The organism is Pseudomonas sp. GD03903 (genome assembly GCF_029840045.1).
GTDB classification, from domain to species: domain Bacteria; phylum Pseudomonadota; class Gammaproteobacteria; order Pseudomonadales; family Pseudomonadaceae; genus Pseudomonas; species Pseudomonas pseudonitroreducens.
In genome coordinates this window covers 1-111,812 of the sequence record NZ_JAOCBT010000011.1, presented here as the reverse complement: position 1 = coordinate 111,812, position 111,812 = coordinate 1, and the positions used below count along the sequence as shown (strand labels likewise).

Sequence of the window (111,812 nt, the reverse complement as noted above, 5' to 3'; positions counted from 1 at the left end):
GAGCGCGCCCGGGAGCATCGGGCTGCCTGGTGGCGTTGGTTGCTGCCGCGTGCTTTTCGCAGTATTTGAACAGGTGATCTATGCAACATGAGTTCTGGCAGTCGCGCTGGGCGCGCAATGAAATCGGCTTCCATCAGCAGGCGGTGAACCCCGGGCTGCAGCGGCACTGGCCGAGCCTTGGAGTGCCCGAAGAGTCGCAGGTTCTGGTGCCGTTGTGCGGCAAGAGCCTGGACATGCTCTGGCTGGCGCAATGGGGATATCGCGTGTTGGGGGTTGAGCTGGCCGAACGAGCAGCCATCGACTTCTTTGCCGAACTGGGTGTCACCCCGCAGGTCACCGAGGAGGGTTCGCTGCGCCGATACAGCTATGAGCGCCTGGAGATTCTTCAGGGTGACTTCTTTGCCGTCACGGCCGAGCAGGCAGCAGGCTGCTCGGCCCTGTATGACCGCGCCGCACTGATCGCCTTGCCCCCGGACCTGCGTGCCGACTATGCGCTGCATCTGCATCGCATCCTGCCGCAGCAGGCGCGTGGCTTGCTGGTCAGCCTGGAATACCCTCAGGCCGAAATGGATGGCCCGCCCTTTGCCGTGCTGGCGGATGAAGTGCACAGGCTGTTCGCCGAGGACTGGGACGTGGAGGAGGTGGAGCGTCTCGACGTGCTGGCGGAGAATCCGAAGTTCCTCAAGCGCGGGGTCAGCCATCTGGACGAGGTGGTGTTCGCGCTGCGCCGTGGCTGAATCTCAGGCATGAAAAAGGGCGACCCGAGGGTCGCCCTTTTTTGTCGCGCCGAAACTTAGCGGCCGGCGGCGCGCAGGGCTTCGATGCGGTCTTCCAGCGGCGGGTGGCTCATGAACAGGCCGGCGAGGCCGTGCTTGAGGTTGCCGTTGATGCCGAAGGCCTGCAGCGTGTCGGGCATCTGTACCGGCACGCCCTGTTCGGCGCGCAGGCGTTGCAGGGCGGCGATCATTGCGCCGGTGCTGGCCAGGCGAGCGCCGGCTTCGTCCGCACGGTACTCGCGTTTGCGCGAGAACCACATGACGATGATGCTGGCGAGCACCCCCAGTACCAGCTCGGCGAAGATGGTCGCGACGAAGTAGCCGATGCCGGGGCCGTCTTCGTTCTTCAGGATGGCCTTGTCGACGAAGTTGCCGAAGATACGTGCGAAGAACATCACGAAGGTGTTCACCACGCCCTGGATCAGCGCCAGGGTGACCATATCGCCGTTGGCTACGTGGCCGATCTCGTGGGCCAGCACGGCTTTCACTTCTTCAGGCGAGAAGCGCTCCAGCAGGCCCTGGCTGACCGCTACCAGTGCGTCGTTCTTGTTCCAGCCGGTGGCGAAGGCATTGGCCTCGTAGGCGGGGAAGATGCCGACTTCCGGCATCTTGATGCCGGCTTCGCGGGACAGCTCTTCCACGGTCTGCAGCAGCCACTGCTCGTGGCGGGTGCGCGGCTGGCTGATGATCTCGGTACCGGTGCTCATCTTCGCCATCCACTTGGAGATGAACAGCGAAACCAGGGAGCCGGCGAAGCCGAATACGGCACAGAAAATCAGAAGGCTACCGTAATTCTGGCCGGTGAAACGGTCCACGCCCAACAGTTTCAGGGTGATGCTGGCGATCACCAGAACTGCCAGGTTGGTGGCCAGGAACAACAGGATGCGCATCATGGCGTAAAGCTTCTCCTCACGGTGACAAGGGTGAAAACCGCATGGGAATGCGGCTTTCCGGATCGCCGGGCACAGTCGGGCACGGGATCGCTGAATAGTATGCGGGGTATATACGGTTGGCCCCCAGGCGATTCAACTCGGGGACTATTTCAACTTGTGTCGCCTGCCCGGGTTACGGGCGCCCCAGGTCGCTCTCGAAGAGTAGACGGGTCAGCCGCGCGATGCGTTCCCCGTGCCGGCTCGCCAGTGCTTCGCGCAACTGGTTGGCCAGCGTGGCCTGGTCGCGGCGCACGCTGGGCGGCAATTCTTCGCCGTCGCGCACGGGGTGGGGGACGATGCGGGTCAGGCGCATGAAGGCTTTTTCGCTGAGCACGGCCTGGTCCAGCGCTTCGTAACGAATGGTTGCCTCGAAGCGCAGGTAGCCTTCATCGGCCAGCCACAGCAGCGCGCCCAGGCAACTCTGGTGGCGGGTACTGGGCAGGCCGAATTCGTCGGGCTCTTCGCGTCCGATCAGGTCCTCGACGTAAAGGCCGATCTTGCGCGGGAAGGCCTGGTAGAGCGTCAGCAGGCCCGCCGCAGCGTCTTTGTAGAAGTCGTCGATCTGCAGATCCATTTATGCGCTGGGATTCACTGGCGATGATTTATTGGCGATAGGTTTTCAGGAAGCTACCAATGCGCCCGATGGCCTGTTCCAGATCATCGAGTCGGGGCAGGGTAACCACCCGGAAGTGATCCGGCCAGGGCCAGTTGAAGGCAGTGCCCTGAACGATGAGCAACTTCTCGGAAAGCAGCAGGTCGAGGACGAATTTCTCGTCGTTGTGGATCGGGCAGACCTTCGGGTCGATGCGCGGGAACGCATAGAGTGCGCCCATGGGCTTCACGCAACTGACGCCGGGAATGTCGTTGAGCAGTTCCCAGGCGCGGTTGCGCTGTTCCAGCAGGCGGCCGCCGGGCAGGACCAGGTCGTTGATGCTCTGGTAGCCGCCCAGTGCGGTCTGGATCGCGTGCTGGCTCGGCACGTTGGCGCACAGGCGCATGTTGGCGAGGATATCCAGGCCCTCGATGTAGCTCTGCGCCTTGTGCTTGGGGCCGGAAATGGCGATCCAGCCGGAGCGGAAGCCAGCCACGCGGTACGACTTGGACAGGCCGTTGAAGGTCAGGCAGAGCACGTCCGGCGCCAGCGATGCGGTGGAGATGTGCTGGGCCTCGTCGTAGAGGATCTTGTCGTAGATCTCGTCGGAGAAGATCACCAGGTTGTGCTGGCGCGCCAGTTCGACGATGTCCAGCAGCACTTCCTTCGAGTAGACCGCGCCGGTCGGGTTGTTCGGGTTGATCAGCACCAGGGCCTTGGTATTGCTGGTGATCTTCGCCTTCATGTCGGCGACGTCGGGGAACCAGCCGGCCTGCTCGTCGCACAGGTAATGCACCGGCTTGCCGCCGGAGAGGGCGACCGAGGCGGTCCACAGCGGATAGTCCGGCGCCGGGATCAGCACCTCGTCACCATTGTTGAGCAGCGCCTGCAGGGCCATGACGATCAGCTCGGACACGCCGTTGCCCAGGTAGATGTCCTCGATGCCGACGCCTTCCACCTGCTTCTGCTGGTAGTACTGCATCACTGCCTTGCGCGCGCTGAACAGGCCTTTCGAGTCGCTGTAGCCCTGGGCAGTGGGCAGGTTGCGGATGACGTCCTGGAGGATTTCGTCCGGCGCCTCGAAACCGAACGGCGCCGGGTTGCCGATGTTCAGCTTGAGGATGCGGTGGCCTTCCTCTTCCAGGCGCTTGGCGTGCTTGAGCACGGGCCCGCGAATGTCGTAGCAGACGTTGGCGAGCTTGTTCGATTTGGTGACCTGCATGTTCTGGATTCCGAAATAGTCCGCGGCCGGCGACTTGGCAGGCTGTAACGCGGGTGACAGACTGGCGTCAAATGATGGGTTCGGAAGTGCTTTTCCCTGGTATCGACCCTGAAAATCGACAGGAAAACAGTGGATTTCTCGAAAAAGTAGAGTTTTTAAGGCTTTTCTATCGCGAGAATGTCGCTGTGCGGCAGATTCTGAACCTGACGTTAACCACGCGCATCATACGTGCGGCCCGATTCCCGGAAAAGGAGGCATCGGGCATTTTTTCCATTAATGGAGGCAGATCGATGGAAAAGCTGGAAAAGCCCCTGGACTCCTGGCGTGACGAGCTCACCGACGAGCAGTTCCATGTTTGCCGGCTGGGCGGCACCGAGCGTGCCTTCACCGGCGAGTATCACGACACCAAGACCCCTGGCATCTACCACTGCGTGTGCTGCGGCACGGCGCTGTTCGACTCCGACGCCAAGTACGACTCCGGCAGTGGCTGGCCGAGCTACTTCCAGCCGGTGAACGCTGAGGTGGTCAAGGAACTGGAAGACTTCAGCCACGGCATGCACCGCATCGAAGTGCGCTGCGGCAAGTGCGACGCGCACCTGGGCCACGTCTTCCCCGACGGCCCGCGGCCGACCGGGCTGCGTTACTGCATCAATTCGGCGTCGTTGAAGCTGGTGCCCAAAGAGTGACCTCAAGGCCCGCCACCGAGCGGGCCTTTTTGTTTTTTGTATTTTTTGCTTTTTGTAGGAGCGAGCTTGCTCGCGAACGAGTTCTCCGGCGGCAACCGGGCTGGGCAGGTTCGCGAGCAAGCTCGCTCCTACAGGGGAATCCTGATGGTGGGGCATTCAAGCGGTGATTCGTGATCAATTGAATTGCACGCAATTTAATTGATCACTATTCTTTAATCTCCCACTTCCCCCGGAGCCATGTTCCATGAGCGACGCACTGCTGAATATTCCCGTGACCACCATCAAGGGTGAACAGAAGACCCTGGCCGATTTCGGTGGCAAGGCCCTGTTGGTAGTGAACACCGCCAGCCAGTGCGGCTTCACCCCGCAATACAAGGGGCTGGAAAAGCTCTGGCGCGAGTACAAGGACAAGGGCCTGGTGGTGCTCGGCTTCCCCTGCAACCAGTTCGGCAAGCAGGAGCCGGGCGGCGAGGGCGAAATCAGCCAGTTCTGCGAACTGAACTTCGGCGTGAGCTTCCCGCTGTTCAAGAAGATCGACGTCAACGGCGCGGACGCCCATCCGCTGTATGTGCAACTGAAGAAGCGTGCGCCGGGACTGCTGGGCAGCCAGGGCATCAAGTGGAATTTCACCAAGTTCCTGATCGGCCGGGACGGCCAACTGGTCAAGCGTTTCGCCCCGACCACCAAGCCCGAGCAACTGTCCGCCGAGATCGAAGCGCTGCTGTGATGAAAGACGCTGTATCCCTGCCGTCCGAGCTGCAACTGGACAACCAGCTGTGCTTCCGCCTGTACGCCGTGTCTCGCGCGGTGATCCGTGGTTATCGGCCGATGCTCGAGGCGCTCGGCCTGACCTACCCGCAGTACCTGGCCATGCTGGTGCTCTGGGAGTGGCAGGCCGAGCCGCCGGAGCAGCCTTCGGTGAAGGCGCTCGGCGAGCGTCTGATGCTCGATTCCGGCACCCTTACACCGCTGCTCAAGCGCCTGGAACAACTGGGCCTGGTGCAGCGCCGCCGTGCGCGGCATGACGAGCGTGAAGTGCACCTGGGGCTGACCGCGCAGGGGGCGGCGCTGCGCGAGAAGGTGCTGCCTTTGCGTGAAGAGCTGCTCTGCCGCAGCGGTATCGATCTGAGCGTGACTGACGGCCTGCGCGAGCAACTCGACAGCCTGCTGTTGCAGCTGTCGAAGCTGGACGCCTGAATCAGCCGCGCGGCTGGGGCCCGGCCCAGCGCTCGAGGATGGCCGCCAGCTCGTCGCGGTGGAAGGGCTTGGCCAGGTAATCGTCCATGCCGGCGGCGCGACAGCGTTCGCGCTCGTCCGGCAGGGCATTGGCGGTCAGGGCGATCACCGGCAGGCCCGGCCAGCGGCCGCTCTCGCGGATCTCGCGGGTGGCCTGGTAGCCGTCCATCACCGGCATGTTGCAGTCCATCAGCACCAGGTCGAATTCGGCGCTGGCGAGCTGCTGCAACGCCTCCTCGCCATTGTTGGCGATGCCCACCTGGCAACCCAGCTTCTGCAGCAGGCCCCGTGCGACCAACTGATTGACGGGGTTGTCCTCCACCAGCAGGACGCGGGCGGAGAATTGCTCCGGCGTCGTTTCCCCCGGGGTTTTCGATGAGGGCAGCGGCTGGTGCTCGAAGGCCTGTTTCAGGGCCTGGTAGAGCACCGCCCGTGACAGCGGGCGCGCCAGCTGGCGCAGGGGGGCGAGGCGCTGGGCCAGTTCGGGTTCGAGGAAGTTGCCGTAGGCCGTGACCAGCAGCACCGGTTTGGTGACGTTTTGGCGCAGGACGATCAGGCAATCCGGGCAGTCCGAGAGCAGCGCATCGAGCTCCACGCCGGCCAGGCTGTCGTCGATGTCCAGGCGCTGGAAGTCCACTCCCCATTCCGGCAGCCAGTTCTGCAGCAGGGCCGCGAGGCCGCTGCTGGCGGGACACTGGACGATCAGCTTGCCGTGCAGCCTGGCCGCTGGCGGCGCTGGCTCCAGCGCAGGCAAGGGCAGGGTGACGGTGAATTCACTGCCGCGGCCCGGCTCGGACGTCACGCTCAGTTCGCCCCGCATCGCTTCGCAAAGCTTGCGCGTCAGCGCCAGGCCCAGCCCGGTGCCGCCGTACTGGCGGGCGATGCCGGCGTCGGCCTGGGTGAAAGGCTGGAAGATCTTCTGCAGTGCGTCGGGAGCCACGCCGATACCGGTGTCGCGCACGCTGATGCGCACACCGTGGTGCAGTGGCTCGACGCGAACATCCACGCGGCCGAAGCGGGTGAACTTGAGGGCGTTGGACAGCAGGTTGCTGACCACCTGGCGCACCCGCGTCGGGTCGCCGGAGAGCTGCGCCGGTAGCTGCGGGCTGATCAGGCAGGTGAGTTCCACGGCTGGCCCGGCGTTCTGTGACAGCAGGCTGGCGGTGTCTTCCACCAGGGTGCCGAGGTCGAAGGGTATCTGCTCCAGTTCCAGCTGGCCGGCCTCGAACTTGGACAGGTCGAGCACGTCATTGAGCAGCTCCACCAGCACCTTGCCCGAGTCGTGGGCAATGGACAGTTGCTGGTGCTGCTCGGCGGTCAGCGGGCCGTCCAGGGCCAGCCCGAGCATGCCGAGCAGGCCGTTGAGCGGGGTGCGGATCTCGTGGCTCATGTTGGCCAGGAAGCTGCCGCGAGCCTGGGCCATGGCCAGGGCGGTCTGCCTTGCCTGCTCAAGCTCCTGGTTGGACAGGGTCAGGCGTGCGTTGGCCGCCTTCAGCTCGGCGGTGCGCGCAGCGACGATACTTTCCAGTTCTTCCAGGTACTGGGTCAGGCGGTCCTCAGCCTCGCGGCGCTGCTCCATTTCCACCGAAATGCGGTTGAGCTGGCGATTGGTGACTTCCACCAGCACGCCGATCTCGTCGCGCTCATGGCCGCGCGGGCAGGGCAGGCGCAGCCGCGAGGGGGAGCGCGGGTCGTGGCGGGAGAGGGCGTCGATCAGGCTCACCAGCGGCTTGGTCAGCAGTGCGTAGAAGAGCACCAGCAGGATCAGCGAGAGCATCAGGCTGCGCACGAAGCCCGAGATGAAGGTCATTCCGGCGCGGCGCAGGAAGTCGTTGCCGAAGACGAAGGTGTCGATTTCCAGGCGCAGCACGCCGAGGGACTCGGCAGGGGCATGCTCGACGAACAGTGGCTCCTCATAGGTGCGTTGCTGGCCGAAGAGGAAGTCGCTCAGGCCCCGCAGGTGGCTTTCCGCCGGCGGCCGGTCGGCGCTGGCCAGGGGAACGTTGGCGTTGTCGATGATCTCGGCGCGGATCACCGCGGGTGAGCGCAGCAGGCCCACCACCAGTTCCTGGGCCAGTTCGGCGTCGATGTTGTAGGCGATGCGTGCGGCGGGGTTGTGGCTGACGTCCAGCAGGGCGCGCACTTCGCGGTTGATGGAGGCGTCCTGGCTGGCATAATCGACGCCTACCTGGATGAGGCTCAGCAAGGTGCCCAGGATGAACGCCACCAGCACCGTCAGGCTGGCCTGCTTGAACGAGAGGCGATGTGTGAGCGCAATATCCATGGTTGCGGAGCGTCGCCTCGCAGAAGCTTTCCTGCGGCGTAGCATAGCCCATCAGAACCGTCTGTCGGGATAGGCCGAAGACGAAGAAATTGCCGGTTCTTGAGCCGAAGAGCCGCGCCGAAGAATATGGAGACCCGCGTGGATTCCCGTCTGAACGACTTTCTCGCCCGCGCCGAAGCGCTGATGGCGCGCCTGGAGCCTTTGCTGCCCGCCGTCCGTGAAACGCTGGACTGGCAGCACAGCCTGGCGGCGCGCTGGCATCGCGACGGCCGCAGCGGCTACCTGCAACCGCTGAAGGTCAGCCTCGACCTGCGCCTGGATGACCTGTTGGGGGTCGACAAGCAGCGCGAACAGCTGACGCGCAATACCCGCCAGTTCGTGGCTGGTCAGCCGGCCAACCATGCGTTGCTGTGGGGTGCCCGTGGCACCGGTAAATCTTCGCTGGTGCGTGCCCTGCTGGCGGAGCTGGCCGGCGAAGGGTTGCGCCTGATCGAGATCGAGCGCGACCACCTGGCCGACCTGCCGCGTGTGGTCGAGCAGATCCAGGGGCTGCCGCAGCGCTTCGTACTGTTCTGTGACGACCTGTCGTTCGACGCCGGCGAGGGCGATTTCCGCGTCCTCAAGAGCGTGCTCGATGGTTCGCTGGAACAAGCCCCGGACAACGTGCTGCTTTATGCCACCTCCAATCGTCGTCACCTGGTCTCGGAAAAACAGAGCGACAACGAGAACTGGAAGATGGTCGACGGCGAGTTGCACCCCAATGAAGCCGTCGAGGACAAGATCGCCCTGTCCGACCGTTTCGGCCTGTGGTTGTCCTTCTATCCCTTCACCCAGGAGCACTTCCTCAGCGTGGTGCGCCACTGGGTCGAGGTGCTCGCGCAGAAGTCCGCGCTTGCCGCCTGGACCTGGGACGAGGCCCTGGAGAAGGAAGCCATCCGCTGGGCGCTCGGGCGCGGCAACCGTAATGGCCGCTGTGCCTATCAATTCGCCCGCTACTGGGTGGGCAGACAATTGCTGGAAGGAGAGACCCCATGATCGATCTGCAACAGGCCGGCGCCGGCCTTGGCGGCTACGCGCTGCTGGCCGCCCAGGCAGAGTCGCTGTTCGCCGACGAGCGCGATTTCATTGCCAACGCTGCGCAGTTTTCCGCGTTCCTGTTCAACGAGCTGGCGGATCTGAACTGGGCCGGCTTCTATCTGAATCGCAACGAGGAGCTGGTGCTCGGCCCGTTCCAGGGCAAGGTCGCCTGCGTGCGCATTCCCTTCAGCAAGGGCGTGTGCGGCGCTGCGGCGCGTACTCGGGAAACCCAGCGTGTCGAAGATGTGCACGCCTTCCCCGGGCATATCGCCTGTGACAGCGCCTCCAACAGCGAACTGGTCGTACCGCTGGTGAAGGACGGCCGCCTGATCGGCGTGCTGGACCTGGATAGCCCGAAGGTCGGTCGCTTCAGTGAAGAAGATCAGGCCGGCATCGAACGCCTGGTGGAGATTTTCCTGCGCCTCTCCGACTGCTGATCCGCGCCTATGAAAAAGCCCCGCCTAGGCGGGGCTTTTTCGTTCCTGCGGGAAGATCAGCGCTTGGCCATGATCTTGGCGATGATCTGCAGCTCGCCCTGGACGATCTCGGCGAGGGCAGGGCGGGCCAGCGTGCGCTCGAAGTGCGCGGCCAGCCTGGGCCAGCGCTGCGCGTCCAGCTGTTCCTCGCCGTGGCGCAGGTTCACCAGTTGGCAGGCGATGGCGATGTCGGCGAGGCTGAAGTGGTCGTCGACGAACCATTGCTGCTCACCCAGGCATTTCTCCAGGTAGTCGAAGTGTTCGGGGAGCTTCTCCTGCATGGCGCCTTTCACTGCCATTTCGTCGCAGACCTTGCCCATCAGCGGCTTGAGCAGGCGATTGCGGAACACGGTGAAGGTGGTCAGCGGCGCCAACTCGTAGTCGGCGTACTTTTCCAGCCAGTTGATCCGCGCGCGGGCCTGGGCGCCTTTGCCACACAGCGGGGCACGCTGCGGGTCGCGGTCTTCCAGGTAGTGGCAGATGACGCTGGAGTCGGCGAGGGTGAAGTCGCCGTCACGGATTGCCGGCACGCGGCGCAGCGGGTTGAGTTCGCGGTACCAGTCCGGCTGGTTGAACGGGTTGACGTTCTCCAGTTGGTAGTCGAAGCCTTTCTCGGCCGCGAACAGGCGGACTTTGCGAACGAAGGGGGACAGCGGGGCGCCGAAGACGACGAGGCTCATGCAAGGCTCCTGGGGCGAAGGTGGCCGGGGTGATGATTCGACGATGGATCAGTCGTAAAGGTTCTTCTTCTTCCAGATATCGTCTTCATCCAGCGCCTTGAGGCCGTCGCCCAGTTCGCTCTGCTCATCCACGGCGGGCTGGGAGGTTTCCAGTACCAGGGCGTTGGCGTGGGCCAGCTGGGTTTCCATCTGCTTGAGCTGCGCCTGGTAGCGGCCGATTTCCGGTTGTTTCTGCAGGTACTGTGCGCCGCGCTCGAAAGCCAGGCGTGCCTGCCGCGGCTGGCCCTGCTGGAGCGCCTGCTGGCCGAGATTGCCGAAGAACTCTATATGGAGGAGGGTGAGCAGGTGGCGGATTTCCTTGACCCACTTCTGCGCTTCCACCCGCGGCAGCATGTTGTCCTGGGCGCAGCGGGTGAGCTGGGCGTGCAGCGCTTCGAAGAGGAAGCGCACGTCCTTGGCCTTGGCTTCGGTGAGGATCGGCTGCGGTGCATTCCTGACCGGAATGGACTCGCCCTTGGCCACCAGGCCGCGCAACTCTTCCAGACGCTGCTTGAGTGCGGCGTTGTGTTTGTCGACGGCCAGCAGGCGTTCGCTGAGGTTCAGCTCGAAGTTGCTGAGCAGCAGCTTGAGTGCCGGCGACATGAACTGGCCGGGTAGGGACTCGGAAACATCGCCGCAGCGCCGGCAGCGGTCTGACAGATCGGCCTTCAGGCGCGCCTGCTCCAGCTTGCGGTTTTCCACCAGATAGTTGATGTAGCCGATGGCGACCAGCAGGGCGATACCGACGAGAACCAGGACCGTAATGACGATTGGCGACACCGTGGAGTGCTCCGGATGTTTTCCGCGAGTGTAATGTCTTAGTGATACTGCTGATAGCGGCAGCTCGGTTTTTGCCCAGAAGTCTTTGATTTAAAAATAATTTCTCTGAAGGGTTGACGACCCTTCAAAGCCTCCCTAGAATGCGCGCCACTTCGACGCGAAACGCTGAATAAGCCGGAACGACGAAGTCGGAAAGATGTTAAGTTCCGGGCCGCGTCCCCTTCGTCTAGTGGCCTAGGACACCGCCCTTTCACGGCGGTAACAGGGGTTCGAGTCCCCTAGGGGACGCCATTGCGGGAATAGCTCAGTTGGTAGAGCACGACCTTGCCAAGGTCGGGGTCGCGAGTTCGAGTCTCGTTTCCCGCTCCAGATTCTCGATCATTGCCTCTGGCAGTGACCGAAAGATGAAATGGCGTTACCCTTCGGCGAAAGCTGAAGGTTGCAACAAGTTGCTGCGGGAATAGCTCAGTTGGTAGAGCACGACCTTGCCAAGGTCGGGGTCGCGAGTTCGAGTCTCGTTTCCCGCTCCAAAATCGAAACGCCGCCCATCAGGGCGGCGTTTTCGTTAACCTGCGGCGAAAGCTGAGGGTTACAGCAAGTTGATGCGGGAATAGCTCAGTTGGTAGAGCACGACCTTGCCAAGGTCGGGGTCGCGAGTTCGAGTCTCGTTTCCCGCTCCAGAATCGAAACGCCGCCCATCAGGGCGGCGTTTTCGTTTGTGCGGCGAAAAGTGCCATTCACCGGGCCTCATCCGGGCCGGATGCCGCGCAGCAAGCCCAGCACGCTCCCACCATTGATTTCCCCGTCGCCGCTGATTTCCGCCGAGCGGGCGCCTGCGGGCCCATTCGCGCGCCTGCATTGGAGAAGATTCTGACGCAGCCCTGAGGGGATTCCCGTTTGTCGGGCCAGGCTGGCACCCGAGAATGCCTGCGCTCGATCGCGCCGCGATGGAGCAGGGCCCGTTCGCCCCGCCTGTCGGTGAGGTGGCCGGGGATTGCTGGTCGTTCCGGTGAGGTGGTGGCGCGGATGGTGGAGTGGCTGGATCGCCGTGAGCATCTGCCGGGTGCCGGCAACGTGAACGTCCTGTCGGTGTTCGATTTCGACGGGACCCTGACGCGGCACGACAGCTTCCTGTCGTTCCTGTGGTTCGCCTTCGGCACGCTCGGATTCCTCCGTCGCCTGCCGGCCATGGTCCTGCCGGGCCTGGCTTTCCTTTGTCGGCGAATCAGCCGCGATGAGCTCAAGGCCTGTCTGATCCGGGTTTTTCTGCGGGGCATCGAGGCGAAATGGCTGTCGGCCCGCGCGCAGGCCTATTGCCAGTTCATCTGGGGCTATCTGTTGCGCCCCAGCGGTTTGCGCGGTGTCGCCGCAGAGTTGGATTCAGGCGCCGCAGTGACCCTGTGCTCGGCTTCGCCGGCGCTGGTGCTGCTTCCCTTTGCCGAGCGCCTGGGCGTGGGGTTGATCGGCACCGAGCTGGAAGTCGTTGATGGCCGGCTGACCGGCCGCATCCTCGGCGGCAACTGCCGGGCCGAGAACAAGGTGCTGCGCCTGCAGGCCAAGTACGGCCCCTTGAGCGCCTACCGGCTGCGCGCCTGGGGCGATACCCAGGGCGACCATGCCCTGCTGCGCGCCGCACAGGACCCGCATTGGCGGGTCTTCCATCCCCATTGGCGACGCACCTCCGGCCCGAGCCGTCCGTCCGCCTGACCTGATCGACATTCCTTTTCGAGTACTGCAATCGTGGAACAGACACACATAGGCTTTCCCCCGCTGACAATGGCGGTTTTCGTCGGGCTGGCCCTGGCCGCCCTGTTGCTGGACATGGTGACTCATCGGGACAACAAGCCCATTTCCCTGACCGGTGCAGTGGCCTGGTCGATCTTCTGGGTCGCGATTTCCCTGGGCTTCGCCGGCTTCCTCTACATCCAGCACGGCGCCCAGGTGGCCAGCCTGTTCCTGACCGGCTATGCGCTGGAGAAGGTTCTGAGCGTCGACAACCTGTTCGTCTTCATTGCCATCTTCGCCTGGTTCAAGATGCCGGATGGCCTGCGCCACCGGGTGCTCTACTGGGGCATCATCGGCGCCGTCGTGTTCCGCGCCATCTTCGTGGCCATCGGCACCGGCCTGCTGGCTTTCGGGCCGTGGGTGGAAATCCTCTTCGGCCTGATCGTCGCCTGGACCGGCGTGATGATGCTCAAGGGCGGTGGCGATGATGACGAAGAGGAAGACTATTCCCGGCACCTGGCCTACCGCTTCGCCAGCAAGCTGTTTCCGGTCTGGCCGAAGCTGCTCGGTGGGCGCTTCTTCGTAGCGCGCCAACAGGTGGAAGCAGAGGCGCGCAAGCCGGAGAACAGGGGCATCGGCCTGGCCGCCAAGGGCGCCATCTTCGCTACGCCGTTGTTCCTCTGCCTGGTGGTAGTCGAGGTCTCGGACGTGCTGTTCGCCTTCGATTCGGTGCCGGCGGTGATTGCCGTCAGCCGCGAGCCGCTGATCGTCTACTCCGCCATGCTGTTCGCCATCCTTGGCCTGCGTACGCTGTATTTCGTTCTCGAAGCGCTCAAGCGCTACCTGGTGCACCTGGAAAAGGCGGTCGTGGTGTTGCTGTTCTTCATCGCCGCCAAACTGGGGCTGAATGCCACGGACCAGTTGTTCCACCATGGATACAGCATCGATGCCAATACCAGCCTGATCGTGGTGCTGGTGGTGCTGGCGCTGGGCATATTGGCCAGTTTGTTGTTCCCGGCTCGGGAAGAGGTCGAAACCGGCGAAAGTTGACTCGACAGCCCCATGAAAAAGCCCGCGAATCGCGGGCTTTTTTGTCCGTTCGGCTCAGGCCGCTGCCGGCTCTTCACGGGGCACGAACAGCCGCCGGGTCGCCAGCAGGTGGATGACGAAGCCGATCAACGCCGCACCCAGCACGCCAACGCCCAGGCGGGTGAACAGGCCGCCGGTTTCGGACAGACCCTGCAGTCTTTCGAGGCGGTCGAAGTGCGCCGGGTTGGCGTTGGAGTAGGCGATCTGCAGCACGGTACCTTCGGGGTAGTTGTCGGCATTGCTGCCGGCGACGTCGAAACGGCCGATGTAGGGCTGGCCCTTCACCTGGAACTGATAGGTGAAGTGGTACATCTCCTTGGTGCGTCCGCGGCGGCCGCGCTCTTCGGTGACTTCGTCGAGTACCAGCGGTGCGCTGACCACCGAGTGGTCGGCCAGGATGCGCTTGGCGCGAAGGTGATCACCGATCGCGGTGAAGCACATCACCAGGACGAACCCGATGGCGAAGAGGGTGCAGATGATGCTGGAGACGCGGCGGACCTTTTCGTGGGCCCCTTGCGAGATCTTGAAGCTGAGCATGACGTTCCCTGCCTTTTGTGTTGAAAAAGTAACAAAAGGCTACGGGCGGGCGTCGGGGGTGTCCTTGTCAGTTTGTCAACCGGATGGGACGGGGCGCTGGACAGAACGTCCGTGGCGCGGTGCCAGGCACCGCGCCGGAGGGGCATCAGTGCTTGGACGCGTCGTCCGGCAGGGCGAGCACCTGCTTCTCGCGGTTCCAGTCGAAGGGCTCGCCGTTTTCTTCTGCTTCGAAGCGGCGCTCGTCGAGTTGCTGATACATCTGCAGCTCTTCGTCGGGCATGAAGTGCAGGCAGTCGCCACCGAAGAACCACAGCAGGTCGCGTGGCACCAGGTGGGCGATCTGCGGATAGCGGTGGAAGACCTGGCTGATCAGATCCTGGCCCAGGTACTGGGCGCCTTCCGGATCGCGCGGCAGTTCCACCAGCAGCTCGTCGAAGCGCTCGAGGAACAGGCCGTGGTTGTCCTCGGGAACCTGCTCGGCTTCGCCCAGGGCGCCAAGGATCATGCGCAGGTGGTTGAGCAGGGCGATGTGGTGGTCGAGATAGGCGCTGGCCATGGGATTCCTCTGGAGCTGTGTACAAACGGCCGGGGATTATATCGGGTTTCGCCGCTGCTGCAGCCGGGCGATCAGCGGAGCGGACGCATCTGGATCTGCCGGCGCTGGTTATCGATCTGCTGACGCTGCTGATCGAGGAGGCGTTGCTGCTGTTGCAGCTGGTCCTGCTGCAGCTCGTTTTTCTGCCGCTGGATCATCTGGTCGCTCTGCCGGCGTTGTTCGTTCCAGCGCCGCTGGTTGTCCTGCTGGCGCTGCAGGTCCTGCTGCTGCATCTGCAGGCGCTGGTCCTCGTAGTTCAGGCGCTGGCTGTCCAGCTGGTTCTGCCGCAGCTGCTGCTGGCGTCGCAGGCTGTCCTGTTGTTGCTGGATGGGGTCGATCACCGGACTGGGCGAGGCCGCCGGGCGTGGCCGGCTGGGGTAGAGCCACGGGTCGGCCTGGGCGGCTGCGACGAAGAAGATGGCCAGCAGTGGAAGGATCAAGCGGCGCATGGGAGGTTTCTCCATGACGGGTATGCTTCCAGTGTGCACCCGATCGGCGTTTCCGGCATTGCTCTGCGTCGGACAAGCAAAGGGCGCCCGAAGGCGCCCTCATGGGTGAAGCCCGCGGATCACTCCGCCGTGGCGGTCGGCTTGCCGGCTGGTTTCTCCTTGTCCGATTTCTCGCTGGCCGATGCCTTTCCGGCCAGCTCTTCCTTGGAGAAATCATCCACGTCGATCACCGCGCGGCGTGCGCGCTCGGCGGCATGCAGGGTTTGCGCTTCAGCGGCCTCCAGCACGCCTGCCTCGACGGCCGCATCGATCGGCGACTGCCCCGGCTTGGGATCGACGCCGTGCTCCTTGAGCGCCTTGTGCAGTTTCTTCTGCAAGGGGGCGGCGGCGCTGAGCTGGTCATAGGCGGAGGTCAGCTTGGCCACTGGGTCATCGGCGCCAGTGGGCAGGTGGGCGCCGGCCAGGATTGCCTGCAACGCCGGGTCGCTCAGCGGGCGGCCAAGAATGTCGGCGATCTCGGCGTCCAGTGCATCGCTCGGGCCGCGATGGCGGCGGCCCAGCGGCAGCACCAGCACGCGCAGCAGGCAGGCGAAGGCACGGTTGGGGAAGTTGTCGATCAGGTCGGCCAGCGCGGCTTCGGCCTTCTCGAGGTTCTCCTCCATGGCCCAGTGCAGCAGCGGGTGCAGGTAATCCGGGTTGTCCAGGTCGTGGTAGCGCTTGAGCGCGGCAGAGCCGAGGTACAGGTGGCTCAGCGCATCGCCCAGGCGCGCCGACAGGCGCTCGCGGCGCTTCAGTTCACCGCCGAGCATCATCATGCTGAAGTCGGCGAGCAGGGCGAAGGACGCGGCGAGACGGTTCAGGGCGCGGTAGTACGGGCGGCTGACGCGGTCGCCCGGCACCTGGTCGAAGCTGCCGAAGCCCAGGCCCAGCAACAGACTGCTGGCGGCGTTGCTGACGGCGAAGCCGATATGGTCGAGCAGCAGTTCGTCGAACTCGCGCTCGGCCTGGTCCTGATCCTCGCGGCGGGCCAGTTCCATTTCCTTCAGGACGTACGGATGGCAGCGGATGGCGCCCTGGCCGAAGATCATCAGGTTGCGCGAAAGGATATTGGCGCCCTCCACCGTGATGAAGATCGGCGCGGCTTGCCAGGAGCGTCCCAGATAGTTGTTCGGGCCGAGGATGATGCCCTTGCCGCCGTGGATGTCCATGGCGTGGGCGATGCACTCGCGGCCGCGTTCGGTCAGGTGGTACTTGAGGATGGCCGAGAGCACCGAGGGCTTCTCGCCCAGGTCCACGGCATTGGCGGTGAGGATGCGCGCGCTGTCCATCAGCCAGGCGTTGCCGCCGATGCGCGCCAGGGCCTCCTGGATGCCTTCGAAGGCCGACAGCGGCACGTTGAACTGCTCGCGCACCTGCGCGTAGCGACCGCTGACGTAGCTGCCGGCCTTGGCGGCGCTGGTGCCGACCGCCGGCAGGGAAATCGAGCGGCCCACCGACAGGCAGTTCATCAGCATCATCCAGCCTTTGCCGATCATTTCCTGGCCGCCGATGATGTAGTCCAGCGGCACGAAGACGTCCTTGCCGGAGTTGGGGCCGTTCATGAAGGCCGCGCCCAGCGGCACGTGGCGGCGGCCGATCTGCACGCCGTCGGTGTCGGTGGGGATCAGCGCCAGGGTGATGCCAAGGTCTTCTTCCTCGCCCAGCAGGTGGTCCGGGTCATGGCACTTGAAGGCCAGGCCGAGGAGGGTGGCGACCGGGCCGAGGGTGATATAGCGCTTTTCCCAGGTCAGGCGCAGGCCGAGGACTTCCTCGCCCTGCCACTGGCCCTTGCAGACCACGCCAACGTCGGTCATGCCGCCGGCATCGGAGCCGGCCTGCGGGCTGGTGAGGGCGAAGCAGGGGATTTCTGCGCCAGTGGCCAGGCGCGGCAGGTAGCGCTGGCGCTGGGCGTCGGTGCCGTAGTGCAGCAGCAGTTCGGCCGGGCCGAGGGAGTTGGGCACCATCACGGTGGAGGCGAGGTCGCCGCTGCGGGTGGCGAGTTTCATCACCACCTGGGAGTGGGCGAAGGCGGAGAAGCCCTTGCCGCCGTATTCCCTGGGAATGATCAGGCCGAAGAAGCCCTGGTCCTTGATGAAGGCCCAGGCCTCCGGCGGCAGGTCCATGTCCTTGCCGACCTGGTAGTCGTTGATCATCGCGCAGAGCTGTTCGGTGGGGCCGTCGACGAAGGCCTGCTCCTCCTCGGTCAGCTGTGCGCGGGGGTAGGCGAGCAGCGTCTGCCAGTCCGGGCGGCCGCTGAACAGCTGGCCATCCCACCAGACGGTGCCGGCCTCGATGGCCTCGCGTTCGGTCTCGGACATCGGCGGCAGGGTCTTCTTGAACCAGGCGAACAGCCGCGAGGTGAACAGGCTGCGACGCAGGTCGGTGGCGAGAATCGTCACCGCGACCACGGCCCAGATCAGCCAGAACAGCACCATCCAGCCGTGGGCGTGGCTGAACAGGCTCATCAGCACGAGGTACACGGCGACGATGCCGAGTGCCTTGAGCGGCGCGGTGCGGCGGTGCGCAAGCCAGGCGACGCCGAGAATCAGGACGAGTAACCAGAGCAACAGCATGCGGATTCCTCCATGACAGCCCGCAGGGGCGACAGCGGTCGCGGCGGGCCTGGTGACGAACAGTGCGCAAGCACCTGACGGGCTCCCGTCAGAATGCACCGGAAGCTTAGCTGGCCGAACGTGGGCCGATGGCCGCATGGCCGGACAGCTTGGCCGGATCGCCTTGTCGGGTAGCCGATCCGGCTGGTTAGACTGGTGGCGCCATCAAGGACGACCCGCCAGGGACCACGAGCCCGGAGAGAACGCCATGCAGCCCTACCTCAAGCCCAGCCGCTTCGTTGATAGTGACCACCCCGGGGTAATCGAGTTCGCTCTAAATCACCGCGGTGACGGCGGCACGCCGCTGGAGCAGGCGGTGGCCTTGTACTACGCGGTGCGCGACAAGGTTCGCTACAACCCCTACGTGTTCAGCCGTGACCCACAGACCCTCAAGGCCAGCCATGCGCTGGAGGCCGGGCAGTCCTACTGCGTGCCCAAGGCCACGCTACTGGCAGCCTGCGCCCGGCATTGCGGCATTCCCGCGCGCATCGGTCTGGCCGACGTGAAGAACCACCTGGCCACGCCGCGCCTGCTGCAACTGCTGCGCAGCGAAGTATTTGCCATGCACGGCTACACCGAACTGTTCCTCGAAGGTCGCTGGGTCAAGGCCACGCCGGCCTTCGATATCGGCCTGTGCGAGGCCTTCGGCGTGCTGCCGCTGGAGTTCGACGGACGCAATGACAGCGTTTTCCACCCGTTCAATCGCGACGGCGAGCGGCACATGGAGTACCTGCGCGACCACGGCCAGTTCCCCGATGTGCCCGAGGAGTTCTTCTTCGGCTACCTCAAGCAGTGTTATCCGCACCTGTTCCAGGGCGAGGACGCGCCGCTGGAAGGTGACATGCGCAGCGAAGCGGCCAGGCAAGAACACGCTCGCCCGCCTGAAAACAGTCATCCACACGAAAACAATCGGCCACATGAAAACAATCGATAGTCACCATCAGTGCTTGCGGCTTTTTTCCTGGCGTCGTTGCCGGTAGGGTGCCGTCATCCGAAGTCACGCCTGCGGGCTGTGCCTTCACCCGATGACGACAACAAGAGAGGCGCAGCATGCTCAAGATCTGGGGCCGGAAGAACTCCTCCAATGTGCGCAAGGCGCTCTGGTGCGCGGAGGAGGCGGGGGTTGCCTATGAGCAGATCGACGCCGGCGGTGCCTTCGGCCTGGTCAACGATGGCCCTTACCGCGCGCTGAACCCCAACGGTGTGGTACCGACGCTGGAGGACGACGGCTTCGTCCTCTGGGAGTCCAACAGCATCGTCCGCTACCTCGCCGCACGCTATGCCCCGGACCTGTATCCGCAGGACCTGCAAGCCCGCGCCAGCGCGGAGAAGTGGATGGACTGGACCACCTCGTCCTTCGCCGCGCCGTTCCGCACGGTATTCTGGGGTACCCTGCGCACCCCGCCGGAGCAACGCGATGCCGCCGCCATCCAGGCCGCCATCGATACCTGCGTGGCCCTGCTGGCGGTACCCGAGGCCACGCTGGCGAAGCAGGCGTACCTCACCGGTGAACAATTCGGCGTGGGTGACATTCCGCTCGGCAGCTTCATCTATGCTTGGTTCGAAATGCCCATCGAGCGCCCGGCTCAGCCGCATCTCGCGGCCTGGTACGAACGCCTGAAGGCGCGTCCGGCCTACCGTGCGGCAGTGATGACCGACCTGACCTGATTGCCTGCGCGTGCCCCGGAGGTTGCAATCCTTGCGGCGTACCCTTATCAAGCAGGCCTTTTCCAAAGACATGCGTCTTTCCACCGACTTGCAACGGGAAAACCCATGAGTTCCGCGCTGTCCATCCGTCAACTGACGAAGACCTACGGCAACGGCTTCCAGGCCCTCAAGGGCATTGATCTGGACGTCGCCGAAGGCGATTTCTTCGCCCTGCTGGGCCCCAATGGTGCCGGCAAATCCACCACCATCGGCATCCTCTCCACCCTGGTGAACAAGACCAGCGGCTCGGTCAATGTGTTCGGCCATGACCTGGACAAGGATCCCTACGGCCTGAAGCGCTGCCTGGGCGTAGTGCCCCAGGAGTTCAACTTCAACCAGTTCGAGAAGGTGTTCGACATCGTCGTGACCCAGGCCGGTTACTACGGTATCCCGATGAGCGTGGCCAAGGGCCGCGCCGAGAAGTACCTGACCCAGCTGGGCCTGTGGGACAAGCGCAATTCGGCTTCCCGCGAGCTGTCCGGCGGCATGAAGCGCCGCCTGATGATCGCCCGCGCGCTGGTCCACGAGCCGCGCCTGCTGATCCTCGACGAGCCCACCGCCGGCGTGGATATCGAACTGCGCCGCTCGATGTGGAACTTCCTCACCGAGCTCAACGGCGAAGGCATCAGCATCATCCTCACCACCCACTACCTGGAGGAGGCCGAGCAGCTGTGCCGCAACATCGCGATCATCGACCACGGCACCATCGTCGAGAACACCAGCATGCGCAAGCTGCTGAGCAAGCTGCACGTGGAGACCTTCTACCTCGACCTGCAGGGCACGCTCAGCGAACCGCCGAAGCTCGACGGCTACCCGGTACGCCTGGTGGATGACCACACCCTGGAGGTTCAGGTGGACAAGTCGCTGGGCATCAACGGCCTGTTCGTCCAGCTCAATGCCCAGGGCTTGCAGGTGCTGAGCCTGCGCAACAAGAGCAACCGCCTGGAGGAACTGTTCGTGTCGCTGGTGGAGAAGAATCTGTCGAAGGTGGCGGTATGAGCCACGAATTGCGCGCCAACTGGGTTGCCCTCAACACCATCGTCTACCGCGAAGTCCGCCGCTTCCTGCGGATCTGGCCGCAGACCCTGCTGCCGCCGGCGATCACCATGGTCCTGTACTTCGTCATCTTCGGTAACCTGATCGGCCGGCAGATCGGCGACATGGGTGGCTTCACCTACATGCAGTACATCGTGCCGGGGCTGATCATGATGTCGGTGATCACCAACTCCTACGGCAACGTGGTGTCGAGCTTCTTCGGCAGCAAGTTCCAGCGCAACATCGAGGAACTGCTGGTGTCGCCGGTGTCGCCGCACACCATCCTCCTCGGCTTCGTCTGCGGTGGCGTGCTGCGCGGGCTGGCAGTGGGTGTGATCGTCACCATCCTGTCGCTGTTCTTCACCGACCTGCAGATCCATCACATCGGCATTACCGTGCTGGTGGTGGTGCTGACGGCGGCGATCTTCTCCATGGGCGGCTTCGTCAACGCGGTGTTCGCGCGCAACTTCGACGACATCTCGATCATCCCGACCTTCGTGCTGACACCGCTGACCTACCTGGGCGGGGTGTTCTACTCGATCACGCTGCTGCCGCCGTTCTGGCAGACCGTGTCGCTGGCCAACCCGATCCTGCACATGGTCAACGCCTTCCGTTACGGCATCCTCGGCGTGTCCGACATTCGCATCGGTACCGCGGTGATCTTCATGCTGGTAGCGACTGTGCTGCTCTACGTGTTCTGCGTGCGCCTGCTGGTGAGCGGGCGCGGGATGCGCCAGTGAGTGACGCATTGCGTTGATGCGAGAAGGCCCCGATTGGGGCCTTTTTGTTTTTTGGGCCGGCTGGAACTTCGCTGCATTGGTTTGCCCTCACCCCAGCCCTCTCCCGGGGGGAGAGGGAGCCGCGCGTGCCGGCTGATGCCTTGGTTTCCGCCTATGCCGTACAGTCCCCTCTCCCTCTGGGAGAGGGTTAGGGTGAGGGGCTCCTAGCCCGGAAACTCGATAACAAACCGTGTCCACCCATCGGCCGATTCGCAGCGAATCTCCCCGCCGTGGGCGCGCACGATGGAACGGCAGATTGCCAGGCCGAGCCCGGCGTGTTCGCCCTGGCCTTCGCGGCGGGCCGGGTCGGCGCGGTAGAAACGGTCGAACAGGCGCGGCAGGCGCTCGGCTGGAATCTCCCGGCCGGGGTTTTCCACGCTCAGGCGGCCCGGCTCCAGGCGTACGCGAATCAGGCCAGCGTCGGGGGTGAAGCGCAGGGCGTTATCCAGCAGATTGGCCAGCACCCGGCGCAGCAGTGCGCGGTCTCCCTGCACGAGCAACTCGCCATCGCGCTCCAGGCGAATGGATTTTTCCTCGGCCAGCGGCCCGTAGAACTCCAGCAGCTCGTCCACCTCGCCGGCCAGCGCCAGCGGCTGGCTTCTGGGAGTGAGCAGGCCGTGGTCGGCCTTGGCCAGGAACAGCATGTCGTTGACCATCACGGTGAGCCGCTCCAGCTCCTCGAGGTTGCCGTGCAACGCCTCGCGGTAGTCCTCCAGGCTGCGCGAGCGCGACAGCACCACCTGGGTCTGGGTCAGCAGGCCGGTGAGCGGCGTGCGCAGCTCGTGGGCGATATCGGCGGAGAAGGCCGACAGGCGCTGGAAGGCCTCTTCCAGGCGCGCCAGCATGGCGTTCAGCTCGGCGGCCAGGCCGCGCAGTTCCTGCGGCATCTGCCCGGCGTCGAGGCGGGTGGTCAGCGAGTGTGCGCTGACCTGCGCCGCCACTTCGCTCATGCGCCGCAGTGGGCGCAGGCTGGCGCGCGCGGCCCAGGCGCCGAGCAGCGCAGTGGCCAGGGCGGAGAAGCCCATGGTCATCCAGATCAGCCGCTGCATGCGTTGCAGGAAATGCTGGTGATGGGTGATGTCGAGGATCAGCGTGAGCTGCGCGCCCTTCGGGTTCGCGGCATCCAGCGGCGCCTGCAGTTCGCGGTAGGCAGGGGCTTCGTCGCTGGCCATGTTCATGGTGGGCAGTTGCCAGAACCAGCGCTGCCCGTCCGGGCCCTGCAGGCGCAGGCCGAGGTCGGGGTGGCGTTCCAGCTCGCGGCGCAGCTCGGCGCTATGCGGCGCGAGTTGTTCGGCGCTGCTCACGCCATTCAGCACGTCGCGGAAGATCGCCAGCTTGCCGCTCAGCAACTGCTGGTCCAGCTCGATGAAGTGCGCCTCGCTGGCGCGGCTGAAAACGATGCCTGCCAGCAGCGAAACAGCCGCGGTGCAGGCGGCGAACAGCAGGCTCAGGCGCAGGCCGAGGGACAGGCGGGCACTCATGCTTCGCGCTCTTCCAGGACGTAGCCCATGCCGCGCACGGTATGGATCAGGCGCTGCGGAAAATCATCGTCGACCTTGGCGCGCAGGCGGCGGATGGCGACTTCGATGACGTTGGTGTCGCTGTCGAAGTTCATGTCCCACACCTGGGAGGCAATCAGCGACTTGGGCAGCACCTCGCCGCTGCGGCGCAGCAGCAATTCCAGCAGGGCGAACTCCTTGGCGGTCAGGTCGATGCGCTTGCCGGCGCGCTGCACGCGGCGGCGCAACAGGTCCAGTTCGAGGTCGGCCAGTTGCAGGGTGGTTTCCTGGATCTGCTGGCCGCCACGGCGCAGCAGCGTGCGGACGCGGGCGAGCAGTTCGACGAAGGCGAAGGGTTTCACCAGGTAGTCATCGGCGCCCAGTTCCAGGCCGCGCACGCGGTCCTCCACGGCGTCGCGGGCGGTGAGGAACAGCACCGGCACGGCACTGCCGGTCTGGCGCAGCGCCTGGAGGATCTGCCAGCCATCGCGGCCCGGCAGCATCACATCGAGGATCAGCAGGTCATGCTCGCCGGCCAGGGCCAGTTGCAGGCCTTCGTCGCCGTCGGCGCTGAGGTCGACGGCGAAGCCGGCTTCGCTCAGGCCTTGCTGCAGGTACTGGCCGATGCGCGGTTCGTCTTCGACGATGAGGAGTTTCATCCGGGTATCCATCCAGGCGCTCGGGGCGCAGCTGTCGTCAGGGTAATGGGGCGGTCAGCGGGCTGACAGCGTCGGCGTTGCAGAGTGGCGGCGTGTTCATTCTTCAGCGTCTTCGAGGAGTCCGCCATGCACCTGATCATCTCCACGCTGTTTGCCCTGCTGTTGTTCCCCGCCATGCCGGCGCTGGCCGATGGAGGAGGGGACATCACCTTCCAGCGCATGCAGGAACGGGCTGCCTCTGCGCGCCAGGTCTGTTGAATCCGCAGCATCGTGTTACCCCTTGCCCGCCCTTCGGCGGGCTTTTTTTCGCCCTCTTTATACCCCGCGCCGGGTGGTTCAGCGCCAAGCTGACAGAGTTGTAATCTTCCCGACAGGTAAGTCTCAGCGGCCGACAGCGACCATGGCCAGCATCCCAAGAAGGAGATTTGCCATGTCCCCGCGCCATCTGTTCCAAGCCGCTGTCATCAGTCTTGCCAGCGCTATCAGCCTGCCGGCCCTGGCCGATGCCGGGCACGCTTATGACTTCGGCAAGCCGGCCAAGGCCGCCCAGGCCACCCGCACCGTGGAGATCAAGCTGGGCGAGATGTTCTTCGAGCCGGAAAACATCGACGTGAAGCCCGGCGAGACCGTGCGCTTCGTCATCCACAACGGCGGCAGCCTGCTGCATGAGTTCAACCTGGGCAGCGCCGCCATGCACGCCGGCCACCAGAAGGAAATGCAGCAGATGATGGATGCCGGGATGCTCACGCCCACCGGTATGCAGCACGACATGAGCCAGATGGACCATTCGAAGATGGGCCACGGCCAGATGATGAAGCACGACGACCCCAACAGCGTGCTGGTGGAGCCGGGCAAGACCGCCGAGCTGACCTGGACCTTCAGCAAGGCCACCAGCCTGGAGTTTGCCTGCAACATTCCGGGGCACTACCAGGCCGGCATGGTCGGCAAACTGACCGTCAAGCCTTGAGCGCGCCGAGATGATTCGCGCAAGGGATTGGGCCCTGGGGGCGCTGCTGCTGGCACCGTGGGTGGCGCAGGCGGGCGTGTATGACCTGACGATTGGCGAGGGCGAGTTGAAGCTGTCCGATGGCGCGCGCAAGGCGCTGACGGTGAACGGCCAGACGCCCGCGCCGGAGTTGCGCTTCAAGGAGGGCGAGGACGTCGAATTGCGCGTCACCAATACCCTCGACCGTGACACCTCGCTGCACTGGCACGGGCTGATCCTGCCCTATACCCAGGACGGCGTGCCGGGCATCAGCTTCCCGGGGATCAAGCCCGGCGAGACCTTCACCTATCGCTTCACGGTGAAACAGTCCGGCACCTACTGGTACCACGCGCACAGCGACTTCCAGGAAATCGAGGGCTTGTACGGCCCGCTGGTGATCGAGCCGAAGGCGCGCGAGCCGTACCGCTATGACCGTGAATACACCCTGCTGCTGGCGGACTGGCACGACACCAAGCCGGAAACGGTGTTTGCCAACCTGAAGAAGCAGAGCGATTACTACAACCGCAATCAGCGCACCCTCGGCGATTTCATCGCCGATTCCAGCGCCAATGGCCTTATGGCAACCCTGCGCGATCGCCTGGACTGGGGCGGCATGCGCATGACGCCAACGGACATCGCCGACATTGCCGGCTTCCGCTTCCTGGTCAACGGCCAGGACTCCACGCAGAACTGGACCGGCCTGTTCAAGCCTGGCGAGCGGGTGCGCCTGCGCATCATCAACGGCTCGGGTATGAGCTACTTCGACCTGCGTATTCCCGGCCTGAAGATGACCGTGGTGCAGGCCGACGGCAACGACGTGCAGCCGGTGACGGTGGACGAGTTGCGCATCGCCGTGGCCGAGACCTACGACGTGATTGTCCAGCCGCAGGAGGACCGCGCCTACACCTTCTTCGCCGAAGCCATGGACCGCAGCGGCTATGCCCGTGCGACGCTGACGCCGCGCGCGGGCCTGGTGGCCGCGGTGCCGGCATTGCGCGAGCGGCCGCTACTGACCATGGCCGACATGGGCATGAGCCACGAGGGCATGGACCACGGCGGCATGGCGATGGGCGCGTCGAAGGATTCGGGCATGGCCGGTATGGATCACTCCGGCATGGCCGGCATGGACCATGCGCAGATGGCAGGCATGGATCACTCGGCCATGGCCGCGCCGAAGTCCGACTACGCGCCGGGCAGCGGGTTGACGCCGCAACCGGCCGAGCCGGGCAACCGCCTGCTGGTCTATGCGGACCTCAAGGCCATGCGCCCCTATGCCGACTACCGCGCGCCGGACCGCAGCATCGAGTTCCGCCTGACCGGCAACATGGAGCGCTACTTCTGGTCCATCGACGGCAAGAAGTACTCCGAAGCCGAGCCGATCCGCCTGACCTACGGCGAGCGGGTGCGCATCCGCTTCGTCAACGACACCATGATGACCCACCCCATGCACCTGCACGGCATGTGGATGCAACTGGACAAGGGCAACGGCCGCTTCAACCCGCTCAAGCACGTAGTCAGCGTGGCGCCGGGCAGCACCCTGGAGGTCGACGTGCCCGCCGACGCGCTGGGCGAATGGGCCTTCCACTGCCACCTGATCTACCACATGGCCGCCGGCATGATGCGCAAGGTCATCGTCGAGCCGGCACCCGCCAGCGCCAGCCTCTGAGGAATCGCCATGAAACGCATAGCAACGGTGGCCTGCGCGGCGACCCTGGGCCTGGCCTTGCCCGCTGAAAGCGCCGAGATGGACGACATGCCGATGGGATCACTGCTGATCCAGCGCCTGGAAAGCCGCTTCCACGGCAACGATCAGGCCCTGGGCTGGGAAGCCCAGGGCTGGTACGGCAGCGACTACCAGAAGCTGCGCCTGAAGCTGGAGGGCGAGCGCGACGCCGGCGGCCCGACCACCGATAACGAGGTTCAACTGCTCTACCAGCGCATGCTCGCGGATTTCTGGGACTGGCAGGTGGGCGTGCGCCATGACGACCAGCCGGGGCCGTCGCGCAGCTACGCAGTGCTGGGGTTCCAGGGGCTGGCGCCGCAGTGGTTCGAGGTGGACGCCAACCTGTTCCTCAGCGAGCGCGGCGACCCGTCGTTGCGCCTGGAGAGCGAGTACGAGCTGCTGCTGACCCAGCGGCTGATTCTTGAGCCCGCGCTGGAGTACAACCTGGCCTTGGCCGATGACCGCGATACCGGCGTTGGCGCGGGCGGCAGCGAGCTTGAGGTGGGCTTGCGCCTGCGCTACGAAGTGCGCCGGGAGTTCGCGCCTTACTTCGGCTACGTCTGGAACAAGACCTACGGCCGCAGTGGTGATATCGCCCGCGCCGAGGGCGAGGAGGACGAGGAGGGCTACTGGGTGGCGGGCGTGCGGATGTGGTTCTGACTGGCTCTGCGTAGGATGGTGTGGAGCGCAGCGATACCCATCGATTCGGTGCGCAGGCAGCATGGGTATCGCTGCGCTCCACCCATCCTACAAAGGCGCATGCTGGATACGTCGGGATATCCGGCTCGTCCGCCGGCTGCTGAAAGGGGCGGCGGATTTGTATACACTCGCCGCCTCGCGTCACCACCCGCATCGCCGATCCAGCAGGACCTCCCCATGCAGCATCCCGCCGAACACTCGCCCCTGGGCAAATCCAGCGAATACGTCTCCACCTACGCGCCGGAGCTGCTGTTCCCGATCTCCCGCACCACCAAGTGGGCGGAACTGGGCCTGACCGCGGATACCCTGCCGTACCAGGGCGTGGACCTGTGGAACTGCTACGAACTGTCCTGGCTGACCGCGTCGGGCAAGCCGGTGGTGGCCATCGGCGAGTTCTCGATCCCGGCGCAGTCGCCGAACATCATCGAGTCCAAGTCCTTCAAGCTCTACCTCAACTCGCTGAACCAGACCGCCTTCGACAATGCCGAAGCCGTGCGCGCGGTGATGGCGCGGGATCTGTCCGCCGCCGCTGGCGCGCCGGTAGGCGTACGTGTTCGCGGCCTGGACGAAGTGGCGGGCGAGGGCGTGGCAGTCATCCAGGGCACCTGTGTCGACGATCTGGACGTCGCGGTAGAAAGCTACGACCACCCGCGCCCGGAGCTGCTGCGTTGCGATGACACCCGTCGCGTTGACGAAGTGCTCTACAGCCACCTGCTCAAATCCAACTGCCCGGTCACTGGCCAGCCGGATTGGGGCACCCTGGTAGTCGAGTACGCCGGTCCGGCGCTGGATGCCGCGAGTCTGCTGGCCTACGTGGTTTCTTTCCGCCAGCACCAGGATTTCCACGAGCAATGCGTCGAGCGCATCTACCTCGACCTGCAGCGCCTGCTGCAGCCGGCTCGCCTGACCGTTTATGCGCGCTACGTGCGCCGTGGCGGGCTGGACATCAACCCGTACCGCAGCAGCGATGCCGTGCAGCCGGACAATCGCCGGCTGGTGCGTCAGTAATTCTCGGCGCGCCTGTCATTCGCGGATACAAAAAACCCGGCCATGGCCGGGTTTTTCATGTCTGGGAGCTTCAGATGCCCATGTTCGCCAGGCTCTGCACGATGGAGCGAAGCGTGCCGGCCAAGGTCGGATGGCTTGCCTCGAAGCGCTCGACGGCCAGGTTGACGTTATCCATCAGGGTCTCGTCGGCCAGCGCCTCTTCGTTGGCCAGCTGCAACTCGATGTCCTTGATCAGCGCTTGCAGCGATTCGCGCTCTTCCGCGTTCAGCGGCGGCTGACGCTCCAGCTGGTCGCGCAGGGCCTGGAGTTCTTCCTGGAGGCGTTGTGTCGGCATGGTGGTGTCCTTCTGCGGTACGTACCCAAAGATGGACCTCGCCCGGCAGGGAAAAGGTCCATCGCCATGCCTTTGAGCTTAACTCGCCGCGCGCACCCTTGCCTGATGCCGATCAACCCGCAGGAGGCGTTCGAGCAGCGGGAAGAAGTGCTCCAGCTCCGGCGTGCGCATGGCCGGGTCCTTGCCCAGGTCATCCAGCCGGCGCAGGGTCAGGGCGTCCTGGGAGAAGGGCGCGTTGAGGAAAGCGCTGGCGCCGCGCTCGTCGAAAGGGCCGCCCTGCAGCGCCAGGCTCTGCCGCGAAGCCCAGGACAGGCCGGCGTGGTAGGCAGGGTCCACCGCGCAGAGGTAGCGCTTGGCGGCGACATGCAGGCGGATCGGCTGCCAGACGGATTCGGGCAACAGCTCGCGTAGCAGGCTGGCGCCGAACTCTTCGTGGCGCAGGTCCTGTTCCTCGATCAGCTCAGGGTCCTCGTAGAGGTGGCCGATGTCGTGGAGCAGGGCGGCGATCACCAGGCTGTCGGAGCAGCCGGCGCGCTCGGCCAGGGTGGCGCACTGCAACGCGTGCTCGGCCTGGCTGACGGCTTCGCCGTAAGGCTCGGCGCCATGGCTGGCGAATCGCTCGGCCAGCTCGTCAAGGAAGCGGTGGCGCTCGTGCTTCATGGTTTTTCTCCTTTCAGGCGGCGGCCGGCGATGTCCTGCAGGCAGGAATCCAGCTCGCCCAGATGATCGATGACCGAGTGCACGCCGAGGCGGTACAGGCCGAGTGTGGCCTGGGCGCGCAGGCGGTCGCGGTCGAGACTGCCCAGAGCGTCCCAGTCGCCCGGCGCGTGGCCGCACAGGGGGCTGCTGGCGGCCAGGCCGATGGTCCACAGGCCGGCGTTGAGGCCGGCGTGGAGCAGGCGCGGCTGGCCGCTGACCAGCACGCAGCCGTCCAGCGCTGGCGTACCAAGCTGCATCAGCGCCTGCCAGCAGGAGTCCGGCGCTGGCCATTGACGGCCAGCGATTTCCAGCCCGGTAGCGAGGTGCTCGTCCACTACGGCAGCCAGGTGCAGCGTGGTGGCACTGGGCAATTCGTCGAGCCAGGCGCAGGGGACGCCGCGCTGGTGCAGTGCCTGCAAGGCGTCCAGGGCGCCGGGAGTGGCTTCGGCGTGGGCCTGGGCGGCGGCGTCCAGGGCGGACTGGAAGTGGCGGCGCTCCTGGCTGTCGGCGCATCGGCCCAGCGCCAGCTCCAGGGCCTCCTGCGGGGGCAGGGTGAGGGCGTTGCTCAGGCGTTCCGGCGGACAATCGGGGCAGGTGCGTTGCAGGGCTACCGGCAGCGTCCTTGCGCCGAAGTCCACCAGGTCGCCCGACAGTCCGAACAGCAGGGTAGTGAAGTGCGGAAGCTCGGCAGTCGCAGGCATGGTGGGCTTTTCTGATGATTGGTCTAGGCCAGATTAGCCGGCCATTGTGACGGTCCGATGAAGTCCGCCGTGGTGCCGTTATAATCGCCGCGCCTTTTTCGTGGATGATGCCCCATGCCGGTCGAACCCATCCCGCACTACCTGCGTATCCGCGACCAGCTTGCGCAGGACATTGCCAGTGCCGCCCTGACTGAACGCCTGCCCGCCGAGCGTGAGCTGGCCGAGCGCTTTGGCTGCACCCGAGTGACCCTGCGCGAGGCGCTGCAACAGCTGGAAACTGAGGGCGTGCTCTACCGTGAGAACCGTCGCGGCTGGTTCGTCTCGCCGCCGCGCATCCGCTACAACCCGACCCGCAGCACCGGTTTCATGGATTACGTCCAGGCCCAGGGGCGTGTACCGCGTACCGAGGTCCTGGCCGCCGAACGCCGCGCTGCCGGGCCGGCACTGGCGCGCCGCATGGGGCTGGATGAAGAGGCCGAGGTATTTCACATCCTGCGTCGCCGCTGGGTCGACGAGCGGCCGGTGATGCTGGAGGAACTCACCCTGGATGCCAGCTGGTGCCCAGGCCTGCTCGACCACGGGCTGGACACCTCGCTCACCCGCGTACTGCGCGAGGAGCTGGGGCTGAGCCTGTCGCGCTCCGAGCTGGCCATGCATTCCACGGCGCTGGTGGCTGCGCAGGCGACACCGCTGCAACTGACGCCGGGCGCGCCGGGCCTGCATGTGGAGCGCGCAAGCTTTGCCGACGGAGGCCGGCTGGTGGAGTGGGACCAGGAGTTCTGGCGCTCCGACGCTCTGGAAATTGTCATCGACGCACGGTATCCGGACTGAACTGGCACTATGCTTTGGGCTGGAGCAAGAGAAACGGTAGTGCGCGGCCACGAATCGAAATCCTGTGAGATCGGTTCGGGTCCGCAAAACCGTTTCGCCTCTATATAATCTGCCCGCATAGCGGGGCCGCCATGGCTGGCCCGAAAGACATTCACTGGAGAATTCCCGATGCGCCCACTTGGCGTCCAATGGACGAAACGCTGCTTCAGCCTGCTCGCCGCCGCCGGCCTGGCCATGATCCCGTTCCTGGCCCAGGCCGCCAGCGAAGACGACCCGTGGGAAAGCATCAACCGCCCGATCTTCACCTTCAACGACACCCTGGACACCTACGCGCTCAAGCCGCTGGCGCAGGGTTACCAGTACGTCACCCCGAACGTCGTGCAGGATGGCGTGCACAACTTCTTTGGCAACATCGGTGACGTGAAGAACCTGGTCAACGACCTGCTGCAGCTGAAATTCCGCGACGCCGGCGTCGATACCAGCCGCCTGCTGTTCAACACCACCTTCGGCCTGGCCGGCTTCATCGACGTGGCTACCCATATGGGACTGCGCCGCAACGACGAGGACTTCGGCCAGACCCTCGGCCATTACGGCGTGGGCAGTGGCCCCTACGTGATGCTGCCGCTGCTGGGCCCGAGCACCCTGCGCGATGCGCCGTCGCTGATCCCGGATGCCTACACCGGCCCGTATCCGTACATCGACAATGTATCGGTACGTAACAGCGTTCGCGGCGTCGACGTGGTCGATACCCGTGCCGACCTGCTCAAGTCCGAGAAGCTGATCAGCGGCGACAAGTACACCTTCATCCGCAACGCCTACTTGCAGAACCGCGAGTTCAAGGTGAAGGACGGCGAAGTCGAAGACGACTTCTGATCGGCCTTGCGCGCAGACCTTTCCTGTCCTCCAGCCCGCGCCATTGGTGGCGCGGGCGGCGCCTGCTTGAACCCTTGAGCGGATGGGAGTAGTGTCTGCGCCTTGTCGCGACCGACCCGCGCCGCTGTTCCCTAGAATGAGCGCCAAACCACAACCCCGGCGCCGTTTGCCTGGATGACCCATGCACAAAGCCAGTGCCTCGCTGCTGATTATCGATGACGACGACGTCGTCCGCGAAAGCCTCGCCGCCTACCTGGAAGACAGCGGATTCAAGGTCACACAGGCCACCAACGGCCTGGAAGGCCTGAAAGTCTTCGAGCACCAACTCCCCGACCTGGTGATCTGCGATCTGCGCATGCCGCAGATGGACGGCCTCGAGCTGATCCGTCGCGTCAGCGAGATGGCGGTGGAAACCCCGGTGATCGTGCTGTCCGGTGCCGGTGTCATGAGCGACGCCGTCGAGGCCCTGCGCCTGGGCGCCGCCGACTACCTGATCAAGCCGCTGGAAGACCTCGCCGTCCTGGAGCACTCGGTACGCCGTGCTCTGGACCGCGCTTTCCTGCGTTCGGAAAACCGCCGCTACCGCGAGAAGCTGGAAACCGCCAACCGCGAGTTGCAGGCCAGCCTGAACCTGCTCCAGGAGGACCAGAACGCCGGTCGCCAGGTGCAGATGAACATGCTGCCGGAAACGCCCTGGGAGTCCGAAGGCCTGGCCTTCTCCCACCAGATCATCCCGTCGCTGTACCTGTCGGGTGATTTCGTCGACTACTTCCGTGTGGATGCCCGGCGCATCGGCTTCTACCTGGCGGACGTCTCCGGCCACGGCGCTTCGTCCGCCTTCGTCACCGTGCTGTTGAAGTTCATGACCACGCGGCTGCTGTACGAGTCCAAGCGCAACGACATGCTGCCGGAGTTCAAGCCGTCGGACGTCCTCGGCCACATCAACCGCGGGTTGATCAACTGCAACCTGGGCAAGCACGTGACCATGCTCGGTGGCGTGATCGATCTGGATACCGATCGCCTGACCTACAGCATCGGCGGCCATCTGCCGCTGCCAGTGCTCTATGTCGATGGTGAAGCCCGCTACCTGGAAGGCCGTGGCCTGCCGGTGGGGCTGTTCGATGAAGCGACTTACGAGGATCATGTCCTCGATCTTCCCAAATCCTTCAGTCTTTCCCTGTTCTCGGACGGCATTCTCGACGTCCTTCCGGGAGCTACGCTGAAGGAAAAGGAGACGGCCCTGCCCGAGCAGGTCGTCGCCGCCGGCGGAACCCTGGATGGCCTGCGTCAAGTCTTCGGACTGGCCAAGTTGTCCGAGATGCCGGATGATATTGCCTTGCTGGTGTTGAGCAGGAACCTTGCATGAGTACCGGTAAAATCCAGTTCGCCGAGCAGGATGGCTCATTCGTCCTGAAGTTCGTGGGCGAAGTCCGACTGACCCTGTGTTCGGCGCTGGATGCCACCATTGAAAAAATCTTCGCCGCGTTGAATTTCTCGGCGATCATCATCGATCTCACGGAAACCCAGAGCATCGACAGCACCACGCTGGGCCTCCTGGCGAAGTTGTCGATTCTCTCGCGGCAGAAGGTCGGCCTGTTGCCCACGCTGGTCACCACCAACGCGGACATCACCCGGTTGCTGCAGTCGATGGGCTTCGATCAGGTGTTCAACATCGTTGACCGCCCGATTCCGTGCTCGGATTGCCTGACCGATCTGCCTCCCCAGGACCAGTCCGAGGAGGTGGTGCGCGGCAAGGTGCTCGAGGCCCACCGTATCCTGATGGGCCTGAACGAGACCAACCGCGAGGCCTTCCACGATCTGGTGAGCGCGCTCGAGCGCCACTGATTCGATGAGCTGAAATGCAAACCGGCGCCCTGGGGCGCCGGTTTGCTTTTGCTCGTCCGCAGTTTTCAGCGGTTGGCGAGCAGCGCCTCGAGCTTTTCCTGGTCGCGGGCGAACAGGCGGATGCCTTCGGCGAGCTTCTCGGTGCCCATGGCGTCTTCGTTCATCTGCCAGCGGAAGGTACTTTCGTCGAGCACCTGGCGCGCCTCGCCACCGCCGGGCTGCAGTGCGCGTGGCAGTTCGCCCTGGGCGTCGGCCAATTGCTGCAGCAGGTCCGGGCTGATGGTCAGGCGGTCGCAGCCGGCGAGCTGCTCGATCTGGCCGAGGTTGCGGAAGCTGGCGCCCATCACCACGGTTTCGTAGCCGTTGGCCTTGTAGTAGCGATAGATGCGCGAAACGGACTGCACGCCCGGATCTTCTGCACCCACGTAGTCGCGGTTGTTGGCCTTCTTGTACCAGTCGTAGATGCGCCCGACGAAGGGTGAGATCAGGAACACGCCGGCGTCGGCGCAGGCGGCGGCCTGGGCGAAGGAGAACAGCAGGGTGAGGTTGGTCTGGATGCCTTCGCGCTCCAGTTGCTCGGCCGCGCGAATGCCTTCCCAGGTGGAAGCGATCTTGATCAGCACGCGATCGCGGCCGATGCCCTGCTGGTCGTACAGGTCGATCAGGCGGTGGGCGCGTTGCAGGGTGGCTTCGGTATCGAAGGACAGGCGCGCGTCCACTTCGGTGGAGATGCGCCCCGGAATAACACCCAGGATGTCCTTGCCCACCGCGACGGCGAAGCGGTCGCAGGCCAGGCCGGCGTCGCCCTGTGCGCCTTCGGTGGCGCGCGCCAGGTGCTCGGTGTAGCGGGGCAGGGCGGCAGCCTTCAGCAGCAATGACGGGTTGGTGGTGGCATCCACTGGCTTCAGGCGGGCAATGGCGTCGAAATCGCCGGTATCGGCGACAACCGTGGTGTATTGCTTGAGTTGTTCCAGCTTGGAGGTCATGGCGCGTCTTCCGTAGAGAGTGCACCGACCTTACCCGAGGCCGATGCGCCACTCAACGGGACTCAATGACCGGCGAGAAGTTCTCCGGCCTGATCGAGCAGGCCAAGGGAGTCCTTGGTCTTGTGAACGTCCACCGAAAGCAGCTGGCGGAAGCGCCGCGCGCCCGGGAATCCTTGCGCAAGACCCAGGACGTGGCGGGTTACATGGTGCATCGCACCACCCTCGGCAATGTGCCGCTCGATGTACGGACGCATCCGCGCCAGGGCTTCTGCGCGGGTGATGGCGGGCTCTGGCGAGCCATACAGCGCGGCGTCCACCTGGGCCAGCAGGTAAGGGTTGTGGTACGCCTCGCGGCCAAGCATCACGCCGTCGAACACCTGCAGGTGCTCGCGGCATTCTTCCAGGGTCTTGATGCCGCCATTGAGGACGATCTCCAGTTCCGGGAAGTCGCGCTTTAGCTGCGCGGCGATGTCATAGCGCAGCGGCGGGATTTCGCGGTTTTCCTTGGGCGACAGGCCTTCGAGGATGGCGATGCGCGCGTGCACGGTGAAGCTGCGGCAGCCAGCGTCGCGCACCTGGCCGACGAAATCGCAGAGTTCTTCGTAGCTGTCGCGGCCGTTGATGCCGATGCGGTGCTTGACCGTCACCGGGATCGATACCGCATCGCGCATGGCCTTCACGCAGTCCGCCACCAGCGCCGGGTGGCCCATCAGGCAGGCTCCGATCATGTTGTTCTGCACACGGTCGCTGGGGCAGCCGACGTTCAGGTTCACTTCGTCGTAGCCGGCTTCCTCGGCCAGCTTCGCCGCCGCGGCCAGGTCCGCCGGGTTGCTGCCGCCCAGTTGCAGCGCCAGCGGGTGCTCGCACTCGTCGTGACGCAGGAAGCGCGCAGCATCGCCGTGCAGGATGGCGCCGGTCGTGACCATCTCCGTGTAGAGCAGTGCGTGCCTGGAAAGTTGGCGTAGGAAATACCGACAATGTCTGTCGGTCCAGTCCATCATCGGCGCCACGGAGAAGCGGCGGGAGGGCTCGGGGCGGGTAGTGGCGGTCGGAGCGGCAGTGGTCATCGGTGCTTCGTATCTGGCTTCGCTGGGGGGGCGCGAAATCGCTCGCACCGCGGAAAGGGCGGAGATTTTACCGGTCTTGCCGAGGATGCGCACGGAAACCGGCAGGCGGTCTGTCCTGGGCTTGACCTGGCCTGGCGGTCAGCATCGACGCAACTGCTACCCTCTGGTTTCCTGACAGAAGGATCTCACTCGATGAAACCCCTATTGCTGACGCTTCCGCTGATCCTGCTGGCCGCCTGCTCCTCGCCGGGCAAGCTGAAGGAGGATGCTCCGGCATTGCGGCTGGAGAGCGGTAAATCGCCCTCGGTCTACATGACCTGCCTGTTGCCGAAATGGCAGGCAATCCGCTCGTCTTCGGCGGTGAAGGAAATCCGCTTTGGCTACCGGCTGCTGGTGCCGGCCGCGCCGGGCGATGGCACCGAGGTGTTGCTGGAGACCACGGCGGCCGACAAGGGCAGTGATGTGGTGCTCTACCGCCGCAACGCACCGAGCCCGGATGATGCGATTACGCAGGCGGCGCGCAGCTGTCTGTAGCGACTCAAGCAGCGCCTCGTCTACCACTAAGGAACGATAGCCGCCGGGTGCAGCAGGCGGCCTAATGGCTCTGACAAGAATAATCAGGCTTCCCGCTAGCGTGCCTGCGCTGCGCAGCGGTCGAGGCCCAGTAGAAGAGAGCTGCCGCCATGGATATCGCGCGTCCGCGTATCATCCTCATCCTTACCTTGCAGACTTGCGGCCTGGTGCTGCTGTTCATCGCCCAGGCGCTGGGCGGCTGGCCGCTGTCGCTGTGCCTGCTGCTGGCCGCGGTGCTGCTCTGGGGGCCGTGGTTCGTTCCCGAGCGGACGGCCTCGGCCGGTGCGCTGGCGGTGCTGCCGGATGTCGCCGAGCTGACCCGCGAGCTGTCCCAGGGCACCAGTCGCAATGCGCTGTCCGCCGCCGGGGTGTCCTTCTCGGTGCAGCGCCTGGTGGAGAAGCTGGAGTCCCAGGTGGTGGCTGCCGAGCAGATCGTCGGCAGCGCCGAGGTGATGATCCACACCGAGCGCGCCACTTCGAATCTGGCGCGCCAGGCGAAGGAGGCGGCCACGCTCGCCCGTGCCGGCAGTGATGCCGGGCGCAGCGAATTGCACGCCGCCATCGATTGCATGCGCCTGCTGAGCCAGCGCGCCAGCGCCAGTCGCGTGCTGATCGAGACGCTGAATGCGCGCAGTGAGGACATCCAGCGCGTCACCCAGGTCATCCAGTCCATCGCCAGCCAGACCAACCTGCTGGCCCTTAACGCGGCCATCGAGGCGGCGCGGGCGGGCGAGCATGGCCGCGGCTTCGCCGTGGTCGCCGAGGAAGTTCGCGGTCTGGCCGGGCGTACCGCCGAGGCTACCGACGAAGTCGGGCAGATGATCGAGGACATCCAGCGCCAGACCGGTGAGGTGGTGGAGCAGATTCGCCAGCTCACCGATGACCTCGGCCTGGGGGTCAGCCAGGTGGAAAGCACCGGTCGGCAGTTGCAGGACATCGCCGGGCTGGCTGCCACGGTGGAAACCCAGATCACCGAGATCGCCGAAGGCGCCGAGATCAACCGTAACCAGCTGGACAGCCTGTTCGCCGCCGTCGAGCAGGTGCGCGGCGACCTGCGTGCGAGCGATGAGCAGACCCACCGCCTGGCGGATGCGGCGGTGCAGCTGGAAACCCAGGCGGAAATGATCAGCGAGCGCCTGGCCGAAGTGGCCCTGGACGATTATCACCAGCGCATCTACGACCTCGCGCGAGCGGGGGCGCAGGCCATCGGCGCGCGATTCGAGGCGGACATCGATACCGGCCGCATAGGTCCGGACGACCTGTTCGATCGCGATTACCAGCCGCTGCCCGGCACCCGCCCGCAGAAGTACCGCACGCGCTTCGACCGCTATACCGACGAGGTGTTGCCGCGTATCCAGGAAGACCTGCTGCAACGTCACGAAGGTCTGGTGTTCGCCATTGCCTGTACCGCCGAGGGCTATGTGCCGACGCACAACCAAGCTTTCAGCCATCCGCCGAGCGGCGACTTGCAGGTGGACATGCTCAAGAGCCGCAGCAAGCGCCTGTTCAACGACCGCACCGGGGTGCGCTGCGGAAGTCACAACCAGCCGATGCTGCTGCAGACCTACTGCCGTGATACCGGCGAGCTGATGCACGACCTTTCGGTGCCGATCTACGTGCGCGGACGCCAGTGGGGCGGCCTGCGCCTGGGCTACCGCCCGGAAGGCTAAATCCGACTACCCGTATGAAAGCCTTCCTGCAGGAGCGAGCTTGCTCGCGAACCAGACCCCGTTGCGGGGCTGTTCGCTAGCAAGGACTAGGCGGTTTAGAGCCGCAGAATTAAAAAAAGCCGCGAAGGAGTAGGACGCGGCTTGGTGCGGGCGTCCGGGAGACGCCCGCGAAAGGGTTTCAATGATGCCCGCAGAGGGCGTCGCGGCCTTGTTCGCCGAGGATGTTGAACAGAATGTTCAGCACCACGGCCCAGATCGCGGTCATCGCGATGCCGCTGTGGGTGATCGGCTCCATCCACTGGGGCAGGGCGGCGAAGAAGTCCGGACGCACCACCGGCACCATCCCCATGCCAATGCTCACCGCCACCAGCAACTGGTTGCGGCGGTCGACGATGTCCGCTTCGTGGAGGATGCGGATGCCACTGGCGGCGACCATGCCGAACATGGCGATGCCGGCGCCGCCGAGTACCGCTGGCGGAATCGAAGCGACCAGGAAGGCGGCCTTGGGCAGCAGCGACAGGGCGATCAGGAACAGCGCGGCGGCAGCGGTGACGTAGCGGCTGCGCACGCCGGTCATCTGCACCAGGCCGATGTTCTGGGCGAACGAGGAATGGGTGAAAGTGTTCATGAAGCCGGCTACGAACGAGGCGCTGGCATCGCACAGCAGGCCGCGGCGCAGGCGGTTGGGGCAGATTTCGGTCTCGGTGATCTTGCCCAGGGCGAGGAACATGCCGGTGGACTCGACGAAGATGATCACCACCACCAGGCACATCGAAAGCACCGGAGCCAGGTGGAATTCCGGCGCGCCGAAGTGCAGCGGGGTGACGATGTCGAACCACGGGCGCTGCTCGATGCCGTCGAGGCTGACCATGCCCATGCTGGCGCCGATGATGTAGCCCAGCAGCATGCCGATCAGCACCGAGACGTTGACCCAGAAACCCTTCAGGAAGCGGTTGATCAGCAGGATCACCGCCAGCACGAAGGACGACAGGGCGAGGTATTCGATGGCGCCGAAGTTGGCTGCCGCCTTGCCGCCGCCGGCCCAGTTGATCGCCACCGGGAACAGGCACATGCCGATGGAGGTGATCACGGTGCCGGTCACCAGCGGCGGGAAGAAGCGCACGATGCGGCTCATGAACGGCGCGATGAGCATGCCGAAGAAGCCGGCGGCGATGGTCGCGCCGAAGATGCCGGTCATGCCGACGCCGGGCATGCCGGCCATGGCGACCATGCTGCCGACGGCGGCGAAGCTGGCGCCCATCATTACCGGCATGCGGATGCCCACCGGGCCGATGCCGAGCGATTGCACCAGCGTGGCGATGCCGGCGACCAGCAGGTCGGCGTTGATCAGGAAGGCGATTTCTTCACGGGAGAGACCGGCGGCCTGGCCGACGATCAGCGGTACGGCGACGGCGCCACCGTACATCAGGAGAACGTGCTGGAAGCCGACCAGCAGCAGCTGCAGCAAGGGCAAACGCTGGTCGACGGGCGAGCCGGTATGGGAGCGCTCAGTTACCACGGACATGCAACACCTCGGTTTTTATTGTTGTCAGTCGCTGGTTGCCGGACGGGCACGACAACCGGGAAGTACTGGCCGATCTCACCCCCGGGGCCGAGCGGGTGAAGCGGTGCGGGACTTTATAAACGCGATGTGTATTAGGTTCAATCGATTTTTGTATACAACTCGTCGGTCACGTTTTGTCTCCATGGTGCTGCATGGCTCTAGGCCGCGTGTTTCCTGGCTTTGGTATTTCTGTAGCCTTTGGTCGAGTGGACTACATTTTTTGTTTCAGGGGCCGCTTTTCGTAGGAGCGAGCTTGCTCGCGAATGGACGCGCTCCCTGTTGTTTCGGTGTGTCGGGCTGTTCTGTTCGCGAGCAAGCTCGCTCCTACAAGGGGAGGGCGTGTCGGGCATTTTGCGGGCATAAAAAAACCGCACCCGAGGGTGCGGTTTTCCTGGCCGTGCCGCAGGCTCAATTCACCTGGGCGCCCTTGGCGATCCAGTCGCCGATGAGCTTGCGCTCTTCCGTGGTCATCTGCGTGATGTTGCCCAGCGGCATCACCTGCGAAGCCACGGCCTGCGCCTGGATGCGCGGGGCGAGCTGCTGGATCTGCTGCGGGGTGTCGAACATCACGCCGGCCGGCGCGGTGCTGAACAGGTTGCTGGTCGGCTTGGCCGAGTGGCAGACGGCGCAGCGCTCCTGGATGACGTGATGGACCTTGTCGAAGCCTTCGGTCGAACCGGCGGTGGAGGCCTGGGCCGGAGCGGCCTGAGCCTGCTGGGCAGCGGCAGCCTTGGCGGCTTCCTCGTCCTTGGCGCGTTCTGCCGGGGTCTTGCCGCCAACGGCGGTTTCTGGCAGCGGCTGGTACTCCACCTTCGCCGGCTGGGCGCTGGCAGTGTTGTCACTGCTGGGGAAGTTCGGGCCGGTGACGAACGCCAGGGCGATCATGCCGACGGCGCCGGCGGGCAGCGCCCAGGCCATGCCGTTGCCATTGTGGCGGGTGTTGAAGTAGTGACGCACGATCACTGCCAGCGCCGCGATGCAGGTCAGGATCAGCCAGTTGTAGTGGCTGCCGTAGGTGCTCGGGAAGTGGTTGCTGATCATGATGAACAGCACCGGCAGGGTGAAGTAGTTGTTGTGGCGCGAACGCAGCAGGCCCTTGGCCGGCAATACCGGATCAGGCTCGCGACCTTCCTCGATGGCCTTAACCAGCGCGCGCTGGGCCGGCATGATCACGCGGAACACGTTGCCCACCATGATGGTGCCGATAATGGCGCCCACGTGCAGGTAGGCACCGCGGCCGCTGAACACCTGGCTGAGCAGGTAGGCGGCGAGGACCAGCAGGCCGAACAGGATGGCGCCGAGCAGGGCGGGTTTCTTGCCCAGCGGGGAGTCGCACAGGGTGCTGTAGATGAACCAGCCGGCGATCAGCGAGCCGATGCCGATGGCGATGGCTGCGGCCGGGGCGAGGTCGCTGCCCGGGGCGATCAGGTACAGGGTCGGGTTCAGGTAGAACACGATGGTCAGCAGGCAGACGCCCGACATCCAGGTGGAGTAGGCCTCCCATTTGAACCAGTGCAGGTTGTCCGGCATTTTCGGCGGGGCGAGCTTGTACTTCTCCAGGTGGTAGATACCGCCACCATGGATCGCCCAGAGATCACCGGAGAGCCCCTCGCGCGGGTTGGCGCGGTTGAGGTTGTTCTCCAGCCAGACGAAGTAGAACGAGGCGCCGATCCAGGCGATGCCCACAATCATGTGGACCCAGCGGACCAGCAGGTTCAGCCATTCGATGAGATGTGCTTCCACAGTTTTTTACCTCTTGCCCGGGTGCCGCCGTCGCGGCAGGCGGGCCTCTCTTATTAGTTCGCTTGGGGGTCGAGGAGGAGCTGTTCGTCCTCGGTGAAGAAATGCTCGTCGCAGTTGTTGCCAGAACCGCTGCGATCGACCACCAGGAAGTCATCCCGCTTTTCGATCGTCAGCACCGGGTGGTGCCAGACGCCGCGGTGGTAATTGACGCCCTGCTTGCCGTTGGACAGGAAAGCGCGGACGAGGCCCGATACAGGTACATCGCCAAGGGGCGCGACCACGATCAGAAAGGGGTTGCCGAGCAGCGGAATGAACGCCTGGCTGCCCTGCGGATGACGCTCCAGCATGCGGATGCGCAAAGGCATCTCCAGTGATTCGGCGCTGAAGATGCTGATGATTGCCTTGTCATCGGGCTGCGCCGTTTCGACGGTGGCGAGCTTGTGATAACGGCGGGTGGAGCCGTTGTTGATCATGAAGAAATCGCTGCCTTCGGTTTCGATGACATCACCGAATGGGGCGAAGGCTTCCTTGGTCAACGGCTCGATCTTCAGGGTACGCATGGCTGGTCTTCTTATTTCGTTGTTCGCATGGGCCCCTTCCGGTGGAAGGGGAATGAATGTCCGCTGGCTCAGAGTTGCTGCAGGCGGAACATCGCGATCTTGTTGATCTCCGCCAGGGCGGTCTGGAATTCCTGCTCCGGCGTGTTGTGGATGCGTTCTTCGAACGCGGCCAGGATCTGGTGGCGGTTGCTGCCCTTCACCGCCTTGATGAAGGGGAAGCCAAACTTGGCCTTGTAGGCGTCGTTGAGTTCGGTGAAGCGGGCGAACTCCTCGGCGCTGCAGTCCTGGATGCCGGCGCCGGCCTGTTCGGCGGTGCTGGAGGCAGTCAACTCGCCACGGATCGCGGCCTTGCCAGCGAGGTCCGGGTGCGCGTTGATCAGCGCCAACTGAGCCTCGTGGCTGGCGGACAGGAGAATGTCGGCCATGCGCTGCTGCAGCAGTTCGATGTCGTTCAGGCTGTCGTCGACGCCCAGGTCATAGGCCTTCTCGGCGACCCACGGGGAGTGCTCGTAGATGTCGGCGAAGGTGGCAACGAAGGCGGCGCGGTCGAGGCTGGCCGGGGTCAGGGTCTGGAAGCGGCTCATGCCGGGTTCTCCTGCGCTTTGAACGGGTGGTTCTCGTGCCAGTGCTTGGCGATGTCGACGCGGCGGGTGATCCACACCTTCTCGTGACCCTTAACGTACTGGATGAAACGCTCCAGCGAGGCCATACGCGCCGGACGGCCCAGCAGGCGGCAGTGCATGCCGATGGAGAGCATCTTCGGCGCACCCTCGGCACCCTCGGCGTAGAGCACGTCGAAGGCGTCCTTGAGGTATTCGAAGAAGTCGTCGCCCTTGTTGAAGCCCTGCACCTGGGTGAAGCGCATGTCGTTGGTGTCCAGGGTGTAGGGGATCACCAGGTGCGGCTTCTCGGCGGTGCTTGCCGGGTCCCAGTAGGGCAGGTCGTCGTCGTAGGTATCGGAGTCGTAGAGGAAGTTGCCGTCCTCGCGGACGATGCGGCGGGTGTTCGGGCCCAGGCGGCCGGTGTACCAGCCCTGCGGGCGCTGGCCGGTCAGTTCGGTGAGGATGCGCACGGCCTCGAACATGTGTTCGCGTTCCTGTGCCTCGTCCATGTACTGGTAGTCGATCCAGCGGTAGCCGTGGCTGCAGATCTCGTGGCCGTCGGCGACCATCTGGCGGATCGCTTCCGGGTGGCGCTGGGCGGCCATGGCCACGGCGAATACGGTCAGCGGCAGGTCATATTTCCTGAACAGTTTGAGCAGGCGCCACACGCCGGCACGGCTGCCGTATTCGTAGAGCGATTCCATGCACATGTTGCGCTCGCCCTTGAGCGGCTGGGCGGCGACCATTTCGGAGAGGAAGGCTTCGGATTCGGCGTCGCCATGGAGGATGTTGCGCTCGCCGCCTTCCTCGTAGTTGAGGACGAAGGACAGGGCGATACGCGCATCGTTCGGCCAATGCGGATGGGGGATGTTGTTGCCGTAACCGATCAGGTCGCGTGGGTAATCAGCGCTCACTGCAGTGTTCCTTCTTGTGGTTGGCGGTCGGCGCCGGGTCGGTGGACTGTGCGCTGCCGTGATGGGTGCATTGTATACAAAATGTTGAGTGATCTGTAAATACAATCTGCGCAACGGTCGTTTCATCCCGTTCGTCAGCAATCGAGGGGTGCTGGATGGTGAGTAGGCCCCGTGCTGGCGCGGCTTGCGCTGGGTATTCGGGGGCTTCTGAAGCGGGCGGCCGAGCAGGGCGAGAGAGGGGTTTTGGCGGGATGAATTACTTTTTTGTATACAATCATTCGTGTCGCTGGGTATATTCACTGCACTCAAACACACCTGCGGGCTGTTCCGATGGCAGCTTGCTCAATCGCATCAACAAGACAGAGGAGGAAGGTGTCGGCCGGCTCTGCCGCAGGACACCGATAAGCCCATGGGACGCCTGACCACTCACGTACTGGATTCCGCCCACGGCTGCCCTGGCCACGGCATCAAGATCGAGCTGTATCGCGTCGAAGGTCAGCAGCTGGAACTGATCACCACCCGCGTGACCAACGACGATGGCCGCTGTGACGAACCGCTGCTGCAGGGCGAAGACTTCCGTGCCGGCGTCTACCAGCTGCTGTTCAATGCCGGCGACTACTACCGCGCCCGTGGCGTGGAGCTGCCCCAGCCGGCGTTCCTCGACCAGGTCGTGCTGCGCTTCGGCATCGCCTCGGAAAGCGACCACTACCATGTGCCGCTGCTGATTTCCCCCTACAGCTACTCCACCTATCGCGGCAGCTAGTCCCCGCCCATAGGTCTTCCCCCCGACTCTTCGTGGAGTCTTCCTCAGCCCGCCCACACTGCGGGCTTTTTTTTGCCCGTGATATTTCGCGCGCAGGCTTGGCGGCGCTGGTCTAGAACTACTGCAACCCTCCTGTCCGAGAATCCCATGAGCAGAATCATGATCGTCGAAGAACAGCCGGTAACGCGTCATGCCTTGCGGCTGATGATGGAGGCCGACCGACATGAGGTGGTGGGCGAGGCCGACAACGGCCCGGATGCACTGCATCAGGCGCGACTGTGCAAGCCCGATCTGATGATCCTGGAGCTTTCCATTCCACGCCTGGGCGGGCTGGAAGTGCTGCAACGCCTGGTGGCCCAGGACTCTCCGGTCAAGGTGCTGGTGCTCACCTCGCAGGATTCGGAGTACTTCGCCGGACGCTGCCTGACCGCCGGGGCTGCCGGCTTCGTCAGCAAGCAGGAGGACCCGCAGGCAGTGCGCGAAGCGGTGCGCGCGATCGCCCAGGGGCACAGTTACTTTCCCAGCCATGCCCTGGGCAGTGTCAGCGCTGCCGAGGAGGCCGGGCATGGCAACCTCCTGCGGGACCTCTCGGTGCGCGAGCTGAGCGTGCTGCAACTGTTGGCACAAGGGCTGAGCAACATCGCCATCGCCGACCAGTTGTCGATCAGCGACAAGACCGTGAGTACCTACAAGGTGCGGCTGATGCAGAAGCTCCACGCCAAGTCGCTGGTTGAGCTGATCGATATCGGCAGGCGCCACGGTCTGGTCAAAGGCGGCGATAGACAGGAATCCGAGGCGGTTCCGGCCGAGCTGAGTGATGAGCAACTTCAGGAGCTGGCGCTGATTCGCAGCATGCTCGATGCGCTGCCGCAGCCGATGTCCGTACGTGGATTGGATGGCCGAATCCTGTTCTGCAATCGCAGCATGCTGCAGATGTTCGGCCTGGAGCTGGATGAGATCGTCGGAAAGACGCTCGGCGAGCTGGGATTCTTCTCCAATCCCGTGGAGGCGGAAGTTTTCCGCAAGAAGCATCTGGAAGCCATCGTCAAGGGTGAGCCCTTTGATATCGACGTGGAGTTTCGCAGCCCCGCAGGGCGCAAGGTGTTTCACCACTGGGGGCGGCCTTATCGCGACAGCAAGGATGAATTGATCGGAGCGATCTGCGGCTCCATCGACATTACCGGGCGTGACGAACTGGTGCGCGCCTTGCGCAATGCCAATGCGCGTATCGACGCGATCAGCCGCGGCAAGAGCCAGTACCTGGCGGGTATTGGCGGGGAGCTGCAAGGGCCGTTGCAGAACATCCTGGTAATGCTCGATCTGGCCCAGGACCCGAGTGACCCTTCGCGGCGGCTGGAGCCGCTGTCCGTCGCGCGGGGGCTGGTCGGCAATCTCCTTCACCTGCTGGGTGATCTGCAGACACTGAGCCTCGCCAAGTCCGGGCGCCTGCAGTTGAATCCGGAGGTGGTCGATCTACGCGCCTTGCTCGACGGCCAGTTGCAGTTGCTGGCCGCAGACGCCGCCGCCAAAGGGCTGGAGTTGAAGACAGATTTCGACCTGGCGCTGGATTGCAATGTCTGGTGCGACCCGCAGCGTTTGCGCGAGACGGTCGGCAACTTGCTGAACAACGCGTTGAAGTTCACCGAAGAGGGCTCCATCCGCTTGCGTCTGGTGGCGCGCGGGCAGGGCAAGGGCATGGTCGGCGTGCGGATCGATGTGGCGGATACCGGCACAGGCATGACGCCCGATGTTCTCGACGGTCTCTTCGAGCCGTACTCGCATACCCTCGACGGCTACCGGGTCAGTCATGGCAGCACCGGTCTGGGCCTGGCCCTGTGCCGCAGTCTGCTGGAGCAGATGGGCGGACAGATCAGCGTGAAGAGCCGACTGGGAGAGGGGACTGAATTCAGCGTGTCGCTGGTCCTGCCGGACGCTTCGGTCTAGCGTCCAGGGGGGAGCGATCTGTTTCGTTCGAAATGTGCCGCGGGGCGACGCGAGCGCGCTTTTCGGGGCTTTTGAGCCGAATTCCAGCTGGCAGAAAATCCAAGGCCCCGGCTACCAATAGCCGGGGCCTTGTGCTGTATCGGGCGCCTTAGAGGAAGATGAACTTGGCCACGAAGATCGCGCACAGCGCGTACAGGCTGATGGTCACGTCCTTGTGGCGGCCGGTGAAGACCTTCATCGCCACGTAGGTCACGAAGCCCAGCGCGATGCCATCGGCAACCGAGAAGGTCAGCGGCATCATGATTACGGTGACGATGGCCGGGATGGTCTCGGTGTGCTCGTTCCAGTCGATGTGGGCCATGCCGCCCATCATCAGCATGGCGACGTAGATCAGCGCACCGGCGGTGGCGTAGGCGGGGATCATGCCGGCCAGCGGGGCGAAGAACATTGCCGCGACGAACAGCACGCCGACCACCACGGCGGTCAGGCCGGTGCGGCCACCGGCGGCGACGCCCGCCGCGCTCTCAACGTAGCTGGTCACCGGCGGTACGCCGAGCACCGCGCCGAAGGCGCTGGAGGTGCTGTCGGCCTTCATCGCTTTCGACAGGTTCTCGATCCGACCGTCCTCGCGCACCAGGTGCGCGCGCTGGGCAACGCCCATCAGGGTGCCGGCGGTGTCGAACATGTGCACGAAGAGGAAGGCCAGGATCACGCTGATCATGGTCACGTTGAACGCGCCGGAGATATCCATGGCCATGAAGGTCGGCGCCAGGCTCGGCGGCATGGAGAACACGCCGCCGAACTGGACGATGCCCAGGGCGATGCCGGCCACGGTGACGGTGAGGATGCTGATCAGGATGCCGCCGAACACGCGGCGGTACTCCAGCACTGCGATCATCAGGAAGCAGATGGCGGCGAGCAGCGGGCCGGGGCTGGTCAGGTCACCCAGGTGCACCAGGGTGGCGGGGCTGGCGACCACGATGCCGGCGGTCTTCAGGCCGATCAGCCCGAGGAACAGGCCGACGCCCGCGCCCATGGCGAAGCGCAGGCTGACCGGGATGCTGTTGAGCAGCCATTCGCGGATGCGCGAGAAGGTCAGGATCATGAAGGCGATGCCGGAGATGAACACCGCGCCCAGCGCGATCTCCCAGCTGTAGTTCATGGTCTTGACCACGGTGTAGGTGAAGAAAGCGTTGAGGCCCATGCCCGGTGCCAGGCCCACCGGCCAGTTGGCGTACAGGCCCATGAGGAAGCAGCCGAGCGCCGCGGCCAGGCAAGTGGCGACGAACGCGGCGCCGTGGTCGATGCCGGCGTCGGCCATGATGTTGGGGTTGACGAAGATGATGTACGCCATGGTGATGAAGGTCGTGAGACCCGCGGCGAGTTCGGTCTTCACGGTGGTGCCGTGCTGGCTCAGCTTGAACAGGCGTTCGAGCAGGCCGGTGGCGGGGGGACTGGATGCAAAGGCTTGTTGTTCTTGTTTGGTGCTTTCCACAGCGGTACTCCTCAACGCTCTTGTTGTTGGTCCCTTGCCGTCGGCTGGTTCACCTGCGTCCCTTGCGCTAACGGAAAGAGTTGTGAGGGTGTGAATGTTGACCTTTGGGTCAGGAAGTCACGCCGCGATTATGCAGTTGTGTACAAAAAGTTCAAATAATGTTTAGTGTCTTGCTGAAAGATTTTTACAAGCAAAGCGTCGGAATGGTCGCACGTCGATCTTCTCCAAGTTCCTGCGCCGCGCGGCCTGGGGCTTGCTAGCGAGTCACTCGCGACGGCTGCACGATAGTGGCCACTTTGTGTACACTGTGCCCCATGCCTGGCCCGCGGCCAGCTTCACTCCAGCCCCCACGGATTTCGCGCCGGTTCAACCCGGCTGAGCAGGGTTCGACTCCGATGACCGACCAGTTGCAACAGATCAGGAAGCAGCCGCGCAATGGCAAGGCGCGCAGCGGCACTCAGGACGAGATCGTCTACGCGCACATCTTCGATGCCATCCTCGAGCAGCGCCTGGCTCCCGGTACCAAGCTGAGCGAAGAGGCCCTCGGCGAGATCTTCGGCGTCAGCCGCACCATCATCCGCCGTGCCCTGTCGCGCCTGGCCCACGAGCAGGTCGTGCTGCTGCGCCCGAACCGTGGCGCCGTGGTGGCCAGCCCGAGCATCGACGAAGCCCGGCAGATCCTCTTCGCCCGCCGCACCGTCGAGCGCGCAATCACCGAACTGGCCGTGGACAACGCCAGCAGCGATACCCTCGCCGAACTGCGCGACATGGTGAAACAGGAGCAGTCCAGCTTCGCCCGCGGCGACCGCGGCGCTGGCATCCGTCTTTCCGGCGAGTTCCACCTCAAGCTTGCCGAGATGGCGAAGAACGCTCCCCTGGTGGTATTCCAGCGCAGCCTGGTGTCGCAGACCTCGCTGATCATCGCCCAGTACGAAAGCGGTGGCCGTTCGCACTGCTCGTTCGACGAGCACAACGAGATCCTCGACGCCATCGAAAAGGGCGACAAGGAAAAGGCCGTGACCCTGATGATGCACCACATGGCGCACATCGACGACAAGCTGAACCTGGACGTGGACGGCGCTTCCGGCGACCTGCACGCAGTGTTCTCGCACCTGCTGGCGGGCAAGAAGAAACCGCGCCGCAGCAAGGCTGACGCCGACTCGGCGGCCTGATCGCCGAGCCAGAAAAAAGCCCCGCCATTGCGGGGCTTTTTCGTTTCTGCACGGGGCGCTTTTGGTATTCGTCCTGGCGCGCAGTGCTTTTCGTAGGAGCGAGCTTGCTCGCGAATCTGCCGCACGCCGGAGACTCAAGGTGCGATGCGTTCGCGAGCAAGCTCGCTCCTACAGGTTCTGGGCGCTTTGCTCGGTCTGCTGCCAGCCGCCACCCAGTGACTTGTAGAGCAGCACGAGGGTAGTCGCCACGGCTTCGCGGCTGCGTACCTGCTGTTCCTCGGTGGCCAGCAGCTCGCGCTGCGCGCTGAGTACGTTGAGGAAGTCGACCGCACCGGCCTTGTACTGCTCACGGGCGTTGGCCAGGGCAGTGCGGCCATGTTCGGCGGCGCTGTCCAGACTGGCCAGACGGCGTTGCTCGGCGGCGTAGTCGGTGAGCGCATCGTCCACTTCGCGCCAGGCGTTGAGCACCGTGCGCCGGTAGGCGATAGCCGATTCCTGCTGCTGCGCCTCGCGCAGGGCGAGCATGCCCTTCAGTCGGCCGCCCTCGAAGATCGGCAGCGACAGGCTCGGGCCGATACCGAAGGTGTGGCTGTTCCAGTCACCGAAGTTGGACAGTTGCAGTGCCTGGAAGCCGAAGCTGCCGTTGAGGCTGATGCGCGGATAGAAGTCCGCCTTGGCCACGCCGATGCTGGCGGTGGCGGCATGCAGCGCGGCTTCGGCGCGGCGGATATCCGGGCGGCGCTGGGCCAGCTCCGAGGGCAGGCCGACCGGCACGCCACGGGGTGGCTGCGGCAGGGGCCTGGCCTGGGCGAGCTCGGCTTGCAGCGCCCCGGGTGCCTCGCCGAGCAGGTAGCCCAGGGCGTTGATCAGGCGCGCCTGGCGCTTCTGGCTGTCGGGCAGGCGCGCCTCGATGCTGGCCACCTGGGTCAGGGCTTCGGCAACGTCCAGTTCGGTAGCGACGCCATCGGCGCGACGCAGGCGGGTCAGCTCCAGGCTGCGCTGGGCGATCTCCAGGTTGCTGCGGATGATCGCTTCCAGGTCCTGTTCGGCGCGCAGTTGCAGGTAGTTGCGCGCAGTTTCGGCGAGCACCGAGACCAGCACGTCGCGGCGGCTTTCCTCTGTGGCCTGCACGTTGGCGTCGGCGGCTTCCAGTTGGCGGCGCACGCGCCCCCAGAAGTCCAGCTCCCAGGACAGGTCGAAGCCGCCATCGAGCTGGTTGAAGTTGTCCTTGCCGGCCTTGCCCGACGGGTCGCTCAGGCCGACTTCGCTGTTGCGCTTGCGCTGGTAGCCCAGGTCCGCACCGACATTGGGTACGGCGTCGCCGCCCAGCGCCTGGCGGATCGCCCGGCTTTGCTGCAGGCGTGCGTCGGCTTCGCGCAGGTCGAGGTTGGCGGCGGCCACGCGGTGTTGCAGGTCATTCAGCTGCGAGTCGCCCAGCAGTGTCCACCACTGCGCTTCCAGGGGCGCATCGAGCGCCTGGCTCGGCGTCTGGCCGCGCTGGGCGGACCAGTTCACCGCGTCGGCATCGCCCGGACGTTGGAAGTCCGGACCGACGCTGCAAGCGCTGAGCGCGAGCAGGGCAACGAACAGAGGCGTGCGGGCGGCGATCATTGCACGGCTACCTTCTGCTCATCCGGCGCGTGCTTGCCGGTGTCGATGCGAGCGATCACCGACATGCCCACGCGCAGCTTGTCACGCAGCGGCTGGTCAGCGTCGAGGACGATCTTCACCGGGATGCGCTGGACGATCTTGGTGAAGTTGCCGGTAGCGTTGTCCGGAGCTATGGGCGCAAAGCTCAGGCCGGTGGCCGGGGCGATGCTGTCGACATGACCGCGCAGCTTTTCGCCGGGGAAGGTGTCGATGCTGATCTCCACGCTCTGGCCGGGCTGCACGTCGGTCAGCTGGGTCTCCTGGAAGTTGCCGACGACATAGGCGTCCTGCAGGGGAACCACGGCCAGCAATGCATTGCCTGGCGTGGTGTAGGCGCCGACGCGCACGGCGCGGCGGCCGACCATGCCGTCGAACGGCGCACGAATTTCGGTGTACGACAGGTTCAGTTGTGCCTGCTGCAACTGCGCTTGCCCACGCTTCAATGCGCCGAGAGCTTCGGCCTGCTGCGCCAGCAGCACGTCGAGTTGCTTGCGAGCGGCGAGGGCGGCGGCCTTGTTCTTGTCCAGCACGGCCTTCGCCGAGTCGACATGCGAGCGCGCCTGCTGGGCGTTCTGCAGCGTACCGGCGCCTTGAGTGGCGAGGTGCTGGTAGCGATTGAGTTCCTGCGTGGCGAAGGTCAGCGCGGCCTGGTCGGCCTGTACTTGCGCGGCGGTCTGGGCGATCACCGCCTGCTGGCGCTCGAGGTCGGCGGCGACGTGGTGGTGACGTGCCTCGGCGGCCAGCACGTCGGCTTCGGCGGCATCCAGCGCGGCACGGTAGTCGCGGGCGTCGATGCGTGCCAGGACCTGACCGGCCTTCACCGACTGGTTGTCTTCCACCAGCACTTGCTCGATGAAGCCGGCGACTTTTGGCGCCACCAGGGTGAAGTCGGCATGGACGTAGGCGTCGTCGGTGCTCTGCTCGCGGCTCGGGGCGAGCAGGCGCAGCAGCAGGTAGACGACAAGGGCGAGCAGCAGCACGGCGACCAGGGCCAGACTGCCGCGACGGGAGCTGAGTTTCGACATGGGCAGACCTTTGAATCAGTTGTTGGGGATGACGGGACGCGGCGGATAGACCCGCAGCGGCATCAGCGGAATCAGTACGAGCAGGGCGGCGGCCAGCCAGGACATCGCCAGTAGCGTGTCGGACGCGGCGAGCACGCCGGCCTGGCCGCGCACCTGCCCGGCCAGGCGACCGATGTTCTCGGCGCCGCCCAGTTGCTCCAGGCGCAGGCCGAGGGCCTGCTGGGCATTGCCCAGGTGGTCGACCAGGCGGTTGGAGTGGTAGTGCTCGCGCCAGGTCATCAGGATCGACACCACCGCGCTGCCGAGCACCGCGGAGAAGCCGCGCACGCTGTTGAACCAGGCCGAGGCGAACGGCCCTTCGATGGGCGCCACCACGCTGGTGGCCGACATCAGTAGCGGTACCACGGCCATTGGCTGGCCGATGATCTGCAGTGCCAGCAGGGCGTAGAAGTTCTCCCGTGTCCACTCGCTGGTCAGCTGGCTCATGCCGAAGGCCGACAGGCCGCACAGGCTGATACCGATGGCCAGCACCCAGCGGCAATCCACGCGGGGGATGTTGCACAGCGCGGCGATCAGCGGCAGCGAGATCAACTGGGGCAGCGCCACCAGCAGCGCCATCGGTGCCGATTGCAGCGGGCGATAAGCGTGGGCCGAGGCGAGGTAGGAGGCCGGCACGCCAGCGCAGGCGCCGAGCACGACGAGCACACCGGCCAGGGTGATCAGCGAGTGGGTGAAGTTGCGTCGCTTGAGGATATCCAGGCGGAAGAACGGCAGCGGATGCGTCCACTCGTTGACGAAGAACGCCGCCAGCAGCCCGGCGCCACCGACCACCAGCAGGGTGATGAGGTCCGACTCGAACCAGTCCAGACGCTCGCCCTGCAAGAGGCCGATCACCAGCATCAGGATGCCCGGCAGGCCGAGGGAAAGGCCCACGTAGTCGAACTGGCGCAGGCGCTCCAGGCGCAGCGGGTCCTGCGGGATGCCCCAGGCGACGGCGACCAGCGCCACGGCGCAGAGTGGAATGACCTGCCAGAACACCCAGTGCCAGCCAACGAATTCGGTCCATAGCGCTGCCAGCGGCATGCCGAGATTCGGTGCGAAGGTGGCGGTCAGCGCATAGGCGCCCAGGCCATAGAGCTTGATCCCCGGCGGCAGGAAGCGCAGCGCCACGGTCATCAGCATCGGCGGCATGCAGCCCCCGGCGAACCCCTGCAGCAGGCGCAGCAGGTAGAGCGTCTCGACGTTCGGTGCAAAGGGGCAGAGCAGCGCGAGCAGGGCAAAGGTGGCGATGGCACCGAGGGTGAAGCGGCGCAGCGACACGGTGACCGAGAACCAGGGCGCGAAGGCCATGGCGGCGACCTGCGCCGCCGAATACAGGGCGAGCAGCCAGGTGCCTTCGTCGTGACCGATGGACAGCGCGCCGCGCACGTCGGTCATGGCCAGGTCGGTGACCTTCTCGTTGAGCCCGGCGCTGAGGGAGGCGATCAGCACGCCGAGCATGCCGACCACGATGCGCAGGCCGAATGGCTGGGCAGCGGGCTTGGCTGCGGCCGGTTGTGGTGCGGCGGCGGAAATCGGCGCGAGCGCGGTCATGGCCGGCCTCCACGGGGATGGCCGATGCCGCCGCCGGGAGGCGGTGATGTGCAAGGCATAGGAATCAACTCGGGTATTTGCGACCGAGTCTAGGGAAGGGTGTGAGTTGTGAAAATTGAAATGATTGCAGCTAATCAGTGCATCTGGCGCACTGATTGGCCGCAATCAGCTCAGCAGGCCGGAACTCTCGCGCAGTTCGATGCACACGCGCTTTACTGTCTGCCGCAGCCAGCTGTGCGCCGGGTCGTTGTCGAAGCGCGGGTGCCAGGCCTGGAGGATCACCACGGATTTCAGTGGCAGCGGGATGTCGAACTGGCGCAGGGCGAAGCCCAGGCGGTCGAGGCGCCACAGCGAATGCTCGGCAATGGGCAGTACCAGGTCGGATTCCAGCAGGGCGAAGATCGACGAGTGGAAGGTCGGCGCGGTCAGGCGGATTTCCCGACGCAGGCCGAGGTTCGCCAGTTCCTCGTCGATCGGCCCGATGGCACGGCCGCGACGGGATACGCTGATCTGCGGGAAAGAGGCGAAGCGCTCCGGGGTGATCTCGTCGTCGAAGATCGGATGGTCGCGCCGCGCCAGGCCGACGAAGTTGGTGGTGAACAGGGTCTGCGTGCGGATTTCCGGCTCCAGCGTCGAGGTGGCGCCGATGTAGAGGTCGATGCGGTTCTGCCGCAGGGCTTCGTCGTCGAAGTCGGCTTCCGGGGCGATGCGCAGGCTGCAGCGCGGTGCTTCTTCCTTCATCACCGCCAGCATGCGCGAGGCAAAGCCGCCCACCAGCACGTTGTTGGAGCGCAGCACGAAGCAGCGCTCGAGCTGGTCCATGCGCAGGTTTTCCTTGGCGTTGAACAGGCGCATGGCGTGTTCCACCAGGTCGCTGACTTCCTCGCGCAACTGCAGCGCGCGCGGTGTCGGCACCAGGTTGCGGCCGGCGCGAACCATGATCGGGTCGCCCACCGCCTCGCGAATGCGTGACAGGGTGCGGCTCATGGCCGGAGCGCTGAGGTGCATGCGCCGCGCGGCGCCAACCACGCTGCCTTCTTCGAGCAGGATGTTGAGGGCGACCAGCAGGTTGAGATCGGGCAGGGCCATGGTGACTCCGAAAGGGTTGCTGCATTGCCATTCATGTTCCATTGCGACGCGCTTGCTGGGCAAGCGTGCGTTTGACGCAATGGTCCATTACGTTTGGCGTGCCTTTACGCTCCGTGCGCAGGCCCGAAGAATGGCGGCGGATTCTGTTTCATGAAGGAGAAGGACATGTTCAAACGGATTCTGCTGGCCATCGACGGCGCGGCGCAGTCGGCGCGGATCGTTGCCACGACGGGAGAGCTGGCGCGTGACCACGGCGCCGAGGTGCATGTGGTCTGCGCTGTGGACCGCGCCTTCGCCATGCCGCGCCAGGATGCGCTGGAGTACCCGCCGGCCGAGCAGGAGCAGCATGAAGCGCAGGCGCTGGTGAATGAGGCGGTGACCCGGTTGCAGCCGTGCGTGGCCAGCGGAGCGGTGGTGGCCGGCGATCCGGCGCGCGCCATCCTGCGCGAGGCGGAGCGGCTGGAGTGCGACCTGATCGTGATCGGGCACCGGCATCTGGGGCGTATCGAACGGCTGCTGGACCCATCGGTGGGGCAACGGGTGATCGAGCGGGCGCCGTGCCCGGTGCTGGTCGAGGTGCGGGAGTAGCGTGCCGGTTGGTGCGGTGCGGTCCGGTGCCGTGCGGTTCACGAGCGAGCTCGCTCCTACAGGCCCAGACCGGCACGCTCTTCGTAGGAGCGAGCTTGCTCGCGAACCCGGGTTGGCACCGTCGCGTTGCCGGGAATCGATCGCGGACGGAGTCCGCTCCTACGAGATACCTCTGCGCCTGGGCCATTCCTCACCCTGGCCCTCTCCCAAGGGGAGAGGGGACTGTTCGGTGCAGGATGAAACGTCGGCAACAGCCGGCACGGACTGCTCCCTCTCCCCCAGGGAGAGGGCAGGGGTGAGGGGAAAGCATCGGCACGGGCGTCCCGAGAAAGACAGTTGCTCCTACGCACGCCAGGAAGCCTGGCGCCGAAATAGAGGCGCCACGCAGCGTGGAAAGAAAAGCGGCCCCGGCGCCGGGTTGGTCCTGAGCGAGGACCCGGCGCCGAAGCCGTAAGGGGTCAACCGCGGCGATGCACGTTGCGGCCGTGCGCGAAGGTTTCCTTCACGGTACGGTCGTCGCCGAGGATGACCAGTGCGAAGAGTTTCTCCTCCAGGGTCTTGGCCTGCTGCAGGCGGTAGTCCAGCAACGGGGTGGCCTTGTAGTCGAGGACCACGAAGTCGGCCTCGTTGCCCTGGGCGAAGCTGCCGACCTTGTCTTCGAGCTCCAGCGCGCGGGCGCCGCCGAGGGTGGCCAGGTACAGCGACTTGAACGGGTCGAGCTTGATGCCCTGCAACTGCATGACCTTGTAGGCCTCGTTCAGCGATTGCAGCTGGGAGAAGCTGGTGCCGGCGCCGACGTCGGTGCCCAGGCCAACTTTCACCTTGTGCTTCTCAAGCTTCGCCAGATCGAACAGGCCGCTGCCGAGGAACAGGTTGGAGGTCGGGCAGAAGGCCACCGCCGAGCCGGTTTCCGACAGGCGCTGGCATTCGCCGTCGCACAGGTGCACGCCGTGGGCGAACACCGAGCGCGGGCCGAGCAGGCCGTGGTGGTCGTAGACGTCCAGGTAGCCCTTGCGCTCCGGGAACAGCTCCTTGACCCACTCGATTTCCTTGAGGTTTTCCGACAGGTGCGTGTGCAGGTACACACCCGGGAATTCCTTGAGCAGGCGGCCGGCGGCGTCGAGCTGTTCCGGGGTGCTGGTGGGGGCGAAGCGCGGGGTGACTGCGTAGAGCAGGCGGCCCTTGCCGTGCCAGCGCTCGATCAGCGCCTTGCTGTCGGTGTAGCTGCTTTCGGCGGTATCGGTCAGGTAGTCCGGCGCGTTGCGGTCCATCATTACCTTGCCGGCGATCAGGCGCAGGTCGAGCTTTTCCGCAGCGCCGAACAGCGCGTCCACCGACTGCGGGTGCACGGTGCCGAACACCAGCGCGGTGGTGGTGCCGGCGCGCAGCAGTTCCTTGAGGAAGATGCCGGCCACATCGGCGGCGTGGGCCGGGTCGGCGAACTGCTTCTCGGTGGGGAAGGTGTAGGTGTTCAGCCAGTCCAGCAACTGCTCGCCGTAGGAGGCGATCATGCCGGTCTGCGGATAGTGGATGTGGGTGTCGATGAAGCCGGGGGTGATCAGCGCATCGCGGTACTCGACCACTTCCACGCCGCCCAGTTGCGGCAGCAGCTCGGCGGCGTGGCCGAGGCGGGCGACCTTGCCGTCTTCCACCAGCAGGATGCCGTCCTCGAAATACTGGTAGGACTGCTCCACGCCGACTTCGGCGGGGTCGGCGACGCTGTGCAGGATGCTGGCGCGGTAGGCTTTGGCTTGAGTGCTCATCAATCTCTCGCAAATCGAAAAATATCGCGTCTTTGGACGCTGTTCGATGGGTATCGCTTTGCTCCACCCATCCTACGGAACACTGGGTCTTTTTTTGTGGGATGGGTGGAGCGCAGCGATACCCATCACACGTGGCCGGCAATCGAACTATCAGGCTCCGCTTTCGGCGGTGCGCGCGCGGCGGCTGCTGGGTAACAGTTTGGCCACGCTGTGCTCGCCCTTGCCGGTCTCCTGACCGAAGGTGGCGTTGTAGGTGGCGATGACTTCGCCGGCGATGGACACGGCGATCTCCACCGGCAACTTGCCCTTCACCTCGCTGATGCCCATGGGGCAACGCATGCGCTGCACGGTATCGGCGGCGAAACCGCGGTCGCGCAGGCGGTGTTCGAACTTGGCGCGCTTGGTGTCCGAGCCGATCAGGCCGAAGTAGGTGAAGTCGTTGCGCTCGAGAATCTTCGCGGTCAACTCCAGGTCCAGCGCGTGGTTGTGCGTCATGACGATGTAGTAGCTGCCGGCGGGCATCTCGTCGATCTCGTCGATCACTTCCTCGTTGATCGCGCGGGTGACGCCCTCGGGGATATGGTCGGGGAATTCGGCTTCCCGCGAGTCGATCCAGCGCACCTTGCACGGCAGGCTGGCAAGCAACGGGACCAGTGCGCGGCCGACATGGCCGGCGCCGAACACGGCGATGTGCGCCTGGGGCTGGCCCATGGGTTCGAACAGCAGTACGGTGGCGCCGCCGCAGCACTGACCAAGGCTGGCGCCGAGGCTGAAGCGTTCCAGCTTCGGCTCGCGCTCGCGGTTCAGCAGCATCTCGCGGGCGATGGCCATGGCCTTGAATTCGAGATGGCCGCCGCCGATGGTGTCGTAGAGCTTGTCGGCGCTGACGACCATCTTCGAGCCGGCGTTGCGCGGGGTCGAGCCGCGTTCTTCGATGATGGTCACCAGCACGCTGGCTTCGGCGCGCTGTTGCAGGTCGGCGAGGGCACTGATCCAGTTCATCGTGACGAACCTCAAGGTTGGGCTTTGCGTAGGAGCGGACTTTGTCCGCGATGGCATCCAGCGCGATGCGGGCCTATCGCGGACAGAGTCCGCTCCTACGGCTCTCTATTGGGTGGGGTACCGCTGGCAGGGCGGAGGACGGAAGTGGGGACGTCTCTCCCTGCCAGCGGTGCCCCATGGTCAGATCACGCCGGCTCGACCTGAGCCGGTGCTTTCTCGGCTTGGGCCAGTTTCAGCTTGCGCATCTGCTCCACGCCCCAGAGCACGCGCTCGGGAGTGGCCGGAGCGTCGATCTGCGGCTGGGCGCGGTAGTCCGCCAGGCTCGCCACGGCGTCCTTGATCGCGCAGAACACCGAGATGCCCAGCATGAACGGCGGCTCGCCGACGGCCTTGGAGTGGAACACCGTCTGCTCCGGGTTCTTGCGGTTTTCCACCAGCTTCACCCGCAGGTCGATGGGCATGTCGGCGATGGCCGGGATCTTGTAGCTCGCCGGGCCGTTGGTCATCAGCTTGCCCTTGGCGTTCCAGACCAGCTCTTCCATGGTCAGCCAGCCCATGCCCTGGACGAAGCCGCCTTCCACCTGGCCGATGTCGATGGCCGGGTTCAGCGAGGCGCCGACGTCGTGAAGGATGTCGCTGCGCAGCATCTTGTACTCGCCGGTAAGGGTGTCGACGATCACCTCCGAGCAGGACACGCCATAGGCGAAGTAGTAGAACGGCCGGCCGCGGGCCTTGCTGCGGTCGTAGAAGATCTTCGGCGTACGGTAGAAACCGGTGGAGGAGAGCGACACCTGGCCGAAGTAGGCCTGCTGGATCAGTTCCTCGAACGGCAGGATCAGGTCGCGCACACGCACCTGGTTGTTGCGGAACTCGACGTCCTCCTCGGTCACCTTCCAGTGCCTGGCGGCGAATTCCACCAGGCGCTGGCGAATGATCTCGGCGGCGTTCTGCGCGGCCTTGCCATTCAGGTCGGCGCCGGAGGAGGCGGCGGTCGGCGAGGTGTTGGGCACCTTGTCGGTGTTGGTTGCGGTGATCTGCACACGATCGATATCGACCTGGAAGACCTCGGCCACCACCTGGGCGACCTTGGTGTTCAGGCCCTGGCCCATCTCGGTGCCGCCATGGTTCAGGTGGATGCTGCCGTCGGTGTAGATGTGGATCAGCGCGCCGGCCTGGTTGAGGAAGGTGGCGGTGAAGCTGATGCCGAATTTCACCGGGGTCAGCGACAGGCCCTTCTTCAGTACCGGGCTGCTGGCGTTGAAGGCGCGGATTTCGGCGCGGCGCTTGGCGTACTCGGCGCTGGCTTCCAGTTCCTCGGTCATTTCCTCCAGCAGGTTGTGTTCCACCTGCTGGTAGTAGTGGGTGACGTTGCGCTCGTCCTTGCCGTAGTAGTTGCGCTTGCGCACTTCCAGCGGGTCCTTGCCCAGATGGCGCGCGACGGCGTCCATGATTTCCTCGATGGCGACCATGCCCTGCGGGCCGCCGAAACCGCGGTAGGCGGTGTTCGATGCGGTGTTGGTCTTGCAGCGGTGACCGTTCACTGTGGCGTTGCCGAGGAAGTAGGCGTTGTCCGAGTGGAACATCGCGCGGTCGACGATGGAGCCGGAGAGGTCTGGCGAGTAGCCGCAGTTGCCGGCCAGTTCGATGTTGATGCCGTGCAGCAGGCCGTCATCCTCGAAGCCCACGTCGTATTCGACGTAGAAGGGGTGGCGCTTGCCGGTCATCTGCATGTCTTCGACGCGCGGCAGGCGCATCTTCGTCGGACGGCCGGTGAGGCGCGCGATCACCGCGCACAGGCAGGCCGGTGCAGCGGCCTGGGTTTCCTTGCCACCGAAGCCGCCGCCCATGCGGCGCATGTCGATGACCACCTTGTTGAAGGAGATGCCCAGCACTTCGGCCACCAGCTTCTGTACTTCGGTGGGGTTCTGCGTGGAGGTGTAGACGATCACGCCGCCGTCTTCGGTGGGCATCACCGAGGAAATCTGTGTCTCCAGGTAGAAGTGCTCCTGGCCGCCGATGTGCAGGGTGCCCTGGATGCGGTTCGGCGCGGTGGCCAGCTTGGCCTCGGAGTCGCCGATCTTGTGCTGGTGGCTGTCGAGCACGAAGTGCTTCTTGCGCAGCGCCTCGACGACGTCGAGCACCGGTTCCAGGTCCTCGTACTCGATGATCGCGGCCATGGCGGCCTTGCGCGCGGTTTCCAGGCTGTCGGCGGCGACGGCGATGACCATCTGGCCGACGTACTCGACCTTGCCGTCCGCCAGTAGCGGATCGCCGGCGACCACCGGGCCGATGTCCAGCTGGCCGGGCACGTCATCCTTGGTGATGGCGATGGCGACGCCGGGGAACTGGTAGCAGGGGCTGACGTCCAGCCGGGTGATGCGCGCGTGGGCGCGGTCGCTCATGCGGGCGTAGACGTGTAGCTGGTTGGGGAATTCCAGGCGGTCGTCGATGTACTGCGCTTCGCCACTGACGTGCTTTGGCGCGCTCTCGTGCTTGACGCTGCGGCCGACGCCGGTGGTCAGGTCGGCGCGGAACAGTGCGGCCAGTTCTTCCTGGCTTTTCTGGGGCTTATGCATAGTGGGTCACCCGGGTCACGGCCTGAGGGGCTTCCAGTTCCAGGAAGCACTTGCGCAGCAGGTTCTGCGCGGTGAGCAGGCGGTATTCCTTGCTCGCACGGAAGTCGGTGAGCGGCGCGAAATCTTCGCTCAGGGCCTGTGCGGCGCGTTCGAAGGTGGCGCTGTTGAAGGTCTGGCCGAGCAGCGCGGCCTCGCAGGCCTTGGCGCGCTTCGGAATCGCCGCCATGCCGCCGAAGCCGGTGCGCACGGCAGTGATCCTGCAGTTCTCGACGGTGACGCTGAAGGCCGCGCACACGGCGGAGATGTCGTCGTCCAGGCGCTTGGAGACCTTGTAGGCGCGGAACGCCTGGCTGGCCTGCGGGCGCGGAATGATCACCTGCTCGATGAACTCGCCTTCCTGGCGCGCGGTGACCTTGTAGTCGATGAAATATTCATCGATCGGCAGTTCGCGGCGCTCGGCGCCCTTGCGCAGCACCAGGCGGGCGCCGAGGGCGATCAGCAGCGGCGGCGAGTCGCCGATGGGGGAGGCGTTGCCGATGTTGCCGCCCAGGGTGCCCTGGTTGCGGATCTGCAGCGAGGCGAAGCGGTGCAGCAGCTCACCGAAGTCCGGGTAGTCGCGGGAAAGCGCTTCATAGCAGTCGGTCAGCGGAGTCGCCGCGCCGATCTCGATGCGGTCGTCGAAGACCTCGACGCGCTTCATTTCCTCGACGTGGCCGACGTAGATCATCACCGGCAGTTCGCGGTGGAACTGGGTGACTTCCAGGGCCAGGTCGGTGCCGCCGGCCAGCAGGCGCGCCTGCGGGTTGGCGGTGTAGATGTCGGCCAGGTCGGCGATGGTCAGCGGCAGCAGGCAGCGCTTGTCGCCGCTGTTCAGCTCGGCGGTTTCGCTGGGTGCGATGGCCTTGAGCTGGGCAATTATTTCCGGCTGGGTGACGTCGAACTGGTCGGGCTGCTTCTGGCAGCAGGACTGTTCGGCAGCGTCGAGGATCGGGCGGTAGCCGGTGCAGCGGCACAGGTTGCCGGCCAGCGCTTCATGGGCTTCGGCCTTGCGCTCCTCGGCGTTCTCGCCGGCGCTGTTCTTCTGCAGGGCAAACAGCGACATGACGAAGCCGGGGGTGCAGAAGCCGCACTGCGAGCCGTGGCAGTCGACCATGGCCTGCTGCACGCCGTGCAGTTCGCCACGGTGTTTCAGGTCGTCGACGCTGATCAGCTGCTTGCCGTGCAACGAGGAAACGAAGGTGAGACAGGAGTTGAGGGTGCGGTAGCGGATGCGCTCGGCACCTTCTTCACCGACCAGCTCGCCGACCACCACGGTGCAGGCGCCGCAGTCACCGGAGGCGCAACCCTCCTTGGTGCCGGTCTTGCCCAGGGTCTGGCGCAGGTAGTTGAGCACGGTGAGATTGGGATCGAGGCGGTCTTCGACGCGCAGCTCGCGATTGAGCAGGAACCTGATCAAGGCTTGCCTCCAGGCTGATTCTTGTTTTTGGTAGGGCACTGGATGGCGAATTTATGGAAAGCTGACTTTTGAGTCAATAAAATTTCTGTCCTAAAGGTCAGAAAGTTTTTCCGGGATGACAAGTGGTGGGGAGGGCGCCGCTTTTCGTAGGAGCGAGCTTGCTCGCGAACCGCCGCAATGACCGCTCTGCACCGCGTCAGATCGGTAGGATGGGTGGAGCCTGAGCGATACCCAAGCTGTCTTCGCGCGGTAATGATGGGTATCGCTGCGCTCCACGCCATCCTACGAAGAGCGGCCTGATGCAGGGCGGCGGAAAGAAAAAAGGCGGCAAGCCGGGGTAGGGCTTGCCGCCAAGGCGTGGAACTCGTCGATCAGGCTTGCTGGTTGGCGCTCAGCTGGTATTCCTCGCCGGCGTAGTAGGCGCGTACCCGGCGGTCCATCACTGCGCGCCAGAGCGGTGGGAACAGCGCCAGGACGATCATTCCGGCATAGCCATTGGGCAGTTGCGGGCTTTCATCGAAGTGCCGCAGCACCTGGTAGCGGCGCTTGGCATTGGCGTGGTGGTCGGAATGGCGCTGCAGGTGGAAGAGGAACAGGTTGGTCAGCAGGAAGTTGCTGTTCCAGGAGTGCTCGTGGGTGGTTCGCTCGTAGCGCCCGCTGTCCAGGCGGCGACGGTGCAGGCCGTAGTGCTCGACGTAGTTGACGATCTCCAGCAGGGTGAAGGCCATCACCGATTGACCGATGAAGTAGACCGCGCCGATCCAGCCGAAGGCGACGCTGAAACCGACCAGGAACAGGGCGCTGATCACGTACCACCAGATCAGTTCGTTGCGCCAGTGCATCGCTGGCAGGCCCTTGCGCTTGAGGCGCTCTTTCTCGAGCTTCCAGGCATTGAAGAAGTTGTGCTTGTAGGCGTGGGGCAGGAAGGCGTAGAGGCTCTGGCCGTAGCGCGAGGACGAAGCGTCTTCCGGCGTGGAAACATGCACATGGTGGCCGCGCACGTGCTCCACCTTGAAGCCCGCGTAGCACACCGCTGCCAGCAACAGGCCGCCGGCGTTCTGCTCCAGCTCCGGGTCCTTGTGGATCAGCTCGTGGGAGACGGTGATGCCGATGGCCCCCATCACCGTGCCGACCGAGAGAATCCAGCCCAACTGGCCGACCCAGTTCCAGGCGTCGTAGGTGGCCAATACCCAGCCGCCGTAGACCAGCATGCCCAGCAGTAGCGGCACGGTCATCAGGCTGAGGAAGCGGTAGTAGCCTTCGCGCTCCATGGGCGGGACCTCTTGCACTTCGTCGGGGTTGGCGGGATCGCGGCCAACCACGAAGTCCAGCAGCGGGATCACCCCGAACACCACGGTAATCACCAGCCAGGCCCAGGCATTGGGGTACTCGCTGCCGAACGACCACCAATAGCTGACGGGAATACCGAAGACCGGCACCAGCCAGATCCAGTAACCGGCTTTCTTGAGACGCAACATCCAGGCAGGGGAAAGGAACAAGGCGAACATGGACGACTCCCGATACGTCTCTTGTGTAGGATTGTCGGACAATCCTGCGCCAATTCCCCTCGATGGACGCACCAACCTTCGTTCTGTCGACCCTCCCGGGCGGGGGATGGCGAGGTAACACCCTGTGTTACACTTCGCCCCCGCAGCATCCCCCTCGAAAGCGCCCCGATTCTTAAGGACAACCATGACGTTCAAGGCCCCGGACAGCCTGGCTGAGCAGATCGCGCATCACCTTGCCGAGCGCATCATCCGGGGCGAACTCAAGGAGCGCGAACGTATCCAGGAGCAGAAGGTCACCCAGACCCTCAACGTCAGCCGCGGTTCGGTTCGCGAGGCGTTGCTGATCCTGGAGCGCCGTCACCTTGTGGTGATCCTGCCGCGCCGTGGAGCACAAGTCTCCGAGCTGTCCGCCGCGCATGTGGAAAGCCTCTATTCGCTGGTGATGGAGCTGTACATCATGCTCGCCAGCAGCGTGGCCCGGACCTGGCACGACGAAACCGACCTGGCGCCCTTCATGGCGATCCAGCAGCGCCTGCTGGAGAACCTCGAACGTGGCGACATCAACGCCTTCGTCGAGTCCAGCTTCGACATCATGCGTGCCGCCTTCCCGTTCGCCGCCAACCCCTACCTGCAGGAGACCGTGGAAAATCTCCTGCCGGCCATCAGCCGCACCTATCATCTGGCCCTGGAGCGCCGCAAAGGCGAGATGAGCCAGTTCATCGGCAGCTTCGAAAGCCTGCTTCGCGCGGTGGTGGGGCGCGACGAGGCGGGTATCCGTGAGGTCCTGCTCGACTACGGTCGGCACAACAGCCAATTGGTCCTGGCCGCACTGGCTGAACGACAAGCTCGCTAATCAGAAGAAAAGGGGGAAGACGGCGCATGCGGCTCAAGTGCATCAAGCTGGCGGGCTTCAAGTCCTTCGTCGACCCGACGACGGTCAATTTCCCGAGCAACATGGCGGCCGTGGTCGGTCCCAATGGTTGCGGCAAGTCCAACATCATCGACGCCGTTCGCTGGGTGATGGGTGAAAGCTCGGCGAAGAACCTCCGCGGCGAGTCGATGACCGACGTCATCTTCAACGGCTCCAATACACGCAAGCCGGTGACCCAGGCCTCCATCGAACTGGTGTTCGACAACTCCGACCAGACCTTGCTGGGCGAGTACGCCAGCTACGCCGAGATTTCCATTCGCCGCCGTGTGACCCGCGACGGCCAGAACACCTATTTCCTCAATGGCACCAAGTGCCGGCGTCGTGACATCACCGACATCTTCCTCGGCACGGGCCTTGGGCCGCGCAGCTACTCGATCATCGAGCAGGGCATGATCTCCAAGCTGATCGAAGCCAAGCCCGAGGACCTGCGCAACTTCATCGAGGAAGCCGCCGGCATCTCCAAGTACAAGGAGCGCCGCCGCGAAACCGAGAACCGCATCCGCCGCACCCAGGAAAACCTTGCGCGCCTGACCGACCTGCGCGAAGAGCTGGAGCGTCAGCTGGAGCGCCTGCACCGCCAGGCCCAGTCGGCGGAGAAGTACCAGGAATTCAAGGCCGAGGAACGCACCCTCAAGGCCCAGCTCGGCGCCCTGCGCTGGCGCGACCTGAACGAGCAGGTCGGGCAGAAGGAGAAGGTGATCGGCGACCAGGAGGTGGCCTTCGAGGCGCTGGTGGCCGAGCAGCGCAGCGCCGACGCGAGTATCGAACGGTTGCGTGACGGCCACCATGAGCTGTCGGAAACCTTCAACCTGGTGCAGGGCCGCTTCTATTCCGTGGGCGGTGATATCGCCCGCGTCGAGCAGAGCATTCAGCATGGCCAGCAGCGCCTGCGCCAGTTGCAGGATGACCTGCGCGAGGCGGAGAAAACCCGCCAGGAAACCGAATCCCACCTGGGCCACGACCGCACCCTGCTCGCCACCTTGGCAGAAGAGCTGGAGCGCCTGGCCCCGGAGCAGGAAATCAGCGCTGCCGCCGCCGAAGAGGCCACCGTTGGCCTGGAAGAGGCCGAGCAGCGCATGCACGACTGGCAGCAGCGCTGGGATGCCTTCAACCAGCAGAGCGCCGAACCGCGCCGCGAAGCCGAGGTGCAGCAGTCACGCATCCAGCACCTGGAGCAGAGCCTCGAACGCCAGGCCGAGCGCCAGCGCCGCCTGAGCGATGAGCGCACGCAACTGGCCGCTGACCCGGAAGATGCGGCGATCCTCGAACTGGGCGAGCAGGTTGCCGCCATCGAGTTGCTGCTGGAAGAGTCGCAGATCGAAGAGCAGGAGCTGGCCGAGCGCCTGGAGCGCGTGCGCCAGTCGCTGCAGGAAAGCACCGCCGCGCAGCACCAGGCGCAGGGCGAGTTGCAGCGGCTGAATGGCCGCATCGCCTCGCTGGAGGCGCTGCAGCAGGCCGCGCTCGATCCGGGCGACGGCACCGCGCAATGGCTGCGCCAGCAGGGCCTGGAGCAGCGCCCGCGCCTCGCAGAAGGCCTGCGCGTGCAGGCGGGCTGGGAACTGGCGGTAGAAACCGTGCTCGGCGCCGACCTGCACGGCGTACTGCTGGATGATGTGAAAGGGTTGCCGTTCGACGCACTGGAGAAGGGTGAGCTGCGCCTGCTCGATCTGGCTGTCGGCGCCGTTTCCCGTCCCGGCAGCCTGCTGGACAAGGTCGAAACCAATGTCGACCTGAGCTACTGGCTGGACCGCGTGCGCCCGGTCGAAAGCCTGGATCAGGCGCTGGCCCAGCGCGCTTCGCTGGGCGATGGCGAAAGCCTGGTCAGCCGTGATGGCTATTGGGTCGGTCGCAACTTCCTGCGCGTGCGCCGTGGCGAGTCCGCCGACGGCGGCGTGCTGGCGCGAGGCCAGGAACTGGAGCGGCTATACGCCGAGCGCGAGACGCTGGAGCAGCGCCTTGCCGAGATCGACGAACAGCTGGCGCGCTTGCGTGACGAGCAGCGTCAGGCCGAGGAAGGCCGCGACCAGGTGCGCCGCCGCCTGCAGGACGAAGGTCGCCGCCAGGGCGAGCTGAAAGCGCAACTGTCGGCGCAGCAGGCCAAGGTTGAGCAACTGACCCTGCGCCGCCGCCGTCTGGATGAAGAGCTGGCCGAACTCGCCGAGCAGCACGCCATCGAGCAGGAGCAACTGGGCGAAGCCCGGCTGAGCCTGCAGGAAGCGCTGGACGCCATGGCGGTGGATACCGAGCGTCGTGAGTCGCTGCTCGCCGAACGCGACGGCATGCGTGAGAAGCTCGACCGCATCCGCCAGGAATCCCGCCAGCACAAGGATCAAGCCCATCAGTTGGCTGTGCGCGTTGGTTCCCTGCGTGCCCAGCACGAATCCACTCGCCAGGCGCTGGAGCGCCTGGACAGCCAGGCCGTACGCCTGGTCGAGCGTTGCGAGCAGCTCAACCTCAACCTGGAGGAGGGCGCCGCGCCGCTGGAAGAGCTGCGCATGCGCCTGGAAGAACTGCTCGACCGGCGCATGGCTGTCGAGGATGAGCTCAAGCACGCGCGGCTGGCGCTGGAAGACGCCGACCGCCAACTGCGTGATGCCGAAAAGCGCCGCACCCAGGCCGAGCAGCAGTCGCAACTGCTGCGCGGTCAGCTGGAGCAGCAGCGCATGGACTGGCAGGCCTTGAACGTGCGTCGCAAGTCACTCCAGGAGCAGCTCCACGAGGACGGTTACGACCTGCATGGCGTGCTGGGCACCTTGCCCCATGATGCCGCCGAGAAAATCTGGGAAACCCGCCTGGAAGAGCTGGCTGCGCGCATCGGGCGCCTGGGGCCGATCAACCTCGCGGCGATCGAGGAATACCAGCAGCAATCCGAGCGCAAACGCTACCTCGACGACCAGAACGACGATCTGGTGGAAGCGCTGGATACCCTGGAAAACGTCATTCGCAAGATCGACAAGGAAACCCGCAACCGCTTCAAGGAAACCTTCGACCAGATCAATGCTGGCCTTCAGGCATTGTTCCCCAAGGTTTTCGGCGGCGGTCACGCCTATCTGGAACTTACCGGCGAGGATTTACTCGATACCGGGGTGGCGATCATGGCGCGGCCGCCGGGGAAGAAGAACAGCACCATCCATCTTCTGTCCGGTGGCGAGAAAGCCCTGACCGCTCTGGCGCTGGTGTTTGCAATCTTCCAGCTGAACCCGGCACCGTTCTGCATGCTCGACGAAGTCGACGCGCCGCTGGACGATGCCAACGTCGGCCGTTATGCGCGACTGGTGAAAGAGATGTCGGAGAAAGTGCAGTTCATCTATATCACCCACAACAAGATCGCCATGGAGATGGCCGACCAGTTGATGGGCGTGACCATGCACGAACCGGGTTGTTCGCGGTTGGTGGCGGTGGATGTGGAAGAGGCCGTTGCGCTGGCTGAAGCGTGATCGCCCAAGCGAACTTGCGCTATGCTGGCCAGATGCTTTGTTTCAAACCTAAAGCATTGATTTGATTGGGGTAGGCTGCACTTTCAATGCGCAAGCGGCAGCCGCTATGAAAAGTTGCAAAGAGTGCGGCTGAGTGTCGCCATAGACAGTGTAAAGTTATGTGAGAGCGTGTTAGCTTAACGTCCACTTCTGTATCGCGTGGAAAACATCAGTCAGAACATGAAGTTGGCTCCACGTTTTCAAGGGATAGGATGTCCTTTTCTTCATCATCATTTTTTGTTCAGGGGCTACGGGATTAGATGGATATCGGTCTGCGCGAATGGCTGATCGTCATTGGGCTTATCGTGATCGCCGGCATTCTGTTCGACGGCTGGCGTCGCATGCGGGGTGGCAAGGGCAAGTTGCGGTTCAAACTGGATCGCCAGTTTGCCAACCAGCCCGATGACGGGGATGAAAGCACTCCTGAACTGCTCGGGCCTTCCCGGGTGGTCGAACACCGCGAGCCGGAACTGGACGAGGAAGACCTGCCCAAGGTCAGCGCCAAGGAGTCGCGCGGCAAGCGCCGCGGCGAGCCGCGCCAGGGCGACCTGAATCTGGACGACCCGGCACCGAACCTGCTCGGCCCGCTGGACGAAGAGGATTTCCCCAACCCGCTGGACGAAGAAGCGCCGCAGGAGAAGGAAAAGCCGAAGAAGGAACGCCGCAAGGACAAGGAGCGTGCAGCTCCTGCCGCCCCCGCGGGTGCCACTTCCGCGTCCCAGGCTCCGGTCGAGGAAGTGCTGATCATCAATGTCATCAGCCGCGACGAGAATGGCTTCAAGGGTCCGGCGCTGCTGCAGAATATTCTTGAAAGCGGCCTGCGCTATGGCGAGATGGACATCTTCCATCGCCACGAGAGCATGGCGGGCAACGGTGAAGTGCTGTTCTCCATGGCCAACGCGGTCAAGCCGGGCACCTTCGATCTGGACAACATCGACCAGTTCAGCACCCGTGCCGTGAGCTTCTTCCTCGGCTTGCCCGGCCCGCGTCACCCCAAGCAGGCGTTCGACGTAATGATCGCCGCCGCCCGCAAGCTGGCCCAGGAGCTCAATGGCGAGCTGAAGGATGAGCAGCGCAGCGTGATGACTGCGCAGACCATCGAGCATTACCGTCAGCGCATCATCGATTTCGAGCGGCGCGCACTGACCCAGAAGCGCTAAGCTTTCCGCACGCTGCACAAAAAGCCCCAAGCGACCCTTGGGGCTTCGCATTTCTAGCCGCAACCCCTTGCCGCCCGAGATTCCCGCATGACCGACTCCCAATCCGCTGCCGAACGCATCGCCCAGCTGCGCAGCGAACTCGACGATCACAATTACCGCTACTACGTGCTTGACGAGCCGAGCGTGCCGGATGCCGAGTACGACCGTCTGTTTCGCGAACTGAAGGCGCTGGAAAGCGAACATCCCGAACTGATCACCCCGGAGTCGCCGACCCAGCGCGTTGGTGGTGCGGCAGCCTCGGCTTTCGGCGAGGTGCGCCACGAAGTACCGATGCTCAGCCTGGGCAACGCCTTCGAGGAGCAGGACCTCAACGACTTCGACCGCCGCGTGCGTGAAGGTCTGGCCGACCAGTTGCCTTCCTCCGACCTGTTCGGCGGCGGTGCCGAGGTGGAGTACAGCTGTGAGCCCAAGCTCGATGGCCTGGCGGTCAGCCTGCTGTATGAAAATGGCGTGCTGGTTCGCGGCGCTACCCGCGGCGACGGCACCACTGGCGAGGACATCAGCGTCAACGTGCGCACCATCCGCAACGTGCCGCTGCGTCTGAAAGGCGGCGGCTGGCCGGCGGTGCTGGAGGTGCGTGGCGAGGTGTTCATGTCCAAGGCCGGTTTCGAGGCGCTCAACGAGCGGCAGATGGAAGCCGGTGGCAAGACCTTCGCCAACCCGCGCAATGCTGCTGCCGGCAGCCTGCGCCAACTGGATTCGAAGATTACCGCGAGCCGCCCGCTGGAGTTCTGTTGCTACGGATTCGGCCGCGTCGAGGGCGGCACGCTGCCCGCTACCCAGGTCGATATCCTCGAAGCCCTCAAGGGCTGGGGCATCCCGATCAGCCGAGAGTTGAAGCTGGCCAAGGGCGTCGAGGGTTGCCGCGCCTATTACGAAGACATCGGCAATCGTCGCGACAGCCTGGCCTATGAGATCGATGGCGTGGTGTTCAAGGTCAACCGCATCGACTTCCAGCGTGAGCTGGGCTTCCGCGCCCGCGAGCCGCGCTGGGCCATCGCGCATAAATTCCCGGCACGGGAAGAGCTCACCGAGCTGCTCGACGTGGAATTCCAGGTCGGTCGCACCGGCGCGGTAACGCCCGTGGCGCGGCTGAAGCCGGTACAGGTGGCTGGCGTGACCGTGTCCAACGCCACGCTGCACAACATGGACGAGGTTGCCCGCCTGGGGCTGATGATCGGCGACACCGTGATCATCCGCCGGGCCGGCGACGTGATCCCGCAGGTCATGCAGGTCGTCACCGAGCGCCGTCCGGCGGATGCCCGCCCGGTGGCAATTCCCACCCAGTGCCCGGTGTGCGGCTCGCAGGTCGAGCGCACCCAGCTGGTGAAGCGCAGCAAGGGTAAGGAGTCGGTCAGCGAAGGCGCCATCTATCGTTGCGTCGGCCGGCTGTTCTGCCAGGCGCAGCTCAAGCAGGCGATCATTCACTTCGTTTCGCGCCGCGCCATGGATATCGATGGCCTCGGCGACAAGATCGTCGAGCAACTGGTGGACAAGGGCCTGGTGAAATCGCCGGCGGACCTCTACACCCTGACCTTCGAACAGGTCATCGAGCTGGAAGGCTTCGCCGAAGTTTCCACGCGCAACCTGCTCGCCGCCATCGCGGATAGCCGCAAACCGGCGTTGGCACGTTTCGTCTTCGCCCTGGGCATCCCTGACGTGGGCGAGGAGACCGCCAAGCTGCTGGCACGCTCACTGGGCTCCCTGGCGCGGATCCAGAAGGCGCTGCCGGAAGTGCTGACGTACCTGCCGGATGTCGGCGGCGAGGTCGCCTACGAGATTCACAACTTCTTTGGCGATGAGCATAACCGCGAGGTCATCGCCCAGTTGCTGGAGCGTGGCATCGAGTTGCAGGAGGAGGGCGAGGTCTCCGCCGAGTTCGCTGCCGTTGCCACTCTGGCGGGTTTCATCGACAAGCTGAACATTCCCTTCATCGCCGCCACCGGCGCCGAGAAACTGGCTGATCGCACCGGCAGTCTCGATGCGCTCATCACCCTGAGTCAGGACTGGCTGGACCTCAGCACCCTGAAAGGGGTGAACGAGAAGGCCAGGCAGTCGCTGCGCGAGTATTTCGCCGATGCCGCTCGTGTCGAGCGCGCCAAGGCTGTCGAGGCGCAACTGGCGGAGTTCGGCATGCACTGGCGCAGCGAGCGCAAGGTGGTCGAGGGCCTGCCGTTGGCCGGCCAGACCTGGGTGCTGACCGGCACCCTGGAGGCCATGAGCCGCGATATCGCCAAGGAAAAACTCGAAAGCCTGGGCGCCAAGGTGGCCGGCTCCGTCTCGGCCAAGACCCATTGCGTCGTCGCAGGGCCCGGGGCGGGATCGAAATTGGCCAAGGCCCAGGAACTCGGCGTCGCCGTAATGGACGAAGAGCAGCTGATCAAACTGCTGGCCGAGCATGGCCTCAGCGCCTGACACGCCTTTCTTCCAACCAAAGAATCAAGATCAACGCATCAAGGAGTCATTCCATGCCCATGACCAAGGACCAACTGGTTCGCGATATCGCCGAATCCCTCGACCTGACCCAGGCCGCCGTGCGCGGTGTGTTCGAGCAACTGGCGCAGATCACCCAGGATGCCCTGGAGAACGACGGTGAGCTGACCCTGCCGGGTATCGGCAAGCTCAAGGTCAGCGAGCGCGCAGCCCGCACCGGCCGTAACCCGCAGACCGGCAAGAGCATCGAGATCGCCGCGAAGAAGGCGGTGCGCCTGGTGCCCGCCAAGGCCCTGGTCGACAGCCTGAACTGATCGGCAGGCCCGTTCCGGTCCCTGTGTTGCGATGCAGGGCGGGGCGGGCCAGCGGTAGACGGAGAGCGAAATGGACAAGGCAAGAAAGCAGCGCCTGCTCGGCGTTGGCGCACTGGTGCTGTTGTTCGGGGCTTACGTGGCCTGGACCGAGCGCCCGCAGATCGTCCTCCACTATGACGGCGTGGGTGGGCCGGCGGTGAGTTACAGCTTCAAGGAAAACGGCGAGGAATCCCTTGCTGGCGAAATCAAGCCGGGCGAGGCGCGCGCCTTCCCGCTGCGCCTGCTGCGTTCGGGTGAGTACCGGGTCGCCTTCCAGTTCCACCAGGGGGCAGAGCGCTACTCCACGTTCAGCACTCGTCCGGGCTACAGCAAGATGGACCTGTTCATCGGGCCGAACCTGGAAGTTTCCACCCAGCCTCGGCCCGAGGGATTGCTGCAAGAGCCGTAGCGCCCTTACAGATACTCGGCGACCAGCACGAGATTGCGCGCGCCGCCCTGGCTGGCGGTACGGATCATTGCGGAGAAATCCCCGTTCGGCGGGCTGAGCTTCTCGACGGGGCGCCCCTGGTTGTCGGTGAGGCGATAGTTCACCACAGGCTGGTTGCCGCGAGGCTCGCTGAGCTGAAGGCTCAGGGATTGCCTGCATTGGCTGATCTCGATGCGACTGCTGCCGCGGGTGAAATCGCTCACGCCGATCTGGCAGGTTGGCTCGACGATGGCGCCGCGAAAGGTGATGGTGCCGCCACTGGCCGCCTGCAGCGGGCCGCAGAGAGCAATGGCGAGTAACGCAGTACAGCCCACGACAGATCGCATTCGGACACTCCTTGCTTGGCATCGGGCCGCCTCGAACGGGAGGCCTCATCCAGTGCTTCGGCATGCCGTGAAGAACCTTGAGCGCCTGGGCGGAGAACTGCTCGTGGGCTGCGATGCGTATCAAGGTAATGAACGTAAGTGTTTGAAGTGCTTGTAACTTGCGCTCAAGCCGCTACAATGGCGCGGCTCGCCGAACTGGCGAGTTCTCGCGATGGTGGCCCTGTCGGTCCCCCCGCAACGATTACTCGCTTACCTGGTCAGGTCCGGAAGGAAGCAGCCAAGGCGGGGACATTGTGTGCCGGGGTGTGGCTGGCGGGGCCGCCTCCATTTCGGGGCCTGGAAAATGGCCTGCCTCGCGCCCTGTCGAGCGCTGCCCGTCTCAGCGGTAGTGATCCAGGATCTGCTCGATCTTCCCTGACGCCTTGATCTTCGCCAGCACCGAGAGCACCTCGTCGGCGCGGACTTCGGGCGTGTCCAGCACCATGCACGCCAGTGGCGTTTCCTCGATCACGCTGGCGATTCGCAGACGCTCCGCCTCGGGCAGTTCACGGTTGAACCAGCTCAGCGCGAACTCGCTGCTGATTGCGTACTGATAACGGCCGATGCGCAGCTTCTTCAGCACCAGTTCCTGGTTGCGCGCGTCGTCGCGGGTCAGCCAGTGGCTGTCCAGCAACGGCTGCAGGCGCGGGTAGTGATAGCCCAGCACGGTACCGACGGATTGGCTGGGCAAGGTTTCCAGCCTGTCCGCCGGGGCATCGCGGACCACCAGCAGGTCGCGCTGCACCATCAGTGGCACGGTCCAGCGATAATTGTCGAACTCATGTTCGATCCAGGTGCGCGACACGTAGCAGCGCACATCCACGGACTGGCTGAGCAGCGCCTGCTCGATCCGGGCGCGGGGCACGATATGGAAGGCAGCGGTTCGGCCCAACTCGTGCGCCGCTTCGTTGAACAGCTCGAACATGATGCCGCCGGTCAGCTCGCCATTCTCGATCTGCGCGAGCGGCATCGCCCAGCTGTCGACCACCGAGAAGCGCAGGGGACGGTCGTCGGCCTGGGCGAGGGTGGCGGTGAGCAGCAGGGCGGTGGCGAGGAAGCGCATCAAGGCTCCGTTGATGGCAGAACGACGACACAATGCCGTTTAGCCCGGCCCTTGCCAAGATGCGACAACGACCGGTGCGGACATCGAGTGCAATTTACGGTCCGCTTCGCTAGGATTAGCGCACTTCTGCTTACCTGTCGCGATGGATTTCAATGAGTTATCAGGTTCTTGCCCGCAAATGGCGTCCGCGCTCGTTCCGCGAAATGGTCGGCCAGACCCATGTGCTCAAGGCCCTGATCAACGCGCTGGACAACCAGCGCCTGCACCACGCCTACCTGTTCACCGGTACCCGTGGCGTGGGCAAGACCACCATCGCGCGGATTCTGGCCAAGTGCCTGAACTGCGAGACCGGCGTCAGCTCGACCCCCTGCGGGCAGTGCTCGGTGTGCCGCGAGATCGATGAGGGCCGCTTCGTCGACCTTATCGAAGTGGACGCCGCCAGCCGCACCAAGGTCGAGGACACCCGCGAGCTGCTCGACAACGTGCAGTACTCGCCGAGCCGCGGGCGCTACAAGGTCTACCTGATCGACGAAGTGCACATGCTCTCCAGCCACAGCTTCAACGCCCTGTTGAAGACCCTGGAGGAACCGCCGCCCCACGTGAAGTTCCTGCTGGCCACCACTGACCCGCAGAAGCTGCCAGTCACCATCCTGTCGCGCTGCCTGCAGTTCTCCCTGAAGAACATGCCGCCAGAGCGCGTGGTGGAGCACCTCACCCACGTCCTGGGCGCCGAGAACGTGCCGTTCGAGGACGATGCACTGTGGTTGCTCGGCCGCGCTGCCGACGGTTCCATGCGTGATGCCATGAGCCTCACCGACCAGGCCATCGCCTTCGGCGAGGGCAAGGTGCTGGCCGCCGACGTGCGCGCCATGCTCGGCACCCTGGATCACGGTCAGGTCTACGGCGTGCTGCATGCGCTGCTGGAAGGCGATGCCCGTGCACTGCTGGAAGCCGTCCGCCACCTGGCCGAACAAGGCCCGGACTGGGGCGGTGTGCTGGCTGAAATACTCAACGTGCTGCACCGCGTGGCCATTGCCCAGGCGCTGCCCGAGGCGGTGGACAACGGCCAGGGCGACCGCGACCGCGTGCTGGCACTGGCCCAGGCCCTGCCGGCCGAGGACGTGCAGTTCTATTACCAGATGGGCCTGATCGGCCGCCGCGACCTGCCGCTGGCGCCCGATCCCCGTGGTGGTTTCGAGATGGTGCTGCTGCGCATGCTGGCGTTCCGCCCGGCGGATGCCGATGGCGCACCGAGGTCACCACTAAAGGACCTGGGGATCAGCAAGGCCACGGCTGATTCCAACCCGAACCCAGTGGCCGGCGCCGCCGTTGCAGCGCCGGTTGCATCCATTGCCGCGCCAGCTGTTGCGCCTGCACCGGCAGTGCCGGCTGCTGCGGTTGTGCCTGCTGTTGCCGTGCCTCAGCCGCAGGCGGCTCCGGCTCCTTCCGCGCAAGCCGAACCTGCCGTTGCGCCTGCTCCGGTTATCGAACCTGTGCCTGAGCCGGCCCCGGTCGAGCCTGAAGCCGCTGTGCAGCCCGAGCCGCAGGTGCCAGTTGCCGAACCGGAACCGATCGTCGCCGAAGCGCCGGTCGATCTGCCCTGGGACGAGCCTGCCGCACCGGTTGTGGTGACTCCCGCGCCAATGCAACCTGCTGCACCTGCACCTGCACCTGCACCTGCACCGATAGCCGCCACGCCGGCACTGGTCGAGACGCCGGCAGCCAAGCTGGAAGAGCCTGCACCGAGCATTGCCGACGTTCTGGCCGAGGACGACGACCGCGATGACGAGCCGCCGCCAGCCGAGGACTACTACGAAGTCGACATGGAATCCTACGGTTACCTCGAGAGCGAGGCACCGCAGGAGCAGGTCGAGGCGGAACCCGAGCCCGCCGCCATGCCCGCCACCGGGCTTGCCGCCGAGTGGCTGGAGCTGTTCCCGCGCCTGGGCCTGGCCGGCCTGACCGCCAGCATTGGCGCCAACTGCACCCTGGTGGCAGTGGACGGCGACAACTGGCACCTGCACCTGGACCCGGGCCAGAGCGCGCTGTTCAACGCGACCCAGCAGCGCCGCCTGAACGACGCCCTGAACCAGTTCCACGGGCGTACCCTGACCCTGCAGGTCACCCAGCAGAAGCCCGAGCAGGAAACCCCGGCCCAGGCCGCCGCGCGCAAGCGCGCCGAGCGTCAGCGCCAGGCCGAGGCGTCGATTGCCGCCGACCCGTATGTGCTACAGATGAAGCAACAGTTCGCCGCGATTGTCCGCGACGGTACTATCGAACCCCTGGAGGCCAAGGCGTGAGCCTTGGTCGACGACTGAACGAATCGAGGAACTCGACATGATGAAAGGTGGCATGGCCGGCCTGATGAAGCAGGCCCAGCAGATGCAGGAAAAAATGCAGAAGATGCAGGAAGAGCTGGCCAACGCCGAAGTGACCGGTCAATCCGGCGCCGGCCTGGTGAGCGTGGTGATGACCGGTCGCCACGACGTCAAGCGCGTCTCCCTGGATGACAGCCTGATGCAGGAAGACAAGGAAATCCTCGAGGACCTGATCGCCGCTGCGGTGAACGACGCCGTGCGCAAGATCGAGCAGAACAACCAGGAGAAAATGTCCGGCATGACCGCCGGCATGCAACTCCCGCCCGGTTTCAAGATGCCTTTCTGATCCAGGCTCTTCCCCTGTAGGAGCGAGCTTGCTCGCGAACGCGCTTCCGGCCTCTTCGGTCTGGCAGGGTTCGCGAACGAGCTCGCTCCTACAGTCGTTCTAACCTCCGGAAATTCGAGACCGTCCCATGAGCTTCACGCCGCTGATCCGCCAACTGATCGATGCCCTGCGCACCCTGCCCGGAGTGGGGCAGAAGAGTGCCCAGCGCATGGCACTGCAGCTGCTGGAGCGCGATCGTAGCGGCGGCCTGCGTCTGGCCCAGGCGCTGACCCAGGCAATGGAAGGCGTTGGCCACTGCAAGCAGTGCCGTACCCTGTCCGAGGATGAGTTCTGTCCGCAGTGCACCGACCCGCGCCGTGACGATAGTCTGCTGTGCGTGGTGGAAGGTCCGCTGGACGTGTTTGCCGTTGAACAGACCGGCTACCGTGGGCGCTATTTCGTGCTCAAGGGACACCTGTCGCCGCTGGACGGCCTCGGCCCGGAGGCCATTGGTATTCCCGAGCTGGAAGCGCGGATCAAGGCCGGCAATTTCAGCGAGATCATCCTGGCCACCAACCCTACGGTGGAAGGTGAGGCGACTGCCCACTACATCGCCCAGTTGCTGGGCGGCGGTGACCTGGTGCTGTCGCGCATCGCCCACGGCGTACCGCTGGGTGGCGAACTGGAACTGGTCGATGGCGGCACGCTGGCCCACGCCCTGGCAGGGCGGAGGCCGATCAGCCACTGACAGATTCGAACAAGGCCGGAGTGATTCCGGCCTTGTTGCTTCTGACCTCAACAGGCGCAGCTGATCCCGGCGCCGCCCGCGGCTGGCGCTTCGTCCGTGCCGGCCAGCGCCAGGCCTTCATCCAGCCAGCCGGTGACGCCGCCGATCATCTCCTTCACCGGCAGGCCCAGCGCGGCAAGCTTAGCGGCGGCGCGGTGCACACCGTTGCAGTGAGGCCCCGCGCAGTACACGACGAACAGGCTGCCCGCCGGAAACTGTGCCATGCGTCGTGCGTCGATCTCCCGCGTCGGCAGGTTCAGCGCGCCGGGGACATGCCCACGAGCGAACGCGGCGGCATGGCGCACGTCGAGCAGAAGGAAATCCTGCTCGCCATTCTGCAGTGCGTCGTTGACGTCCGAGCAGTCGGTCTCGAAGGCCAGTCGGTGGCTGAAGTGGGCGAGGGCGTCGGCGGGCAGGGCGGCGGGGAACTGACTGACGAGGCTGGGCATGGCAAGGCTCCTGTGAAAGATGGGAGCACTGTATGGGCCTCTTCGAGTCGGCTACAGTGGCGGTTACGACAGTGATCGGAAGTTTTCCGCCAAATGCCGCGTAATCCCCTGGACGTAGCCATTCTCGCCTATGACGGCTTGTGCACCTTCGAATTCGGCATCGCCGTGGAGATCTTCGGCCTGCCTCGCCCCGAGTTCAATTTTCCCTGGTACAGCCACCGGGTCATAGCGGTGGATCAGGGACCGCTGCGCGCGTTGGGGGGCATCCGTGTGCTGGCCGATGGCGGGCTGGAGGCGCTCGATACGGCGGGCACCATCGTCGTGCCGGGCTGGCGGGATCGCGCCGAGGCGCCGTCTGCCGAATTGCTGCAGGCGCTGCGCAAGGCCCATGGCGAAGGCGCGCGCCTGCTGTCGATCTGTTCCGGTGTGTTCATCCTGGCTGCCACTGGATTGCTGAACGGCCAGCGGGCGACCACGCACTGGCGCTACGCCGAAGAACTGGCGGCACGCTACCCCTTGATCGAGGTCGATGCCCAGGTGCTCTACGTGGACGCCGGGCAACTGATCACCTCCGCCGGCAGCGCGGCGGGCATCGATGCCTGCCTGCACCTGGTGGCGCGGGACTTCGGTGCGCAGGTTGGCAATAGCGTTGCGCGGCGGCTGGTGATGTCACCTCAGCGCGGCGGCGGTCAGGCACAGTTCATCCCGGCGCCGGTGGCGCAGGCTCCCCGGCATGATCTCGCGGCGCTGCTGGACTGGGCTCGACAGCAACTGCACCGGTCGATTGCCGTCGGTGAACTGGCGAGCCGTGTGGCCATGAGCGAGCGCACCTTCCTGCGCCGTTTCAGTGAGGCCACCGGGATGACGCCCAAGGCGTGGCTGCAGCACGAGCGCATGCTGCGTGCGCGCGAGCTGCTGGAAAGCAGCGCCGACAGTGTCGAGCGTATAGCCGAGCGATGTGGCTTCGGCACCGTGGAGAGCTTCCGCAATGCCTTCCGCGGTGCAGCCGGCGTGGCACCGTCGGCGTACCGCGAGCGGTTCGGGACGGCGCATCTGTCCTAGCCGATGGCAGGTGTCTCGGCTTGAAAACCAAGCAAGCGCTAGGTAAGTTTCAGTCAAACCGCCTGGAGCATTGCCATGTCTGCGTTCACCGACTACTTCGATGACAGCCACCGCCTGGTCCGCGACAGCGTGCGGCGCTTCGTCGAGCGTGAAATCCTCCCCCATGTCGCCGATTGGGAAGAGGCTGAGGAGTTTCCCCGTGAGCTGTACCGCAAGGCGGGCGAGGCCGGCATCCTCGGCATCGGCTATCCGGAGGCGCTCGGCGGCAGCCACGAGGGCGATCTGTTCGCCAAGGTGGCGGCCAGCGAGGAGCTGATGCGCTGCGGTTCCGGCGGGTTGGTGGCGGGGCTGGGATCGCTGGATATCGGCCTGCCGCCACTGATCAAGTGGGGCCGTCCGCAGTTGCGCGAGCGCATCGCGCCGCAGGTGCTGGCCGGTGAGAAGATCATGGCGCTGGCGGTCACCGAGCCGTCCGGCGGTTCCGATGTGGCCAGCCTGAAGACCCGCGCGGTGCGCGACGGTGACCATTACCGCTTGAGCGGCAGCAAGACCTTCATCACCAGCGGTGTGCGTGCCGACTACTACACCGTGGCGGTGCGCACCGGTGGGGATGGCTTCGGTGGCGTCAGCCTGCTGCTGGTGGAGAAGGGCACTCCCGGTTTCACCGTGGGCCGCAAGTTGAAGAAAATGGGCTGGTGGGCGTCGGACACCGCCGAGTTGTTCTTCGACGACTGCAAGGTGCCCGTGGGAAACCTCATCGGCGCTGAGAACATGGGTTTCGCCTGCATCATGGCGAACTTCCAGAGCGAGCGCCTGGCCCTGGCGATCATGGCCAACATGACGGCGCAATTGGCGCTCGACGAGGCGCTGGCCTGGAGCCGCGAGCGCGAGGCGTTTGGCAAGCCTGTCGGCAAGTTCCAGGTGCTCAAGCATCGGCTGGCGGAAATGGCGACGCAGGTCGAAGTGTCCCGCGAATTCACCTACCGCCAGGCGGCGAAGATGGCTGCCGGCAAGAGCGTGATCAAGGAAATCTCCATGGCCAAGAACTTCGCCACGGATGTCGCCGACCGGGTGACCTACGACGCGGTGCAGGTGCTGGGCGGCATGGGCTACATGCGCGAGAGTCTGGTGGAGCGGCTGTACCGCGACAACCGCATCCTCTCCATTGGCGGCGGTACGCGGGAGATCATGAATGAGATCATCGCCAGGCAGATGGGGCTCTGAGCGGCCAGTGGGGATGCCCGCTGTTCAGGTGAAATCCATCCCGTAGTGCGTCTGGCCGCAGTGCAGGCAACTGAAGTGGTAGATCGCCGGGTTGCCGGCTGGCTGGTAGTGCTCGACGACCTGCAACCAGGTCTTCTGCGGCCAGCCGAAGTCGGGGAAGTGTCCGGCCAACCCGGTGGCCCCCAGGGCGATGATCTCTTCGCGCCGAGCATCACCATGGAAGGCGCAGGCGTCGCCGCAGCAGCTCAGCCAGTGTTCCTGCTGCCAGGAAGCGAATCCCGGTGTGCGTTCGCAGACTTCGCGCACTACGGCGTCGGGTACGCCGGCATCCAGCAGTGGGTAGTCATCGGCGAAGCTCGCCTCGAAGCGTTCGGCCGCACGGCCGTCGGCAATGCACCAGGGGCACAGGCAGTTTTCCGGCAGGTCGAGGCGGGTGTAGACCGAGGCGGTGTAGACATAGCCGCGTTTCTGCTGGCAGCAACGGCAGGTTGCGTCCGAGGCGACCAGGCTGCCGGTGGCCAGCGGATCCGGGTGATAGCGGAAGGTGGGGAGCTTCTGGCTCATGGTCGTCCTCCTTGGGCTGCTTCGCTGAAAACCGCTTGCCAGTATAACCAGCCGATTGCAGAGGGCGGAGCGCTCACTGTGCAGGAAAAAAACGGCGCCCATCCGGGGGTAAGGGGGATGGGCGCCGGCCCGACAGGGAAAAAGGGACTCTTTGCGTTGACGCGTTACTTGGCCTCGTAGCCCTCCGCGGTCTGTTTACGCTTGGGCTTGGGAGCAAAGCGCTTGGCCAGCTTCATGCTGCTGGTGACCACCTTCTGGTACCAGACCGGCAGCAGGCGCAGCATCACGTCGATGGCGTGGGCATCCGGGCCGATCAGGATGCGCCGCGAGTCACGTTCCACACCGCGGATGATCACCTGCGCGGCCTTCTGCGGGGTGGTGCGCAGTAACTGGTCGTTGAACTGGGTGCGGGCCTGTTCGGCGTTCTGCCCGGTGACCTTGACCATGCTGTCGTTCATCCGCGCGGTCTTGGCGATGTTGGTCTTGATCCCGCCAGGGTGCACGCAGCTGGCCGAGACCCCGCTGCGCTCCATGTCCAGCTCCTGGCGCAGCGATTCGGTGAAGCCGCGCACGGCGAATTTGGTGGCGTTGTAGGCGCTCATGCCCGGCTGGGAGAACAGCCCGAACACGCTGGAGACGTTGACGATGTGGCCGTCACCGGATGCCTTCAGGTGCGGCAGGAAGGCCTTGGTGCCGTAGACCACGCCCCAGAAGTTGATGTTGGTGATCCACTCGTACTCTTCGTAGTCGCTGGCTTCCACGGTGCCGGCATGGGCTACGCCGGCGTTGTTGAACACCAGGTTGACCTTGCCATGTTCGCGGGCTGCCTTGTCGGCCCAGGCGTGCACCTGCTCGCGGTCGGCGACGTTCACCGTGTCGATGGACACGCGCACGCCGGTGGAGGAGAGCAGCTGGCGGGTTTCTTCCAGACCTGCGGCATTCACGTCCGCGAGGGCCAGGTGGCACCCGCGGGAGGCCAGTTCGACGGCCAGGGCGCGGCCGATGCCCGAACCTGCCCCCGTGATCGCGGCAACCTTGTTCTCGAAGTTCTTCATGCCGGCACCTCTTCTGCGTGGCGTTGGGGTTGGACGACAGGGCTGGACAGCGGCTTGGACTTCAAATGATAGGCGCTGGGGTCAAATTGACTGGTCAGCGCGCGGAAGCGCCAGGTGAAGCCCGGCCACAGCGTGCAGTTGCGTCCGCTCACCGGATGCAGGTACCAGCTCTTGCAGCCGCCGGTATTCCACACGCTGTGATTGAGGCCGCGTTGCAACTTCTCGTTCCAGCGTTCCTGCACCTCTTGCTTCACTTCGACGCTCTGCAACTCGCGACGGTCCATCAGCTTGATCGCGCCGAGCACGTAGGCGATCTGCGATTCGATCATGTAGACCATCGAGTTGTGGCCCAGACCGGTGTTCGGGCCCATGAGGAAGAACAGGTTGGGGAAGCCGCGGGTCATGGTGCCCTTGTAGGCTTCCGGGCCGTTCTGCCAGGTGTCGAGCAGGTCCACGCCGCCCTTGCCGAACACCACGCCGCGGGGAATCGGGTCGTTGGCGGTGAAGCCGGTGCCGAAGATGATCGCGTCCACCTGCCGTTCACGACCATCGCTGGTGATGATGCTGCCGGCCTTGATCTCGCGGATGCCGTCGACGATCACCGAGGAGTTGGCGGCGGCCAGTGCCGGGTAGTAGTTGTGCGACATGAGTACGCGCTTGCAGCCGATGGTGTAGTCCGGGGTCAGCTTGCGGCGCAGGTCCGGGTCCTTGATCTGCTGGCGGATGAAACGTTCGGCCAGCTTGCCTACCAGCTTCATCGCCCAGGGCGCGAAGGTGAAGCCCAGCACGCGACCTTCGAGCATGCTGTAGAGCGCGCCGCGCCAGAGCTTCTGTACCGCCGGGAAATGGCGGAAACGTGCGCGTTCCTTGTCGCTGATGGCGCGGTCCGGCTTGGGCAGAATCCACGGCGCGGTGCGCTGATAGAGATCGAGCTTGGCCACCAGCGGCTGGATTTCCGGAACGAACTGGATCGCCGAGGCACCGGTGCCGATCACCGCCACGCGCTTACCCTTGAGGTCGTAGTCGTGGTCCCACTGCTGTGAGTGGAAGGCCTTGCCCTGGAAGTTCTCCAGGCCCTTGAGCGCCGGCACCGAGGGAATCGACAGGGCGCCCATGCCCGACACCACGGCCTTGGCGGTGTAGTGGTTGCCGGCGGTGTCGAACAGGTGCCAGAGCTGCTGCTCGTCGTTCCATTCGAAGCGCGCCATCTCGGTATTGAGCAGCGTCTTGTCTTCCAGGCGGTACTTCTTCCAGCAATTCTCCAGGTAGGCACGGATTTCCGGCTGGCGGGCGAACATGCGCGTCCAGTCCGGGTTCGGCTCGAAGGAGAAGGAGTAGACGTGGGATTGCACGTCACAGGCGCAGCCCGGGTAGTTGTTGACCCGCCAGGTGCCGCCGACGCCGGCATCCTTCTCGAACAGCAGGAAGTTATTCTCGCCTTCCTGCTTCAGGCGGATCGCCATGCCCAGCCCGGAAAACCCGGTGCCGATGATGGCGACTTTGCAGTGTCGGGGGGCAGTCTTTGGTTGGGTACCCATTGCCAAGCTCCTGTTATGATTGTTGCTGGCGTATACAACTGTCTACGTGGTGAGAATGTAGGCATCTGTATACTTCAGCAACAACCAACCTTAGATGGGGTCGGGCGCCAAACTCATGGAAATCGAACAGGAAGAACGACCGGTGGAGGCCGCGGGCAAGCGCGCGCTGATCGATGCCGCGCTGCGTCTGGCGGCCAGCCGGCGCAGCCTGAGCAGCCTGGGGCTGCGCGAGTTGGCGCGCGAGGCGGGGCTGAACCCGAACACCTTCTACCGCCACTTCGGTGACGTGGACGACCTGGGCCTGGCGATCATCCGCGACATCGCCACCCAGTTGCGCCAACCGCTGCGTGACCTGCGCCGCGAAGCGGCAGAGCGTGCGCAGCCCGGCGCGGGCGCCGGCAATGTCCCCTTTGGCCTCGACCTGGAGCGCGGCCAGCGGGTAACCCGTGAGACGGTGCGACTGTTCTTCGATTTCGTCGCGCGCAATCCGCAGGCGTTCATTATCGGAGTGCGCGAACTGCACGGCCCTTCACCGGTCCTGCGCACGGCATTGGCGCGGGTAATGGACGAATTCGGTGAAGACATGGCCGAGGATATCCGTCAGTTCCATCTACTGCCGGACGTCGATGTGAGCGAACTGGACCAGCTGTCGCGACTGATCAGCCGGCAACTGTTTCAACAGTCTCTGGATTACCTGGAGCGCCCGCCGGAGCTGCGCGAAGAGGTCTGCACCCTGGCCGAGCGACAAATCCTGTTGCTCTTCACCGGCGTCGCGGTGCTGCAGACCTTCGGCATGCTGGCTAGGCTGTGAGTCCTTGCTGATTGTCGGAGATTGCCATGCTGCCCTTGCCCCTGTTCGGCGGTTGCGCCTGTGGCGCGGTGCGCTATCGCGTGGATGCGCAGCCGGAGGAAACCGGCTACTGCCACTGCCGTATCTGCCAGAAGTCCAATGCCGCGCCGGCGGTGCCTTGGGCGGTGATTCCACTGACGGGCTTCGCCTATATCGCCGGTGAGTTGGGGATGTGGCGCTCCAGTGAGGAGGGTGAGCGGCGCTTCTGCGTGAAGTGCGGGACGCCGATGGAATTCCGTGTGCGCGACGGCGCGACGGTGGGGCTCAATACGGTGACTCTCGACGAGCCGGAGCTGATCGAGCCGCAGTGCCATGTCTGGTGCTCGTCGCAATTGTCGTGGTTCGACACGGTCGACGATCTGCCGCGTCGGCAGGAGGGCTGACCGGCTTTTCGTAGGAGCGCGCTTGCTCGCGAACCGCCCAGGCACCGCGCCGGCGGTGAAACCGTTCGCGAGCAAGCTCGCTCCTACAGGGGGCGCCGCTTTTTTCCCGTGAATGAAAAACGCCAGGCATTGCCTGGCGTTTTTCCTTGCCGCAAAAGGGTCAGCCGGCGAAATCCAGCGTCTCCTTCCAGCGCGTTTCCAGCGCCTTGGTGTCGTGGTCGAAGGGGTGGAAACCGGGGCGGAAGTAGTCCAGCCATGGGCGGATCAGATTGACGAAGTAGCCGCGGCGCGGGTGCAGCAGTACGCCCAGGCCGTGCTTCCAACTGCGCCAGTTGAACAGCTGGCCATCACGGCGCAGCAGGTTGATCTGGAAGCCGGCGATGACGCTGAGGAAGATCACGGTAGTCAGCAGCATCACCGCGGTGCGGGTTAAATAGCCGCCGTAGACCTGCTGGTAGACATCGTAGGCGACGGCCTTGTGCTCGTTCTCCTCGACCGCGTGCCACATCCACAGCTTGTACATCTTGTCCGACTTCATCTGGCTGCTCAGGTCTTCACGCTTGAGCAGTTGCTCGGCCATGGTCGCGGTGAAGTGCTCCAGGGCACAGGTGATCGCCAGCTGGTGCTTCCTGGTGGTGACCTTGCTGATGGATTCGAGCAGCACCTTGATGCGCAGCTCGAGGGTTTCCAGGTCGATGCCGTGCTCGTCGGCGTACTCGTTGTAGGCCGCGTGCTCCTTGGAGTGCATGGCTTCCTGGCCGATGAAGGCGCTGACGTCCTTCTGCAGCTGCGGGTCCTGGATGCGCTCGCGGACGGCGCGCACGCTGTCGACGAAGAACTTCTCGCCATAAGGGAACAGCGAGGACAGGTTATTCATGAAGTGGGTCATGAAAGGCTGCCCGTCCCACCAGTATTTCGGCGTTTCACTGAACGTGAAATCCATGCGGCGGACCGGGAAATTGGCGCGGATCGGCGTGGTACTGGCGTTCATGACTAACTCCTTCTTGTTGTGCGGGCTTGGAGTTCCGGGGGCGGCGCGGCAGGGGCGGCGACCCGGGCAAGTCCTGTCGTTAGTTCGTGATGCCACCTTCGAATGTGTCATCAGCTGATGTCATGTTCGAAGTCTTGTCGGACAATCGCCAGGTCATAAATGGCCGCAGCCAGGTCGAATCAGGCCAAACGGGTCACGACCAGTCATTGGATGGGGAGTTGGTTTGCGGGAGCGGCGCAAATGCAAACGGGCGCCGCAGCGCCCGTTTTGGTGAACAGCGTGGCTCAGGCTTCGTCGAGTGCGAAGGCCGTCAGGCTGTAGGTGGGGATCTGGGCGTCATTGAGCTTGGTCGAGCCGCCAAGTTCCGGCAGGTCGATGATCGCTGCGGCCTCGAACACGCTGGCGCCCATGCGACGCACCAGTTGCGCGGCGGCCAGCAGGGTGCCGCCGGTGGCGATCAGGTCATCGAAGATCAGCACGCTGTCACCTTCGCACAGGCTGTCGGCGTGGACCTCCAGCAGGGCTTCGCCGTACTCGGTTTCGTAGGCCTGGGCCAGGACGTCCGCCGGCAGCTTGCCGCGCTTGCGGAACAGTACCAGGGGCTTGTTCAGCTCGTAGGCGATGATCGAACCGATCAGGAAGCCGCGCGCATCCATGGCGCCGATGTGCGTGAAGTCGGCCTCGACGTAGCGCTGGATAAAGCTGTCGGCAACGAAGCGCAGGGCTCGCGGCGACTGGAACAGCGGAGTGATGTCGCGGAACATGACGCCGGGCTTGGGAAAGTCGGGAACGGCACGGATCACGGACTTCAGGTCGAGTTGGTTGAGGATCATGCTGGATGTGCACCTGATGCGGTTTTTGCAGAGGCCAAAGTATAACGGGCCCGCCAATCGGCGAGCCCGTTTTCGATGACCGGAAAGTCAACCAGTCGGTCAGCTTTCAGTCGGATCAGCTTTCCAGTTGGCCACCCGCCAATGCGCACAGCTCGATGGAATCGAGGATGTGCACTTCCTTGCCTTCAGCCGCGATCAGGCCGTTCTGCTGGAAGCGGGTGAACACGCGGGAGACGGTTTCCACTGCGAGGCCCAGGTAGTTGCCGATCTCGTTGCGCGACATGGCCAGGCGGAATTGCTGGGCCGAGAAACCACGGGCGCGGAAGCGTGCGGAGAGATTGACCAGGAAGGTGGCGATACGCTCGTCGGCGGTCTTTTTCGACAGCAGCATCATCATCTGCTGGTCGTCACGGATTTCGCGGCTCATCACGCGCAGCAACTGGCGGCGCAGTTGCGGCAGTTGCTCGGACAGCTCGTCCAGGCGCTCGAAGGGAATCTCGCAGACCGAAGTGGTTTCCAGGGCCTGGGCCGATACCGGGTAGCTCTCGGTGTCCATGCCGGAAAGGCCGACCAGCTCGCTGGGCAGGTGGAAGCCGGTGATCTGCTCTTCGCCGCCGTCGGTGATGCTGAAGGTCTTCAGTGCGCCGGAGCGTACGGCGAAGACGGAGCCAAAGGCATCGCCCTGGCGGAACAGGAACTCGCCCTTCTTCAGCGGGCGGCCGCGTTTGACGATTTCATCGAGGGCGTCCATGTCGTTGGTGTTCAGCGACAGGGGCAGGCAGAGGGGAGCCAGGCTGCAATCCTTGCAGTGCGCCTGGGGCAGGGCGCGCACTTTGATGGTTTCGGCCATGAGTGTTCCTTGAATGGGATGGCACACAAAAACCAAGGGTACCGCAGACCGCAAGTCGCGCGCCAGTTGGCGACCTGTCTGAATCGCTGGTTCCAGCGACGGGGATGAGGGTTTCGTAGTGCTTGGAGTGGTCTCGAATCCTTTCGAAAAGTGCCGATTCAGGGCTGTTCCTACACCTTGCGGTCAAGGACACATCCTGTAGCAAAGGGTGCGACAGTTGGCCCCGTACCGTCGGTCGTGCGAAACGGAACCCGCGGGTCAGATGACCCGCGAGAAGCGTTGCAGGTTCTGCATCGGCAGGTAACGGTCGAAGAGCATGCACAGCGAACGGACCAGCAATCGGCCGGAGGCGCTGACGTCGATGCCCCTCGGCCCCAGGGTGATCAGGCCGTCCCGGGCGAAGCGTTCGAGGTCGTCCCAGATTTCCGCGAAGTAGCCGCGGAAGTCGATGTTGTAGAGGTCTTCGATGTCTTCGAAGTCCAATTGGAAGTGGCAGATCAACTGCTGGATCACCGCACGGCGAATGAGGTCGTCCTTGTTGCAGTGCAGGCCGCGGCGGGTAGCGAGCTGGCCCTGGTCGAGGGTGGTCTGGTAGTCGGCGATGTCAGTGCTGTTCTGGCAGTAGAGGTCGCCGATCTGGCTGATCGAGGAAACCCCCAGGCCCACCAGGTCGCAATGGCCGTGGGTGGTGTAGCCCTGGAAATTGCGCTGCAGGGTGCCGTCTTCCTGGGCCATGGCCAGTTCGTCGTCCGGCAGGGCGAAATGGTCCATGCCGATGTAGCGGTAGCCGGCGGCTTCCAGTTGTTCGGTGGTGCGCTGCAGCATCTCCAGTTTCTGCCCGGGGGAGGGCAGGTCTTCGGCCCTGATCCGGCGTTGCGGCGGGAAGCGCTCGGGGAGATGCGCGTAGTTGAAAACCGACAGTCGGTTGGGCTGCAGGGTGATGACCTGCTCGACGGTCCGGGCGAAGGTCTCCGGGGTTTGCTTGGGCAGCCCGTAGATCAGGTCGATATTGATCGAGCGGAATTGCAGGGTGCGCGCTGCGTCGATGATGGCGCGGGTTTCGTCGAGGCTCTGCAGGCGGTTGATGGCCTGTTGCACGTCCAGGTTGAAGTCCTGCACGCCAATACTGGCGCGGTTGAAGCCCAGCTCGCGGAGCAGGCCCATGGTAGACCAGTCGGCCTCGCGCGGATCGATCTCGATACCGTAGTCGCCGAAGTCACCCTCGGCGAAATGGAAGTGCGTGCGCAATTGCGCCATCAGCTCGCGCAGTTGGCCGGGGCTCAGGAAGGTCGGGGTACCTCCACCGAAATGCAACTGCTCGACTGGCTGCTGGCGGCCCAGGTGACGACTGACGATCTCGATTTCGTGGATGAGACGAGCCAGGTAGGGGGCGCTGCGGCCACGATCCTTGGTGATGACCTTGTTGCAGGCGCAGTAGTAGCAGATGTTCGCGCAGAACGGGACGTGCACGTAGAGCGAGAGCGGCCGCTGCGCCTTCTGGCTATCGCGCAGCGCATGCAGCAGGTCGAAGGGTCCGACTCCTTCGTGGAACTGCACGGCTGTGGGATAGGAGGTGTAGCGCGGGCCGGACAGATCGTATCGGCGTATCAGATCTGCGTCCCAGCGAATATTGTCGAGCATGCCGATGTTCCCCGGTGGCGAGCTTTTCCTGCGCAGTCTAGGGAGAGTCCGGCAAAGGCCTGTTGACCTGTATCAAGCGGCTTTATGGTGCTGCTGGGCGATGCTGGCGTGCATTTCGTGACCCATGATCCAGGCCTGGTGTGGGCCGGGGAGGGTCCACAGGCCGAAGAGGATCACCAGGATGCCACCGGCCATGCGCACGCTGCGCTTGCGCAGCAGTGCGGTGATGCGCTCGGCGGCGAGCCCGGTCGCCAGCAGCACCGGCCAGGTGCCGAGGCCGAAGGCGAGCATCAGCAGGGCACTGTCGATGGCCGAGCCCTGGCTGGTGGCCCAGAGCAGGGTGCTGTAGACCAGGCCGCACGGCAGCCAGCCCCAGAGAGCCCCCAGCAGCAGCGCGCGCGGCACCGTGCTGACCGGAAGCAGGCGGCTGGCGGACGGCTGGATGTGCTTCCAGAGGCCGCGCCCCAGGGCTTCGATGCGTGTCAGACCGCTCCACCAGCCGGCCAGGTAGAGGCCCATGGCGATCAGCAGCAGGCCAGCGACCACCCGCAATGCCGAGGCAAATGGTGTGCGCGCCACCGCCCAGCCGGCGAGGCCGAGCAACAGGCCGGCGCAGGCGTAGCTGAGAATGCGGCCGAGGTTGTAGGCCAGCAGCAGGCGCAGCCGCCGTGCGCGTTGCTCCGGCGGGATGGCCATGGTCAGCGCACCCATCAGACCGCCACACATGCCCAGGCAGTGACCGCCGCCGAGCAGGCCGAGAATCAGCGCGGACGCCAGCAAAGGCGCCAGTTCAGGCATCGCGTTTGTCCTGCTTCTGGCTGGCGTGCGAGTCGGCACCTTCTGCTTCGTCGATGCCGGCCTGGTGCTTGGGGTCTTCGTCGTCGAACAGGATGCTGTGGGCCGGCCCGTCCATGTCGTCGTACTGGCCGCTGTTCACCGCCCAGAAGAAGATCGCAATGCAGATGCCGACGATCACCACGGCAACCGGGATCATTATGTAGAGTGCGGGCATTTCAACTCCGTGGCAGCGCCTGCGCCGCTTGTGGGGCGACGGGCAGGGCAGTGGTCGCTGGCGGGGCACCGGCGCCCTTGGGCAGCCGAGTCAGGCGCAGGGCGTTGAGTACCACGGTCAGCGAGCTGATCGACATGCCCACCGCAGCCCACACGGGCGTGATCCAGCCGAGGGCAGCGAAGGGCAACATCAGCCCATTGTACAGCCCCGCCCAGAGCAGGTTCTCGATGATGACCCGGCGGGTGCGGCGGGCCAGGCTGAAGGCCTGCACCACGCTGTCCAGGCGGTTGGACAGCAGCACGGCGTCGGCGCTGGTCTTGGCCAGGTCGGTGGCGGAACCCATGGCGACGCTGATGTCGGCAGCGGCCAGCACCGGAACGTCATTCACCCCGTCGCCCAGCATCAGCACGCGGCGGCCTTGCTGGTGCAACTGGCGCAGGACTTCGAGCTTGTCGTCCGGGCGCAAACCGCCGCGGCAGTCGTCGATGCCCAGTTCGGCGGCGACGCGACCGACCATGGGCGAGCTGTCGCCGGAGAGCAACAGCGTGCGCCAACCACGGGCGCGGCAGGCGTCGAGCAGGTCGGCGGCGTCTTCGCGGATGCGGTCGTCCAGTACCAGCCAGGCGAGTGCGCCGTTTGCATCACCGAGTAGCAGCCACTGACCGGGTTCCTGCGGGTGCTGAGGCGCTTCGCTACCGCTCAGGGCACAGACGAACGATGGCTCGCCGATGCGCAGGCGGCGCTCGCCGACAAGGCCTTCCAGGCCCAGGCCGGGATGGCTCTCGACATTCTCGGCGGGCTGCGGCGCACGGCCGAAGGCACGGGCGATGGGGTGTTCGGAGCGGTTCTCCAGGGCGGCGGCCAGGGCCAGGCAGGCATCGCTGTCCAGCGCTCCCAGTGGCCGGACTGCGCGCAGTGTCAGCCGACCTTCGGTAAGGGTGCCGGTCTTGTCGAAAATGACCGTGTCGATGTGGTTCAGGCCTTCCAGCACGTGGCCTCGCGTCACCAGCAGCCCGAGCTTGTGCAGGCTGCCGGTGGCGGCGGTCAGGGCGGTCGGCGTAGCCAGTGACAGCGCACAGGGGCAGGTGGCCACCAGCATCGCCAGGACCACCCAGAAGGCGCGGGAGGCGTCGTGCTGCCACCAGAACAGACCGACCACGGCGGCCAGCACCAGCAGGGCGATGAGGAACCACTGCGCGGCCTTGTCGGCGAGCTCGGCGAGACGCGGCTTGTCCGATTGAGCGCGCTCGAGCAGGCGGACGATGGCGGACAGCCGGCTGTCGCCGCCCAGGGCCTTGACCTGCACGGTCAGCGGGCCTTCGACGTTGAGGGTGCCGCCGGTGACGCTGTCGCCGCTCTGGCGGGGTTGTGGCAGGTATTCGCCGGTGAGCAGGGATTCGTCGACGCTGGACTGACCATCGAGGATCAGGCCATCGGCCGGGACCACTGCGCCGGGCTGCACCAGTACTCGGTCGCCAATGTTCAGTTCGCTAAGCAGTACACGGCTGCTCTGGCCTCTGTCGTCCAGACGCAGGCAGGATGCAGGCAGCAGGTTGACCAGTTGTGCGGTGGCGGCTGCAGTGCGTTCACGGGCACGGCGTTCGAGATAGCGGCCAGCCAGCAGGAACAGGGCGAACATGCCCACGGCGTCGAAATACAGGTCGCCATGGCCGGTGACGGCGGTCCAGATGCCCGCCAGGTAGGCGCCGCCGATGGCCAGGGAGACCGAGACATCCATGGTCAGGTGGCGGGTGCGCAGGTCGCGCACGGCGCCACGGAAGAACGGCTGGCAGGAGTAGAAGACGATGGGGGTGGTGAGGAACATCGCCACCCAGCGCAGGATTTCGTGCAGCTCGGGGCTCAGGTCGATGTTGAATTCCGGCCAGGTGGCCATGGTTGCCATCATCGCCTGGAACCACAGCAGGCCGGCGACACCCAGTTGGCGCAGGGACTTGCGGTTCTCCTGGTGCAACTGTTCGGCGGCGCGATCCGGTTGGAACGGGTGCGCTGCGTAACCAATACGGCGCAGCTCGGCGAGCAGCTCGCTCAGTGGCAGCTCGCTGTCGGACCAGCGCACGTGCAGACGGTGATTGGACAGGTTCAGCCCAGCCTCGGCAATGGCGGGCAGGCCCTTGAGGTGTTTCTCGATCAGCCAGCCGCAGGCGGCGCAGCTGATGCCCTCCATGATCAGGGTGGTCTCGGCGAGATCGCCCTGGTGCTGGACGAAGGGCTGCTGAACGTCGGGACGGTCGAACAGCTTCAGCTCGTCAGCCAGCTGTTCGGGCAAGGCGTCAGGGTTTGGCGCGGCTTCGGTGCGGTGGCGGTAATAGCCTTCCAGTCCGCCGGCAACGATGGCCTCGGCTACGGCCTGGCAACCTGGGCAGCAGAATTCGCGGGGTTCGCCCAGGACTGGCGCAACGAAGCGGCTGCCGGGTGGTACCGGCAGCGCGCAGTGGTAACAGAGCAGCGCGGCGCTCATGGGCGCTCGGCTTCATCTCCGCTGAGGGGCTCGTCGCCGAGGTCGAAGGTACCGCCGGGAGCGACCTTTTCTTCCTCGAACAGACGCCAGGTCTTGCCGTTCTCCTCGCCGAGCAGCTCGACGAAGCGGCGACCTTTGACAGCGGCGTCCAGGCTGGCGGTGTAGCGGCCGGGCTCGGCGGGGCTGGCGCGCAGTTCCAGGTGCTTGTCCTGGGACTCAAGGGTAGGGGAGAGCAGGTTCAGGGTGAGCGTGGCCGGACGGCTGTCGCCGGTGAGGCGCAGGTCCACTTCGCCGGTCAGCTCGTCGAAGCTGATCTTCGCCCGCAGCTTGAGTTGCTGGGCGAGGTGCTCGCGGTCGAGGGAGCGATTGATGCCCTTGCCGGCCTCGTAATAGTTGTCGCTGACCAGGGAGTCCTGGTTGTTCACGGCGATATTGACCATCGTCAGGCTGAGGAAGATCGAGGTGGCCAGCATGGCGATGATGATCCACGGCCAGAGGTGCTTGTACCAGGGTTCCACGGGTGTCTTCATGGCCGATTGCATGCTCTTTGATCTCTCGCTGGCAGCGCCATACGGGGCGCTGCCCGGTGAAGGGGCGGGCGAATTCTACGTATTTCGCTCGGTGCTGGCACCCCATGCGCAACATGGGGTGCCAATTCGTTCAGCGTCGGTTCAACGAAGGCGTGGGCCGATGAAGCGGCTGGTGGATTCCTTGCTGATCGACGGGTCGTCTACCGACTGGATGGTGAAGCTGATCTCGTTGGTGGTCGAGGGCAGTTTCTCCGGATCGATGGACAGTTCCACCGGCATGCTGAAGATATCCCCGGCAGCGACCGAGATTTCCTTCTTGCCTTCCAGGATCAGGCCGTCCAGGCCCTTGGCGCTGAGTACGTAGGTATGGTCTTTCTGGTCCTTGTTCATGACCTTGAGGCTATACACGTTCTCGATGCGACCTTCGGCGTTCTCGCGGTAGAGCACGCGGTCCTTGCTGACATCGAAGCCGACCAGCGGGCGAAGGAAGATGGCGGTGATCAGCAGACCGATCATGATGCACAGGGCGATGGCGTAGCCGATCAGACGCGGGCGCACCAGGTGGGTCTTCTGCCCCGACAGGTTGTGCTCGGTGGTGTAGCTGATCAGGCCGCGCGGGTAGTTCATCTTGTCCATGATGCTGTCGCAGGCGTCGATGCACGCGGCACAGCCGATGCACTCGATCTGCAGGCCATCGCGGATGTCGATGCCGGTCGGGCAGACCTGTACGCACATGGTGCAATCGATGCAGTCGCCCAGGCCCTGGGCCTTGTAATCGGCGCCTTTCTTGCGCGGGCCACGGCCCTCACCACGACGCGGGTCGTAGGAGACGATCAGGGTGTCCTTGTCGAACATCACGCTCTGGAAGCGCGCATAAGGGCACATGTAGATGCACACCTGTTCGCGCAGCCAGCCGGCGTTGCCATAGGTGGCGAGGGTGAAGAAGCCGACCCAGAAGTAGGCCCAGCCGTCGGCCTGGCCAGTGACCAGATCGCTGAGCAGATCGCGGATCGGCGCGAAATAGCCGACGAAGGTCAGACCGGTGACCAGGCCGATCAGCAGCCAGAGGCTGTGCTTGGCGAAGCGGCGCAGCAGCTTGTTGCCGCTCATGGGCGCCTTGTCGAGTTTCATGCGCTGGTTGCGATCACCCTCGGTGATTTTCTCGCACCACATGAAGATCCATGTCCACACGCTCTGCGGGCAGGTGTAGCCGCACCACACGCGGCCAGCGAACACGGTGATGAAGAACAGGCCGAAGGCACTGATGATCAGCAAGCCGGAAAGGAGGATGAAGTCCTGCGGCCAGAAGGTCGCGCCGAAGATGTAGAACTTGCGCTCGGGCAGGTCCCAGAGCACCGCCTGACGACCATTCCAGGTCAGCCACACGGTGCCGAAGTAGAGTAGGAAGAGGAGGGCGCCCCCGGCCATGCGGAGGTTGCGGAAGAACCCGGTAAAGGCTCGGGTATAGATCTTTTCCCGGGAGGCATAAAGGTCGACGCTTTCACTCTTGCCTTTAGTGGGCGGAGTGACGTCCTGGACCGGAATCTGTTTGCTCATCAGTGCATTCCACGGCAGCGGGAGGGCGCCCTGTCGATACATGCCGAGAGGGTCAGAAATATGCTTGCACGCCTAACAATGATACGGCGTGGTGGGGGGTGTAACGGTGCGACAGTTGGTCGCGTAAGGAATTATGGACCCAGAAATAGAGCGGCGCCGGTGTAGAAACCGGCGCCGCAGGGTGTCGCTATGGGTGTAGGAAAGAGCAGGATTATTCCGCGCTCTTCTCACCTTCGCCATGGGACAGGCTGTACACGTAGGCAGCGAGCAGGTGCACCTGATCTTTGCCCAGACGCTCCAGCTGAGCCGGCATCTGGCCCTGGCGGCCGTAGCGGATGGTCTGCTGCAGCTGGGCGAAGCTCGAACCGTAGATGAACGCGGCCGGGTGGGTCAGGTTGGGTGCGCCCATGGCAGCGGTGCCTTTGCCTTCTGCGCCGTGGCAAACCACGCAGTTGGTGGCGAAGATCTTCTGGCCGTTGGCGACCTGCTCGTCAGTCACGCCCTCTGGCAGCTTGCGGCCGTCCAGCTTGGTGGTGACGAAGGCAGCCACATCGTGGACGCCGGCATCGCCGATGACTTCGCCCCAGGCCGGCATGGCCGCGTGGCGACCGCCTTCGATGGTGGCGATGATGTCCTTCGGCTCGCCGCCCCAGCGCCAGTCGGCGTCGGTCAGGTTGGGGAAGCCGTGGGCACCCTTGGCATCGGAACCGTGGCAGACCGAGCAGTTGGAAGCGAACAGGCGGTTACCCATTTTCAGGGCCTGCTCGTCCTTGGCCACGTCCTCGATCGGCATGGCGCCGAACTTGGCGTACAGCGGGCCGTACTTCTCATCGGCCTTGGCCATTTCCTTTTCCCACTGGTGCACACCGGTCCAGCCCTGTTCGCCGTTGGCGAATTCGGCCTTGTCCTGGTAGCCCGGCAGCAGGCCCTTCCAGTTGCCCAGGCCCGGGTACAGGACCAGGTAGCCGAGGGCGAAGATGAAGGTGGCGACGAACAGCATGAACCACCACTTGGGCAGTGGGTTGTCGTACTCCTCGATGCCGTCGAAGGCATGGCCGACGGTTTCATCGGTGGCTTCGTTGCGCTGACCGCGACGGGTGGCGAACAGCAGCCACGCGAGGGCGAAGATGGTGCCCAGGGTAAGTACGGTGACGTACAGACTCCAGAAGGTTGTCATTCTTTGTTGCTCCTAGAAGCTTGCTCTTGCTCGACGTGCTTTTTGGCGACCGGGTCATCCGCGAAGGGCAGCAGGGCGTCTTCGTCGAAGCGCTCCTTGCGTTTGCCGCCATAGGCCCAGAGCAGGACGCCGACGAAGGCGACCATGACTACTACCGTGCCGATACCGCGAATGGTCCCGATATCCATCACTGTCACCGTTTGCTCTTGATGATGGTGCCGAGGCCTTGCAGGTAGGCGACGACAGCGTCCATCTCGGTCTTGCCTTTGACGGCGTCACGGGCACCGGCGATGTCTTCGTCGGTGTAAGGCACGCCCAGCGTACGCAGGGCTTCCATTTTCTTCGCCGTGTCCTTGCCGTCGAGCTTGTTCTCCACCAGCCAGGGGTAGGAGGGCATCTTCGATTCCGGCACTACGTTGCGCGGGTTGTACAGGTGCGCGCGGTGCCAGTCGTCGGAGTAGCGGCCGCCGACGCGGGCCAGGTCCGGGCCGGTACGCTTGGAGCCCCACAGGAACGGGTGGTCCCAGACGCTTTCGCCGGCGACGGAGTAGTGGCCGTAGCGCTCGGTCTCGGCGCGGAACGGACGGACCATCTGCGAGTGGCAGCCTACGCAGCCTTCGCGGATGTAGATGTCACGGCCTTCCAGCTCCAGCGCGGTGCGCGGCTTCATGCCTTCGACCGGCTTGTTGGTGACGTCCTGGAAGAACAGCGGAACGATCTGGGTCAGACCGCCGATGCTCACCGCAATGACCATGAAGAAGGCCAGAAGGCCGATATTCTTCTCGACTACTTCGTGCTTCATCAGTGAGCTCCTACAGCGGGGATCTGGGCAGCGGCATCGGCGTCAGCCTGTTTGAAACCGCGCACAGTACGGAAGGTGTTGTAGGCCATCAGCAGCATGCCGGAGGCGAAGAAGGCGCCGCCCAGGGCACGGACGATGAAGCCCGGGTGGCTGGCCTGCAGGGCTTCCACGAAGGAGTAGGTGAGGGTGCCGTCGGCGTTGATCGCACGCCACATCAGACCCTGGGTGATGCCGTTGACCCACATCGAGGCGATGTACAGCACGGTACCGATGGTAGCCAGCCAGAAGTGCGCGTTGATCAGGCCTACGCTGTGCATCTGCTCGCGGCCGAAGACCTTCGGAATCAGGTGGTACAGGGAACCGATGGAGATCATCGCAACCCAGCCAAGAGCGCCGGCGTGTACGTGGCCGATGGTCCAGTCGGTGTAGTGCGACAGGGAGTTGACGGTCTTGATGGCCATCATCGGGCCTTCGAAGGTGGACATGCCGTAGAAGGCCAGGGAGACCACCAGGAAGCGCAGGATCGGGTCGGTGCGCAGCTTATGCCAGGCGCCCGACAGGGTCATCATGCCGTTGATCATGCCGCCCCAGCTCGGAGCCAGCAGGATCAGGGACATCACCATGCCCAGCGACTGCGCCCAGTCCGGCAGCGCGGTGTAGTGCAGGTGGTGCGGACCGGCCCAGATGTACAGGGTGATCAGCGCCCAGAAGTGCACGATGGACAGGCGATAGGAGTAGATCGGACGCTCGGCCTGCTTCGGAACGAAGTAGTACATCATGCCGAGGAAGCCGGTGGTCAGGAAGAAGCCCACGGCGTTGTGGCCGTACCACCACTGGATCATCGCGTCGGTGGCGCCGGCGTAGACCGAGTAGGACTTGAACCAGGTGACCGGCAGTTCTGCACTGTTGACGATGTGCAGCATGGCGGTGACGAGGATGAACGCGCCGTAGAACCAGTTACCCACGTAGATGTGCTTGGTCTTGCGCTTCATCACGGTGCCGAAGAACACCAGCGCATAGGTCACCCAGACGATGGCCAGCAGGATGTCGATCGGCCATTCCAGCTCGGCGTACTCCTTGGAGGAGGTGTAGCCCAGCGGCAGGGTAATGCCGGCCAGCACGATTACCGCTTGCCAGCCCCAGAAGGTGAAGGCGGCGAGGCTGTCGGAGACCAGGCGGGTCTGACAGGTGCGCTGTACGACGTAGTAGGAAGTTGCGAAGAGAGCACAGCCGCCGAAGGCGAAGATCACCAGGTTGGTGTGCAGCGGACGCAGTCGGCCGAAGCTGGTCCAGGGCAGGTCCAGGTTCAACTGGGGCCAAACCAACTGTGAGGCGATGTAAACACCAACCCCCATTCCAAGTATCCCCCAGACCACCGTCATGATGGCGAACTGGCGGACGACCTTATAGTTATAAGCAGTCGGACTGATTGCTGTGCTCATTCTAAGGTTCCACGGTTTTTGGATTTTATGGACAAAAAAAACGGCGGCAAGTATGGAGAAAGCAGGTGGCCATTGCAACGCGCCCGGCCTTGGCGCGAAGCCGGTTTGACGCCTGCTCCGGAGCGCTTTGCGCCGCTGTTTGCCGCTCGTTTCGGCTCGTTCGTACCAACCTGGGAAGTGGGTCAGGTTAGTCGTATTGCAGGTTTGCGAATGGAATTCAGCTTAGACGTGAACCGGAAGGGTGTGAAGAAAGGAGATAGAGAGGGTGCGACACTTCGTCGCGATATTGCGGAGGTAAGAAACTCGCGCCCGTTTTAGTGGGCGCGAGTTGGGGGCGGGGAGTTTACTTCGCCTGGCCGGAAATGTTGTAGATGTAACCGGCGAGAATGTGCACTTTGTCTTTGCCCAGGTATTGCTCCTGCGCCGGCATCTGGCCCTGGCGGCCGTGACGGATGGTCTGCTGCAGTTGCGCGTAGCTGGAACCGTAGATGAAGGCGCCCGGGTGAGTCAGATCAGGTGCGCCCATCATCGGGTTGCCCTTGCCTTCCGGGCCGTGGCAGGCGACACAGGTGGTGGCGAACAGCTTGCTGCCGTTGTCCACGTTCTCGGCGCTCACCCCTTCGGGCAGCTTGCGGCCGTCCAGGTTGGCGGTCACGAAAGCGGCCACGTCCTGCACGCCCTTGTCGCCCAGCACTTCACCCCAGGCCGGCATGGCGGCGTGGCGGCCACCGAGGATGGTGGTCTCGATGTCCTGGGCGGTGCCGCCCCAGCGCCAGTCGCTGTCGGTCAGGTTGGGGAAGCCCACCGCGCCCTTGGCATCCGAGCCGTGGCAGATCGAGCAGTAGGTGGCGAAAAGGCGCTCACCCATTTTCATGGCTTGCGGATCTTTTGCGACTTCTTCCACGGGCATGGCGGCGTATTTGGCGAAGATCGGGCCGTATTTTTCCTTGGCCAGGGCTTCTTCACGCTCCCATTGCTTGTCCTGGGTCCAGCCGCCGTCGTAGCCCGGCAGGACGCCTTTCCAGTTGCCCAGGCCCGGGTAGAGCACCAGGTAGCCGGCGGCGAACACGATGGTGCCGACGAACAGCAGGAACCACCACTTGGGCAGCGGGTTGTCGTACTCCTCGATGCCGTCGAAGGCGTGGCCCATGGTCTGGTCGGTGGTGTTCGAGGACTGCCCGCTGCGGGTGGCGAATACCAGCCACAGCAGGGCGATCAGCGAGCCGACTGTAAGTACGGTGATGTACAGACTCCAGAAGGTAGTCATGCGTTGTTGCTCCTAGAAGCTTGCTCTTGCTCAGCGTGACGCTTGGCTGCCGGGTCATCCGCGAAGGGCAATAGGGCGTCTTCGTCGAAGCGCTCCTTGCGTTTGCCGCCGTAAGCCCAGAGCAGTACGCCGACGAAGGCCACCATCACGATGACGGTGCCGAGGCCGCGAATGGTCCCGATATCCATGCTGTCACCGCTTGTTCTTGATGGAGGTGCCGAGGACCTGCAGGTACGCGACTACCGCGTCCATTTCGGTCTTCCCTTTGACGGCGTCGCTGGCGCCGGCGATGTCGTCGTCCGTGTAGGGCACGCCCATGACACGCATCACTTCCAGTTTCTTCGCCGTGTCCTTGCCGTCGAGCTTGTTCTCGACAAGCCAGGGGTAGGCGGGCATCTTCGACTCCGGCACCACGTTGCGCGGGTTGTAGAGGTGCGCGCGGTGCCAGTCGTCCGAGTAGCGGCCGCCAACGCGGGCCAGGTCCGGGCCGGTACGCTTGGAGCCCCACAGGAACGGGTGGTCCCAGACGCTTTCGCCGGCAACGGAGTAGTGGCCGTAGCGCTCGGTCTCGGCGCGGAACGGACGGATCATCTGCGAGTGGCAGCCCACGCAGCCTTCGCGGATGTAAACGTCACGGCCTTCCAGTTGCAGGGCGGTGTAGGGCTTCATGCCTTCCACCGGGGTATTGGTCACGTCCTGGAAGAACAGCGGGACGATCTGGGTCAGGCCGCCGATGCTCACGGCGACGGCCATGCACAGGGCCAGCAGGCCGACGTTTTTCTCAAGTACTTCGTGTTTCATGTCGGTCTCCTCAGGCCATCTGCGCCGCGGCTTGCATTTCAGCCGGTTTGGCGGCCGCTACGGTGCGCCAGACGTTGTAGGCCATGACCAGCATGCCCAGCAGGAAGATGGCACCACCGATCATCCGCACGATGAAGCCGGGGTGGCCGGCGGCCAGGGCTTCGACGAAGGAGTAGGTGAGGGTGCCGTCGGAGTTCACTGCGCGCCACATCAGGCCCTGGGTGATGCCGTTGACCCACATCGAGGCGATGTACAGAACGGTGCCGATGGTGGCCAGCCAGAAGTGGGTGTTGATCAGGCCCACGCTGTGCATCTGCTCGCGGCCGAAGACCTTCGGGATCATGTGGTACAGCGAGCCGATGGACACCATCGCTACCCAGCCCAGAGCGCCGGCGTGTACGTGGCCGATGGTCCAGTCGGTGTAGTGGGAGAGGGCGTTGACGGTCTTGATGGCCATCATCGGGCCTTCGAAGGTGGACATGCCGTAGAAGGCCAGGGAAACCACCAGGAAGCGCAGGATCGGGTCGGTGCGCAGCTTATGCCAGGCGCCGGAGAGGGTCATCATGCCGTTGATCATGCCGCCCCAGCTCGGAGCCAGCAGGATCAGTGACATCACCATGCCCAGCGACTGCGCCCAGTCCGGCAGCGCGGTGTAGTGCAGGTGGTGCGGGCCGGCCCAGATGTAGACGGCGATCAGCGCCCAGAAGTGGACGATGGACAGGCGATAGGAATAGACCGGACGCTCGGCCTGCTTCGGAACGAAGTAGTACATCATCCCCAGGAAGCCGGCAGTCAGGAAGAAGCCCACGGCGTTGTGGCCGTACCACCACTGGATCATGGCGTCAGTGGCGCCCGAGTACAGCGAGTAGGACTTGGTCAGGCTGACCGGGATCTCCAGGTTGTTGACCACGTGCAGGATCGCCACGGTCAGGATGAAGCCGCCGAAGAACCAGTTGCCCACATAGATGTGCTTGGTCTTGCGCTTCATCAGGGTGCCGAAGAAGACGATGGCGTAGGAAACCCAGACAATGGTGATCAGGATGTCGATCGGCCATTCCAGCTCGGCGTACTCCTTGGAGGAGGTCATGCCCAGCGGCAGGGTAATGGCGGCCAACAGAATCACCAGCTGCCAACCCCAGAAGGTGAAGGAAGCGAGCGGGCCTGCGAAGAGACGGGTCTGGCAGGTACGCTGCACCGAGTAGTAGCTGGTGGCGAACAGTGCGCAGCCGCCGAAGGCGAAAATCACCGCATTGGTATGCAACGGACGCAGGCGCCCGAAGCTCGTCCACGGTAGGCCGAGGTTAAGGTCCGGCCACACCAGTTGCGCGGCGATCAGGACACCGACGGCCATGCCGACGATTCCCCACACCACTGTCATAATGGCGAATTGGCGGACCACCTTATAGTTATAAGCGGTCTGATTGGTTGTGCTCATTTATGGGCTTCCATCCACGGTTATGGGCTATGCCCATCCCGGCAAGGTTTTTACGGCTTACGGCGTATGCCGCCCCTCCCCCTTGGGATAGGTACTAATTCGGAATTAGCGGAGTGAAGGATGGATAAAGGCACCTCTTGGAATATTGATTCGGATCAATTGGCGCCTGAGACCTCTGTCGCGCGCGCCTGCGGTCCTTTGTCGCTGCTGCGGAACCCGGCACCCCGCGAACTGTCAGCGACGCTGGTTCTGGCGCATGGCGCCGGTGCGCCGATGGACAGTCCGTTCATGCACGAGATCGCCGCGCGTCTTGCTGAAAGAGGTATCTCGGTAGTGCGATTCGAGTTCCCCTATATGGCTATGCGTCGCGAGGACGGTCGGCGCCGTCCGCCGAATCAGCAGAAGCAGTTGCTCGACTGCTGGCGGCAGGTCTATGCCCAGGTCCGCGCCGAAGTGCCGGGCCGGCTGGCCATCGGTGGCAAGTCCATGGGCGGGCGGATGGCCAGCCTGCTGGCGGACGAGCTGGGTGCGGACGCGCTGGTCTGTCTCGGCTACCCGTTCTATGCCGCCGGCAAGCCGGAAAAGCCCCGCGTCGCCCATCTCGCGGATATGCAGACGCCGACCCTGATCGTTCAGGGCGAGCGCGATGCGCTGGGTGATCGCCCCACGGTGGCCGGCTATTCGCTGTCACCGGCGATCCAGTTGCACTGGCTGGCGGCTGCCGACCATGACCTGAAGCCGTTGAAGGCTTCCGGGTTGACTCACGAGCAGCATCTGCAAAGCACTGCGGCAAGGATCGAAGCTTTTCTATTGCCCTAATCGGCCCTTAAGGCAGCGCTTCCTATCCTCGCCGGCGTCGGCTCCTGGTAGTCGACGCCCCGCTTCCAGAGGACAGGCCGAAAGCTGCCATGAACCCCGATTACGCTGAACGCATTGCCACCCAACCCCTCCGATACTCCACCAGCGCCGCGCATAGCCTGTTGCTGACCGGCGCCACGGGCTTCCTCGGTGGCGCCGTCGCCGCCCACCTGATCGCCGATGGTCACGCTCCGGCGCTACTGTTCCTGGTTCGCGCCGAATCGCCCGAGCAGGGCCTGCTGCGCCTGCGCGACAACCTGCGCCTGCACTGTGTGCCGGAATCTGCGCTGCAGAGCCTTCAGGAGCAGCAGATTCTCTGCGGCGACCTGCTGGATACCGCCTGGATGCAGGGCGCGCGTGCCCGCCTGATGCGGGTGGAGCAGGTGATCAACTGCGCGGCGGTGGCTTCGTTCTCGAAGAACCCAAGCATCTGGCCGGTGAATGTCGAGGGCACTTTTGCTTTCGCCAAGCTGCTCAGTCAGTCGCGCAATCTCAAGCGCTTCCTGCATGTGGGTACGGCCATGTGCTGCGGGCCGCAACGCGAGTCGCCGGTTCGCGAGTCCTGGGATTTCCCGGACAGCGAAGACCAGTTGGTGGACTACACGGCCTCCAAGGCCGAGATCGAGCGGCGCATGCGCGAGGAGCTGCCGTCGCTGCCCCTGGTGGTGGCGCGTCCTTCCATCGTGGTGGGGCATCGCGAGCTTGGCTGTCGCGCCTCGGGGAGCATTTTCTGGGTGTTCCGCATGGGCTTCGCCCTCGAGAGCTTCACCTGCGGCCTGGATGAGCAGATCGACGTGATCCCGGTGGACTACTGCGCCGAAGCGCTGGTGGCCCTGGCTCTCAAGCCGACTCTGAGCCACAGCCTCTACCACATCTCCGCGGGCAACGGTTCGGCCTGCACCTTCGGCGAAATCGATCGCGCCTACGCCGACGCTCGTGGCGAGGCACCGGTGGGCAAGCGTTATCGCAAGGTCAGCAGTGAGGACCTGCGCGAGCTGGCCGGCAGCTTCGAAAGCCGCATCGGCAAGGCCAATCCGCGCCTGGTGCTGCGGGCGCTACGTCTGTACAGCGGCTTCGCCGACCTCAACTACCTGTTCGACAACCAGCGCCTGCTGGATGAAGGCATCGCCGCGCCGCCGCGTTTCACCGATTACGTGGACGTGTGCGTGCATTCCTCGCGGGATGTCAGCATTCCGGCGCAGATGCAGTGGGACTTCAAGTAACCCGGCGAAATGCTGCGGGTCGGTGGATTTTGTAGGAGCGCGACAGAGACGTAGGGCGAATAACCCGTAACGGGTTATCCGCCGTTTCAGGTTACGGCGGATAACGCTGGCGCGTTATGCGCCCTACGCGTTGTCTGGCCTCAGCGGTTGAACCGCTCCACCAGCGAATACTGGCGGTGCGCGGTCTGCGTCAGCTCTTCGCTGAGCAGGGCGGTGCGCTGGGCTTCGCCCGAGGTCTGGTCGGCGAGGTTGGCGATGGTGCTGATGTTGCGGTTGATCTCCTCGGCCACGGCGCTCTGCTCCTCGGCAGCGGCGGCGATCTGGGTGGTCATCTCGGTGATGTTGGCCACCGCATCGCTGATGCCCACCAGGGCGCTGTCCGCCTGCAGCACGCGCTCCACGCCTTCATCGGCCTGGCGACGACCGGACTCCATGGCGCGTACCGCCTCGGTGGCGGTGTTCTGCAGGTTGGCAATCAACTGGTGAATCTGTCCGGTCGACTCGGCGGTACGCTGGGCCAGCGAGCGGACCTCGTCGGCGACGACGGCAAAGCCGCGGCCCATTTCACCGGCACGCGCGGCCTCGATGGCGGCGTTGAGGGCCAGCAGGTTGGTCTGGTCGGCGATGCCCTTGATCACGTCCACCACGCCGCCAATCTGCTCGCTGTCGCGGGCCAGCTGGCTGACCGCTTCACCGGTTTCGCCCACGGAATTGGAGAGGCGCTGCATCGCTTCGCGGGTCTCGGCAGCGATCTGCCGGCCCTCGGTGGTCAGGTCGTTGGCCTGGCGGGTGGCATCGGCAGTGCGCTGCACGTTGTCAGCCACTTCCTGGGTGGTGGCGGCCATCTGGTTGACGGCGGTGGCCACCTGCTCGGTCTCCTGGCGCTGGCGGTCGAGGCCGGCGGAACTGTGGTGGGCCAGCGAGTCGGCTTCGCGCGCTTGCTCGGTGAGCGTTTCGGCGGTGTCCTGCAGACGCGTCAGACAGGTCTTCAGGCGTGCTTCCTGGCTGAGAATGGACATTTCCAGGCGTGCCTGGGCGCCGCGGCTGTCGGTATACATCTGTGCGATCAGCGGGTCGGAGGTGGTCTGCTCGGCCAGGCGCAGCAGGCGCTTGAGGCCGCGCTGCTGCCAGCCGAGGCCGGCCAGGCCCAGTGGAATGGAGAGCAGCGCCGCCAGCAGGAAGCCCCAGTGGGAATTCAGCCAGACGCCGATAAGGAAGCCGATCTGGCCGATCAGGATGAACGGCAGCCAGTCCAGCAGCACCGGCAACCAGCGGTCGCGGGTGGGAATGGCTGACTTGCCGGCGTTGATCCGTGCGTACAGCGCTTCGGCTCGGCGTACCTGTTCGGCGGAGGGTTTCACCCGCACCGACTCGTAGCCGACGATCTCGTTGCGCTCATAGATGGGCGTGACGTAGGCGCTGACCCAGTAGTGATCACCGTTCTTGCAGCGGTTCTTGACGATGCCCATCCACGGGCGGCCTTTCTTCAGGGTCGCCCACATGTGCGCGAAGACGGCTGCCGGGACGTCCGGATGGCGCACCAGGTTGTGCGGCGCGCCGACCAGCTCCTCGCGGGAAAAGCCGCTGATGGCGGTGAAGGCGTCGTTGGCGTAGGCGATGACGCCGCGGGCATCGGTGGTGGAGATCAGCCGCTGTTCGGCGGGGAAGGTGCGTTCACGCTGGGTGATCGGCTGGTTGTTGCGCATCAGGCTGGAATCTCGGGAAGGTCGAAATGGTACGTCTGTCCAGCTTATCGGCCGCCGGATCGGAAATTTGATAGCGATCACAGAAAAATGTCAGAAGAGTGACGCCAGGATATGGACGATAGCCTATCGCCATCGGTCACGGAAATGAAACCAAAGAAGGAGGGCGGCGGCCCGTTGCAGGCCGCCGCTCCGCTCTAGATCAGGCTGCGCAGCACATAGTGGAGGATGCCGCCGGCCTTGAAGTACTCGACTTCGTTCTGGGTATCGATGCGGCAGAGCACCTCGAAGCTGTCCTCGCTGCCGTCCTCGCGCTTCACCGTGACTTTCAGGTTCATGTGCGGCTTCAGCGCACCGGACAGGCCGCTGATGCTCAGCACTTCCTTGCCGGTCAGCTTGAGCGCCTTGCGGTCCTGGCCATCCTTGAACTGCAGCGGCAATACACCCATGCCCACCAGGTTGGAACGGTGGATGCGCTCGAAGCTCTCGGCGATCACTGCCTTCACGCCCAGCAGGTTGGTGCCCTTGGCCGCCCAGTCGCGCGACGAGCCGGTGCCGTACTCCTTGCCCGCCACGATGACCAGCGGCGTGCCGTCCTGCTGGTAGCGCATGGCGGCGTCGTAGATCGCCAGCTTGTCGCCGGTGGGCACGTAGAGGGTGTTGCCGCCTTCCTCGCCGCCGAGCATCTCGTTCCTGATGCGGATGTTGGCGAAGGTGCCGCGCATCATCACCTCATGGTTGCCACGCCGCGAGCCGTAGGAGTTGAAGTCGGCGTAGGCCACGCCATGCTCGCTGAGGTAGCGGCCGGCGGGGCTGTCCTTCTTGATGTTGCCGGCGGGGGAGATGTGGTCGGTGGTCACCGAGTCGCCCAGCACCGCGAGGATGCTGGCGCCGTTGATGTCCTCGACCTTTGGCGGTGCGTCGGCGATGTGCTCGAAGAACGGCGGATGCTGGATGTAGGTGGAATCGTTCTGCCAGACGTAGGTCTGGGCATCCGGGACCTGGATCGCGCGCCATTTCTCATCGCCCTGGAAGACTTCGGCGTACTCCTTGTGGAACATCGCCGTATCGACCTTCTGTACGGCGTCGGCAATTTCCTGCTGGGTTGGCCAGATGTCCTTCAGGTAGACCGGCTGGCCATCCTTGCCGGTACCCAGCGGGTCCCTGGTGAGGTCGGTGCGTACCGTGCCGGCCAGGGCGTAGGCGACCACCAGCGGCGGCGAGGCCAGCCAGTTGGTTTTCACCAGTGGATGTACGCGGCCCTCGAAGTTGCGGTTGCCGGAGAGCACCGAGGCGACGGTCAGGTCGGCCTGCTGCACTGCTTTCTCGATCGGCTCCAGCAGCGGGCCCGAGTTGCCGATGCAGGTGGTGCAGCCATAACCCACCAGATCGAAGCCAAGTTCATCGAGGTAGCGGGTCAGGCCGGCGGCGCGGAAGTAGTCGGTGACCACCTTGGAGCCCGGGGCGAGCGAACTCTTTACCCAGGGCTTGCGCTGCAGGCCCTTCTCCAGCGCCTTCTTCGCCAGCAGGCCGGCGGCCATCATCACGCTGGGGTTGGAGGTGTTGGTGCAGGAGGTGATGGCGGCGATCACCACGGCGCCGTTCTTCAGCCGATGCGTATGGCCCTCGTGCTGGTAGTCGGCCTCGCCAGTCGCGCTGGACGCGCCAACGGCCGCACCGCCGCCGCCCTCATTGAGCAGGCGGCCTTCTTCGCTGGGCACGGGTTTGATCTGCAGGCCGAGGAAGTCATCGAAGGCCTGGCTGACGTGGCCGAGGGCGACGCGATCCTGCGGACGCTTGGGGCCGGCGAGGCTGGCTTCGACATCGCCCATGTCCAGTTGCAGGGAGTCGGTGAACACCGGCTCGTGGCCTTTCTCGCGCCACAGGCCCTGGGCCTTGCTGTAAGCCTCCACCAGCTTCACGGCATCGTCCGGGCGGCCGGACAGGCGCAGGTAGCCCAGGGTGATCTCGTCCACCGGGAAGAAGCCGCAGGTGGCGCCGTATTCCGGGGCCATGTTGGCGATGGTGGCACGGTCGGCCAACGGCAGGTCGGCGAGGCCGTCACCGTAGAATTCGACGAATTTTCCGACGACACCTTTCTTGCGCAGCATCTGGGTGACGGTCAGCACCAGGTCGGTGGCGGTGATGCCTTCCTTCAGCTTGCCGGTGAGCTTGAAGCCGATCACCTCGGGGATCAGCATCGACACCGGCTGGCCGAGCATCGCCGCTTCCGCCTCGATGCCGCCGACGCCCCAGCCGAGCACTCCGAGGCCGTTGATCATGGTGGTGTGCGAGTCGGTGCCGACCAGGGTGTCGGGGAAGGCGTAGGTGCGGCCGTCCTCGTCCTTGGTCCACACCGTGCGCCCCAGGTATTCCAGGTTGACCTGGTGGCAGATGCCGGTGCCCGGCGGCACCACGCGGAAGTTGTCGAAGGCGTTCTGGCCCCAGCGCAGGAAGGCATAACGCTCGCCGTTGCGCTCCATTTCGATCTCGACGTTCTGCGCGAAGGCGGACTGGCTGGCGAACTTGTCGACCATCACCGAGTGGTCGATGACCAGGTCGACCGGCGACAGCGGGTTGATCTTCTGCGGATCACCACCGGCCTTGGCCATGGCGTCACGCATGGCGGCAAGGTCGACTACCGCGGGTACGCCGGTGAAATCCTGCATCAGCACGCGGGCGGGGCGGTACTGGATCTCGCGCTCGGAGCTGCGCGTCTTCAGCCAGCCGGCCAGGGCTTTGAGGTCGTCGCCGGTGACGGTGTTGCCGTCCTCCCAGCGCAACAGGTTTTCCAGCAGGACTTTCAGGGACATCGGCAGCTTGCCCAGGTCCCCCAGACTCTTCGCCGCTTCAGGCAGGCTGTAGTAGTGATAGGTCTTGCCGGCGACCTCCAGGGTACGCAGGCTGTTCAGGCTATCCACTGCGGGCATGACATTCTCCTCAGGCTTGGATTCTGCTCGTGATCGTCAGGCACGGCTGATCTCGGGTGCGCTAGCGATACTTGGCGAAAGTGCGCTCAACCGAGCTGATCCATCGCAGAAAAAGCGCGATTGACGGCAAATTTCGCCATGCAGGGCAATCATCGGGCAGTCTTCTGGGCGGTTAGGCCAGAACACTCAAGCTAGACCGTCCGACGGGGTGTTGCCATCTGTTCTGGACCGTTCGCTTGGCGAACGGGTTCAGAACAAATGACACTGTCTGTGGGACTATTCCTGCGAATCTGCATGAAACCTTCGTGGGCAGCCTCTATAGTGCGCGGCCGAGGAGACACCCCGATGAATACCCTGTTACTGCACTGCCGGCCGGGCTTCGAGAACGAGGTCTGCGCCGAGCTGTCCGAGCACGCCGCGCGCCTGGACATTCCCGGCTACGCCCGCGCCAAGCCGGCTAGCGCCTACGCCGAATTTATCTGCATGGATGCCGATGGCGCCGAGCGCCTGATGCGCCAGCTGCGCTTTCCCGAGCTGATCTTCCCGCGCCAGTGGGCGCGTGGTAGCGGTTTCACCGCGTTGCCGGAAACGGACCGTATCGGCGCGATCCTCGAGGCCCTGGCCGGTTTCCCGCAGTGCGGCAGCCTCTGGCTGGAGGTGTTCGACACCAACGACGGCAAGGAGCTGTCGACCTTCTGCCGCAAGTTCGAGAAGCCCCTGCGTGCCGCCCTGGTGAAAGCCGGCAAGCTGGTGGAAGACCCGAGCCTGCCGCGCCTGCTGCTGACCTTCCGCTCTGGCCGCGAGGCCTTTATCGGCGTGGCCGAGGCGCGCAACTGCGCCATGTGGCCGATGGGCATTCCGCGCCTGAAGTTCCCTCGCGAGGCGCCCAGCCGCTCGACGCTCAAGCTGGAAGAAGCCTGGCACCACTTCATCCCCCGCGCCGACTGGGACCGCCGCCTGGCGCCGGACATGCTCGCCGTGGACCTGGGCGCATCGCCCGGCGGCTGGACCTGGCAACTGGTGAACCGCGAGATGCGCGTGGTCGCCGTGGACAACGGGCCGATGGCGGAGAACCTGATGTACTCCGGGCTGGTGGAGCACCAGCGCGTTGATGGTTACGCCTTCCGCCCGCGCCAGCGCATGGACTGGATGGTCTGCGACATCGTCGAGAAGCCCGCACGCACGGGAGCGATGATCGAGACCTGGATCGGCGAGGGGCTGTGCCGCGAGGCCATCGTCAACCTCAAGCTGCCGATGAAGCAGCGTTATGCCGAGGTGCGGCGCATCCTTGATCGCCTGGCAGAGTCGTTCCGCGAGCGGGGGCTGAAGGTGCAGATCGGCTGCAAGCAGCTCTACCACGACCGTGAGGAAGTAACCTGCCACCTGCGCCGCATCGAGAGGGGCGAGCGCTAGCGACGCGGAACTGCCCGGCCACGCCACCCGACCTTCGGTGACTTGCCGCGCCGCCCGGCATTGCCCATGCTGTGCGGCGCCAATCCTTGCGGAGACCTTCGTGAAGCGAAAGTTGCCCTCCCTCCTGGGCAGTTACAGCCGCATGCTGCTGCCGCGCCGCGGCCTTGGCCGCGATGAGCGCGTGCCTTACCTGGCGATGGACAGCCGCACCCTGAAATTCGACCTGCGCCACCTGCGCGCCTACCGCCAGCACTTCGGGCTCGATCCGGCGCTGGGCGTGCCGCTGCTCTATCCGCAGGTGATCAGCCTGCCGCTGCACCTGCGCCTGCTCAGCCGATCGCGCATGCCGCTGTCGGTCGTGGGGCTGATCCACCTGCGCAGCCATATCCAGCGCTACCGCATGCTTGATGAGAACGAACCGCTGCAGTTCGATTGCCGCATCCTCACCAGTCGACGCAGCGAGCTGGGGCTGGAGGTGGATGTGGTCACCGAGGCCTGGTACCACGATATGCTCTACTGGCAGTCGATCACCACCTACCTGCGCCGTGGCGATTTCCTCGATGCCGAGGCCAAAGCCGATCCGCTGCCCGAGCGCGCCCAGTGGCGCACGCTGGAAGCGCCGGTGCATTCCGGCGTGCAGTGGCGCGTGCCGAAGATCGTCGGCTGGCGCTACGCCGGGCTGAGCGGCGACTTCAACCCACTGCACCTGTCGCGGCTGATGGCCTCGCATTACGGCTTCGGCAAACCCTTCGCCCACGGCATGTGGGGCCTGGCGCGCAGCCTCACCGGCCGTCGCCTGGCGGAGAACGTGCGCCTGGACGCGCACTTCAAGGCGCCGCTGCCGCTGGGTAGCCAGGTGAAGCAGGTCTATCGCCGCCTCGGCAAGAAGGAGCAGTGGGCGTTGCTGCCCGCCGAAGGCGATGGCCAGCCGATGCTGCTGGCGCAGCTGGACGAGGCGCCGGACGGGCCCTTGCGTTAGGCGTTTCGCCGGGAAGCGTTGGTGCGGCTCTGTTCGCGAGCAAGCTCGCTCCTACAAACAGTGCGCCGATGCAAACCTGTAGGAGCGAGCTTGCTCGCGAACCGCTCGGCGCAGCGCTTGCCCGATGCTGACAACCCGTTGAACACGATGTCTGCCGTGATTGCTCGCGGGCCATTGATGGGTATCGCTTCGCTCCACGCCATCCTACGGTTCGACGATCGATGCGTATTTATCGACGCTCCGCCACCCGCGGCTGCAGCGGTACCAGGCTCGGCAGTTGCACCTCGCCCCGCAACTCTACCGGTGCGATGCGCCAGGAACTGTTGAACAGGTACTGGTCGCTGAAACCGCTCACCAGCAGGCCGACCTCGTCCCCCGGCGCAAGGCTGGTGCTGACGGCGTTGAGGCGCGTGCTGCCCTGGTTCGCCAGGGGCTTAACCTGTTCATCCAGGCGCCGCGTGCGGCCATCGGCGCTGCGGATCGCCAGGGCCGCGAAAACCTGTGCGTCCGGGCGTTCCGTCAGCGGTTGATCCAGGCGCACTTCGGCGCTGCCGAGCAAGGCGCTGGCTTCGCCCACGCGCTGCAAGGGGATGAACGTCGAAGGCTGCACCAGGCCACTCAATGCCGGCCGGATCGCCGTGGTCGGCAGTGCGACGGTAGTGCCTGGAGGAGGCAGGTCGTCCAGTGCCACTCCCTGTTCCAGATCGAGGCTGATGCACAGGTCCGGCACGCCGTCGGCGGCGCCAGGGCGCTTGCGCAGCTTTTCCTCGTACCAGGCGACGATGCCGGTATAGAGATTGATCGCCCGCGAGCCGCAATGGATCACCGGCTCGTTGTTGAACGGCGGCAATCCGCTCCAGGCTTGCAGGGGCGGCGGCAGGATGTGGCCGCCCTGCATGCCGAGCAGGCGCACGTCCGCCGGGCCCTGTTTCAGGCACTGGCGTATCTGCAGGCCCTGGTCCAGCGGGAACAGGGTGTCGCGCAGGCCCTGGATCAGCAGGGCGTCGGCATGGGGCAGGCGGCCCGCCGCGCAATAGCTGGCAAGACTGTTGGCGTGCAGCTCGGCTTGCACCGGCGCGGCCATACGGCCGCCGCTGGTGTGCAGGTAATCGGCCTGGACGAACTTGCCCAGGTCGTAGCCTGTGGCGAGGCCGAGGCTGACCAGTACGCCGCCCCAGCCGATCTTCAACTGGCCATCCGGCGCCAGGGCGTCGGCCAGGTCGTACCAGGTGGCGATGGGGACGATGGCGTCGATGCGCGGGTCTTCCGCCGACGCCAGCAGTTGCACGGCGCCGCCATAGCTCTCGCCGAGCATGCCGACGCGCGGATCGTTCGGGCCGTCCATGGTCAGCCGGTCGAGGTGCGTGGCGGCCCAGTCGATCACCGCGCTGGCATCCTGCACCTCGTACTGCGGGTTCATCATCTCGATGCGCCCGTCGCTGCCGCCCCAGCCACGCTGGTCGTAGCTGACCACCCAGAAGCCGGCCTTCCAGGCGCGCAAGGCGGCGCGGCCGGACATCATGTTCTTGCCGTAGTAACCCTCCGGCCCGGTCACTCGCCAGCCGCCCCAGCCGTGGGTGTGGACGATGACCGGGGCCGTTTCGCCGGCCTTCAGCGTGGGCTGGAAGACCGTGGCGGAAAGCCGCGTGCCGTCGCGCGCGACGATGACCGCCTCGAACCAGGTGGCCGGCAGGTCCTTGCCGCGGCTGGCGCTGAAGTCCGGAACCTGGTCGCGGGCGGCGCAGCCGGCGAGCAGGGCGAGGCACAGGCAGAGGAGGGCGCGCATCGGGACTCCAGGCAGGTCAGGCAGGTGCGCCAGCATGCCCGGCGCCCGTAGCGCCCACCCCCAACCAAGGTTGGGTGACCCGGACGGACGCGAGGTGACCGCATGGTGCGCTTTGCGCGACAATGCGCCATTGGTTTTTCTGGAGTTACCCGATGTCCCAGCCAGTCGATGCGATTCTCGACGCCACCGGCCTGAACTGCCCCGAGCCGGTCATGATGTTGCACAACAAGGTGCGCGACCTGCCGGCCGGCGGCCTGCTCAAGGTGATTGCCACCGACCCTTCCACGCGCCGTGACATTCCCAAGTTCTGCGTGTTTCTCGGCCACGAGCTGGTGGAACAGCAGGAAGAGGCGGGGACCTACCTGTACTGGATTCGCAAGAAGGCGGACTGATCGTTCTGCCGATATCCGGGCGCGCGTAGGAGCGGACTTCGTCCGCGATGTCTTTGCGCCGCTCGGTAGTTGCAGGGAGTGGCCGAGGTGCGATCGCGGACAGAGTTCGCTCCTACGCTGAGTTTCCGCCGCAGAATCACCGGCGATAGCGCTGTTCTGTAGGAGCGAGCATGCTCGCGAACCGCCCAGCGCCAGAGTTGCCGGGGGATCTGTTCGCGAGCAGGCTCGCTCCTACAGGCTCGGATTCGCGGTGAGCGGACTTCGTCCGCGATGTCTTTGCGCAACTCGGTTGTTGCAGGGAGTGGCCGATGCGCGATCGCGGACGGAGTCCGCTCCTACGCTGAGTTTCCGCCGCAGAGTC

At 64.7% G+C, this 111,812-nt stretch carries 104 protein-coding genes, 4 tRNA genes and 1 other RNA gene (1 of these 109 running past the window's edge); 51 read left to right on the top strand and 58 right to left on the bottom strand.

Features of this window, described 5'->3' with window-relative positions; translation table 11 throughout:
- Together N5C91_RS18820 and N5C91_RS18815 are read left to right on the top strand one after the other, a co-directional pair.
- A protein-coding gene (locus N5C91_RS18820) for a hypothetical protein (RefSeq protein ID WP_279831168.1) crosses the window boundary here: on the top strand, positions 1-69 show its 3' portion. The gene continues 126 nt to the left of window position 1, outside the view; 69 of the gene's 195 nt are visible here — the last part of the coding sequence; its start codon lies beyond the left edge, outside the window; it ends in the stop codon at positions 67-69.
- Between the two features lie 11 nt (positions 70-80).
- Entirely contained in the window at positions 81-737 is a 657-nt protein-coding gene (locus tag N5C91_RS18815; protein ID WP_279831167.1) for a thiopurine S-methyltransferase, read from the top strand.
- 56 nt (positions 738-793) lie between these two features.
- Here N5C91_RS18815 and htpX read toward each other — a convergent pair whose 3' ends face one another.
- The 3 genes from htpX to N5C91_RS18800 form a co-directional block, all read right to left on the bottom strand.
- Positions 794-1,669, bottom strand: a complete 876-nt coding sequence (gene htpX / locus N5C91_RS18810; RefSeq protein WP_236170800.1) for a protease HtpX — start codon at positions 1,667-1,669, stop codon at positions 794-796.
- A 172-nt stretch (positions 1,670-1,841) separates the two neighbouring features.
- Positions 1,842-2,282, bottom strand: a complete 441-nt coding sequence (locus tag N5C91_RS18805; protein WP_279831166.1) for a hypothetical protein — start codon at positions 2,280-2,282, stop codon at positions 1,842-1,844.
- A gap of 28 nt (positions 2,283-2,310) precedes the next feature.
- A complete protein-coding gene (locus N5C91_RS18800; protein WP_236170798.1) occupies positions 2,311-3,522 on the bottom strand; it encodes a pyridoxal phosphate-dependent aminotransferase in 1,212 nt (403 codons plus the stop codon).
- A 290-nt stretch (positions 3,523-3,812) separates the two neighbouring features.
- Between N5C91_RS18800 and msrB the strand changes: the two genes are divergently transcribed.
- The 3 genes from msrB (at position 3,813) to N5C91_RS18785 (ending at position 5,405) form a co-directional block, all read left to right on the top strand.
- Positions 3,813-4,208: a peptide-methionine (R)-S-oxide reductase MsrB gene (gene msrB, locus N5C91_RS18795; protein WP_279831164.1), complete on the top strand. Its 396-nt coding sequence runs from the start codon at positions 3,813-3,815 to the stop codon at positions 4,206-4,208.
- A 244-nt stretch (positions 4,209-4,452) separates the two neighbouring features.
- Positions 4,453-4,935: a glutathione peroxidase gene (locus tag N5C91_RS18790; RefSeq protein ID WP_236170796.1), complete on the top strand. Its 483-nt coding sequence runs from the start codon at positions 4,453-4,455 to the stop codon at positions 4,933-4,935.
- A complete protein-coding gene (locus N5C91_RS18785; RefSeq protein ID WP_279831162.1) occupies positions 4,935-5,405 on the top strand; it encodes a MarR family transcriptional regulator in 471 nt (156 codons plus the stop codon). The genes N5C91_RS18790 and N5C91_RS18785 overlap by 1 nt, the downstream gene beginning before the upstream one ends.
- A 1-nt stretch (position 5,406) precedes the next feature.
- Here N5C91_RS18785 and N5C91_RS18780 read toward each other — a convergent pair whose 3' ends face one another.
- Complete coding sequence (locus N5C91_RS18780; RefSeq protein ID WP_279831160.1) at positions 5,407-7,728, bottom strand: ATP-binding protein; 2,322 nt, start codon at positions 7,726-7,728, stop codon at positions 5,407-5,409.
- A 138-nt stretch (positions 7,729-7,866) separates the two neighbouring features.
- Between N5C91_RS18780 and N5C91_RS18775 the strand changes: the two genes are divergently transcribed.
- Together N5C91_RS18775 and N5C91_RS18770 are read left to right on the top strand one after the other, a co-directional pair.
- Positions 7,867-8,763 carry an ATP-binding protein gene (locus tag N5C91_RS18775; RefSeq protein ID WP_279831159.1) on the top strand — a complete coding sequence of 299 codons (897 nt, stop codon included), beginning with the start codon at positions 7,867-7,869 and terminating at the stop codon, positions 8,761-8,763.
- Complete coding sequence (locus N5C91_RS18770; protein ID WP_236170792.1) at positions 8,760-9,242, top strand: GAF domain-containing protein; 483 nt, start codon at positions 8,760-8,762, stop codon at positions 9,240-9,242. Before N5C91_RS18775 ends, N5C91_RS18770 begins: the two co-directional genes overlap by 4 nt.
- Before the next feature lie 56 nt (positions 9,243-9,298).
- Here N5C91_RS18770 and N5C91_RS18765 read toward each other — a convergent pair whose 3' ends face one another.
- Positions 9,299-9,961, bottom strand: coding sequence for a glutathione S-transferase family protein (locus tag N5C91_RS18765; RefSeq protein WP_279831156.1), 663 nt, complete (start codon positions 9,959-9,961; stop codon positions 9,299-9,301).
- 48 nt (positions 9,962-10,009) lie between these two features.
- Positions 10,010-10,780, bottom strand: a complete 771-nt coding sequence (locus N5C91_RS18760; RefSeq protein ID WP_279831155.1) for a hypothetical protein — start codon at positions 10,778-10,780, stop codon at positions 10,010-10,012.
- 215 nt (positions 10,781-10,995) lie between these two features.
- Between N5C91_RS18760 and N5C91_RS18755 the strand changes: the two genes are divergently transcribed.
- The 6 genes from N5C91_RS18755 to N5C91_RS18730 all read left to right on the top strand — a co-directional run bounded on the left by N5C91_RS18755 (position 10,996) and on the right by N5C91_RS18730 (position 13,555).
- Positions 10,996-11,071, top strand: a tRNA-Glu gene (locus N5C91_RS18755).
- A 2-nt stretch (positions 11,072-11,073) separates the two neighbouring features.
- Positions 11,074-11,149, top strand: a tRNA-Gly gene (locus tag N5C91_RS18750).
- Between the two features lie 85 nt (positions 11,150-11,234).
- A tRNA-Gly gene (locus tag N5C91_RS18745) sits at positions 11,235-11,310 on the top strand.
- A gap of 74 nt (positions 11,311-11,384) precedes the next feature.
- Positions 11,385-11,460 (top strand) — tRNA-Gly (locus N5C91_RS18740).
- Between the two features lie 346 nt (positions 11,461-11,806).
- Entirely contained in the window at positions 11,807-12,487 is a 681-nt protein-coding gene (locus tag N5C91_RS18735) for an HAD-IB family phosphatase (RefSeq protein ID WP_279831153.1), read from the top strand.
- A 33-nt stretch (positions 12,488-12,520) separates the two neighbouring features.
- The gene (locus N5C91_RS18730) at positions 12,521-13,555 is read left to right on the top strand and encodes a TerC/Alx family metal homeostasis membrane protein (RefSeq protein ID WP_279831152.1); all 1,035 of its coding nucleotides are present in this window, start codon (positions 12,521-12,523) and stop codon (positions 13,553-13,555) included.
- 54 nt (positions 13,556-13,609) lie between these two features.
- Here the strand turns inward: N5C91_RS18730 and N5C91_RS18725 are convergent, their stop codons facing one another.
- From N5C91_RS18725 to N5C91_RS18710, 4 genes are all read right to left on the bottom strand, one after another.
- The gene (locus tag N5C91_RS18725) at positions 13,610-14,131 is read right to left on the bottom strand and encodes a DUF3592 domain-containing protein (protein WP_236170788.1); all 522 of its coding nucleotides are present in this window, start codon (positions 14,129-14,131) and stop codon (positions 13,610-13,612) included.
- A 145-nt stretch (positions 14,132-14,276) separates the two neighbouring features.
- The gene (locus tag N5C91_RS18720) at positions 14,277-14,687 is read right to left on the bottom strand and encodes a PA2817 family protein (RefSeq protein WP_236170787.1); all 411 of its coding nucleotides are present in this window, start codon (positions 14,685-14,687) and stop codon (positions 14,277-14,279) included.
- A 71-nt stretch (positions 14,688-14,758) separates the two neighbouring features.
- A complete protein-coding gene (locus tag N5C91_RS18715; protein ID WP_236170786.1) occupies positions 14,759-15,175 on the bottom strand; it encodes a PA2816 family glutamine-rich protein in 417 nt (138 codons plus the stop codon).
- Positions 15,176-15,294: 119 nt separating this feature from the next.
- On the bottom strand, positions 15,295-17,787 hold the full coding sequence (locus tag N5C91_RS18710) for an acyl-CoA dehydrogenase (protein ID WP_279831150.1): 2,493 nt from the start codon (positions 17,785-17,787) through the stop codon (positions 15,295-15,297).
- Between the two features lie 247 nt (positions 17,788-18,034).
- On the opposite strand from N5C91_RS18710, the gene N5C91_RS18705 reads away from it, so the two are divergent.
- From N5C91_RS18705 to N5C91_RS18690, 4 genes are all read left to right on the top strand, one after another.
- Entirely contained in the window at positions 18,035-18,760 is a 726-nt protein-coding gene (locus N5C91_RS18705; protein WP_236198691.1) for a transglutaminase family protein, read from the top strand.
- 116 nt (positions 18,761-18,876) lie between these two features.
- The gene (locus N5C91_RS18700) at positions 18,877-19,494 is read left to right on the top strand and encodes a glutathione S-transferase (protein ID WP_279831147.1); all 618 of its coding nucleotides are present in this window, start codon (positions 18,877-18,879) and stop codon (positions 19,492-19,494) included.
- Positions 19,495-19,599: 105 nt separating this feature from the next.
- Positions 19,600-20,532: an ABC transporter ATP-binding protein gene (locus N5C91_RS18695; RefSeq protein ID WP_236170782.1), complete on the top strand. Its 933-nt coding sequence runs from the start codon at positions 19,600-19,602 to the stop codon at positions 20,530-20,532.
- A complete protein-coding gene (locus tag N5C91_RS18690; protein ID WP_205336452.1) occupies positions 20,529-21,308 on the top strand; it encodes an ABC transporter permease in 780 nt (259 codons plus the stop codon). Before N5C91_RS18695 ends, N5C91_RS18690 begins: the two co-directional genes overlap by 4 nt.
- Before the next feature lie 203 nt (positions 21,309-21,511).
- On the opposite strand, the gene N5C91_RS18685 is transcribed toward N5C91_RS18690, so the two are convergent.
- The gene (locus tag N5C91_RS18685; protein ID WP_279831144.1) at positions 21,512-22,828 is read right to left on the bottom strand and encodes a heavy metal sensor histidine kinase; all 1,317 of its coding nucleotides are present in this window, start codon (positions 22,826-22,828) and stop codon (positions 21,512-21,514) included.
- Complete coding sequence (locus N5C91_RS18680; protein ID WP_236170780.1) at positions 22,825-23,505, bottom strand: heavy metal response regulator transcription factor; 681 nt, start codon at positions 23,503-23,505, stop codon at positions 22,825-22,827. Before N5C91_RS18680 ends, N5C91_RS18685 begins: the two co-directional genes overlap by 4 nt.
- Before the next feature lie 126 nt (positions 23,506-23,631).
- Between N5C91_RS18680 and N5C91_RS18675 the strand changes: the two genes are divergently transcribed.
- The 5 genes from N5C91_RS18675 (at position 23,632) to queF (ending at position 27,920) form a co-directional block, all read left to right on the top strand.
- Positions 23,632-23,763, top strand: coding sequence for a co-regulatory protein PtrA N-terminal domain-containing protein (locus tag N5C91_RS18675; protein ID WP_275094668.1), 132 nt, complete (start codon positions 23,632-23,634; stop codon positions 23,761-23,763).
- Between the two features lie 172 nt (positions 23,764-23,935).
- A complete protein-coding gene (locus N5C91_RS18670) occupies positions 23,936-24,472 on the top strand; it encodes a cupredoxin family protein (RefSeq protein WP_236198694.1) in 537 nt (178 codons plus the stop codon).
- Positions 24,473-24,482: 10 nt separating this feature from the next.
- The gene (locus N5C91_RS18665) at positions 24,483-26,156 is read left to right on the top strand and encodes a copper resistance system multicopper oxidase (protein WP_236198695.1); all 1,674 of its coding nucleotides are present in this window, start codon (positions 24,483-24,485) and stop codon (positions 26,154-26,156) included.
- A 9-nt stretch (positions 26,157-26,165) separates the two neighbouring features.
- Positions 26,166-26,873, top strand: coding sequence for a copper resistance protein B (locus N5C91_RS18660; protein WP_279831141.1), 708 nt, complete (start codon positions 26,166-26,168; stop codon positions 26,871-26,873).
- Positions 26,874-27,089: 216 nt separating this feature from the next.
- Entirely contained in the window at positions 27,090-27,920 is an 831-nt protein-coding gene (gene queF / locus N5C91_RS18655; RefSeq protein ID WP_279831140.1) for an NADPH-dependent 7-cyano-7-deazaguanine reductase QueF, read from the top strand.
- Between the two features lie 70 nt (positions 27,921-27,990).
- Here the strand turns inward: queF and N5C91_RS18650 are convergent, their stop codons facing one another.
- The 3 genes from N5C91_RS18650 to N5C91_RS18640 form a co-directional block, all read right to left on the bottom strand.
- Positions 27,991-28,254 carry a DUF4404 family protein gene (locus N5C91_RS18650; protein WP_024763885.1) on the bottom strand — a complete coding sequence of 88 codons (264 nt, stop codon included), beginning with the start codon at positions 28,252-28,254 and terminating at the stop codon, positions 27,991-27,993.
- Between the two features lie 78 nt (positions 28,255-28,332).
- Complete coding sequence (locus tag N5C91_RS18645; RefSeq protein WP_236170775.1) at positions 28,333-28,914, bottom strand: phosphonate degradation HD-domain oxygenase; 582 nt, start codon at positions 28,912-28,914, stop codon at positions 28,333-28,335.
- Positions 28,911-29,654 carry an HAD family phosphatase gene (locus tag N5C91_RS18640; RefSeq protein WP_279831137.1) on the bottom strand — a complete coding sequence of 248 codons (744 nt, stop codon included), beginning with the start codon at positions 29,652-29,654 and terminating at the stop codon, positions 28,911-28,913. The genes N5C91_RS18645 and N5C91_RS18640 overlap by 4 nt, the downstream gene beginning before the upstream one ends.
- 114 nt (positions 29,655-29,768) lie before the next feature.
- Between N5C91_RS18640 and N5C91_RS18635 the strand changes: the two genes are divergently transcribed.
- From N5C91_RS18635 to rssC, 4 genes are all read left to right on the top strand, one after another.
- Entirely contained in the window at positions 29,769-30,485 is a 717-nt protein-coding gene (locus N5C91_RS18635) for a UTRA domain-containing protein (RefSeq protein WP_279831136.1), read from the top strand.
- Between the two features lie 168 nt (positions 30,486-30,653).
- Positions 30,654-31,358, top strand: a complete 705-nt coding sequence (locus tag N5C91_RS18630; protein ID WP_279831135.1) for a VacJ family lipoprotein — start codon at positions 30,654-30,656, stop codon at positions 31,356-31,358.
- Positions 31,359-31,539: 181 nt separating this feature from the next.
- Entirely contained in the window at positions 31,540-32,724 is a 1,185-nt protein-coding gene (gene rssB / locus N5C91_RS18625) for a two-component system response regulator RssB (protein ID WP_024763890.1), read from the top strand.
- Complete coding sequence (gene rssC / locus N5C91_RS18620; RefSeq protein ID WP_017517513.1) at positions 32,721-33,203, top strand: anti-sigma factor antagonist RssC; 483 nt, start codon at positions 32,721-32,723, stop codon at positions 33,201-33,203. Before rssB ends, rssC begins: the two co-directional genes overlap by 4 nt.
- A gap of 65 nt (positions 33,204-33,268) precedes the next feature.
- On the opposite strand, the gene tal is transcribed toward rssC, so the two are convergent.
- Together tal and dusA are read right to left on the bottom strand one after the other, a co-directional pair.
- Entirely contained in the window at positions 33,269-34,189 is a 921-nt protein-coding gene (tal, locus tag N5C91_RS18615) for a transaldolase (protein ID WP_045209021.1), read from the bottom strand.
- Between the two features lie 62 nt (positions 34,190-34,251).
- On the bottom strand, positions 34,252-35,256 hold the full coding sequence (dusA, locus tag N5C91_RS18610; RefSeq protein WP_279831134.1) for a tRNA dihydrouridine(20/20a) synthase DusA: 1,005 nt from the start codon (positions 35,254-35,256) through the stop codon (positions 34,252-34,254).
- A 192-nt stretch (positions 35,257-35,448) separates the two neighbouring features.
- Here dusA and N5C91_RS18605 point away from each other — a divergent pair, with 192 nt between their 5' ends.
- A complete protein-coding gene (locus tag N5C91_RS18605) occupies positions 35,449-35,790 on the top strand; it encodes a hypothetical protein (protein ID WP_279831132.1) in 342 nt (113 codons plus the stop codon).
- A 149-nt stretch (positions 35,791-35,939) separates the two neighbouring features.
- Entirely contained in the window at positions 35,940-37,499 is a 1,560-nt protein-coding gene (locus N5C91_RS18600; protein WP_279831131.1) for a methyl-accepting chemotaxis protein, read from the top strand.
- A 178-nt stretch (positions 37,500-37,677) separates the two neighbouring features.
- Here the strand turns inward: N5C91_RS18600 and N5C91_RS18595 are convergent, their stop codons facing one another.
- The 5 genes from N5C91_RS18595 to puuE all read right to left on the bottom strand — a co-directional run bounded on the left by N5C91_RS18595 (position 37,678) and on the right by puuE (position 42,882).
- A complete protein-coding gene (locus N5C91_RS18595) occupies positions 37,678-39,024 on the bottom strand; it encodes a nucleobase:cation symporter-2 family protein (protein WP_236170768.1) in 1,347 nt (448 codons plus the stop codon).
- 447 nt (positions 39,025-39,471) lie between these two features.
- Entirely contained in the window at positions 39,472-40,806 is a 1,335-nt protein-coding gene (locus N5C91_RS18590; protein ID WP_236170767.1) for a urate hydroxylase PuuD, read from the bottom strand.
- A gap of 53 nt (positions 40,807-40,859) precedes the next feature.
- Positions 40,860-41,366: an ureidoglycolate lyase gene (locus N5C91_RS18585; RefSeq protein ID WP_045209032.1), complete on the bottom strand. Its 507-nt coding sequence runs from the start codon at positions 41,364-41,366 to the stop codon at positions 40,860-40,862.
- 68 nt (positions 41,367-41,434) lie between these two features.
- Positions 41,435-41,950, bottom strand: coding sequence for a 2-oxo-4-hydroxy-4-carboxy-5-ureidoimidazoline decarboxylase (gene uraD / locus N5C91_RS18580; RefSeq protein WP_236170766.1), 516 nt, complete (start codon positions 41,948-41,950; stop codon positions 41,435-41,437).
- A complete protein-coding gene (gene puuE / locus N5C91_RS18575; RefSeq protein WP_054910389.1) occupies positions 41,947-42,882 on the bottom strand; it encodes an allantoinase PuuE in 936 nt (311 codons plus the stop codon). The genes uraD and puuE overlap by 4 nt, the downstream gene beginning before the upstream one ends.
- A 409-nt stretch (positions 42,883-43,291) precedes the next feature.
- On the opposite strand from puuE, the gene uraH reads away from it, so the two are divergent.
- A complete protein-coding gene (gene uraH, locus N5C91_RS18570) occupies positions 43,292-43,645 on the top strand; it encodes a hydroxyisourate hydrolase (RefSeq protein WP_045209039.1) in 354 nt (117 codons plus the stop codon).
- 147 nt (positions 43,646-43,792) lie between these two features.
- Positions 43,793-45,589: an ATP-binding protein gene (locus N5C91_RS18565; protein ID WP_279831126.1), complete on the top strand. Its 1,797-nt coding sequence runs from the start codon at positions 43,793-43,795 to the stop codon at positions 45,587-45,589.
- Positions 45,590-45,737: 148 nt separating this feature from the next.
- On the opposite strand, the gene N5C91_RS18560 is transcribed toward N5C91_RS18565, so the two are convergent.
- On the bottom strand, positions 45,738-47,084 hold the full coding sequence (locus N5C91_RS18560) for an NCS2 family permease (protein WP_236170764.1): 1,347 nt from the start codon (positions 47,082-47,084) through the stop codon (positions 45,738-45,740).
- Positions 47,085-47,479: 395 nt separating this feature from the next.
- Here N5C91_RS18560 and N5C91_RS18555 point away from each other — a divergent pair, with 395 nt between their 5' ends.
- Complete coding sequence (locus N5C91_RS18555; RefSeq protein WP_017517526.1) at positions 47,480-48,256, top strand: GntR family transcriptional regulator; 777 nt, start codon at positions 47,480-47,482, stop codon at positions 48,254-48,256.
- Positions 48,257-48,424: 168 nt separating this feature from the next.
- Here the strand turns inward: N5C91_RS18555 and N5C91_RS18550 are convergent, their stop codons facing one another.
- The 4 genes from N5C91_RS18550 to N5C91_RS18535 form a co-directional block, all read right to left on the bottom strand.
- Complete coding sequence (locus N5C91_RS18550) at positions 48,425-49,867, bottom strand: efflux transporter outer membrane subunit (protein ID WP_279831123.1); 1,443 nt, start codon at positions 49,865-49,867, stop codon at positions 48,425-48,427.
- A complete protein-coding gene (locus tag N5C91_RS18545) occupies positions 49,864-50,931 on the bottom strand; it encodes an HlyD family secretion protein (protein ID WP_279831122.1) in 1,068 nt (355 codons plus the stop codon). The genes N5C91_RS18550 and N5C91_RS18545 overlap by 4 nt, the downstream gene beginning before the upstream one ends.
- A gap of 15 nt (positions 50,932-50,946) precedes the next feature.
- Positions 50,947-52,524 carry an MFS transporter gene (locus N5C91_RS18540; protein ID WP_279831121.1) on the bottom strand — a complete coding sequence of 526 codons (1,578 nt, stop codon included), beginning with the start codon at positions 52,522-52,524 and terminating at the stop codon, positions 50,947-50,949.
- A gap of 165 nt (positions 52,525-52,689) precedes the next feature.
- Complete coding sequence (locus N5C91_RS18535) at positions 52,690-53,613, bottom strand: LysR family transcriptional regulator (protein ID WP_236170760.1); 924 nt, start codon at positions 53,611-53,613, stop codon at positions 52,690-52,692.
- Between the two features lie 165 nt (positions 53,614-53,778).
- Between N5C91_RS18535 and N5C91_RS18530 the strand changes: the two genes are divergently transcribed.
- Entirely contained in the window at positions 53,779-54,201 is a 423-nt protein-coding gene (locus tag N5C91_RS18530; protein WP_279831281.1) for a universal stress protein, read from the top strand.
- A 458-nt stretch (positions 54,202-54,659) separates the two neighbouring features.
- Here the strand turns inward: N5C91_RS18530 and guaD are convergent, their stop codons facing one another.
- From guaD to N5C91_RS18505, 5 genes are all read right to left on the bottom strand, one after another.
- Positions 54,660-55,964, bottom strand: a complete 1,305-nt coding sequence (gene guaD, locus N5C91_RS18525; RefSeq protein ID WP_279831117.1) for a guanine deaminase — start codon at positions 55,962-55,964, stop codon at positions 54,660-54,662.
- A 150-nt stretch (positions 55,965-56,114) separates the two neighbouring features.
- Positions 56,115-56,966: a xanthine dehydrogenase accessory protein XdhC gene (gene xdhC, locus N5C91_RS18520; protein ID WP_236170757.1), complete on the bottom strand. Its 852-nt coding sequence runs from the start codon at positions 56,964-56,966 to the stop codon at positions 56,115-56,117.
- Positions 56,967-57,151: 185 nt separating this feature from the next.
- Positions 57,152-59,542 (bottom strand): xanthine dehydrogenase molybdopterin binding subunit, encoded by a 2,391-nt coding sequence (gene xdhB, locus N5C91_RS18515; protein ID WP_236198711.1) that lies wholly within the window; start codon positions 59,540-59,542, stop codon positions 57,152-57,154.
- Positions 59,535-60,998, bottom strand: a complete 1,464-nt coding sequence (gene xdhA / locus N5C91_RS18510; protein WP_279831115.1) for a xanthine dehydrogenase small subunit — start codon at positions 60,996-60,998, stop codon at positions 59,535-59,537. Before xdhA ends, xdhB begins: the two co-directional genes overlap by 8 nt.
- A 371-nt stretch (positions 60,999-61,369) precedes the next feature.
- Entirely contained in the window at positions 61,370-62,506 is a 1,137-nt protein-coding gene (locus N5C91_RS18505) for an alkane 1-monooxygenase (RefSeq protein ID WP_279831114.1), read from the bottom strand.
- A 184-nt stretch (positions 62,507-62,690) separates the two neighbouring features.
- On the opposite strand from N5C91_RS18505, the gene N5C91_RS18500 reads away from it, so the two are divergent.
- The 6 genes from N5C91_RS18500 to N5C91_RS18475 all read left to right on the top strand — a co-directional run bounded on the left by N5C91_RS18500 (position 62,691) and on the right by N5C91_RS18475 (position 71,328).
- Complete coding sequence (locus tag N5C91_RS18500) at positions 62,691-63,359, top strand: GntR family transcriptional regulator (RefSeq protein WP_236170753.1); 669 nt, start codon at positions 62,691-62,693, stop codon at positions 63,357-63,359.
- 26 nt (positions 63,360-63,385) lie between these two features.
- Entirely contained in the window at positions 63,386-66,874 is a 3,489-nt protein-coding gene (gene smc, locus N5C91_RS18495; RefSeq protein WP_279831113.1) for a chromosome segregation protein SMC, read from the top strand.
- Positions 66,875-67,173: 299 nt separating this feature from the next.
- Positions 67,174-68,073: a cell division protein ZipA gene (gene zipA / locus N5C91_RS18490; RefSeq protein WP_236170751.1), complete on the top strand. Its 900-nt coding sequence runs from the start codon at positions 67,174-67,176 to the stop codon at positions 68,071-68,073.
- Positions 68,074-68,160: 87 nt separating this feature from the next.
- On the top strand, positions 68,161-70,548 hold the full coding sequence (ligA, locus tag N5C91_RS18485) for an NAD-dependent DNA ligase LigA (RefSeq protein WP_279831110.1): 2,388 nt from the start codon (positions 68,161-68,163) through the stop codon (positions 70,546-70,548).
- Positions 70,549-70,577: 29 nt separating this feature from the next.
- The gene (locus N5C91_RS18480) at positions 70,578-70,880 is read left to right on the top strand and encodes an HU family DNA-binding protein (protein WP_279831279.1); all 303 of its coding nucleotides are present in this window, start codon (positions 70,578-70,580) and stop codon (positions 70,878-70,880) included.
- Positions 70,881-70,950: 70 nt separating this feature from the next.
- Positions 70,951-71,328: a hypothetical protein gene (locus tag N5C91_RS18475; protein WP_236198717.1), complete on the top strand. Its 378-nt coding sequence runs from the start codon at positions 70,951-70,953 to the stop codon at positions 71,326-71,328.
- 5 nt (positions 71,329-71,333) lie between these two features.
- Here the strand turns inward: N5C91_RS18475 and N5C91_RS18470 are convergent, their stop codons facing one another.
- On the bottom strand, positions 71,334-71,693 hold the full coding sequence (locus N5C91_RS18470; RefSeq protein WP_236198718.1) for a hypothetical protein: 360 nt from the start codon (positions 71,691-71,693) through the stop codon (positions 71,334-71,336).
- A gap of 221 nt (positions 71,694-71,914) precedes the next feature.
- Between N5C91_RS18470 and ffs the strand changes: the two genes are divergently transcribed.
- An RNA gene (gene ffs / locus N5C91_RS18465) (signal recognition particle sRNA small type) lies at positions 71,915-72,011 on the top strand.
- Positions 72,012-72,072: 61 nt separating this feature from the next.
- On the opposite strand, the gene N5C91_RS18460 is transcribed toward ffs, so the two are convergent.
- Positions 72,073-72,795 (bottom strand): transporter substrate-binding domain-containing protein, encoded by a 723-nt coding sequence (locus tag N5C91_RS18460; RefSeq protein WP_236170746.1) that lies wholly within the window; start codon positions 72,793-72,795, stop codon positions 72,073-72,075.
- 152 nt (positions 72,796-72,947) lie between these two features.
- On the opposite strand from N5C91_RS18460, the gene dnaX reads away from it, so the two are divergent.
- The 3 genes from dnaX (at position 72,948) to recR (ending at position 76,186) form a co-directional block, all read left to right on the top strand.
- On the top strand, positions 72,948-75,095 hold the full coding sequence (gene dnaX, locus N5C91_RS18455) for a DNA polymerase III subunit gamma/tau (protein WP_279831107.1): 2,148 nt from the start codon (positions 72,948-72,950) through the stop codon (positions 75,093-75,095).
- A gap of 37 nt (positions 75,096-75,132) precedes the next feature.
- Entirely contained in the window at positions 75,133-75,459 is a 327-nt protein-coding gene (locus N5C91_RS18450) for a YbaB/EbfC family nucleoid-associated protein (RefSeq protein WP_017516839.1), read from the top strand.
- A gap of 127 nt (positions 75,460-75,586) precedes the next feature.
- Positions 75,587-76,186, top strand: a complete 600-nt coding sequence (gene recR / locus N5C91_RS18445) for a recombination mediator RecR (protein ID WP_236170743.1) — start codon at positions 75,587-75,589, stop codon at positions 76,184-76,186.
- Positions 76,187-76,233: 47 nt separating this feature from the next.
- Here recR and N5C91_RS18440 read toward each other — a convergent pair whose 3' ends face one another.
- Positions 76,234-76,674 (bottom strand): rhodanese-like domain-containing protein, encoded by a 441-nt coding sequence (locus N5C91_RS18440; protein WP_279831100.1) that lies wholly within the window; start codon positions 76,672-76,674, stop codon positions 76,234-76,236.
- A 93-nt stretch (positions 76,675-76,767) separates the two neighbouring features.
- Between N5C91_RS18440 and ftrA the strand changes: the two genes are divergently transcribed.
- A complete protein-coding gene (ftrA, locus tag N5C91_RS18435) occupies positions 76,768-77,736 on the top strand; it encodes a transcriptional regulator FtrA (protein ID WP_279831097.1) in 969 nt (322 codons plus the stop codon).
- A 75-nt stretch (positions 77,737-77,811) separates the two neighbouring features.
- Positions 77,812-78,960, top strand: a complete 1,149-nt coding sequence (locus N5C91_RS18430; RefSeq protein ID WP_279831096.1) for an acyl-CoA dehydrogenase family protein — start codon at positions 77,812-77,814, stop codon at positions 78,958-78,960.
- Positions 78,961-78,984: 24 nt separating this feature from the next.
- On the opposite strand, the gene N5C91_RS18425 is transcribed toward N5C91_RS18430, so the two are convergent.
- The 3 genes from N5C91_RS18425 to N5C91_RS18415 form a co-directional block, all read right to left on the bottom strand.
- On the bottom strand, positions 78,985-79,524 hold the full coding sequence (locus tag N5C91_RS18425) for a CbrC family protein (protein WP_236170739.1): 540 nt from the start codon (positions 79,522-79,524) through the stop codon (positions 78,985-78,987).
- Positions 79,525-79,688: 164 nt separating this feature from the next.
- Entirely contained in the window at positions 79,689-80,579 is an 891-nt protein-coding gene (locus N5C91_RS18420; protein WP_279831095.1) for an SDR family NAD(P)-dependent oxidoreductase, read from the bottom strand.
- Complete coding sequence (locus N5C91_RS18415) at positions 80,576-82,117, bottom strand: NAD(P)/FAD-dependent oxidoreductase (RefSeq protein WP_279831093.1); 1,542 nt, start codon at positions 82,115-82,117, stop codon at positions 80,576-80,578. Before N5C91_RS18415 ends, N5C91_RS18420 begins: the two co-directional genes overlap by 4 nt.
- A 94-nt stretch (positions 82,118-82,211) precedes the next feature.
- On the opposite strand from N5C91_RS18415, the gene N5C91_RS18410 reads away from it, so the two are divergent.
- Together N5C91_RS18410 and N5C91_RS18405 are read left to right on the top strand one after the other, a co-directional pair.
- Positions 82,212-82,928 (top strand): TetR family transcriptional regulator, encoded by a 717-nt coding sequence (locus N5C91_RS18410; RefSeq protein ID WP_309295669.1) that lies wholly within the window; start codon positions 82,212-82,214, stop codon positions 82,926-82,928.
- Positions 82,929-82,954: 26 nt separating this feature from the next.
- Entirely contained in the window at positions 82,955-83,350 is a 396-nt protein-coding gene (locus tag N5C91_RS18405) for a GFA family protein (RefSeq protein WP_236170735.1), read from the top strand.
- Positions 83,351-83,510: 160 nt separating this feature from the next.
- Here the strand turns inward: N5C91_RS18405 and N5C91_RS18400 are convergent, their stop codons facing one another.
- The 17 genes from N5C91_RS18400 to ccoN (N5C91_RS18320) form a co-directional block, all read right to left on the bottom strand.
- Positions 83,511-84,341 (bottom strand): metal-dependent hydrolase, encoded by an 831-nt coding sequence (locus N5C91_RS18400; protein ID WP_279831092.1) that lies wholly within the window; start codon positions 84,339-84,341, stop codon positions 83,511-83,513.
- 284 nt (positions 84,342-84,625) lie between these two features.
- Positions 84,626-85,174 carry an adenine phosphoribosyltransferase gene (locus tag N5C91_RS18395; protein WP_138521687.1) on the bottom strand — a complete coding sequence of 183 codons (549 nt, stop codon included), beginning with the start codon at positions 85,172-85,174 and terminating at the stop codon, positions 84,626-84,628.
- Positions 85,175-85,289: 115 nt separating this feature from the next.
- Complete coding sequence (gene anr / locus N5C91_RS18390) at positions 85,290-86,024, bottom strand: transcriptional regulator Anr (RefSeq protein WP_015477764.1); 735 nt, start codon at positions 86,022-86,024, stop codon at positions 85,290-85,292.
- A 258-nt stretch (positions 86,025-86,282) separates the two neighbouring features.
- A complete protein-coding gene (gene hemN / locus N5C91_RS18385; protein WP_236170733.1) occupies positions 86,283-87,665 on the bottom strand; it encodes an oxygen-independent coproporphyrinogen III oxidase in 1,383 nt (460 codons plus the stop codon).
- Positions 87,666-87,737: 72 nt separating this feature from the next.
- Positions 87,738-88,463, bottom strand: coding sequence for a sulfite exporter TauE/SafE family protein (locus N5C91_RS18380; RefSeq protein ID WP_236170732.1), 726 nt, complete (start codon positions 88,461-88,463; stop codon positions 87,738-87,740).
- The gene (ccoS, locus tag N5C91_RS18375; protein WP_236170731.1) at positions 88,456-88,677 is read right to left on the bottom strand and encodes a cbb3-type cytochrome oxidase assembly protein CcoS; all 222 of its coding nucleotides are present in this window, start codon (positions 88,675-88,677) and stop codon (positions 88,456-88,458) included. Before ccoS ends, N5C91_RS18380 begins: the two co-directional genes overlap by 8 nt.
- Before the next feature lies 1 nt (position 88,678).
- Complete coding sequence (locus N5C91_RS18370) at positions 88,679-91,156, bottom strand: heavy metal translocating P-type ATPase (protein ID WP_279831085.1); 2,478 nt, start codon at positions 91,154-91,156, stop codon at positions 88,679-88,681.
- Positions 91,153-91,686 carry a FixH family protein gene (locus N5C91_RS18365; protein ID WP_236170729.1) on the bottom strand — a complete coding sequence of 178 codons (534 nt, stop codon included), beginning with the start codon at positions 91,684-91,686 and terminating at the stop codon, positions 91,153-91,155. Before N5C91_RS18365 ends, N5C91_RS18370 begins: the two co-directional genes overlap by 4 nt.
- Positions 91,687-91,827: 141 nt before the next feature.
- On the bottom strand, positions 91,828-93,243 hold the full coding sequence (gene ccoG / locus N5C91_RS18360) for a cytochrome c oxidase accessory protein CcoG (RefSeq protein ID WP_236170728.1): 1,416 nt from the start codon (positions 93,241-93,243) through the stop codon (positions 91,828-91,830).
- A gap of 211 nt (positions 93,244-93,454) precedes the next feature.
- On the bottom strand, positions 93,455-94,420 hold the full coding sequence (gene ccoP / locus N5C91_RS18355; RefSeq protein WP_279831081.1) for a cytochrome-c oxidase, cbb3-type subunit III: 966 nt from the start codon (positions 94,418-94,420) through the stop codon (positions 93,455-93,457).
- Positions 94,417-94,608 carry a CcoQ/FixQ family Cbb3-type cytochrome c oxidase assembly chaperone gene (locus tag N5C91_RS18350; RefSeq protein ID WP_024763940.1) on the bottom strand — a complete coding sequence of 64 codons (192 nt, stop codon included), beginning with the start codon at positions 94,606-94,608 and terminating at the stop codon, positions 94,417-94,419. Before N5C91_RS18350 ends, ccoP (N5C91_RS18355) begins: the two co-directional genes overlap by 4 nt.
- A 5-nt stretch (positions 94,609-94,613) precedes the next feature.
- Positions 94,614-95,222: a cytochrome-c oxidase, cbb3-type subunit II gene (ccoO, locus tag N5C91_RS18345; protein WP_017516817.1), complete on the bottom strand. Its 609-nt coding sequence runs from the start codon at positions 95,220-95,222 to the stop codon at positions 94,614-94,616.
- On the bottom strand, positions 95,222-96,664 hold the full coding sequence (ccoN, locus tag N5C91_RS18340) for a cytochrome-c oxidase, cbb3-type subunit I (RefSeq protein WP_045209126.1): 1,443 nt from the start codon (positions 96,662-96,664) through the stop codon (positions 95,222-95,224). The genes ccoO (N5C91_RS18345) and ccoN (N5C91_RS18340) overlap by 1 nt, the downstream gene beginning before the upstream one ends.
- A 343-nt stretch (positions 96,665-97,007) precedes the next feature.
- The gene (gene ccoP, locus N5C91_RS18335) at positions 97,008-97,931 is read right to left on the bottom strand and encodes a cytochrome-c oxidase, cbb3-type subunit III (RefSeq protein WP_236170726.1); all 924 of its coding nucleotides are present in this window, start codon (positions 97,929-97,931) and stop codon (positions 97,008-97,010) included.
- Positions 97,928-98,119 (bottom strand): CcoQ/FixQ family Cbb3-type cytochrome c oxidase assembly chaperone, encoded by a 192-nt coding sequence (locus tag N5C91_RS18330; protein ID WP_017516305.1) that lies wholly within the window; start codon positions 98,117-98,119, stop codon positions 97,928-97,930. Before N5C91_RS18330 ends, ccoP (N5C91_RS18335) begins: the two co-directional genes overlap by 4 nt.
- Before the next feature lie 4 nt (positions 98,120-98,123).
- On the bottom strand, positions 98,124-98,732 hold the full coding sequence (gene ccoO, locus N5C91_RS18325) for a cytochrome-c oxidase, cbb3-type subunit II (RefSeq protein WP_015477751.1): 609 nt from the start codon (positions 98,730-98,732) through the stop codon (positions 98,124-98,126).
- A 10-nt stretch (positions 98,733-98,742) separates the two neighbouring features.
- A complete protein-coding gene (gene ccoN, locus N5C91_RS18320; protein ID WP_045209130.1) occupies positions 98,743-100,167 on the bottom strand; it encodes a cytochrome-c oxidase, cbb3-type subunit I in 1,425 nt (474 codons plus the stop codon).
- Between the two features lie 120 nt (positions 100,168-100,287).
- Between ccoN (N5C91_RS18320) and N5C91_RS18315 the strand changes: the two genes are divergently transcribed.
- A complete protein-coding gene (locus N5C91_RS18315) occupies positions 100,288-100,986 on the top strand; it encodes an alpha/beta family hydrolase (protein WP_279831069.1) in 699 nt (232 codons plus the stop codon).
- Between the two features lie 89 nt (positions 100,987-101,075).
- Positions 101,076-102,248, top strand: a complete 1,173-nt coding sequence (cprA, locus tag N5C91_RS18310; protein ID WP_236170724.1) for a cationic peptide resistance protein CprA — start codon at positions 101,076-101,078, stop codon at positions 102,246-102,248.
- A gap of 140 nt (positions 102,249-102,388) precedes the next feature.
- Here the strand turns inward: cprA and N5C91_RS18305 are convergent, their stop codons facing one another.
- Entirely contained in the window at positions 102,389-103,954 is a 1,566-nt protein-coding gene (locus N5C91_RS18305) for a PAS domain-containing methyl-accepting chemotaxis protein (RefSeq protein WP_279831065.1), read from the bottom strand.
- A gap of 194 nt (positions 103,955-104,148) precedes the next feature.
- Complete coding sequence (acnA, locus tag N5C91_RS18300; protein WP_279831063.1) at positions 104,149-106,881, bottom strand: aconitate hydratase AcnA; 2,733 nt, start codon at positions 106,879-106,881, stop codon at positions 104,149-104,151.
- Between the two features lie 345 nt (positions 106,882-107,226).
- On the opposite strand from acnA, the gene rlmM reads away from it, so the two are divergent.
- Both rlmM and N5C91_RS18290 read left to right on the top strand, forming a co-directional pair.
- Complete coding sequence (gene rlmM, locus N5C91_RS18295; protein WP_279831060.1) at positions 107,227-108,294, top strand: 23S rRNA (cytidine(2498)-2'-O)-methyltransferase RlmM; 1,068 nt, start codon at positions 107,227-107,229, stop codon at positions 108,292-108,294.
- 100 nt (positions 108,295-108,394) lie between these two features.
- Entirely contained in the window at positions 108,395-109,273 is an 879-nt protein-coding gene (locus N5C91_RS18290; RefSeq protein ID WP_279831057.1) for a MaoC family dehydratase, read from the top strand.
- A gap of 229 nt (positions 109,274-109,502) precedes the next feature.
- Here N5C91_RS18290 and N5C91_RS18285 read toward each other — a convergent pair whose 3' ends face one another.
- Positions 109,503-111,059: an alpha/beta fold hydrolase gene (locus N5C91_RS18285; protein WP_279831056.1), complete on the bottom strand. Its 1,557-nt coding sequence runs from the start codon at positions 111,057-111,059 to the stop codon at positions 109,503-109,505.
- A gap of 152 nt (positions 111,060-111,211) precedes the next feature.
- Here N5C91_RS18285 and tusA point away from each other — a divergent pair, with 152 nt between their 5' ends.
- Complete coding sequence (gene tusA / locus N5C91_RS18280) at positions 111,212-111,451, top strand: sulfurtransferase TusA (protein ID WP_043251558.1); 240 nt, start codon at positions 111,212-111,214, stop codon at positions 111,449-111,451.
- Positions 111,452-111,812 lie beyond the last annotated feature (361 nt).

Coding starts and splice junctions, on each gene's coding strand:
- N5C91_RS18640 (WP_279831137.1), bottom strand. CDS start 29,654: ATGCCTGCGACTGCCGAGCTTCCGCACTTCACTACCCTGCTGTTCGGA.
- N5C91_RS18425 (WP_236170739.1), bottom strand. CDS start 79,524: ATGAGCCAGAAGCTCCCCACCTTCCGCTATCACCCGGATCCGCTGGCC.
- tusA (WP_043251558.1), top strand. CDS start 111,212: ATGTCCCAGCCAGTCGATGCGATTCTCGACGCCACCGGCCTGAACTGC.
- N5C91_RS18380 (WP_236170732.1), bottom strand. CDS start 88,463: ATGCCTGAACTGGCGCCTTTGCTGGCGTCCGCGCTGATTCTCGGCCTG.
- N5C91_RS18400 (WP_279831092.1), bottom strand. CDS start 84,341: ATGAACGCCAGTACCACGCCGATCCGCGCCAATTTCCCGGTCCGCCGC.
- N5C91_RS18675 (WP_275094668.1), top strand. CDS start 23,632: ATGCACCTGATCATCTCCACGCTGTTTGCCCTGCTGTTGTTCCCCGCC.
- N5C91_RS18450 (WP_017516839.1), top strand. CDS start 75,133: ATGATGAAAGGTGGCATGGCCGGCCTGATGAAGCAGGCCCAGCAGATG.
- cprA (WP_236170724.1), top strand. CDS start 101,076: ATGAACCCCGATTACGCTGAACGCATTGCCACCCAACCCCTCCGATAC.
- acnA (WP_279831063.1), bottom strand. CDS start 106,881: ATGCCCGCAGTGGATAGCCTGAACAGCCTGCGTACCCTGGAGGTCGCC.
- N5C91_RS18770 (WP_236170792.1), top strand. CDS start 8,760: ATGATCGATCTGCAACAGGCCGGCGCCGGCCTTGGCGGCTACGCGCTG.
- N5C91_RS18605 (WP_279831132.1), top strand. CDS start 35,449: ATGAAACCCCTATTGCTGACGCTTCCGCTGATCCTGCTGGCCGCCTGC.
- N5C91_RS18430 (WP_279831096.1), top strand. CDS start 77,812: ATGTCTGCGTTCACCGACTACTTCGATGACAGCCACCGCCTGGTCCGC.
- N5C91_RS18530 (WP_279831281.1), top strand. CDS start 53,779: ATGTTCAAACGGATTCTGCTGGCCATCGACGGCGCGGCGCAGTCGGCG.
- N5C91_RS18470 (WP_236198718.1), bottom strand. CDS start 71,693: ATGCGATCTGTCGTGGGCTGTACTGCGTTACTCGCCATTGCTCTCTGC.
- recR (WP_236170743.1), top strand. CDS start 75,587: ATGAGCTTCACGCCGCTGATCCGCCAACTGATCGATGCCCTGCGCACC.
- N5C91_RS18315 (WP_279831069.1), top strand. CDS start 100,288: ATGGATAAAGGCACCTCTTGGAATATTGATTCGGATCAATTGGCGCCT.
- N5C91_RS18585 (WP_045209032.1), bottom strand. CDS start 41,366: ATGCGTACCCTGAAGATCGAGCCGTTGACCAAGGAAGCCTTCGCCCCA.
- N5C91_RS18635 (WP_279831136.1), top strand. CDS start 29,769: ATGCCGGTCGAACCCATCCCGCACTACCTGCGTATCCGCGACCAGCTT.
- N5C91_RS18595 (WP_236170768.1), bottom strand. CDS start 39,024: ATGTCCGTGGTAACTGAGCGCTCCCATACCGGCTCGCCCGTCGACCAG.
- N5C91_RS18440 (WP_279831100.1), bottom strand. CDS start 76,674: ATGCCCAGCCTCGTCAGTCAGTTCCCCGCCGCCCTGCCCGCCGACGCC.
- N5C91_RS18415 (WP_279831093.1), bottom strand. CDS start 82,117: ATGGGTACCCAACCAAAGACTGCCCCCCGACACTGCAAAGTCGCCATC.
- ccoO (WP_017516817.1), bottom strand. CDS start 95,222: ATGAAGCACGAAGTAGTCGAGAAGAATATCGGCCTTCTGGCCTTCTTC.
- N5C91_RS18370 (WP_279831085.1), bottom strand. CDS start 91,156: ATGAGCGCCGCGCTGCTCTGTTACCACTGCGCGCTGCCGGTACCACCC.
- N5C91_RS18505 (WP_279831114.1), bottom strand. CDS start 62,506: ATGTTCGCCTTGTTCCTTTCCCCTGCCTGGATGTTGCGTCTCAAGAAA.
- N5C91_RS18565 (WP_279831126.1), top strand. CDS start 43,793: ATGAGCAGAATCATGATCGTCGAAGAACAGCCGGTAACGCGTCATGCC.
- rssC (WP_017517513.1), top strand. CDS start 32,721: ATGAGTACCGGTAAAATCCAGTTCGCCGAGCAGGATGGCTCATTCGTC.
- ligA (WP_279831110.1), top strand. CDS start 68,161: ATGACCGACTCCCAATCCGCTGCCGAACGCATCGCCCAGCTGCGCAGC.
- rssB (WP_024763890.1), top strand. CDS start 31,540: ATGCACAAAGCCAGTGCCTCGCTGCTGATTATCGATGACGACGACGTC.
- tal (WP_045209021.1), bottom strand. CDS start 34,189: ATGACCTCCAAGCTGGAACAACTCAAGCAATACACCACGGTTGTCGCC.
- N5C91_RS18720 (WP_236170787.1), bottom strand. CDS start 14,687: ATGGCCAGCGCCTATCTCGACCACCACATCGCCCTGCTCAACCACCTG.
- ccoG (WP_236170728.1), bottom strand. CDS start 93,243: ATGAGCAAACAGATTCCGGTCCAGGACGTCACTCCGCCCACTAAAGGC.
- ccoN (WP_045209130.1), bottom strand. CDS start 100,167: ATGAGCACAACCAATCAGACCGCTTATAACTATAAGGTGGTCCGCCAA.
- N5C91_RS18660 (WP_279831141.1), top strand. CDS start 26,166: ATGAAACGCATAGCAACGGTGGCCTGCGCGGCGACCCTGGGCCTGGCC.
- N5C91_RS18685 (WP_279831144.1), bottom strand. CDS start 22,828: ATGAGTGCCCGCCTGTCCCTCGGCCTGCGCCTGAGCCTGCTGTTCGCC.
- N5C91_RS18800 (WP_236170798.1), bottom strand. CDS start 3,522: ATGCAGGTCACCAAATCGAACAAGCTCGCCAACGTCTGCTACGACATT.
- queF (WP_279831140.1), top strand. CDS start 27,090: ATGCAGCATCCCGCCGAACACTCGCCCCTGGGCAAATCCAGCGAATAC.
- N5C91_RS18815 (WP_279831167.1), top strand. CDS start 81: ATGCAACATGAGTTCTGGCAGTCGCGCTGGGCGCGCAATGAAATCGGC.
- ftrA (WP_279831097.1), top strand. CDS start 76,768: ATGCCGCGTAATCCCCTGGACGTAGCCATTCTCGCCTATGACGGCTTG.
- N5C91_RS18540 (WP_279831121.1), bottom strand. CDS start 52,524: ATGACCGCGCTCGCGCCGATTTCCGCCGCCGCACCACAACCGGCCGCA.
- N5C91_RS18305 (WP_279831065.1), bottom strand. CDS start 103,954: ATGCGCAACAACCAGCCGATCACCCAGCGTGAACGCACCTTCCCCGCC.
- N5C91_RS18475 (WP_236198717.1), top strand. CDS start 70,951: ATGGACAAGGCAAGAAAGCAGCGCCTGCTCGGCGTTGGCGCACTGGTG.
- N5C91_RS18405 (WP_236170735.1), top strand. CDS start 82,955: ATGCTGCCCTTGCCCCTGTTCGGCGGTTGCGCCTGTGGCGCGGTGCGC.
- rlmM (WP_279831060.1), top strand. CDS start 107,227: ATGAATACCCTGTTACTGCACTGCCGGCCGGGCTTCGAGAACGAGGTC.
- smc (WP_279831113.1), top strand. CDS start 63,386: ATGCGGCTCAAGTGCATCAAGCTGGCGGGCTTCAAGTCCTTCGTCGAC.
- N5C91_RS18665 (WP_236198695.1), top strand. CDS start 24,483: ATGATTCGCGCAAGGGATTGGGCCCTGGGGGCGCTGCTGCTGGCACCG.
- N5C91_RS18735 (WP_279831153.1), top strand. CDS start 11,807: ATGGTGGAGTGGCTGGATCGCCGTGAGCATCTGCCGGGTGCCGGCAAC.
- N5C91_RS18790 (WP_236170796.1), top strand. CDS start 4,453: ATGAGCGACGCACTGCTGAATATTCCCGTGACCACCATCAAGGGTGAA.
- N5C91_RS18700 (WP_279831147.1), top strand. CDS start 18,877: ATGCTCAAGATCTGGGGCCGGAAGAACTCCTCCAATGTGCGCAAGGCG.
- N5C91_RS18545 (WP_279831122.1), bottom strand. CDS start 50,931: ATGTCGAAACTCAGCTCCCGTCGCGGCAGTCTGGCCCTGGTCGCCGTG.
- N5C91_RS18550 (WP_279831123.1), bottom strand. CDS start 49,867: ATGATCGCCGCCCGCACGCCTCTGTTCGTTGCCCTGCTCGCGCTCAGC.
- uraD (WP_236170766.1), bottom strand. CDS start 41,950: ATGAGCCGCTTCCAGACCCTGACCCCGGCCAGCCTCGACCGCGCCGCC.
- N5C91_RS18330 (WP_017516305.1), bottom strand. CDS start 98,119: ATGGATATCGGGACCATTCGCGGCCTCGGCACCGTCATCGTGATGGTG.
- N5C91_RS18650 (WP_024763885.1), bottom strand. CDS start 28,254: ATGCCGACACAACGCCTCCAGGAAGAACTCCAGGCCCTGCGCGACCAG.
- xdhB (WP_236198711.1), bottom strand. CDS start 59,542: ATGCATAAGCCCCAGAAAAGCCAGGAAGAACTGGCCGCACTGTTCCGC.
- N5C91_RS18715 (WP_236170786.1), bottom strand. CDS start 15,175: ATGCGCCGCTTGATCCTTCCACTGCTGGCCATCTTCTTCGTCGCAGCC.
- dnaX (WP_279831107.1), top strand. CDS start 72,948: ATGAGTTATCAGGTTCTTGCCCGCAAATGGCGTCCGCGCTCGTTCCGC.
- N5C91_RS18695 (WP_236170782.1), top strand. CDS start 19,600: ATGAGTTCCGCGCTGTCCATCCGTCAACTGACGAAGACCTACGGCAAC.
- uraH (WP_045209039.1), top strand. CDS start 43,292: ATGGGACGCCTGACCACTCACGTACTGGATTCCGCCCACGGCTGCCCT.
- N5C91_RS18680 (WP_236170780.1), bottom strand. CDS start 23,505: ATGAAACTCCTCATCGTCGAAGACGAACCGCGCATCGGCCAGTACCTG.
- hemN (WP_236170733.1), bottom strand. CDS start 87,665: ATGCTCGACAATATTCGCTGGGACGCAGATCTGATACGCCGATACGAT.
- anr (WP_015477764.1), bottom strand. CDS start 86,024: ATGGCCGAAACCATCAAAGTGCGCGCCCTGCCCCAGGCGCACTGCAAG.
- N5C91_RS18765 (WP_279831156.1), bottom strand. CDS start 9,961: ATGAGCCTCGTCGTCTTCGGCGCCCCGCTGTCCCCCTTCGTTCGCAAA.
- ccoO (WP_015477751.1), bottom strand. CDS start 98,732: ATGAAACACGAAGTACTTGAGAAAAACGTCGGCCTGCTGGCCCTGTGC.
- N5C91_RS18535 (WP_236170760.1), bottom strand. CDS start 53,613: ATGGCCCTGCCCGATCTCAACCTGCTGGTCGCCCTCAACATCCTGCTC.
- htpX (WP_236170800.1), bottom strand. CDS start 1,669: ATGATGCGCATCCTGTTGTTCCTGGCCACCAACCTGGCAGTTCTGGTG.
- dusA (WP_279831134.1), bottom strand. CDS start 35,256: ATGACCACTGCCGCTCCGACCGCCACTACCCGCCCCGAGCCCTCCCGC.
- N5C91_RS18805 (WP_279831166.1), bottom strand. CDS start 2,282: ATGGATCTGCAGATCGACGACTTCTACAAAGACGCTGCGGCGGGCCTG.
- N5C91_RS18395 (WP_138521687.1), bottom strand. CDS start 85,174: ATGATCCTCAACCAACTCGACCTGAAGTCCGTGATCCGTGCCGTTCCC.
- N5C91_RS18690 (WP_205336452.1), top strand. CDS start 20,529: ATGAGCCACGAATTGCGCGCCAACTGGGTTGCCCTCAACACCATCGTC.
- ccoS (WP_236170731.1), bottom strand. CDS start 88,677: ATGCCCGCACTCTACATAATGATCCCGGTTGCCGTGGTGATCGTCGGC.
- ccoN (WP_045209126.1), bottom strand. CDS start 96,664: ATGAGCACAGCAATCAGTCCGACTGCTTATAACTATAAGGTCGTCCGC.
- msrB (WP_279831164.1), top strand. CDS start 3,813: ATGGAAAAGCTGGAAAAGCCCCTGGACTCCTGGCGTGACGAGCTCACC.
- N5C91_RS18705 (WP_236198691.1), top strand. CDS start 18,035: ATGCAGCCCTACCTCAAGCCCAGCCGCTTCGTTGATAGTGACCACCCC.
- N5C91_RS18630 (WP_279831135.1), top strand. CDS start 30,654: ATGCGCCCACTTGGCGTCCAATGGACGAAACGCTGCTTCAGCCTGCTC.
- guaD (WP_279831117.1), bottom strand. CDS start 55,964: ATGAGCACTCAAGCCAAAGCCTACCGCGCCAGCATCCTGCACAGCGTC.
- N5C91_RS18710 (WP_279831150.1), bottom strand. CDS start 17,787: ATGCTGTTGCTCTGGTTACTCGTCCTGATTCTCGGCGTCGCCTGGCTT.
- ccoP (WP_279831081.1), bottom strand. CDS start 94,420: ATGACAACCTTCTGGAGTCTGTACGTCACCGTACTTACCCTGGGCACC.
- N5C91_RS18645 (WP_236170775.1), bottom strand. CDS start 28,914: ATGAAGCACGAGCGCCACCGCTTCCTTGACGAGCTGGCCGAGCGATTC.
- N5C91_RS18410 (WP_309295669.1), top strand. CDS start 82,212: ATGGGGTCGGGCGCCAAACTCATGGAAATCGAACAGGAAGAACGACCG.
- N5C91_RS18555 (WP_017517526.1), top strand. CDS start 47,480: ATGACCGACCAGTTGCAACAGATCAGGAAGCAGCCGCGCAATGGCAAG.
- N5C91_RS18600 (WP_279831131.1), top strand. CDS start 35,940: ATGGATATCGCGCGTCCGCGTATCATCCTCATCCTTACCTTGCAGACT.
- N5C91_RS18460 (WP_236170746.1), bottom strand. CDS start 72,795: ATGCGCTTCCTCGCCACCGCCCTGCTGCTCACCGCCACCCTCGCCCAG.
- N5C91_RS18420 (WP_279831095.1), bottom strand. CDS start 80,579: ATGAAGAACTTCGAGAACAAGGTTGCCGCGATCACGGGGGCAGGTTCG.
- N5C91_RS18725 (WP_236170788.1), bottom strand. CDS start 14,131: ATGCTCAGCTTCAAGATCTCGCAAGGGGCCCACGAAAAGGTCCGCCGC.
- zipA (WP_236170751.1), top strand. CDS start 67,174: ATGGATATCGGTCTGCGCGAATGGCTGATCGTCATTGGGCTTATCGTG.
- xdhC (WP_236170757.1), bottom strand. CDS start 56,966: ATGAACTGGATCAGTGCCCTCGCCGACCTGCAACAGCGCGCCGAAGCC.
- N5C91_RS18285 (WP_279831056.1), bottom strand. CDS start 111,059: ATGCGCGCCCTCCTCTGCCTGTGCCTCGCCCTGCTCGCCGGCTGCGCC.
- N5C91_RS18780 (WP_279831160.1), bottom strand. CDS start 7,728: ATGGATATTGCGCTCACACATCGCCTCTCGTTCAAGCAGGCCAGCCTG.
- N5C91_RS18785 (WP_279831162.1), top strand. CDS start 4,935: ATGAAAGACGCTGTATCCCTGCCGTCCGAGCTGCAACTGGACAACCAG.
- N5C91_RS18365 (WP_236170729.1), bottom strand. CDS start 91,686: ATGAAGACACCCGTGGAACCCTGGTACAAGCACCTCTGGCCGTGGATC.
- N5C91_RS18500 (WP_236170753.1), top strand. CDS start 62,691: ATGACGTTCAAGGCCCCGGACAGCCTGGCTGAGCAGATCGCGCATCAC.
- N5C91_RS18350 (WP_024763940.1), bottom strand. CDS start 94,608: ATGGATATCGGGACCATTCGCGGTATCGGCACGGTAGTAGTCATGGTC.
- N5C91_RS18670 (WP_236198694.1), top strand. CDS start 23,936: ATGTCCCCGCGCCATCTGTTCCAAGCCGCTGTCATCAGTCTTGCCAGC.
- ccoP (WP_236170726.1), bottom strand. CDS start 97,931: ATGACTACCTTCTGGAGTCTGTACATCACCGTACTTACAGTCGGCTCG.